Below are 109,487 nucleotides of genomic sequence, written 5' to 3' on the forward strand. Positions count from 1 at the left end.
AGTCTCAGACGAAGAATTAGAACATGCACTGTCACTAATCAACAATAGACCCAGAAAATGTTTGAATTGGAAAACTACTCACGAAGCGTTTCAAGAAGAACTGTTGCACTTAATTTGACAAACGGTCATATACAAAAGTAGCAAATGGGAGATACTACACATCATGAAAAACTTTTTTGGTTTTACAGAAAGAAATACATCCTATAAACAGGAAGTTTTCGCAGGGCTGACAACGTTTCTTTCCGTATCGTATATTTTAGTCGTAAACCCGCTTATTCTTAGTCAAGCAGGGATGGATCGGGGAGCTGTGTTTACAGCTACTGCACTTACTGCAATCATTGGTACATTACTTATTGGGCTGCTTGCAAATTATCCAATTGCTATTGCGCCTAGTATGGGGCTGAATTCATTCTTTACCTTTTCGGTTGTTATCGGGATGGGGATTGAATGGCAAGTAGCTTTGACTGGTGTCTTTATTGCGGGAATTATCTTTATGATTTTAAGCTTGATGAAAATCAGGGAAAAGATTATTAATGCGATTCCGGAGGATTTAAAACATGCGATTGCTGCTGGAATTGGTTTTTTCATTGCGTTTATTGGGTTTAAAAATGCAGGAATTATTGTTGCTAATCCAGATACGATTGTTTCGATTGGTGATTTAACTTTACCTGGAACAGCATTAGCTATCGTTGGCCTCATCATCACAATTATTATGCTCGTTCGTGGTGTGAATGGGGCAATTTTTTATGGGATGGCGATTACAACGATTATTGGAATGCTTGTTGGATTAATTAAAATTCCATCCTCGATTATCGGTACGATTCCGAGTCTTGAACCAACATTTGGTGCTGTGTTTATGAATTTGGATGCAATATTTACACCTGATGTATTAGCAGTAATTTTTACCTTTTTATTTGTTGCCTTTTTTGATACAGCTGGTGCGTTAATTGCACTTACGAGCCAAGCGGGAATCATGAAAAACAATAAGATTCCGAAGATAGGAAAAGCATTGCTTGCGGATTCTTCAGCTGCGTCAATCGGAGCAATATTGGGGACATCTACACCTGCAACAAGTGTTGAATCCTCATCAGGAATTGCGGTGGGAGGAAGGACTGGATTTACATCGATCATCATTGCACTTTGCTTTGCGATTGCATTATTCTTTTCACCAATTCTAGCTGTTATAACGACAGAAGTTACTGCTCCTGCCTTAATTATTGTTGGGGCATTAATGGCGATGGATATTCGGAATATTAACTGGGGTAAAATCGAAATTGTTATTCCAGCATTTTTGACGATCATTATGATGCCATTAACTTCCAGTGTGGCTATGGGTCTTGCATTTGGATTTATCCTTTATCCATTATCGCTCCTTGCGCAAAAGCGTTATAAAGAAATACATCCGATTATGTATGTGCTTTGCTTGTTATTTATTTTATATTTTATCTTTATTGCATAGCGAATTAAAATAAACCTCAGGGTTCGGACACCCTGAGGTTTAATGTATTTAGTGCACATACCGTTTCCGTTTCAATACTACCTGCCAAAGTCCTCGCATTTCACCAATCGCGATTGCTGCTAGAATCAGCAAAACCCCAAACCATCTAGATGGAGCAACATATTCTGCTAATCCAATGTATGCAACGACTACTGATACAGGAAGCTCAATTGCACCAAGGATAGTAGCTAAGCTTGCTGGTAGATGTGGCGTCGACATGGCAAACATGAGTGGTGTTAAAATCAGTCCGCATAGCGCAAGTGCTCCTGCATAGATCCAGATGCTTCCACTGCTTAAGACATTGGCATTTAATGTCATGTGCGGAGGAAATAGAATAAAGATTAATAGAGCTGCACCTGTTACCATAATTGGGGAACGAATCGTTGCTGGAACATCAACTGCTACACGTCCACTGACAATAATAAAAGCGGAATAGGTAAATGCAGAGCCGATTCCAAGCAGGAAGCCAATAAGTGTTATCTCGCTTAATCCGCCATTAAAGACATCTGCTGCGAATAATACACCAACTAATGTTAGTGCAATAGTGAGCAATGTCTTGCCACTTGGTTTTCGACGATAAATGATCCATTCAAACAATACCCCAACCCATACGAATTGGAATAATAAAACAACAGCTAGTGATGCTGGCAGATATTGCATGGAGCCATAATAAAGGACACTTGTTAAACCGGTGAAGCTTCCTGCTGCCATGAGTGAGAGTACGGTTTTGAAAGAAAGCTTTTTAACTGCTTGTGGGTTTCGTTTGATGGCAAATAACCCTATTATCCAGAGGACTGTAAAAGCGATGATTGCTTGTATAACATTGATTTCATTGAGGCTCCAGCCGGCAGCAAAACCTAATTTTATAAATAACGGGTTTAATCCAAAGAAAAAAGCTCCTAAAGAGAAAATAATAATCGCATGGTGTCTTTTCATATAATTTCCCCTCCGTTACGATTAAAATAATATAATATGAATTGTATTTAAAGAAGACCATCTTATCTATTATAGCATAGCTTCGTGGGTATTTGGATACTACTCACTGTTAAGAATTGCTGGCAAGAGGAGGGGATAATATCAAATTATAGTTAATTGGAGTTTTTTCTAAATTGGAGGGGCACGTTTCATTTGTAAAACGAAAACGAGGATAAGGCATAGCCTCTTCCTCGTTTAGAAGTTTAATAAGGTGCTTTACTCAACTCCGCTAAACCTCTCGAACGACCGTCCCGGCAACCTCGTCATGCGGTAATACGGAACCATCTTCACCTTCAAATGCTTTTCGGTCCTTCATGTATTTAAACGTACTTAATGAATCACGGTAAGCCATGCGTTTAATGATTTGACCAGATGTTAGCTCAGAGCCGTTCTCATTTTCAAGGGCTAGTCCCATTGTTTTATACCCAAGCGTTTGACCGCAAGTTTTTAGTTGTGCATATTCCAAAGACCACATCACAAGAGTTGGAGTAACGAGCGCATGGAAAGCTTCATTTTTAATTTTCTTCTTTAATAAATATTCGACACCGACTGACGCGACACCTGAAATAACACTGTCGATTAAAACTGCTTTTGTACGTTTTTTTGTAATTGCCTTCACAGAAATTCCCCCTGTAAATTTAGTTGTTTCTATTATGTACGAGTACTGCAAGGAAAGGTTTCGCTTTATCGTGAGAAATTTGTTGTTTAATGTTTTTTATCGTGGGATGAAGCTCCTGAACGATCATCAATCCTCACAATATGCCTTATACCAATGGAAAGGCTGAATTTCAGCAAGTGCTTTAAAAGTGATATCTCCACTTGTTGTAGTGATTGCGGCTTTCGTCGTTGGTCCCCAATAAAATAGTCTTTCCTGGCATACCCCACAAGGAGTTAATATTTTAAATGAGCTATTTTCATCATCCCTTACGACACAGATGCTGTGGGTGATTTTTGTATTTAGCTTGTGTGCCTCTAAAATCGCGCCGGTTTCAATACATAATTCAGTGGAAGCGTTGATAACGTCAGGTGCAACACTGGTAAGGATTTCTCCATCATCTGTATACATCGCCGCAGCACCACCCCAGCCAGTGGGGTATCTCTTGACAATTAATTCGGTGGCTGCTTGGTAAAGTGTCCGTTCTAAATTCAATTGTTTCCCTCCTCTCCTTATATATAATTAAAGCATAAATGTTGCGCTTCGTTAGGAAAGAAAGTGCTGTAATTGCCAAATTCAAATTTTGATGAGGAGGCAAGCTTGGTTTCGAACAATGGAAGAAGTATGAAACAATTGGAGTTGCAAAGGGGCTGATATCCAAAGAAATATATATAAGCAACGTTGCGAAAATAACAGCTTTGAACAGAAAAGGTAGAGCGCCTTGAAAAAACGAGAATTAATATAGAAGAAATCCAAGATCAATTAAAAAGCTCTCATAACACTGCTAAGAAAGCCCCTTCCGACAGATTCGGTAAAAATAATAAAGCCCGATAAACACAACAAGACCCAGTAAAGTTAACTGAAGATAATAGTTCGCCCCGCTACCAAGTAAATCAAGCGGGCTGCTTGTGCTTGGAGGATTTGCAAGATATAAATAGTTGGATTTTATATTAGGATTAACAAAAAAACCAATGATACCTGCGTATACTAATAAATAACCATACGCTTCAAACGTGGATTTTAACGTTAATTGGACATCATTTATGAGAACTAGAAATAGTGGTGCAACGAAAGAAATCGTAATATGATGGATGAAAAAAATAAAGAAACGAAAATTTGGGAAATCGTATGGAAGCTCTGGTGTGAGCAGTGCTAGAAAAGGTGGAATAAATCCAATAAAAAATGTAATCGTAATTAACTTTTTATGTTGTGTTATAAGTGCAATTGCTCCTACTATGCTGGCGATACTGCATAGATGAAGTGGTAGTTGCTCCTTCATACTCCAAATGCCATTGGTTGCTGCCCATACTTGATAGGAGAGTTCCGCTAATATTAATATGCTGAATAAAACCCACCGTAAAGTCTGGTACTGTTTTTTATTGATTTTTTTGTACGTAAAAATGAGCATAAGCATTACAATAAAATAGATGAGAATTATCGTAATATGACTTGTTCCGAACGCCGTAAAGGGCTCGCCATCTAAGGTTCCAAACCATTCCTTCATCCATATCCATCCTTTCTAAAAGTTAAAAAGACGCTTTGAATCATGGGCTGATAGCAAAGCGTCTTATTGCATTTAATTAAGAAAGCATAAAAATTATGCGACTTTATTTATCACGAAGGATAGTTACGACTATGAAACGCTATAAATAGAATGATGCTTATACCTCTAGAAGCTATATGCTTGCAATTCATTCTCCGTTTTAGCCACCAATAATATGGAATCCAGAATCAACATGAAGTACTTCACCTGTCACACCACGTGAAAGATCACTAATAAAGAATAAAGTTGCGTCACCAACTTGATCTTGATCGACATTGCGACGAAGTGGTGCTTTTTCTACAATAACATTTGCTTTTTCGTTAAAGCCGGATACACCTTTAGCTGATAATGTACGAATTGGACCAGCAGAAATAGCGTTAACGCGGATGTCATATTTACCTACATCTTCTGCTAGGTAGCGGACGCTTGCCTCTAAGGAAGCTTTTGCAACACCCATGACATTGTAGTTTGGAATAACACGTTCAGACCCTAGATACGATTGTGTTACGATACTTCCGCCTTCGGTCATCAACTCTTTTGCTGCCTTCGTAACGGCAACAAGTGAGTAAGCACTGATTTCCTGTGCTATTAAGAAGCCATCTCGGGAAGTGTCCGCATATTCTCCTTTTAATTCTTCGCGTTTTGCGAATGCAACTGAATGAACGAGACCATGAATAACGCCTACTTTTTCTTTAATCTCTTGGAATGCTTCTTGAATACTTTCATCACTAGCAACATCACAGGAAACGACAAGCTTTGGCTCGATATCGTTTTGTTCCAATAATTTAACCAACTTTTGGTGTGAACGTTCCTGTCTATTTGTAAAAATTAAGTTTGCTCCAGCATTATGAAGTGATTTTGTAATTCCCCAAGCAATACTTCTTTCATTGGCAACACCCATTATAACAACGTTTTTTCCTTGCAGTAGATTTGACATAATAAACCTCCATCAAAATATCTTTTTTCTATTATAACCTATTAGGACCTGGTGATGAAACTAAAATAAAAATCCGAGTAACTTCTTACAATATCTAGCATAATCTAGCATAAATTCCGTTTGTAATATTCTTTTTATTGTCTTGGAAACCTTAATATATAAGGGGTGTTGCGACTTTTTATAAAAAAACGTAAAAAAAATCAAATTTACCCTTTACAAACATTTCATTCCTGGTTATAATAAAATTCGTCAGTCTGCGACAGGGTGTTTCAAAGTTGTCGTTATAGCTGACTTGAAACCAAAGTATGGCCCGTTGGTCAAGCGGTTAAGACACCGCCCTTTCACGGCGGTAACACGGGTTCGAATCCCGTACGGGTCACCAATATGGAGGATTAGCTCAGCTGGGAGAGCACCTGCCTTACAAGCAGGGGGTCGCAGGTTCGAGCCCTGCATCCTCCACCATTTGCCGGCCTAGCTCAATTGGTAGAGCAACTGACTTGTAATCAGTAGGTTGGGGGTTCAAGTCCTCTGGCCGGCACCATTTTTCGGTATAAGATTAAAGAAATGGTTCATAATATGGAGGGGTAGCGAAGTGGCTAAACGCGGCGGACTGTAAATCCGCTCCCTCAGGGTTCGGCAGTTCGAATCTGCCCCCCTCCACCATTTGTATTGTTGGGCTGTAGCCAAGCGGTAAGGCATCGGGTTTTGATCCCGTGTACCCTAGGTTCGAATCCTAGTAGCCCAGCCATTTTTAATTTTTTTAGGATTGTTCAAATAGTCCGGTAAAAATGACACGCCGAATTTCTTCGTCCTTTTCATCCTCCATTTGAACTTACATTTTAGGGTTATTTACAAGCTAGTTCTAACGAACACATTTCGTTTTCTACATGAGCCATTAGCTCAGTCGGTAGAGCATTTGACTTTTAATCAAAGGGTCGAAGGTTCGAATCCTTCATGGCTCATCATTTTAACATTATCCAATATTGGATTATATACAGCAGAGATAAAATAAACAAGGTCGTTGTGATAGATGCATACTACCTTGTTTATTTGCATTTTATGTGAATTTTTAACATAATAGATACAGTGAATTTAATTTTAGCGTAGCATTTTTTGGCAATGGGAGCAGGTAGCTTCTAATGAAAAAAACTACGATATCGTGTTATAATTTATTCAATGAAAAATGTAACGATTGAAGTATTGTTTTTTATATAATCAATATTAAAGGATGATCCAGGATGAAATCTTCCAGAATCCCCGGTTTCTATAATATGTCTGTTGAACAACGACGAGAGCTTTTAAAAGATAATTACCATTTTTCTCCGGAAGAATGGAATAATCTATATAGGAAAGAACCTCTATCTACAGAAACTGCAGATAAGATGATAGAGAACGTGATTGGAACATTTCAACTTCCGTTGGGGTTGGGGTTGAATTTTCTTATAAACGGGAAAGAATATATAGTGCCGATGGCTGTTGAAGAAGCTTCTATTATTGCATCTGCCAGCCATATCGCTAAAATTGTCAGAAGTGCCGGTGGATTCCAAACGGAGGCAACGGAACGCGTGATGATTGGTCAAATTCAAGTAGTTGGCTGCTCTGATTTTCAAGCTGCAAAGCAAGCAGTGCTTCATGCAAAGAAAACACTAATCCAAGCAGCAAACGCAGCTTACCCAAGTATTGTTGCTCGTGGTGGCGGTGCACAGGATATGGATGTTCGTATTCTGAATGAAGCAGCGGATTCTGCCTATAGTCAGATGCTCGTCATGCATATGCATATCAATACGTGTGATGCAATGGGAGCGAATATCATCAATACAATGGTTGAATCAATTGCACCAATTGTCGAAGAATTAACGGATGGAAAAGTCTATTTACGAATTTTGTCAAATTATGCTGATGAATGTTTGGCACGGGCACGATGTGTTATCCCTCCTGCATTACTTGCTACAGGTGATTTTTCTGGGGAGGAAGTACGTGATGGGGTGATCCATGCGTTTGAATTTGCTGCATCTGATCCGTATCGTGCTGTTACGCATAATAAAGGTATTATGAATGGAATTGACCCGGTTGTTATTGCGACTGGGAACGATTGGAGAGCCGTGGAAGCTGGTGCCCATGCATATGCTGCAAGGAATGGCAGCTACGGCTCGATGACAACTTGGTCAAAGGATGAAGCAGGTAATTTGGTTGGAGAAATTGAATTACCGATGGCTATTGGAACAGTCGGTGGAGCAACACGAGTGCATCCATTAGCGAAGCTTTCATTATCTATGATGCACATTGAATCAGCCAAAGAGCTTGCCCAAGTGATTGTGGCAGTTGGATTGGCGCAAAATCTCGGAGCTTTGAAGGCATTAGCTACTGATGGTATCCAAAAGGGCCATATGGCTTTACACTCTCGCTCTGTTGCGATCGCGGCAGGAGCTACTGGGGAGATGATCGATATCATTGCAGAACAACTAGTTGAACAAAAACAAATCCGTGTCGGAAAAGCTAAAGAATTGGTGGAACAGTATACAAAATGAGTGCAGAAAAAGTAACAACTTCAGAAAAAACAGCTATTGGTATAGCTCATAGTAAGCTAATTTTGATTGGAGAGCATGCGGTTGTACACGGACAACCAGCAATTGCCATTCCATTTCCATTAATTGGTGTTGAAACAGTTATTGAACGTGTACCAGGGTCGGTTAAAATGGATAGTTCTTTTTACCATGGACCATTACATTTAGCGCCGGAATCCTTACAAGGAATCGTCCAGTGTGTTGAAGCGTCGCTAGAATATTTACAAATCCCTTGTAAAGACCTGCTGATTCGAATTAATTCCTCTATTCCGCCTGGAAAAGGGTTAGGCTCGAGTGCATCTGTTGCAATCTCTGTGATTCGGTCATTATTTGACTTTGCTGACCGAGAATGTACGGACGACGAGCTGTTGGAGCTTGCAAATGTAGCGGAGACGTATGCACATGGGGCTCCAAGTGGGCTTGATACGCTCACCATTACATCTCGTTCTCCAGTTTGGTATAAGAAAGAAAACCCAATTGATTACATTGACCTTGGAGAGGATTTCCACTTTATTGTTGCTGACTCTGGAAGAGTTGGTGACACACGTACATCCGTAGAATCCGTTGCGAGGCTTCTCAAGTCAGCACCGAAGCGAATTCAGCGAAAAATGGATCGAATTGGTGAATTAACCCATCAAGCAAAGCATGCACTAGAGCGTGCGGGTAAACATTTCCTTGGGCATTTATTAAATGAAGCGCAAAAGGAATTAGAAGCACTTGGCGTTAGTGATGCTGGGTTGAATAAATTAATTTATTTTGCTCGGAAAGAAGGAGCTTTAGGAGCCAAATTAACAGGCGGGGGCAACGGTGGCTGCATTATCGCGCTTGCCCAAAATGAAGTACATTCGAAATTGCTTGCAGAGAAGCTAAGAAAGTATGGCGCGACAGCAGTGTGGCCATTTGTATTGAAAAAGCAGAAATAAGAAGAATAGAGAGACAAGGGAGATAAAACGATGAAAGCTACAGCAAAAGCACATACAAATATTGCTTTAATTAAATACTGGGGAAAGCGTGATGAACGGCTGATTTTACCTACTAACAGCAGTCTTTCCCTAACATTGGATGGCTTTTCAACAACAACTACTGTAGCTTTTCAGGAGGGTTTATCTGAAGATCAATTTATGCTCGATAATCAGCTTGTAGAGGGTGAGGCATTCCGTCGCGTGACGAAATTCCTTGATTTGATCCGCCAGCTTGCAGGAAAAGAACAGTTATATGCTAAAGTGAATTCAATCAATGATGTTCCAACTGCAGCTGGGTTTGCCTCATCCGCTTCTGGTTTTGCGGCACTAGCGGCAGCGGGTACAAAAGCAATCGGATTAGATTTGGATGATCAAGCATTATCCCGTCTTACACGTCAAGGTTCGGGATCGGCTTGTCGTTCTATCTATGGCGGTTTTGCAGAATGGGAAATGGGTGAACAAGCAGATGGTTCGGATTCGTTTGCTGTTCCGATTGCTCCAGCCCGGCATTGGGATGTTCGTGTTGCTGCTGTTGTCCTTTCGTCTACAATGAAAAAAGTCTCGAGTCGTGCTGGGATGAAGCGAACGGTGGAGACATCTCCGTTTTATTCAGGCTGGATTGATAGTATTCCAAACGACTTGAAACAAATAAAGGAAGCAATTGAAGGGAAAGATTTTGAGAAAGCAGGAAGTATTGCTGAGGCAAATTGCCTCAAGATGCATGCAACGACACTAGCTGCGAACCCTCCATTCACGTATTGGCATGATACGACAATGCGTGTGATGCATGCCATTCAAGACATGCGAGCAGATGGAATTCCAGCATATTTTACGATTGATGCTGGACCAAATGTCAAAGTCCTTTACTTGCCGGAGGATGAAGCACGTGTTAAGCAAAGACTTTCTGAAATATCCGGTGTTTCGGGTGTGATTTTAAGTAAACCAGGGCAGGGAATAAGCTATCTTTAGGGGTTGGAACGTCTTGGATAATACATCAATGACTATAAAAGTACCAGGGAAATTAATGATTGCCGGAGAATTTGCTGTTCTGGAGCCATATCAAAAACTAGCGGTTACAGCTGTAGACCGGTTTGTTTATGCTTCAATTGAACAAAGTGAAAGAAACACGCTAACATTGCATGATTTCGACCTCGAGGAATTGGAATGGTCGTACGAAGCGGAGGAAGTGAAAATCCATTCGGATGACAAAAGAACGCAATTCGTATGTGATGCGATGACGGTTGTTTATACATACTTAAAAGAGAATAATGTCCAACCGGGAAAGTTCCACTTAGCGATTCGCAGCGAATTGGATGACAGTTCTGGTATTAAATATGGTCTAGGGTCAAGTGCAGCGGTTGTAACATCTGTAATCACGGCTATACTTAATAAATTCCATGTAGAAAAGCCTGCATCAGAGCTTGTTTTTAGACTTGCCGCTATTTCTCATGTGAAAACACAAGGAAATGGTTCAGGCGCAGACGTTGCTGCTTCATCCTTTGGCGGCATGCTGCAATATGCATCGTTTCAAGCAGAGTGGCTGTTGGATGCATATAAGAATCGAATTTCAATAACAGATTTAGTAGAAAGCACATGGACGTATTATGACGCAAAATCAATACAAATGCCGAAAAATGTCTATTTTTGTGTAGGTTGGACTGGTAAGCCAGCATCGACCTCGAAGCTTGTCGACCGAATTTTACAATTGAAATCAGATAATCCAGAAGCCTTCCAGCGCTTTTTGAATGCAAGTAAATTGGCAGTAGATCAATTTTTGCAAGGGATGGAGAATGCTGATGTGGAGCTTTTATTAAAAGGTGTAAAACAAAATAGAGAGGCGTTAGCAACTGTTGGTAAGGATGCGGATACACCGGTTGAAACGCCATTGCTCGGCACACTATGTGATTTGGCAGAGTCCTTGGGCGGAGCGGGTAAGCCTTCAGGAGCCGGCGGAGGAGATTGTGGTATTGCTTTTATGCCATCGAAACAACAAGCTGATGAATTGATGAAAGCTTGGGAGGAGGCAGGCATTAAAGCCTTAAGTCTACAATCGTATCAATATGGCGCTAATATTATAATAGAATAGATGGGGAATTTGATCACTTTATATTTAATTTTTGCCCAAATAAAAAAGACATTCATTTCCTGCTCCGATGGAGAGCACTTTGATGTCTTTTTTTACCCTATTTGTATCATCTTTATCTAGTAGTGCTTTTGATACGTATTAATTAATTGGTCTAACTTAACACTTGATGCGATAACAGCTTCAGAAGTCAGGTCATGTGTTATAGAAAGTGAAATCATTTCTTCGCGGCATTCTTCAATTTTTTCAATTAAATGATCTTTATTCACAATTCTGTCCTCCTATCTAGTATACTATAATAGAAAAATACCCGAATTATTGCAACAGTAAACGTCTGTGAACATTTTGTGTCTTTTTGATAAAATATTATTTGTACGATTACTTTAGATGAGTTCGATAATTGCCAAGCCTTGGGGCACATGACTTAGTGGGACTATGCAGTGCAGGTAGGAATGTTTTATACTTTTTGTTAAATAAAGTTTGAAACCTTTTTGCTAGATAATCGTATAACAAGTACCGCATAGTAAGCGGAGGTAACCTGATGGATCAATTTATAATAGAAAAAATAAAACAAGTTAAAAAAGGAGATCAATCTGCATTCGCGGATGTCGTTTCCTTTTATCAAGATAAGATATACCAGCATTGTTTGCGGATGCTTGGTAATGCACATGAAGCAGAGGATATGGCGCAAGAGGCTTTTATTCGTGCATATGTGAATATCCATTCGTTTGATGATCGCAGAAAGTTTTCTACATGGTTGTATCGGATTGCGACGAATTTGACAATCGACCGGATCCGTAAACGAAAGCCAGATTATTATCTGGATGCAGAGATCAGAGGAACGGAAGGGTTGGATATGTATTCCCAGCTGGCGAGCGAGGAGCGGCTACCTGGTGAGCAAGTTGAAAGCTTAGAATTACAACGCTATATTCATCACGAAATTTCCCAGCTTCCAGTGAAATATCGAAGCATTATTATGTTGCGTTACCTGGAAGAGTTTTCCCTACAAGAAATAAGCGACATCTTAGATATACCTTTAGGAACGGTGAAAACCCGTATTCATCGTGGGAGAGAAGCTTTAAGAAAAAGGCTTCGTCATGTGTAAAGGAGTGTGAAACACTTGAAATGTAATAAAGAATCGGTTGAATTGATGCATAAATATTTGGACGGTGATCTTTGTAAGGAGGAAGAGATACAGCTAAGGACACATCTGGAAACTTGTGAAGCTTGCCAACATCATTTCCATGAACTAAAGCGTACGATTACATTGATTAAAAGTGCGGAGCATTTCGCGGCGCCTAACGACTTCACGCAGAAAGTCATGGATAGACTTCCGACCGAGAAGAAACGTGTAACCTATAAGCGATGGTTTAAAACGCACCCGGTACTCACCGCTGCAGCAATATTCTTCGTATTAATGATGACTGGAATGTTTGCTTCTTGGAGTGAGGATGGTCAATTAGTTGTCTCAAAACAAGAAGAACTAGTCATTCAAGGAGATACGGTAATTGTACCAGAAGGAGTAACCGTTCCGGGTGACGTACTTGTTAAAAATGGGAAATTGCTAATTAAAGGTACAATTGATGGGAATGTGACATTAGTGAATGGAAAGCTGATAAGCGATGATGAAACGCTAAATGGAGATGGACTCATGGCTTCAGCTGGCGGCGTCAATGGCGAATTAGAAACAGTTGATCAGATGTTTGAATGGATGTGGTATCAACTGAAGAGCTTTTTTAGTGGCGTTTTTTCCTTTTAAACATGTTAAAATAAACCCAGGTAAGGTGGGAAATCTTATCTGGGTTTTTGCCTTCCTAAAGTAATATGTTTTAGCAATATTGTGTTATAATAGATAACGTTCCTATCTTTTGAAAATCAAGCTACATAAGCGTGCTTGTTTTAGTTGAGCGTATAATTAGAATAAATTTTTATTGCAAAAGGATGTGTGCACATGCTTGATGGGGGATTCGATGTAATAGATCTGCTAAGAATAGGCGTAGATATAGCTCTCGTCTGGTATGTATTATATAAATTAATGATGCTGATTAGAGGTACAAAAGCAATCCAGCTTTTAAAAGGGATTGCCGTTGTACTTGTGGTCTGGCTTTTGAGTATATTATTGAATTTACAAACCATGCAATGGCTGACGAATCAAGCCATTTCTTGGGGTTTAATTGTAATCATCATTTTATTCCAGCCGGAGCTACGGAGGGCACTCGAGCAGCTTGGCCGGGGAAACCTTTTTGCTCGGAGTGTAAAGTCAGAAGAGGAAAAGATGCAACAAGAAATCGATGCGATAGTACAGTCGTGTAGCTACATGGCGAAACGTCGAATTGGTGCATTAATTTCGATTGAGCGGGAGACAGGTATTGGTGATTATGCTGAAACAGGTATTGCGATTAATGGAAAATTGACGCATCAGTTGCTAACAAATATTTTTACTCCGAATACACCTTTGCATGATGGTGCTGTCATCATTAAAGAAGGGGAAATCACCGCAGCTGCTTGTTATCTTCCTTTATCAGAAAGTCCATTTATTTCGAAGGAGCTAGGGACGAGGCACCGTGCAGCAATGGGGATCAGTGAGGTTACCGATGCATTGACAATTATTGTTTCAGAGGAAACAGGTGCAGTTTCCTGTACAAAGAACGGAGAACTTCACCGAGATATTGATCAGGACAATCTTCGTACGATGTTAGAAGCCCATTTATCCCTAAATCAAAAGGCTTCTGAGAAAAAGTCGTGGAAACGAAGGGGGAACAAGAATGGATAATTGGTTTAAGAGTAAATGGTTTGTCCGACTTGCTTCTTTAGCTTTTGCGGTGTTCTTGTATATATTTGTGAATGTTACAGTTAATTCTTCACATTCTGATCCAACTTTTTCTGGTAGGTCTGAACAAACACAAACACTTGATGATGTTCCGGTCGAAATACGAATCGATGAAGCAAATTATGTGGTTAGTGGTGTACCAGAGTTTGTTACGGTTAGCTTGCAGGGGAATCCTGGAAACCTGACCCCCCTTATTTTTCAACGTAATTTTGATGTGTATGTTGACTTGCAAGGATTAGAAGAAGGCGATCACGAGGTGAAATTGGAGCACAATATCTCCAATGATCTTACTGTCTTTATCGAGCCAAAGACGATTGAGGTTACGATTGAAGAAAGAGCGAGCGAAGAGTTTGCTGTTGTTGCTGATTTTATTAATGAAGACAAAATGGCACCTGGATACGAGCTGGTTGATTATACGCTCGACCCACCTACAGTTACGATTACAAGCTCAAGGTCCGTTATTGACCAAATCGGTATTGTTAAGGCCTATGTTAATTTAGAAGGACTGGATAGTTCAATAAATAATCGCGAGCTGCCTGTAAATGTGTATGATACACAGGGGAATGAGTTAACAGTCCGAATAGAACCAGAGAATATACAAATATCAGCCGAAGTTGATAACCCAAGTAAGTCGGTACCTGTATCAGTCGAGACAACAGGAGAACTGCCAGAAGGTTATGCATTAAATTCTATTTCTGCTAATGTAGATGAGGTGGAGGTTTTCTCCACGAGTGAAGTACTTGAAGGAATTTCTGAACTTGAGACAGAGGCAATTGATTTATCCGAAATCACCGAATCTGGTACAATAGACGCGCAACTGTCATTACCGGAAGGTGTAAATGTTCCCGATATGGAAACAATTGAGGTAACAGTCGATGTAGAACAGACACGTGTTTTGGAAGGACTAACAATTGAAGAAGAAGGGCTGACGAGTGGCCAAGCAGTTACTTTTGTTGAACCTGATGCCGCCGAAATGGATATTACGGTTACGGGTGACGAAGCCGATATAAAAGAACTAACAGCTGAGGATATTCGTATATTCATTGATTTAAGTGATCTGGAGCCTGGAGAGCATCAAGTTCCAATTACGATTGAAGGGCCAGATACTGATAATATAACGATTACTGGAGAATTTGAAGAAGCTACAATTGAGATTAGTGAAGTGGAACCTGAGTAATGAAATCATTTGTAAGCAGATAGCTGAATTGGATGTAAGTTAAAGGAGAGGTAACGAATGGGAAAATATTTTGGAACGGATGGTGTGAGAGGCGTAGCCAATAAGGATCTAACACCAGAATTAGCATACAAGCTAGGACGTTATGGTGGTTACGTTTTGACGAATGGAATGGAAAGACCTCGCGTTGTTATCGGACGTGACACCCGAATTTCAGGCCATATGCTGGAAGGAGCTTTATTAGCAGGGCTCTTATCCATCGGCGCAGAAGTAATGCGACTCGGAGTAATTTCGACACCAGGTGTTGCCTATTTAACGAAAGCAACTAGTGCACAGGCTGGTGTTATGATTTCAGCGTCGCATAACCCTGTTGAGGATAACGGAATTAAATTTTTTGGACCAGATGGCTTTAAATTGACAGATGAGCAAGAAGCAGAGATTGAAAAGCTAATGGACACAGAAGATACCCTACCTCGTCCTACAGGTGCTGGTGTTGGTATTGTCACCGATTATTTCGAAGGCGGACAAAAGTATCTTTCCTATTTGAAGGATACAATTGATAATGATTTTGAAGGCTTTCAAATCGCAATTGACTGTGCCCATGGAGCGACATCTAGTTTAGCTACACACTTGTTCGCTGACCTGGAAGCAGATATTTTTTCAATTGGATCTGCCCCAGATGGACTCAATATAAACGACGGAGTAGGTTCCACGCACCCAGAAAAACTGCAAGCATTTGTTGCGGAAAAAGGTGCAGATATTGGTCTTGCATTTGATGGAGATGGTGATCGTCTCATTGCAGTTGATGAAAAAGGGAATATTGTTGATGGCGATCAAATCATGTTTATTTGTGCGAGACATTTGAATGAAAAAGGACTACTCAAGAAAAATACAGTTGTATCAACGGTAATGAGTAATCTTGGTTTCTATAAAGCAATTGAGGAAAACGGCATGCGAAGTGATAAAACTGCAGTTGGTGACCGATACGTGATGGAGGAAATGCGTAATGGGGGTTATAACCTTGGTGGAGAACAATCCGGCCACATTATCTTCCTTGATTACATCACAACAGGAGATGGCATGCTATCGGCAATCCAGCTTGTGAATGTCATGAAAGAAACCGGCAAACCTTTATCCGAGCTTGCTAGTGAAATGACAATCTTCCCGCAAGTATTAAAAAATGTGAGAGTTACCGATAAAACGGAAGCATTAAGTAACTCAGTAATTCTAGATGAGATTAAAGCAGTAGAAACGAAACTTGCTGGACAAGGACGCGTTCTTGTAAGACCTTCTGGTACAGAGCCGCTTGTTCGTGTCATGGTTGAAGCTCCAACTGCTGACGAATGTGAAAAGTATGCCGACCAAGTTGTAAAGGTTATTGATGACTTGCTAGGATTAAAAGAATAATTTTTATGAACTGCTCTCTTATTTAAATGGAGGGCAGTTTTTTGTTGTGCATATATGTAAAATTAGTACGCATTTAGAGAGGGGGCTGAAGTTCACAAGAGAAAGACTGATATTGACGAGGAAAAGACTGATATTCAGGAGAAAAAAGCTGAAGTTCACAATAAATTGGCTGATGTTCACAAATTCAGGACATGATGAAATGAGGTAGGTGCTCAAGCTCAACGCAAGCCGAACATGAATCAATCAAAGGTGATATGGTATGGTAAAGTTATTACAGGTTAGGAGGTTCAGACGCGATGATTACAATTTTGATTGTTGATGACGATCCGCATATTCGAGAATTGCTTCGTTTTTATTTGCAAAAAGGTGGTTATAAGACGATAGAAGCTGCTGATGGACAAGATGCATTGCAGCAATTAGAAGAAAACAGCATACATTTGGCTGTTGTCGATATTATGATGCCGAATGTAGATGGCTATCAGCTCTGCGAGGAAATACGTAATAATTATGATATTCCTGTGCTCATGCTTACCGCAAAGGATGGGATTTTAGATAAAGAAAAGGCTTATTTGGCTGGAACAGATGATTATATTGTAAAGCCATTTGAACCGAAGGAAGTGCTTTTCCGTATAAAAGCATTGCTTAGACGATTTCAAATTACCAATGAAGAAGTTATCCGGATTGGGAAAACAACGGTGGTTAATCGAAAAAACTATGAAGTACAGGTGAAAGGTAAAACAATGATTTTACCTTTAAAGGAATTTGAGCTGCTTGCACAATTAGCGAATTATCCAAATCGAATATTTTCCCGGGAGCAATTAATTCAATTGATTTGGGGAAATGATTATGAAGGGAATGATCGAACAGTGGATGTACATATTAAACGGCTTCGTGAGCGTTTTGCACCAATGGAAGCGGGTTTTTCGATTAATACGATCCGGGGGTTAGGATATAAACTAGAAGTGAATTAGAGAGTTGGAGGAGCAGATATGCGAACGCTCTATGTACGAATTATTGTAATGACAATGGCAATTATGATTGCAAGTGCCCTGATTGCATTTGCTGCAACAAACATTTATTACCAGCATTTTTTAAAGCCGGAGAATGATAAAAAGGTAACTCATATTGCTGAAAATATTGTAGATCTATTTGAAGAAAGTCCAAATCAATCGATAGCGGACTATTTAACAGCAATGACAGATTTAGGATATACCTTTTATCTTGTGACGCCGGCAGGGGATGCAGAAACGTTCGGAAACCCTTTTTCATCTGAAGAGCTGGATCAAAGGGAAATCAATCATGTTTTTCGTGGGAATACCTATCACGGAATTGCGAATTATCCTTGGAAGCCCTTTGTAACTGGCTTTTTTGATAATGAAGTGAAGAATACAATTGGAGTTCCGATTCAGGTAAACGGTGATACACATGCACTATTTATTCGTCCGAATTCTGCCCAGCAATTTGGTGAAATGCGGATATTTCTAGCTATACTACTCTTTTTGGCATTGCTATTTAGCTTTTTATTAGTATTAGCAAGCACTCGTTTTATCGTGAAACCGATTAAGAAATTGACAGAAGCAACGAGAAAGATTGCTGCTGGAAACTATCATTTAAAGCTTGATGTTAATCGCAAGGATGAGATTGGAAGACTGGCGAGTGACTTTGCTACGATGAGCAGTAGTTTAGCCCGAACAGAAGAAAAGCGTCAAGAGTTCGTGTCGAATGTTTCTCATGAAATCCAGTCTCCATTAACATCGATTCAGGGTTTTTCTCAAGCTTTGCAAGAAGAGGAAATGTCTGAAGAGGAAAAGCGGCGTTATCTTGCTATCATTGAGAATGAAAGCAAGCGATTATCAGCTTTGAGTAAACAACTTCTTACCTTATCCAATTTGGATAGCGAAGTGGATATCAATGACTTTGTACCGTTTGATCTAGCAGAGCAATTGAAGGAAGTTGTTTTAACAATGGAATGGCAATGGCGGGAAAAACAAATTGCGATAGAACTCGATATTCATCCTACTACAATTGTTGGTGATCCGAAGCTTCTACAGCAGGTATGGGTAAATTTAATCTCAAATGCAATTCGGTATACAGATCTCGGAGGAGAGATATCGATTTATATAGCGACCGATAAATACCATGTGCAGGTTATGGTGGAGGACACGGGCATTGGAATTAGCGAGGTAGATGTACCACAGCTTTTTGATCGCTTCTATAAAGTCGATAAAGCCCGAACAAGGACAGAAAACAGCACTGGCTTAGGTCTTTCAATTGTGAAAAAAATAATGGAGGTACATGGCGGCACAATTATGGTAGAAAGTGAGCTTGGGAAAGGAACTGTATTTACAGTATCCCTTCCTCAAAAGTAAAAGTAACGATTCGTTCATCCTCCGTTCATATTCAGCGTATATGCTTGAAACATAGAGAAATAAAGGAGTGAACAGAATGTTTCTAGCTATACGGGAATTAGCACATGCGAAAATTCGTTATGCTTTAATCGGCTTGATCATTGTATTAATTGCTAGTCTGATTTTTATTATCTCGGGACTAGCAAAGGGATTATCTGCGGATAACGCATCAGCAATTCAAAATATGAAGGCAGATTATATATTGATGGATACCGATGCTGAACTTGAGATGACAAAATCGTTTATTTCAAGAACAGACCTAGATAATGTGTTACAGATGGATGGGATTGAACAAGCGAATTCTCTTTCGGTTCGAATGATGAATGCATCTGTTAACGGATCCGATCAGAATGAGGATGTAGCTTTATTTGTGACAGATGGGGATAGTATGCTCTTGCCATCTGTTCGTGATGGCAGCCCAATTACGCAAGAAGATGAAGCAATTGTAGATGCATCCTTACAACGAGAAGGTATTGAAATCGGTGATAGACTAGTATTTGGAGAAGAAAGTGAGTTAACGGTTGTAGGTTTTACCGATAGTCAGCGCTACAGCCATACGCCGGTTGTGTTTGTAGATGGTGGAGGTCGCGAAACGATTAATGCCATTGCAATCAGCGTTGATGAATCGCGCGCTGATGAAATTCGAAATGCTGTTGGTAATTCGTTCGATATGGTAACGAAAGACGAAGCATTAAAAGGAATCCCTAGCTACTCGCAGGAGCAAGCTTCCTTAAATATGATGATTGTCTTCCTATTCGTAATTACAGCATTTGTTTTAGCTGCGTTCTTTTATGTAATCACATTGCAAAAGCGAGATCAGTTTGGCGTGCTAAAAGCGTTAGGTGCGAAAACGACGTATCTTGCACAAAACTTAGTCGGTCAAGTTGTGCTTATATCTATTATGTGTATTGGCATTGCGATGGGACTAACGTTGGGAATAGCTGAACTCTTACCAGAGGAGATGCCATTTCTATTAACAGCGGATGAAATGGTGCAGACCTCTATCCTTATTCTAATTGTCTCGATTATAGGTGCCTTTCTCTCGCTTATCCAAATCGTCAAAATTGATCCGATCGAAGCAATAGAGGGGGCTGGCAAATGACAATCGTTATGGAGAATGTATCAAAGGTATATCAAGATGGTCCGAAGTCCTTTACAGCATTGGACTCCATCTCTTTGGAAGTGAAGGAAGGAGAGTTTCTTGCGATTATCGGTCCTTCTGGATCTGGAAAAAGCACGATGTTATCAATAGCTGGAGCCCTCTTATCGCCAACGAAAGGAACGGTTTTGCTTGATGGAGAGAATCTTGCAAACCTATCATCTAAACAAATTACTGCTCGAAGATTAGAGAAGATTGGATTTGTTTTTCAAGCGGCAAATTTAATCCCTTATTTAAAGGTGAAAGATCAGTTAAGTGTTATCAATATCTTAGCGAAACATAAAAGCAAAGCAAATGAAGGAGCACTTTTGAGGCATTTTGGCTTAGCACATCGAGCTGTAAACTATCCGAATGAGCTTTCAGGAGGAGAAAGGCAGCGTGTAGCTATAGCGCGAGCGCTAATTAACGATCCCAAGCTAATTCTTGCAGATGAGCCAACTGCAAGCTTAGATTCGAAGCGTGGACGAGAAGTTGTAGAAACACTAGCGAATGAAATTAAGTCGCGGGGAAAATCGGGAATTATGGTCACGCATGATGAAAGGGTTCTTGATTTATGTGATAGAGTCGTTACGATTCGTGATGGTCGGTTAGAAGAATAGATTGGAAAAGGAAAATGAGCTTGGGGAGCTTTCTCCAGGTTCATTTCCATTTTTCCTCCCCTTCATTATAACCCCTACTCCGCCTAAGGTCTGAACAAACATCCCACCTCCGTAGGTTCACTATGATGCGAATCTTGATACAATAAATCTGAATACAGACATTTACTGTGCAGGGGTAAATCGTTTATAATAAAAATATCCATTATTTTATGTTTTTTCAGAATAAACGATTTGAAAATCGAGGAGGATAAGGATGATTCAATTTCCTAAACCGAAAGTGGAACAGTTTTTCCGTACGTCCAATATTTATGATTTTGCTGTAAGTGGTGATGAAAAGCGGCTTATTTTTAGTTCTAATTTAAATGGAAAAGTTAATTTATGGGCGATTGATTTGCCAAGCACATCTCCTTATTTATTTGCCCATCATGATGAGTCAACCAACTTTATTAAGTTTGACCCAGAAAACCGCTATGTATTAGCTGGCTATGATAAGGATGGAGACGAGAATTATCAGATTTATGCTGTTCCAAGTGAAGGAGGACTCCCACAGCCGTTAATAACTGGTGATGCCAAGGAGAAATATTTCTTTTGTCATTTGAGTGAGGATGGAGAACGAGTCTATTATATGACTTCTGAGGGGAACCCATCATTTTTAAATGCGCGAGTACGTAATCTGAAGGATAATGCAGATACGTTATTGAATGAAGGAGAAGTTTCGCCAACGTATTTAGCTGCTGTATCGGATAATGAGGATGCCTTTGTATATACGCGTATGTTCGCAAATACATATGTGACAGCTTTTGTGAAGGTCGATGATGAGACACACTATTTAACACCTGATCAAGAGAAAATTCATGTTGTTTTCAGCCCTGTTTTTACAGATGAAGAAACGGTTTATTTCGTAACTAATTATGATAGTGAATATAATTACCTGGCTAAATATAATTTGAAAACAAAAACATTTTCTTCTGTTTTCTCTATCGATAAGGAAAGCATCGATATAAAATGGGATAAGGAAAATAAAGTGTTTTATCTCACGACAGAAAAAGGGGTAGAGGATTTATTCTACCGTTTTGATCCGGCGACAGAAAAGCTTGAGAAATTAGCTTTGCCAGTTGATGTGATTGAAAAAGTGCATGTCGCTAAATCAGGTAATCTTTATGTGCTTGGTAGAAGTGCAACCCTTCCATTCAATATCTTTACATCAGAGGACGGAAAGGATTGGGAGCAGCTAACAGATAATCGGGTACTCGGGATTAGCAGGGAGGATATGGTAGAACCAGAAGTAATCGCTTATGAATCTTTTGATGGGATGGAAATTGAAGCATTGCTTTTCAGAGCAAAGCCTGAAAACGATAATGGCTACACAATTTTTTGGCCTCATGGAGGTCCACAGGCATCTGAGCGCAAGATGTTTCGCGCGATGTTCCAAAGCTTTTTAAACCGTGGTTATACAATATTTGCGCCGAACTTCCGTGGGAGCACAGGCTATGGCTCTTCTTTTGTAAAATTAGTGGAGCAGGATTGGGGAGAAGGTCCACGCTTAGATAATGTAGCTGGAATTGAATGGTTGTTTGAAAAGGCTATCGCTGACCGGGAAAAGCTTTTCCTTGTAGGTGGAAGCTATGGTGGATATATGGCGCTGCTGCTGCATGGACGGCATCCGGAATATTTTAAGGCAGTCATCGATATTTTTGGACCATCAGATTTGTTTACGTTTGTAAAATCTGTTCCACCACACTGGAAGCCAATTATGGACCGCTGGCTTGGTGATCCAGAACGGGATAAAGAGCGTTTTATTAAAGACTCGCCTGTTACGTATCTTGATACGATGACGAAGCCAATGCTCGTTATCCAAGGTGCGAAGGATCCACGTGTTGTAAAAGAAGAATCGGATCAAATCGTTGCTAAGCTCGAAGCAAAAGGGCGTGACGTCGAATACCTCGTGCTAGAGGATGAAGGTCATGGGTTCTCGAAAAAGGAAAATGAAATTAAAGTGTATAGCTTGATGCTGGAATTTATGGAAAAGCATAAAGGATAAGCGGGATCTCTGTATGTGCGAAAATAACTTTAGCAATGGAAAAATCTCCGCCTAAAATCACGTATTTCTCTTGTTAACCTATGTGGTTGGGTTAACAAGAGAAATTTTTATTCGTCCATCTATAATAAACAAAAGACAGCTTCTGTCCATTCATTTCAAATGTTTCCTTATCCGCCCTCATATAAGCAAATCCATTTTTCTCTAGAATCACTCTAGATGCCACATTATTGGTTGTGGTTTTGGCATGAATCTGCTTGATATTCTGATTGGCGATGACGTTTTCTAATAATAATTGCAATGCTCTTTTGGCGACGCCTTTCCCAGTATAGAACTTGCCAACGCGATAGCCGAGATGAGCTGCTTTTTGAGCAGAAGTAATATCCACTAGATTAATCCTGCCAACAATCGCATTATGCTGATCCTTTATTAAGTAAAAATACGAAGTACCTACTGTTTGCTCTTTCAGCAAAGCCTCGTGGTTCCTTTTAAAAATATCTGGCTTATAATAGTCGTCCCCTCGAGATGGTACTGTTTCCTCGAAGTAATCTCTATTTTCAAGTTCAAATGTGAATAAAGCGTCTGCATCGGCAGCTTTTAATCTTTCAATTGATATTTCCATCTGCAAATCTCCTATCATTGGTTATGTGTTTATTATAACGAAAAAATAGGGTTCCTCCGTCTGATTTAATGTTTATAAATAAAAATCTAACGGATCGTTATATAACCTTATCTATGATATAAATCGATAAGGAACTTTAACGCTTTGACCATCATATACTAATCAATAGCTCCTTCTAAAAAACAGGGGTTAGGTATTGACCAAATTGATAAGTTTCAGTTAGAATGAAGAGTGTTCGTTTGGAAATATTTCCAACAGAACCGTTTATTTTAAAAAAGAAAGGAGCATAGAGGTTATCGAAGTAACAAAAAGCGCCAGGACTATTTTTCAGGTCGAAATGGAAAAATAGTTGACGAGGTGGAGGTTATCGAAGTTTCGGCGGGTGCCTCCCGGTTGCACATCTCAATCGTTTCGCTTTATCTATAAAACAATGAGGCGACTTATTGGACAAAAGGATAAAGCAAGATGTCCACTATAAAAATACACGAGAGAGGGGCAGAAAGACGCCCCTTGTACAGCAAAGAAAAAGGTTCGTTTTGTCTGCCCCTTATTAGGAGGACAACGTTATGTGCGGAATTGTAGGATATATCGGACAAAATGATACGAAGGAAGTTTTATTAAACGGACTGGAAAAGCTGGAATACAGAGGTTATGACTCTGCGGGTATTGCTATGCTGAATGCAGAAGGCATCAACCTGACGAAGGTGAAAGGTCGCATTGCTGCACTACGTGAACGTGTGGATAACTCGATCCAAGCAACAATGGGAATTGGCCATACTAGATGGGCAACACATGGTGTACCAAGTATCACGAATGCACACCCACATCAAAGTACAACAGGCAGATTCACCCTTGTTCATAATGGAGTTATTGAAAATTACAATGACCTGAAAAAAGAATACCTTCAAGATGTTAGTTTTGTAAGTGATACGGATACAGAAGTAGTTGTGCAATTGATCGATAAGCTTTATCAAAAACATCAGGATACGGTCGAGGCGTTTCGTGAGACGATGCGTTTATTAAAAGGTTCTTATGCGATTGGTCTAATCGACGTAGAGGATCACGAGACACTGTATGTTTCCAAAAACAAAAGTCCACTTCTGGTTGGTTTAGGTGATGGATTTAACCTTGTTGCAAGCGACGCTATGGCAACATTAAAGGAAACAGACCAATACCTTGAAATTTTTGATAAAGAGATTGTACTTGTTAATCGCAACTTTGTTGAAGTTCAAACATTAGAAGGTTCTGTTGTGGAACGCAAACCCTACACTGCTGAAATTGATGCAAGTGATACTGAAAAGGGTACGTATGCCCATTACATGTTGAAAGAAATCGATGAGCAGCCAATTGTAATGCGTAACATCATCAAGAACTATCAAGACGAAAACAATAAACTAAAGCTTGATGCAAACATCCGCAGTGCAATGAAAGCGGCTGACCGCATTTATATTATTGCGGCAGGCACAAGCTACCATGCAGGCTTAGTTGGAAAAGAACTCATTGAGAAACTAGCAAACATTCCAGTGGAAGTTCATGTTGCAAGTGAATTTTCATATAATACACCGCTGTTATCCGAGAAACCACTATTTATATTCATCTCACAAAGTGGTGAAACAGCTGATAGCCGTGCCGTTTTAGTTAAAATAAAAGAAATGGGCCACCCGGCATTAACGATTACAAATGTGCCAGGATCCACCCTTTCTCGTGAAGCGGACCATACATTGCATTTATATGCAGGTCCCGAAATTGCTGTGGCTTCAACAAAAGCATATACTGCACAAATTGCAGTACTAGCTATTTTGGCAGTCGATACAGCAAATGTAAAAGGAATTCAATTAGATTTCGATCCATTGCAGGAGCTTGCTATTGTTGCAACAGCAATGGAAACTCTAACAGGTCAGAAGGAAGAAATCGAACAATTAGCAAGAGATTACTTTGAGACAACTCGTAATGCTTTCTTTATCGGTAGAAGCGGTGATTACAATGTTTCACTGGAAGCTGCATTGAAGCTGAAGGAAATCTCCTATATTCAGGCAGAAGGTTTTGCTGGTGGAGAATTGAAACACGGAACGATCGCCCTAATCGAAGAGGGGACACCAGTAATCGCGCTTGCTACACAAGAAAATGTAAACTATTCAATTCGCAGTAATGTGCAGGAAGTCGTTGCTCGTGGTGCGAATGCAATGATCATCAGCATGAAAGGCTTAGAAGAAGACGAAGATAGCTTCGTGGTCCCACATGTGCATGAACTCTTAACACCGCTTGTCAGTGTGATTCCAATGCAATTATTAGCTTATTACGCTGCTCTTCATCGTGGCTGTGATGTTGATAAGCCAAGGAATTTAGCTAAGAGTGTTACGGTGGAGTAAGATTGGATTTTTAAAATAAAGTTGTTGTCTCTATCTAAAAATAACGTTCCTTAAATAATAAAAGCGTTCCTTAAAGGAAATTAACGTTCCCAATCCGAAGGTTTTTCCGGTGCTTTCCCGGCAGACCTTCGATCGCTACGGAGTGTCTTGGCAAATTAATCTACCAAATTAATTTATGATGGTGATATAAGGATCTGGTTTAATAATAGTCTCCCGGTCTTAAAGTCGATTTATCTCCCTGTTCTTTCTCGGTTCCCATGCTAAAAAGTCGGTTCCCAATGTTAAATAGTTGGTATTGGTATCCAAACGGTAAAGGATCGGTGAAGAGCAGCGTGAGAAACGCTATGTACTCGGATGATTTTTCAATCCTAATCAATACAATTTCGGGCTGGATCCAATAGTGATTCAGTCCATTTCTTTTTGTCCAATGCTCCCCCAAATCCCTTGTCAATAGTGGATTCATGGGAGAACTTAGTTACAATATCGGAATATTCTATACAATCTAGAACAGAAGAAAGAGGCGTTAAATGGGGGTTTTAGGGAAGAACTTAGAAAGAGGGTGGGGTCAAGAGGGGTAAGGGTTTAAGGGGATTTTGGGGAAATACCAACTAAGTTACAGGTATATATAGTAGAGGTAAAGAAGTGGACATGAGAAAAGATAGAACAGCTTGAATTAAATAAATAACTTTTAGAGTTCATGATACAATAAATTAAGTTGAAAGAGAGTTTGAATGGAAATAAATCTACTTACAATATTCTGGAACAATCTAATAAGAGGTTGTTCCTTTTCTACTTATACTCTAGATTACAGATGGTCATAAAAATTCTTTATTTTTTTCAAACCAAATGAAGGGCAGCTTCGTCTAAGATATATGAGGGGGTGAAACTAGATGAATGAACTAAACCAATTGGCGGTGACAGATGAAATGATGCTGGATGAAAGAGAGCAGATCATTGATCAATTAATGCATGAATATAGTGATGATATCCTGCATCTAGTATATACATATGTTAAAAACCGAGCCACAGCAGAAGATTTAACGCAGGAGATATTTATAAAGTGTTATGAAAGATTAAATCAGTTTAATGGGCAGGCAACAATAAAAACTTGGCTATATCGTATTGCGAGTAACCATTGCAAGGACTATTTAAGAAGCTGGTATTATCGCAAAATAACGCTTAGCAATAAATTATTGGATTACATCCCTTCTAAGTCAAAACAGGTGGAAGAGGAGGTTATCACGAATAGTGAAGAAAACAGATTAACGAACGCTGTCATGAATTTACCTCTAAAGTATAGAGAAGTCGTATTTCTGCATTATTATGAAGAATTGTCTTTAATAGAAATAAGCAAAATAACTACAGTAAATATAAATACAATAAAAACAAGATTAAAGCGTGCGAAAGAATTATTAAAAGACAAGATTATAGAGGAGGTTTAGGAGATGAATGATCCATTTATGAACCTGAAGAGTTCGATGAAAAAATCAGTTTTTAAGGATCTTTCTTTTTCAAATGAAAGAAAAAATGCTGTGAGAGAAGCCATTCGTGCGAATCAACAATCACAACCTCATAATTGGAATATAGAAACCATTATAGCTATATTAGAATCTGTTCAGCATGAATCAAAGGATGGTTACAATATTTCTATCCAACTTTTTCAAAAAAATGAGCGTACTTTCCAAAAAAATGAAGGGCAGCTTTATACACTTCTACATCTATTAGAAAATAAAGAAATTATTACTTCAAATTGGATAAATAAAAAGAAATATTACTCCTTAAATTCCAAAGGAAAAAAATACTTAGCTACTTATAAACAAGATACCTCAAAACAAGAGTTATCCCTTAAACACTTAATAGAGGAGGCGGCCTTATGAGTTCTCCCAAATTTGAAGAATTTTTAAGTAAAGTCACTTCCAAAGTGAAATCTAAGGAAGCCCACAACATGATAAAAAAAGAGCTTACTCATCATCTGCAAGAGTTAAGTCAATCTTATAAAAAAAGAGGATTTTCTGAAGAGGAATCAGATGGAAAGGCCATTCAAGAAATGGGAAATCCATTTACTATTGGAGAGAAATTAAATTCCCTTCATAAGCCAAAAATGGATTGGATTCTCATTGTTTTATTTGTTATTTTTGCTAGTATTAGTTTTCTCCCGTTAATTGGTGGAATTCCTGAAATTTCCTCATCAAGCACCTATTTTATGGGGCGACAGGCTATCTGGTACTCCCTAGCAGTTCCTGTAATTATTGGGTTCCTTTTCTTTGATTACCAAAAATTCAAGAACTGGTGGATGTACTTTTATGCTATCGGCTTGTTAATTCATTTATATCTCCATTTATTTGGATACATGGTCAATGGAGTCCAAAAGTGGGTTTTACTTTCAGGCCTAACGGTTGATGGCACTATAATGAGCTTATTCTTCTTTTTTCTTGCTTGGGCGGGTATTTTAAGCAAAATGAATGAGTTTCATAGTTGGAAAAAACAAGGATTTCTTCTTGTTTTATTTTGGATTCCCATCTTGCTGTACATGATGGTGCCAGACTTTATGGTTGCTATCATTTACTTCTTCTGTTTACTAGGGATGTTTATATTTGCCCGAGTCCATAAGAAATTAGCGATCAAACTAGTCATAACAAATCTAGTGGCTGGTGCCATCTTCATGATTATGATTATCATGACCTCACGCCAAGGTTATTTGTTTACTAGATTATCTGCTTTTATAAACCCAGATACCGATCCAAATGGAGCAGGATATTTGTATATAGCCATTAGGAATATCCTTGCAGAAGTGGGATGGTTCGGTAACGGACTTTATAATGATTTGAATTTTCAATTGTTACCAGAATCGCATACAGATTTTGCTTTTCCTTTTCTCGTCTATTCTCTTGGTTGGGCATTCGGAATCGTTCTTTGTTTGATCCTACTGATATTTATTTCAAGAATCTCAAAAAATGCGTTTAAAACAAAGGACCTTTATGGGAGGTTGATCGTAATTGGTGGTGCTATATTATTTGCCGTTCCAACTACTTGGAACATCTTGATGGGCTTTGGAATCATGCCAATCATGGAAGTTTCTCTGCCGTTTATTAGTTATGGAGGAAGTGCGATCCTCTTTTACGCTGCTGTTTTAGGACTAATTTTAAATGTTTATCGAAGAAAGGATATTGTAGAACCCACGATAGCAGATTTTTAAGTAACGTATCATTAGTAATTTTAACAGTGGTGAGTCCTTCAATTTAGATTCTAAAACCCCGACGACATCAGAAACACTACTCAAGATTGAGGATGACAAGTCAGAAACGATAACATTAACTTTAAATTACAAATTCTTTTTGATGTTAAACTAAAGGGTACAATAGTTAAATATAATCAATACAATTTTCAGACTAGATCCAAGACGAATCTAGTCTTTTTAATTGTGTCAAAGACAGAATTATCTTCTGCTAAGGTAAGTCCAGCTCTTGGATTCTTACCAGATTCATTTTTTACTTCCTCAAGAAATACAACGAGTGATCTAAGTCCCTCAACAGTATGAGAAACTTTAAAGCTCTAACGATAGGGTTTGCCTTTATCTAAAAATGCTTGAACCTGACTTTCTCCTTTAGATACATCCAGACCAACGACTGGATTCATTGTTAATCTCCTCCTAAACTATTAAATTTGCCAGTAACCCCTAATCCTCCATGCAGTGTCACAGCTTCGCTTGTTATTCGAGATCTAAGTCCCAACTAGCCTCAATCATGTTTCTACAAGTAGGGGCGAACGGTTTAGTTGACGGGATCAAAGCCCCGCGGGCAGTTACGTTCTAACCTGGCTACTGTACTGTTATAATAAAACCATATATAAAATGGTCAACCAGAAAAATTTAGCATTCTGGCTAACCTTATAATACGAACTAGCAGTTTAGTTGAAGAAGGATTATTAATTATGAGTAACTCGAAGTATAAAGGCATTCCTTTGTGAAGAAGGAATGCCTTTAATTTTGCTAGAAATTGAAGGTATTAAATATAACAATAAATAAATAACAAAATATGATAAATATTTATTGCGATTCAATAAATAATGTATTAAGGTGTAATTATCAGTTAATAAGTGAGGTGCTTTTTAATGAAAAGAGGTTCAACAATTTTCTTGAAGATAGCTGTTTTTCTTATTGGAGTTATCGTACTTTCTTTGTGTATCTTTTTCCTGCCGTGGTTGGCAAATGATACGGCAGAAATGTTTCCAGAGTTTGCTTTTTTACAGTATCCTGTTTTATTAGGTTTGTATTTAACTACTATCCCATTTTTTGTAGCTCTGTATCAGGCTATAAGACTTCTGAAATTAATTGATAATGAAGATGCATTTTCGGAGTCATCTGTAAACTCTTTAAACCTAATTAAGCATTGTGCAATTACTATAAGTATCTTGTATGTAATAGGGTCCATCTTACTTATGTCACAAAGTGCTTTGCATCCAGGAATAGCAATTATCGGCTTTATAATATTTTTTGCCTCGGTTGTTATAGCAGTATTTGCTGGAGTTCTTCAAAAATTATTAAGAAATGCATTAGATATAAAGTCAGAGAATGATTTAACAGTTTGAGGTGAAAACAATGGCAATTATAATCAATATTGATGTGATGTTAGCAAAAAGGAAAATGAGTGTAACTGAGCTCTCAAATAGGGTTGGGATAACGATGGCTAATATTTCTATATTAAAAAATGGAAAGGCAAAGGCTATCAGATTTTCAACCTTAGAGGCTATTTGTGAGGTGTTGGAATGCCAGCCTGGTGACATCTTAGAGTACAGAAGCGACAAAGATATTGACTAACTTATTTAGACTACTTTAATATCGGGGCAGGATTGTGGAAGAGTGTTCTTCAACTTGTGTTCAACAATCGGGCCAAGATTGTTTAAGAACAGGTGATTTACAGAAGGGGTGATGTCATGGGTTTTTGGTATTTACTATTGCTTTTAATAGGTGTCATTTTGATAATTATAGGAATCATGAAAAAAGGTGTTTCTTCAGCGGTTAAGGTAGTAATTTTATTATTTGTAATTGGAATCTTATTCGTTGTAGTGTCGATAGTTTTATTGATGCCTGGTAGTTCTGATTTAATTGCAGAACTGCTGAAATTAGATTGGTGATTTTTAATTTTTTAAAGCAAACGGGCACAATTGCGGAATAAACGTCACTGTAGAAAGATAAATACTGGGGGCAATTATATATGAAAACTTATATATATCTGGTGAGACACGGTGATTCACCAAAAGTCGGAAGTGAAAGAACAAGAGGATTAACTATTAAAGGAAAAATAGATGCTCAACGGATAGCTAATTTATTGATTGAAGAAGGTATTAACGCTGTTATCTCCAGTCCATACAAGCGTTCAATCCTAACTGTTCAGGAACTTGCAGATAAATTAGGGAAAAAAGTTTTGATATTTGAGGACCTTAAAGAGAGAATATTTTCCTTAGAAGATAAACGTCTATCCGATAAGGAGTTAATTCATTTATTAAACCGATCATTCTCTGAATCAACTTATTCTTTACCTGGATTGGAGTCTAATGAGGGCTGCCAGGCAAGAGCTGTAAAAACCTTAAAAGAAATATTAAATACTTATCGAGGGCAGAAAGTAGTTGTAGGTACTCATGGAGCTCTAATGACTTTGATGATGGGTTATTATGACAGTAAATATGATTTAGATTTTTTATTTCAAACAACAAAACCAGATGTATATAGAATGGAATTTAATGGAGAAGAATTAGTAGGAGTTAATAGAATGTGGAAGTTTAATAGTGGCATATAGATATTGAAAGGGTTGGCCGAATAGCCGATGTGACAACCTGTTAGACTATCCTATTTGTGAAAAAATACACTTCAACTATCTGGTGCAATGATTTAATAAGGTGATCCGAGAGTACGATTGCCTTTTTTATGAAATTGAGTTTTATTATTGGAATATTATGTTAGTCTTGTGGAAGAAGGGTGATTGCCCTTCCTTTCTGTGATTTAACAAAAGTCTAAGTAGGCAGGTGATTATTGTGAAGGTAGCACTTATTCATATTGGGTATTTCATTGTCATTATTATCACGTCTATCGTATCTTTTGGTATAATTTTTGGAGCAGGATTTACTGAAGGAATTGACTTATTTACTTTATTTATTCCTTTTGTTTTAAGTGTATTGTGGAATTTTGCCTACGTATGGCAATTTCTTAGTATGAGTTCAAATAAGACAGATTCCATTCGTCCATCTAAAAATTGGACATTTATCAGTATGTTCCTTTCAGGAATTCTTATAGTTTATAGTTTATTTTTAACAACGTTGTTGATTCCAATAGGATCCGTCATATCTGTCCTATTGCTTCTTATTTGGTTCGCACTGCTTTTTGCATATACAAAGAGTAAAAGCAGTATACCGCAGAGTATTTATGGTTCGATTCTCTTCATCGTTTCTTTGATTCTTGCTTATCTGATTTTTGAATATTTAATTACAATGTAAGTGTTTAAAAATCAAATTAACAGTTATTATATTTGAGAGCAAACACACTTTAACTAACTGGTGCTTTAATGCAATAATTAGATTATCGAAAGGATGGTATTATACGAGTTGCGGTCCAGGGAAGAAACCTTTTTAATGGTTAAACGTAATAAAGTATGTAAACAAATAAAGGGAGGAGATTAAATGTTTGGAGAACCACCTAAATGCACTGTTTGCGAGAGAGAAATAAAAGGTGATGAAACTGTTCTAATAAGGATGCGTTATCCAAAACGTAAAGGTATGACAGAGATTAAGGCTTATTTAAAAAATGAAGGAAAATTTATTTGTGAGGATTGTTCTAATAAAAAATCAAATTAACACTACTAAGTTAACTGGCGCTTTAGTTGAAGATTTGCTTTCCGAAATAATCAATCTTTTTTATAAAAACTAAACTTAATTCTGCTGGATAAGAACCCATTTTGATCAATCTTTTGGCAAAATGGGCTCTTATTATTTATTGTAAAATGTGGGTTTGGAAGGAGATTATGATCATACTTTATTTTAAATCCACAGTGTTTGTGTCTCCTTGTAACTCTCTCCTTCCCCACGTAACTTTGTTCTTCCCTTATGGAACTTAGTTGGTATCGAAGCGAGAAAAGGAAGCGGAAAGGGCAGCGGATAGCTCAATATGTATTCAATCGGTTTTTCCAATAAAAATTCAATATCAATTTGGGACGGATTCAATATGTTCGTCCCTTTTTTGTTTTCGCCAAAATGGGCGATAAGCCTAGTTCAATCCCTTGCCGTTACTGGATTCCAAGTCCGTAGGATTTTCTCCATCTTTATTCGTTCTATTCTTCCGTCTCTTCTGTTCCAAAACTGCTCCCTTTCTTCGACTAGATAAGGGATTGAGGGGGATTTGGGGAAATACCGAGGGAGTTACAGTGGCATAGTTTGATTTTTTACAAAAAAGTTCTATCCTAAAGAAGTGCACGTTATTCTCATTTAGAGTAACGTGCTTTTTTCCTTAGTTTGTTGGACGAAAGTAACTTTGTATTTAAAAAACTTCGTTCAGCGCTCGCCAATTAAGAAATTAACGATTCTAAAATTGCGTTGGATAATTTATAAACATGATAATAGGAGTATTCAAATTGCACATTATACCGTTTATTTGAAAGGTTTTAAAACAAGCGTTGTAGCTTTAGGGTAATTTAAAGAACGATAAATTTAATAAAGAGTGATTATAGATAAGTTGGCTTCTATAGAAATGAAGCCTTCAAAGGAAGCAAAGAGACCCAATAGGGTCTCTTTACTAAAAATATTCCACGGGTAACTTAGAAACCATCCTAAAATACCCCATGATAAGATTCAATTACTTTATTAATTGCATCAGCAATCCCTGTATAAAAAGCTTTTTTCTCTACCAACGGTGTTAATTCCATTAATCGGATACGATAATTTTCCATTGGATTTTTAGGCTCTGTATTATCTTCATGCTGAGGATATACTGCCCAAACTTCATGAACGGGTCGGTATCTATGCCATTGACCAGGGAACTTTTGCCGATATAAAAATGATGAATTCATGTTATTCCTATAGGATATTAATTGACGCATAGTGTCCGTCTGCCTACTTCCTTGCAGCCGACTACTATCCCAAATGAACCGCAATGGTCTATATTTAAAATCAACCATGATGGTTCCAATATATTCATCCGATTCGTATATGTCCATTCGTACATCCGGTCGGTTATGGGAACCGTTCGTAAAAATTGGCCTATTTAAAATGGTTTCTTCTTTCTTAAAAGGCAACGATTCATCATAAACCAAACACAACTTCACTGTATTTTTTTTAAATTCTACAATGCTCCCCGGCTCTAGAAAAGGAATTTGAAAGGATTTTGAATTAGGATTGATGTCAAAAATCCACCCTTTGACAACTTCAAAGCCCACTGTTTTATGCTGAAGCCCTTCTATTAACTGCAAAAACCCCCAGATTTCATACAATAAATCAGTCCGTTTCCAGTAGAAATCATAGGAAGTATCTAACGAAATATTGAATTCTTCATTCTTCAGCACACGGTACATTTGATATAAGTCTCTATAACGAAAATCTAAATGCATTACATGTGGCACAGCTGCTGGATGTTTATCCTCCACTTCCTCAAACCATTCTGTTCCAAGAATGTTTTGGGATTCTCCACGAATGCGGCCAACAAATCGTTCATAATCTTTTAATTCGTTTAGGACTTTTATTTTTGACCGAATTTGAACATGCATATCATCATGGAAATTCCGTTCTCTTCCAATTTCTCGCTTTACTTTTTCTTGATGCTTTTCTAAATAATTAAGGAGCTCATTCATTTCCCTAATTATGAATCGCAATATTTTCTTAACCCATTGGTTCTCCAGTAAATTGTAATTACGGGTATGAGTGGGATTAAAAATATAATTTTGGCTTTCTGGATGCCTCGCCCGATATCGAATACTTGTCGCATCGATTGCACCTTCTTTTCCTTCTGGAACCAAACTATATTCCTTGCGAATGCGCATGCTTGGATTAGTTTCAATGGATTTCAAAGCCGTAATCCATTTTGAAAAATTCTTTTTAAGTATATATATCTTCCGAAGAATATGGATAGGAATAGGAATTGTACTATTCACACTAAGACTTGCGTTTTTTCGAACCAAATCTTGTGCCAATCCATGCAAAGATTCTTCTATATCCTCTCGCATTGAAACCCATTGTTCCTCCGTTATTTGTTTCGGTTTTACCTTCAACCAGGAGTAATAGGGTATCCCTTCCACTACAACCTTGATTCGATAGTAACCAGGAATAAATGGATAGTAACTATCGGGATTAGTGGTCGACCCTCTAGGAGGATTATTAAACAATAGTACTAGCATGTTGGAAGGGGCTAAAAACGCCACATCATCCTCACCAACATCTAAAAGCCGCATTGGAATGGTATCCAGACCGTCCATATAAAACCGTGCTGAATTATCCTCACTAGTAAATTCCAATGATAGTCGTTTATTTTCTATTATTTCTGGGATATCCTCATCTGTCATTCGATACAACTGTAGTTCATCTGTAACAAAGTTCGTAATTGGAATCTCAATGTCCGGACTTTGATATTCGGGTTGTCGAAAGAGTACCTTAAACGGTGTGACCATATAATCTTAACTCCTTTGATTTATCTACAATTTCCTTTTGAGTTCGTTCAAAAATATATGAATCTGGCATTGTAGATAGAAGATCCAAGAAGGCGCTATTTTCTACTTCCTTTTTATCTATATTATAACGACCTAGCAAATCAGTAAATTGCTCCTCAGAACCGCGTATTTTAGTGAGCACTCTTTGTACCACCTGTAAATCGAAAGCTTCTTCTCTCGTCAGTGGGGAGTTCGCAGGTAAGTTTTTTAAAAACGTACTGATTTGTCGAACTATTCGCCAACCAATGCCTATATTACGACCACATTTTTGCAACTCTTCATGCAAATCCCATAAAAATTGTGATTCGAAAGAACTTAATGAAATCTCACGCTCCATTCTTCTAAACGAAGTATACGTATCATATGAAAAGGAATTTTCCCTTCTGTTTGATAATGATTCCTCCTTATTACGTTCTTCCTTCAACCTTAACACATCGTTGTAAGGTTGAATTTTTAAAGTAATGACATTGGCTCGGTCAAGTACTTTATCCGAGAAATGGTAGGTTGATTCATCCAAGTTCACGGTACCAACAAAAATAACATTGCTTCCTATTCTCACGGTTGAAGGAAACACATTTTGGTTATAGATACGAGTACTGAATTCATCATTATACAATTTCAAGAATCGCTTGTTTTCTTCTAATTCCAGCACAGATAGAAATTGTGAAAAGTAATGTTCCACTCTAGCAAGATTCATTTCGTCAAAGCAGACAATGTGCAGGTCATCCGGGTACTCATTAGCAGCACGAGTCAAAAGATTCATCAATCCTGAGTCTCCAGGTCGATATACATTATGCAAGGTATCTAAGTAGCCAATCACGTCAGCATCATCCTGCCAAAATGGGCGCACTGGAATAAACAACATCTGGGATTTACCTAATTTTAGTGCATTCGCATAGCATTGAACTAACTTTGTTTTCCCCGTTCCACTCATACCTGCTAGAATGACTAGACCACCTGTTTTCATGGCTGTATGGAAATTATACAAATCTTTTATATCGTAATAGAGACCCATGCGTTTACATTCATTTTCGAAAAGTTTCATAAACTCCAATTCTTTATCTGTTTCCTGCTTATCCTCCGTAATCGTCGTCTCTGTATTTAAAACTGGAGCATCGACAGAAGCTGCTGTTTGCATCACAGTTTGTTCCATTTCTTCAAAATTACCCAACACTTCCCCGTTTCCATCTAGCATTTTTTGTAATTTATTACAATTATTGGAGTCCATAAACAAAACTTGGTCGTGTAGGTAGCTGTCCATTATATACTCTAACTGCAAATTGATTTTATGAATTTGTGTTGAAGCGGGATGAAAACGGAAACCTCCCGCAGCATAATCATGCATATTAAACTGCCCATATAAGGTATATTCCTGCTTATCTTGCCCATGTCTCCACAATATCATGGACGGCGTGTCATCGTCATCATTTGAAATATTCTTATTGTCACCGACGTATTTTCTGTTAAATAATTGCTGTTCGAAAAGCTCTTGCGTTCGCTCTGTTGTTTCTTCGGAGAAAATTGGTATAGCATCCAGTATCGTATCGGAGTGAAAAGAATCCGATTTTTTCACCACATGTATGTTTCTCGCAATATGGTATTCTGTTGTTCCAGTTGGCTTTCTTAGTTCCACTTGAAAGAACAAGATATATCGATTTAAAAAGTCTCTTAATGCTTCTTTTCTTGCTGGATGCGGTAACGTAGTATTATCATCGAATCCCCAATTAGCTAAATCCTCCGCAAACCCGCATACATCTTTTATTTGTCGTGGGAAGTTTTCAGGAGGACTGGAAATAATTTCAATGTAAAATTGTAGATTATTATTCCTGTTGATAATGATTGAATTTCTTCCGGTAGAAACTTCTCCGTCTACTGCTAACACACCTACAAAATCAATATCCCACATTTTTCTATCTCCGTACATATCAAAATACCCTCTCTTCAAGTCGGTTATATTTCTTTATTTGTCTTTTCACTACATTGAAATCTTTACAGATATAGACCTTTTCCGGGTTTAAGTTCGTATATGAATCATTATATTTTAATAAAAACTGTTCCGGGTTTGAAAGTTCGTAGGACAAAACCCAGTATTCGTCAAAGTCCTCTGTAAATGAAAAGTCATGTACATCATTTCCTTCAATAAATGTAAAATTAATTGTTTCACTTTGGAAATGGGTCATAAACGCTGGTTTCCCGATCACCATAATTTGATATTTATTGATTTCGTCATCATTCAATACATTTACTTCTAATTCATTATGAATCGTCGCTTTTAATTGAGTCACTTCTTTTTGGAAATGTGCAATCGTCTCCTCAAATTGTTTACGCTCTAACTCCCATTTGTTTTTTTCCTCCCTGTATCTTTTCTCCAACGCTTCCTTCTCTTTTAGTAACGTTCCATATAAATTGTTTTTCTCATCTAATTTTTGAATGGTTTGTCGGTGGCTTTTTTCAAGATCCTCCATCTTAGTTTTGTAATTTTCATCCCTTTTTTTCAATACCTCCGTCAAGTTTTCTAATTTTTTTGCTAATTTCTGTACCTTCTTCCCATCCCCTTTTGGTTGCCCAGGTTCTTGCGACTTCTCATCAACTTCTTTTTCTTCATGTTTTTTCTCAATAAGTTGGGGTTCCACCTTTTCATCAACTCTTATGGACTGATTCGGGAACTCCAATAAACTGCTATGTTCATCTTGAAGAAATGCGAAAAATTGTATTGCCTTTCTTTCCTGGCTTTCGCAGAACAATTTGATAAGAACGTCAGGCACGCCACCTTCAGCGGCAATGTCCACTAATTCATTCATTTCTTTATCAACCAACGTTAATTTTTTAAATTCAGGTGGAGGATTCTCCGCAGCCCATAAAACTAATTTTTTGTAATTGCTCTTGTTCAATAAGTTAGTAATCAACCGATTCCGATTCGCACTAATATCTTGAATGGTATTAGTCCGGAAACCATTGCAAACCACCTTCTTCTTTTTATGAATTTGAAGTATTACGTCATTGTCAAACTTGGTTAATATCCATCTCCAAACATCTTTTCCTGTCATTTATAGTTCTTCTCCTTAATCGAGGATTTGTTTGTAATAGAAATCATTTACATTTATTCCAATTTCAAGGTCATAAACATTCTCCTTTCTGACTTTTCATCCGAATTTGGAGGAATATTCCGCATTTTATAAGTCAATTCTCCCTATCATTCAAGATGAATTTTTTATCTCCTTAAGTTATCTCGATATATCTATACCTGGTTGAAATAATTTTCCAATGATAACTTATATTTACATTTTAATAGATTTAAAGTCTGATATACAAGATATTTCTAAGAAATAAGAATTCCTTGCATTTTATTTATTGAAGTAACTAGGTCAAAAAGTCGGTGAATATTGTACTATGATGGGCTTCTTTTTCAAAAATGCTTTATATATTAAGATCGTTCCTTTTAGTGGAACGGACTGGGTGCAATTTTAGATTTATTTTTTGGTTAATATGAAATGAAGATAAGGTTCATCTGAAAGACAGATTCAATAATGGTTAAAAAAAGAATTAGGGGTTAAAGATATTATCGCTAAAAGAGAAGGTAGCAAGAAATATGAACGAGAATATTTGACCTGTTTTGGGAACCTCTGCTCGAAACGCTATATCTGATATATATTTAAAGCAATATGACCTAATGAGAATAATGCAATATTTAAAGAAAAAACATATTACTCCAAAGGGTAAAGAGCTGCCAAAAGCTTTAAGTATAGCTTATGTTGGGTTAACTCGCCCTACTCATCTTCTTTGTTTGACTATGAGACCCGAAACCATCTATGTAAATGAAAAGTCCGGTAGGCAAATAAGATATCTATCAGATTGAGGAATTGAAAGATGGATCAAGGAACTGTTGAATGGCAATGAAGTTATTTCACTAAAGTGACCGATTCTTTCGTCACACATTGTCTGGTTTTTAAGCGACTTTATTGTTACTGATATGAGTAAAATGAGTATAGATCTTAAAAAATTGAACAACTATTATTGAACGCCGTTCGAATTATTTGAACGGTGTTTGATTGTTTGCTTTATTTGATTAAGAAAAGATTGCTGCGGTTGTTGGATTTAAACCTATGATTACTCTTTACTATGGCCGCTTTGTAAGGATATGCGATTCTAGTAACCAGTAAAATTAAGTATTCAAACGGTTATGATTTATTACGAAGATGACTACTTCAATCAGTTCCGTTTGGTGTAGGATTTTTCTAAATTGGGTATAGTACTTATGGACATCTCAGTGGGAGATGAAAACATGAAATAATGGTAATATGACCTGAGCTTGACAATTGACCGCGAGCTTTTTCACAGGAACCACTGTTTAGTGTAGACAGCCTATTGGTTTCATATTAGCAGACGTGAAGGAAATATCCTTTTCTATTATTCTCAACTTACATTACAAAGATTTTTAAAGGAGATGAGACTTTGACTAGAGATAATAGTTTTATTCTAAATGATGGATCAGCGCTTCCCCTTGTGGGATTAGGCACGATCGGCATTGATGGTGATCAGGGTACATTTGAAATTTTAAACGCCTTAAACACAGGATACCGTTTAATCGATACTTCAACAAACTATAACAATGAAGGTATTGTCGGTGAAGCTGTACGTCGATCCGCACTGCCCAGGGAAGAAATTTTAATCAGTACGAAATTGCCCGGCTCGCACCATGAATACGACAAGGCGTTTATCTTTATTCAAGAATCTTTACGCCGCACTGGATTAAACTATTTTGACAAGTATTTAATTCATTGGCCGAATCCCAAAGATGGCAAATATGTAGAAGCTTGGAAGGCTTTAGTGGATGCTCAAAAACAAGGATTAATCAGAACCATTGGTGTTTCAAACTTTGAACCTGAACATCTGGACAATATTATCGAAGAAACAGGTGTGACTCCTGCTACAAACCAGGTGGAGCGTCAGCCGTATTTTAATAATAACCGTATGGTTGAAGAAAATAAAAAACGGGGTATTCTTACTGAAGCCTGGAGTTCTTTTGGTCGGGGTTATCTGAATGACGTGCTGGAAAATGCCACAATTAAAGAAATCGCGGATAAATACGATAAAACTCCGGCACAGATTATTTTAAACTGGAACTATCAGGCCGGCGTATTTTCTATTCCAAAATCGAGTAATCCAAAGCATCAAAAGGATAATATCAATAGTACCAGCTTTGAATTAGCCCCTGAGGATATGGAAACAATTGATTCACTGGATAAAGGGGAAGCCGGCCGTGTAGAAGGACAGGACCCCAACGAATATCATGAATATGTATAGACAGCCCACTATCTGAGTTAGATATTTTGAGCAATAGATAAGAAATGGGTCTGTTTTAAGCAAATCCACCTTTTATTTTTAAGAATTTTGCTGTTAACGGGCACGATTGTTTAAACAACATTATCGTTACATCCATAAAGTTCTACTTGGAAGTTGCCCTAACAATTAAATAACTTAACTTTTACACCGTCCTCAAATGAGGGCGGTGTAATGTGTATTTACGGCCTCATTTTTAATAATTTTATTCTCTTTATACAGCAAATGAAACCAAAATAAATATCAAACGTATAACAAAGACAAGCATTTTTTAAATAAAAACAAATTTGAGATAAAGGGGTTTTGTATACCTGATGCTTCGTTTTATTCGTCGTAGAAAACGTCGTCTGAAGATGAAAAAAGTTAAAGAGGGAGATGGTCATACATTAAAAGAGTACCGCCTATGGAATATTTTCACTCGCTCATTATTCCATATAGAAATAACCAATGATCAGAATGAGAAAACCGATTACGCTATAAGCTGTAAATATTTTGCGGAGGAGCCTAAAGCTGATTTATACCGCAATGGCATACATATTGCCTACTCTAAGCTTCCAGCTGCTTTCGTAGTAGAAAATGGAGTAATTGAAATAGAAAAAGGTGGGTATGGGATAAATCGGATTCGTTATGATTCGGACAAAGAAGAGACCTTTTCAGTTTATCCAGATAAACGTTCGATTAGGGGTTTACGCATGCGATTGCATAAACGATTTCCCAAAATTAGCTCGCTCATTGGGATGATTGCTATTTTAATTTTATTGACTTCAATAGCCTTGAGTGCACCTCAACTAATAGAAAAGATTACGGAAATTCCTTGGGTTTCTGAAAATATAGGTACATTCAAATCACCAATAGCATTTTCGTTGCAGGTTAATATTTGGATATGGGTTGCGGGTGCGGTAGCTGGGGTAGAACGAACTCTCATGCTTCGTAATCATTGGTTAATTGATATGGAAACAAGCTATTGGGATAGTTAATTTTCTTTCGGTAGTACAATTGCTTCAATCCCGGTGAATTATTCGATCTGCAAGTTTTTTGGTTAAAATAAACTTTATTCTAAAACAACAAAAACCTATAAATCATGCATACTTAGTATGTATTATTTATAGGTTTTTTTATATATTTACAAATAATTTAGTTGTTAATTAGTGTTTTCACTTCGTTTTATTATATACTTAGTATATAATAAAATGAAGTTAGGGATAGGAGGAAGTAAAACATGATTAAGGTAAACAATTTAACAAAGTCGTTTATACAAGGGCAAGCAAGAACGCAAGTATTAAAAGGTGTTGATTTGCACGTTGAAGAAGGGGAATTTGTAGCTATAATGGGGCCAAGTGGCTCTGGGAAAAGTACATTACTACAACTTTTAGGTGGTCTTGATATACCAACTGAAGGGGATATATTAATAAATCAGAATAATTTGAGTGAGATGACGGAAAAAGAAAGAACGATATTCCGCAGAAAATATATAGGGTTTATTTTTCAAAATTACCAGCTGCTACCAACATTAAATGTAGAAGAAAACATAGCTTTTCCTCTTCATGCAGATGGCAGTTTAACGAAAGAAAAATACCAGTTTATTTTAGAATTACTTGATTCTGTTGGATTAAAAGAGCTTGGTCGAAAACGTGCTAATTTACTTAGTGGTGGTCAGCAACAACGAGTAGCTATAGCCAGAGCGCTTGTCAATAATCCCTCCGTATTATTAGCTGATGAACCGACGGGAAATTTAGATAGAAATAAAGCCGAAGAAATTCTCGGGTTAATAGCAAGATTCAACCGAGAAAGCAATCAAACAATCATAATGGTTACGCATGATATTTTCGCAGCTGGGTTTGCAGATCGTATTATTCTTTTTAAAGATGGAGTTATTGATCAAGTGATTTCTAGGAAGGATGATGATTATGCTAAATATGTGGCGAATTTCATGGCTTAACATAATACAAAATAAAAAACGTTTTTCCATTTCATTGCTTGGGATTATTTTAGGTATAGCGTTCGTAACATCTATGCTTATTGCAGACAAAACAACAAATGATGTTTTTGATTATTACGAACAAATGTATGTGGCAAATGCAGATTACTGGGTTCTAAGCGATGAACATACATACTCTGAAGATATTGTTTCGTCAGTTCTGACTAGTTCAGCGGTAACGGAAACACTGCTTGCGCTTGATAAACAAGCTTTCTTTGAGCTTGAGGGTGATCAATCACTAAATCAAAGATCTGTACGAATTACAGGTGTAAATGATCAAGATAGTTCTTTGCTAAAACTTCCTGTAATTGAAGGAAGTTTAGATAATGAAGGCTTGGTGATACCAGACGTTGTTGCAAATCTGTTAAATAAAAAGGTAGGAGATACAATTAGGTTTACCGATTTGGGAGAAGCTAAGGTTTCCGCCATTGTTGAATACACGCAGCTGCTTGCAAGTCCGAGTGACTGGGAAGGTGCTGAACAGAAGAGCTTCCGAATTATGTCTCCACTTGATTTATTAAGAGATTGGACTGGTATGGATAATGAGCTTTCATATGTAAGGTTCCAAACAAATGATGAAGGAGAGAAGCTTTTTCAATCCCTCCAGGAAGAATTTCTTAATTCAAATGTATATGTACAACCAGTTGTCGCGGATGATCTACAAAGTAATGACATTGGGGGACTTTATACATTTTTTTACCTAATCGCTGGGTTATCCATGTTTATCAGTGGGTTTATTGTTTTTAATATGATTTATACAAGTGTTATGGAGAGAAAAAAAGAATTTGCGATAATGAAGAGTTTTGGTTATCTTCAACGTTCTGTTTCTAGACTTATTCTTATTGAAGTACTACTTTTGGCATTAATAGGTGTAGCTATTGGAGTGCCCATTGGAATTTTGCTTGGAGATATGTTCATGCAAACTTTGCTTAGCGTGTTTGAGTTTGACATGGTTTACACATTAAATTGGCAGATGCCTACACTAACAGCTGTAGTAATTGGAATTTTATTTCCTGTTGTCTTTTCTTTATTTCCAATTTATAATGCGGGGAAAACCTCAGTTTTATTGACGTTAAAAATGGCAGATCAAACACAATCATCGAAGAGAGGATACATATTTAGGGCTGTTCTGGGAGCTGGCTTGCTAATCTTTGTATTTATCGATCACCCTGTCTCTTACTTAGCTATTTTGGCAAGCATCATTTTGTTGTTTCCATTATTGTTACTGGGTGTGAATCGGATATTTAAACCTATTTTGAAGCTATTCTTTGGCTATTCTGGTAGTCTGGCAGCTAAAAGCCTAAAACAGCAATTAAATCGAAACGCCAATACTTCCGCTATTCTTGCCGTTGGAATAGCAGTGATATTATTACTAAGTGCTGTTATCGAATCTGCTCCGGAAGGTTATGAAAATGAAATTAGGAATACGTATGGTGGCGACCTAAGAGTTACATCAGAAGCGCCTTGGTCTGATCAGGATAGGGCAAAACTGCTAGCCTATGATTCTGTTGCGAATGCTGAGCCCTTAACGGAAGCTACGCCAATTACATGGGAAACAATAGACGGAGAGAAGAGACAGTTTTCTATTTTTGCTGCAGATAAAGAAGGACCCACTTTATTTGAGCGTTCTGAAAAGGATAAATCATATAATGAGCTGACAAAGGAACCATCTATTCTCCTTGGCGAAAGAGCCTTTGATGAATGGGGCGGAAGTGTAGGGGGATATATTTCCATTAATACACCTTCAGGTAATCAGCAATTTAAAGTCATTGACGTTGTGAAAACATCGAATTACGCAGGCTATACCGCATTTATGGATGAGAATCATTTAAATAATGAATTTGGTTGGGCGAATAGTTTTGACATGCTGCTAACTTTAAATGACGGATATACGGCTGAACAATTACGAGATCAGTTATGGCTGGATTTCAGCAATCATCTCTCAAAAGTTGAAACGGTAGAAGATGAAATTAAATCATCTACTTCCGCATTATCTGGCATGAACGAGTTAATTCTAGTCATGTTAGTTTTAATTATCGGGCTAGCAAGTATTGGTACAGCTAACACTTTACTGATGAACACTTTGGAGCGCACCTCTGAGATAGGGACAATGCGAGCGCTTGGTCTTACGAAACAGCAAGTTAAAAAAATGATAATTGGAGAAGGTTTGCTTATAGGATTGTCAGGGGTTATTGGTGGTATAATTTCAGGTGTGGTTTTACTTTATGTTACTAGCCAATCCGAACTTTTAGAAGGGTTTATATCTTTTCAAATACCTTTAGGAAATATTATCCTGGCACTGATTGCTGGTATTTCTCTTAGCCTTTTTGCTTCTTGGATTTCTAGTGCTACGGCGGGTAAAATAAATATTATATCATCACTTAAAGAAGGTTGAGCAATTATGTCGGTTAAGTACGGAATATTAACATTGCTATATTTGCAAGAAAATCATGGATATGAATTAAAACTGGAGCTGGAATCCCTTCTAGGAACCAAAGGGAAAATTAATCCTGGTCAAATTTATACGACTTTGGATCGTCTTATTCGTGATCTGCTTGTCTCATCTGTAGGAATGGATGACCAAGAAAGAAAACTTTATGAAATAACTACGGAAGGTAAAAGTGAGCTGGAAAATTGGCTGCTGGAACTTGTACCCTATCATTCTACAAAAGATGATTTTCATTTTAAATGGAGCTGTGCTCGTAAGATTGGTTTCGAACAGGAAAAGGAAATGCTTGATCAACAAAAGGCAATGATAATGAAAGATGTTTTGGAATTGACTAAACTAAAAACGGAATTTCTTCTTCGAGGTGACGAGAATAGGTATTTATTAATTAGTGGTACCCTCTTGCATTTAGAAGCAGATTTAAACTGGATCCATCAAGTTGAAAGTCGAAATCGGTCCTAATTTAAAAAGAGTATGAAGTAATTGAAAGAAGTAAAAATCCCCAAAAATATATTGCGAAGAAACCGTTGAAGCAGTTTTAGATTTAATGTAGGCAAATAGCATCTATCTTTATAAGAAATACAAGAATAGAGCAACACCATCAAGGTGCTGCTCCTTGTTATTACATAGACTTATAATTAAAAAACTTTATTGTCATTTAAAATTATTTTTTTATAAAAAATCGCTTTCGATCGAAGGTTTTTCCGGTTACGCTGGTTTCAAAATCAAATGATCCTTTTGAAGAAGTTCTACTAAGTGGACCTGATGAATTAACCAAAACCCAAGTTATTGTTTCTTTGTTAATTAAAAGTTCCCTATTTTATTGGTCTTATGAATATCTTCCGTTCCTGCATCCACTGCAGTCTTGTAATATTCACATTTATGATTTATAAGTTCCATTGTCTTCTTTAGCTCTTCCAATTGTGCTTCTGCAACAGCTTTTCGTTCCAAGAACATGTCATATCTTTTTTGTAGCGTGGAATCTCCATCGGAACACCAATCGATAAATTTTTTAATTTCCTTAATAGGCATCCCTGTAGATTTAAGGCATTCAATTACATTTAAAGCGTCTATATCGGATTCTTTAAACAATCTTGTTCCGTTAGGTGTCCGTTCTACAAAAGGCATTAGGCCCTCCTTATCGTAGTAACGTAAAGTATATACGGTGAGATTTAACTTTTTTGCAACTTCACTGATAGAATATGTCACAGTTGTTTATCTCCTTTTGATATAGATTTCGAGTTAACTCTAGGTTTTGGCGAAATTTTATCACGCTGAATACGGAATGTCAAAGTATAAATAAATCCTTATTTATTTGTTGACCTAGAGTTAACTATAGGGTTTATCCTAGTTTTGCAGGAGAATAATAATTAAATTCCCTAAAAAATCAAGTTATTGGAGGGCTATACAGATGGTAACAGCTAAAGCACGAGCAGTAGACGGTCCGGATCAACCGTTTCGAGCTGCTGAAATTAAAAGACGTGATCTTGATTCGCATGATGTTCTGATTGAAATTAAATATGCAGGCATTTGTCATTCCGATATTCATACAGCTCACGGTGAATGGGGTCCAGTCAACTATCCACTTGTACCTGGCCATGAGATTGCAGGCATTGTTACGGCTATAGGACCTAACGTTTTAAAGTATACTATCGGGGATCGAGTTGGTGTCGGATGTATGGTAGGCTCCTGTGGTGAATGTGAGAACTGCCGTAATGGAGAGGAGCAATATTGTCTCGAAGGTAAAGTCGATACTTACGCTGGCGTTGATAAATACGGGGAACCAACTCAAGGCGGTTATTCTACCCATATTGTCGTACCTGAAGACTTCGTACTCCGAATACCTGATAATATTGAATTTGATGTTGCAGCACCACTACTTTGCGCTGGTATTACGACATATTCTCCATTAAATCATTGGGCGGCGGGCTCTGGCAAGAAGATTGCTATTGTAGGTATGGGTGGTCTTGGGCATATGGCTGTTCAAATTGCCCATGCCATGGGTGCTGAAGTTACTGTTCTATCACAAACATTGAAGAAAAAGGATGATGGTTATAAATTAGGAGCAGACAATTACTATGCAACAAGTGACACAGAAACATTCGAGAAACTTGCTGGTTACTTTGACTTAATTATTAACACGGTAAGTGCAGATATTGACTTGAATGCATATTTAGGATTACTGACTCTTGATGGTACTCTCGTAAATGTCGGTGCTCCTGCAGAACCGCTGTCACTCAACGTGATAAATTTAATCGGTCATCGTCGTTCATTTGCAGGTTCGATGATTGGAGGCATCCGTGAGACACAGGAAATGTTAGATTTCTGTGCAAAACATAACATTGTTCCTAAAATTGAAGTGATTACGGCTGATCAAATTGACGAAGCGTATGAACGAGTATTGGCTTCTGATGTAAAATATAGATTCGTGATTGACATTAGTACAATGTGAATTCTGCTAATACAAAAACAGGGCTGATCCAATCGGATTTTGCCCTGTTTTTTGTCCAATACGCCTTTAATTTCCTCTCAATGTGAATAAATAATACCATGATAATCTAAAGTATGATTAAATAAAGAAATAGAAAAATTGTTTGGAAAGAGGAAAGTAAATGAATGCAAATACAAGCACAAAGCAAAAAAGAACCATAATATTTAAAAAGGTACTACGTGCATTAGCAGTTGCGATAGGTGCCTTTATAACAGCATATGGTCTTGAGTCGGTCCTGATCCCAAACAACGTGTCAGATGGTGGCGTGACGGGTTTAAGTATAGTCGGTTCACAACTGTTCGGATTACCTCTTGGAGTTTTAATTGCGATATTGAATATTCCGTTCGTGTTTTTAGGATATAAACAAATCGGGAAAAGCTTTGCGATTTACTCTGTTATTGGTATTGCTACACTTGCGTTTGGGACAAGCATTATGCACCATATACCAATTATAGTTCAAGGAGATACATTGTTAGTGACCGTCGTTGGTGGTATTATCATTGGCTTCGGTATGGGGTTAGCATTACGAAATGGTGGCGCATTAGATGGTATTGATATGTTAGCGGTATTGCTATCCCGAAAATTGCCTTTTGGAACAAGTGACCTTATTCTATTTTTAAATATGTTTGTTTTTATAGTCGTTTCCACAGTTTTCGGATTACAAGGGGCTTTCTTGTCAGGGATAGCTTATTTTATTGCTTCTAAAGTGATTCATATAGTTGAGGAAGGTTTAAGTGGTTCTAAGACCTATAAAATTATCACTAGTCATCCGGATTTAATGGTAGAAACCATACGTGATCGTTTAGGTCGCAGTGCAACCTATAATCTGGTTGAAGGTGGTTATACAAATGAAAAATTTAAAGAAATTACGTGTATTATTAATCGTTTAGAAGATAGTAAGATGAAAGAAATTATTAACGAAATTGACAAACATGCTTTTATTGCTGTGTATGATGTGGCAGAAGTAAAAGGCGGTAGTTTCAAGAAGAAAGACATTCATTAATACAGGTCTTTGTTTTAAAAATCAATACAAATTGAGGCTGGATCCTTTATTGGATTCAGTTTTTTTTATGTATTATCATCTCTTGATTGGAAAAGTTGCTATTTTTACTGTGGATTCAAAGGTGTAATGATCTGACTTTTGAGATGGTACATCGGGGCAATAGCTAACTTTACAGGAAATCCTAACTCTTCTCAATTAAATTATAGCATATAAAAAAAGGGAATTATAGACTGTTTCTTCTTATATACTATTGCTAAAATCAATAGAACAATACTGGTTAGGAGAGATGTGGAATGAGCTCTTTGGTTATCGGTTTTCAAGAAATGGGGAAAACAGAGCATTTGCTTGTAGGCGGAAAAGGATTAAATTTGGGGGAGTTATCCAAAATCCAAGGAATAGAAGTTCCAGAAGGTTTTTGTATAACAACGACAGGATACCAAATGGCCATTGAACAAAATGAAATGTTTCAAGCATTGTTGGATCAACTAATGGTGTTAAACGTAGAGGAACGTCATCAAATTAGTGAAATCAGCAGCAAGATTCGACAGGTTATGATGGACGTAGATATTCCTTCTGATGTTGTAAGCGCAGTTGATGAAAATCTCTCCGAGTTTGGTGAGAACCACGCTTATGCAGTTCGCTCTAGTGCTACCGCTGAGGACTTGCCACATGCCTCTTTTGCTGGACAACAAGATACCTATCTAAACATTAAAGGACTGGATGCAATCTTACAGCATATTAGTAAGTGCTGGGCTTCTCTGTTTACGGATCGCGCGGTGATTTATCGAATGCAAAATGGGTTTGACCACAGTAAGGTTTCTTTATCCGTTATTATCCAAAGGATGGTTTTTCCTCAGGCTTCTGGGATTTTATTTACTGCTGATCCGATTACCTCTAACCGAAAGATAGTATCAATTGATGCCAGTTTTGGACTTGGAGAAGCATTGGTCTCTGGCTTGGTATCTCCTGATAATTATAAGGTACAGGAAGAAAGAGTCGTCGAAAAGATGATAGGAGATAAGAACATGGCTATCTATGGACGGGAGGGAGGAGGAACTGAGACACAGCAGATTACTTTTGATCAGCAGAAGTCACAGACACTAACAGACCAGCAAATTTTACAATTAGCACATATAGGAAGAAAGATTGAAGCGCATTTTGGGAGTCCGCAAGACATCGAGTGGTGTTTGGCAGAGGATATATTTTATATTGTTCAGAGTCGACCAATCACAACTTTGTATCCCACCCCTGAAGCAGGGGAGTCCCAAGGAAATCACGTCTATGTATCTGTTGGGCATCAACAAATGATGACAGACCCCATGAAACCATTGGGATTGTCCCTTTTCCTGTTAACAACACCTGCACCGATGCGCAAAGCTGGTGGAAGGCTGTTTGCCGATGTAACAGATATGCTGGCTTCACCTGTCAGCAGAAAAATGATAATGGATAATTTAGGGGAATCTGATCCGCTCATAAAAGACGCGCTTATGAAAATAGTAGATCGAGAAGATTTTATAAAAACGTCCCCAGTTGTTGAAAAAAATCTGAGTCCTGACAAGCCTCATGCTCTCTCTGATACTCAAGCACAAATCGGAAACGATCCAACAATCGTTTCGGAATTAATTAAAAAAAACCAGACCTCGCTAGAAGAACTGAAGCAAAACATCCAGACAAAATCAGGTGCGGAGTTATTTGGTTTTATTCTGGAAGATCTTGAGGAACTGAGAAGGGTTGTATTTGAGGGTATGAGTGTGATAATAGCTGCACAGGATGCCACAACATGGATTAATGGGAAAATGAACAAGTGGTTAGGAGAAAAAAACGCAGCGGATATGCTTTCTCAATCCGTACCAAATAATATTACTTCAGAAATGGGTCTGGCATTATTGGATGTCGCAGATGCGATTCGTCCATATCCAGAAGTGATTAACTATTTACGACATGTAAAAGCGGAAAACTTTTTGGATGAACTGATTAACCTTGAAGGCGGACAAATTGCCCAAGATGCAATAACAGCTTATCTCAAAAAATATGGCATGAGGTGTGCCGGAGAAATTGATATAACGAGAAGTCGATGGAGCGAAAAACCAACGACACTTATCCCTATAATTTTAGGGAATATCAAAAACTTTGAGCCGAATGCTAGTCAGCAGAAATTTGAGCAAGGGCGAAAAGAAGCTTTGGAAAAAGAACAAGCGTTATTAGAAAGATTGAAACAACTGCCGAACGGAGAACAAAAAGCTAAAGAGGCGAAACGAAATATTGACCTAATTCGGAATTTCAGCGGGTTTAGGGAATATCCTAAATACGGTATGATTAACCGTTATTTTGTTTATAAGCAGGCATTAATGAAAGAAGCGGAACAACTCGTACAAGCGGGGATTATTCAAGGAAAAGAAGATATATCCTATCTTACTTTTGAAGAACTTGAAGAAGTAGTCCGCACCAATAAACTGGATTACCAAATCATTGACAAACGAAAAGAAGCGCATAAATTATATGAAAAATTAACCCCGCCACGTGTTATTACTTCTGACGGTGAGATCATTACTGGTGAATACAAACGGGAAAATCTTCCAGCTGAAGCTATTGTCGGCCTGCCGGTTTCCTCGGGAGTTATCGAGGGGCGAGCACGTGTCATTTTAAACATGGAAGATGCTGATTTAGAAGAAGGAGATATATTGGTTACTTCTTTTACGGACCCTAGCTGGACACCGTTATTTGTATCCATAAAAGGTCTAGTAACTGAAGTTGGTGGGCTGATGACCCATGGAGCGGTTGTCGCACGTGAATATGGCTTGCCAGCAGTTGTGGGAGTAGAAAATGCTACAAAAATAATAAAAGATGGGCAACGAATTCTTGTTAATGGAACGGAAGGGTATATTCAATTATTGTAATTGCTATATGTGTTCAGACTATCGTCAGAGTAGGTGGCTAATCCGGATAAACAGAAAACGATCTAAGCTCTCTCACAACACGAGAGATCGGTAAGCCTACAACATTGAAATAATCTCCATTAATGTTTTTGACAAACATAGCACCAAGGCCTTGGATACCATATGCACCTGCTTTATCGTAAGGCTCTTCAGATGAAACATACCATTCGATTTCCTGATCAGTAAGTGGCAAAAATTCAACTTGTGTACGTTCGATAAAAATGCTTTTCTGTTCCAGTGAGCGGATCATGACACCAGTATATACCTCATGTACGTTGCCGCTTAGCGCTAAAAGCATTTGATAGGCATCTTCCTTATTGTTGGGCTTTTCGAATATTTGCTGCTTATAAGCAACTACCGTGTCAGCAGCTAAAATGATAGCTTCTGGATGCTGGATAGGGACATTTTTACCCTTGATTAGGGCCAATTGTTTTACTTTTTCAACCGGGTCATTTGTTGTAATTTGGGATTCATCTACGTTTGGATTGCGTACTGAAAAGGGAATTCTTACTTGCGTTAAAAGCTCTTGCCTTCTTGGTGAGGATGAGGCCAGAATTAGTTTGTTTTTTGCCATGAATGTTCCTCCTAAGTAGTAGTGAGTTGATATAGGTTTATTATAGTCCATGGTTTGTAGTATTAGAAACAACGTATCCAAGGGAAGATGGAACCATTATAGCTGTACGTGTTTTGCTAATCAAATGTTATTCCCATCTAATCGGAAATACAAACTTTTAAAACAAGACGAGTATTCAGAGAGAAATACACAAAGCATTCGCGTTTGGTACTTCTCTCTTTTATTTTGAAATTACCATTGTAAACTGTTCAAAAACGATAGAATATTAGCATGAATCTCTGTCTGATCCTTACACCTACAACATTGCAAAGCGTGAATTTGTGTGCTATTTGATCAAACATTACGAAATGTTAGGTAGCATGTAATGAATGCTTTATTCCTCTATAGGATTTTCAGGTCCATTCAGCTCTAATTGATAAAAGGTTAAGTCAATCCATTTATTAAATTTAAAACCTGCCTTTTCGATTATACCTGAATAAACAAAGCCAAAGTTTTTGTGCATTGCAATGCTTTTTTCATTTGCTGCATCAATACCAGCAACCAATGTCATATATTCTCTTTCTTTCGCAATAGCGATTAATTCTTTCATTAAGGAAGTACCAACGCCTCTTTTTCGATATTCCTTATTTACATAAACGGAATGTTCAATTGTATATTTATAAGCCGGCCATGCTCTAAAGGGACCGAATGTTGCAAAACCAGCCACTTTATTATCTTGTTCGCACACTAATATTGGATAACCTTCGTCTATCTTTTGTTCATACCATTGTTGTCTGCTTTCAAGCGTCTGGGGTTTATAGGCGTATACAGCAGTAGAATGAAGAATGGCATCATTATAGATATGTAAAATGTCCATTAAATCTTTTTCAGTTGCTTCTCTGATCATGTTGTTCTTCCTCTCGTAACAAATACTTTCCTATCTGTTTATTTTAAAACGATTTGTACTAAAGGTAAAATTGGATCTCTTAACCCTTGAATTTATAGACTCTTGTTTCACGAACCGGAAAATGCTCGTGGAAGATTTCACCTGAAATTTCCCGACATGCCTTTAATAATAAATAAGCATAAATAGTATTTCGGTAATAGAGGATGCAAAGATTTGTAAACAAACTGAAGAATACTAAATAATATCTGATATGACTGAAAGTTCGGTTTTCTGTTAGAATAAAGATGGCTATTAAACTATTAAGATAATTCTTAAATATATTCGATAGCAATAATTAAGAAAAGGAATGTTTATAAATGGAAAATAAATTTGCTAAGCGAGCTCATTTCGTTAAATCCTCGGAGACGCGTGAAATTTTGAAGGTAACAGAAAGACCGGAAGTAATCTCTTTTGCAGGAGGATTGCCAGCCCCGGAGTTGTTTCCGCTAGAAGCTCTTAAGGATGTGTGTAATGCTGTTTTGAGTGAAGAAGGAGCGGCTTCTCTTCAATATAGTACGACAGAGGGATATGTTCCATTAAGAGAAGCTATTAATCGAAGAATGAAAGCTGTTGGAATTAATGCTACTGTTGAAAATGTTCTTATCACATCGGGATCACAGCAAGCAATCGACCTTACTGGAAAATTATTTATTGACGAGGGAGATACAATTATTTGTGAAAGTCCAACCTATCTTGCGGCAATCAATACATTCAAAACATACAATGCCAACTTTGTTGAAGTAGCGATGGATGATGATGGAATGGTTATGGAAGAGCTGGAGGAAAAGCTGCAGAAGCATCCTAACACAAAATTTATCTATACGATTCCAGACTTCCAAAATCCTACAGGTCGTACGTTAAAGCTCGATAGACGAAAAAGAATGATTGAGCTTGCGAATCAATATGATGTACTGATTGTAGAAGATAATCCTTATGGGGCTATAAGATTTGCTGGAGAGGAACTTCCGCCAGTAAAACATTTTGATACGGAAGATAGAGTAATTTATCTAAGCACTTTCTCTAAGATTTTCACTCCTGGCCTTCGACTTGGATGGATCTGTGCAGACCAAGCATTCATTGATAAGTACGTGGCTTTTAAGCAAACAGCTGACTTACATACGGACAGCTTTGCGCAAAGAATTACAGCCAAATATATGGAACTTTATGATATGGAAGAGCACATTAATCAAATCAAAGCTGTTTATAAAGAAAGATGTGCAGCGATGTTATCTTGTGTTGAAACGTTTTTTCCAAAAAATTTGTCTTACAGTAAGCCAGAAGGTGGATTATTTATTTGGGTTGAACTTCCTGAGGACATTGATTCAACGCATATATTTACAGAGTGCCTGAAAAACAATGTTGCTTGTGTTCCCGGAACACCATTTTTCCCGAATGGTACAAAGAAAAGTACATTCCGTTTAAATTTTTCAAATATGTCGAAAGAGAAAATAATAGAAGGTATGAAGCGTATTGGTGAAGTGTTAAATCGTGAGTTAGAGAAAGAAACAGCTATTTTATGATTTAAAACTGACAGTAGTATAGGAGATAGATATTGTAAATATAAAAGTCGTGCAATTAAATGGTTGTGTAATACAAAAAGGTTTAAGAAACATGGTTCTATGCAATATGTTTCATAACTCTTTTTAAAACAATGCTTGGATAAAATTTAGGAATATTAACCATAAACTAATCCTTTAATCATGGGTATATTTTCATAAAAAATCATCTTATTTACACTAAATTTACTATTTTTTAATAAAATAGTTGTACAATAAAAGAAGAGTGGAATATATGAGAATATTTGTTGCTGCCGATTAAATACGCACTCATGGAAGTGTGAATACAGAGGGGATTTTATATGCATGTTGTTATTGGAGATATTGCAAGAGAAACGATACCGGTATTACCAACTACAAATTGCGAAAACGTTTATGCTATTTTTAATGAGCAACCATCAACAGAGGGGATAGTTGTTGCTGTTGAAATGCAGCCTGTTGGATTAATTATGAGAGATACATTCTTTCAAAAGCTATCCACTAAATATGGGTTTGACCTTTTTATGCAACGGCCAATTGAATTGATGATGGATACAACAATGTTAGTTGTGGACTATATTACACCACTAACCAAGGTTAGTACGCTTGCCATGAAACGAGAGCAGGAAAGACTTTATGACTATGTTATTGTACAGAAGCAGAATGAGCTATGTGGAGTTGTAAGTATACGTGAATTAATAATGAAGTTGTCTGAAGTCCAGATTAACATTGCGAAATATTCCAATCCATTAAGCGGACTTCCTGGAAACCACATTATAGACGATATGTTAGAAAAAGTATTACATTACGAAAGCTATACGGTGCTTTATCTTGATCTCGATCATTTTAAAGCATTCAATGATGTATATGGATTCAAAGCAGGGGATCAACTTCTCGTCGAGACGGCGAATATCATTCAACAAACGATTGGCAAAAAACCAAATTACTTTGTTGGTCATATTGGTGGAGATGACTTTATCGCGGTGATTCCTAATTATCAGCATGAGGATATTTGCAAAAGGATTATTGCCCGCTTCGAACAGACGATTATCAGCTTTTATAGTAAAGAAGATATTGAACAGGGATATGTCAAAACATTCAACCGAAAAGGAACCATGGAAAATGTTCCATTAGTAAGCATCTCGATTGCAGTCGTTCAGAATAAACATACATCCTTTTCCACACCAAATGCGCTAAGTAGAGAAGCAGCAGAGATTAAAAGGATTTGTAAAACTTGTGAGGGAAGTATCTACCTGAGCAAAGGGGATAAGGAAGCTGGAAAATTAAATGCATAAAAAATGAGCGATATTCAAAAATCGCTCATTTTTTTTGTATGTTATTATCTTTAAGAAGAGATTGGTACGGTGCCTTTACATAATGTCTCAACTGGTTTTCCTATCGCGTAGCCTTGCCCCATATCGACACCCAAATCTTGCAAAAAGGTGTATTCGGAAAAAGTCTCGATTCCCTCTGCAATTACTTTCGTTTCAGATTTATATGCAAAATCAAGAATAAGCTCAACTAAATATTGTTTTTCCGGGATCGTTTCGATATTCCGGATTAATGATTTATCAATCTTTATAAACTCAGGATTTAAGTAAAGAAGTGTTTGTAAACTATTATAACCACTGCCAGCATCATCTACAGCAATGCGAAAGCCCTGTTCCCTGTAGTGCTCTACTAGCTTCACAAATTGAGAATAGTTGATTCCTGCCTTCTTTTCTGTCAATTCAAGAACAACTTGCTTAGGAGAGATGTTATGTTTTGCTAATAAATTCATTGTAGTTCCTGCTTTATAGTTTGGGTCGGCTAGTACTTGGGGATGTATATTTAGGAATATAAAGCAATCTTCATTTTCATCTAAGCGATTAACCTGCTCGTGATATCTTTTCAATGCTAAATTTCGTATAAAGCTTTCGACCATAAAAACATGTTTGCTGTCTCCAACATAGTCGTAAAAAGCATCCGTAGTAGGAAAGCTCTTCGTAGAATCTGGTCGATTCAAAATTTCATAGCCTACAGTATCGCCGCTTTTTAAAGATAGAATTGGCTGGAAAAAGGTTTGCATTCTACATTTGCGGATAACATTTAATAATTCTTCATTTTTATTAAACTCTTGATAAAGTAATTTACGGTTTGTATTTAAAAATCGAATAAAATGAATCGATTTATGAACTAAATTTGTTTTCATATGTCCACCTTTGAGTTGAATAAAATTGTCATGATGCTTAATTTAATTCTATCGGTGAATTATTAAGATTGATAATCAGTTGTGTAAATTTCTTGTAAAACCTGTGGGTAAAGATTTGTGTTGGACATAAAAATCTCTGGCTAAACATCTAAACTTAAGGGAATACTTGACACGACACTAAATGGTGTCGTATTATAATGAATAAATAGGACACCTTTAAGTGTCATATTAAAACGTAAGATCAGGGGATGGTGATATTGAGCGAAAAGAGAACGGAAAGAGATGTTTACGAAGCTATTTCCGATCAAACCCGACGGAGGCTGCTTCGTCTATTAGCCGATGCGGAAGAATTACCGCTATATGAGTTAACCGTTCATTTCGAAATGGGTCGTACGGCAGTTTCAAAGCACTTGACAATCCTAAAAGATGCTGGTCTTGTAGTCAGCAGGAAGATTGGCAGAGAAACGCGTTATCGGTTGAATGCCACCCCTTTGAAGGAAATTCATGATTGGGTATCTTTTTATGAAGATTTCTGGAAGGAAAGAATGTTTAAATTAAATCTTTTATTGGAGGAACAAAAAATGAAAGCAGATGTATCATTAGATTTTCAATATACAAGTTCAATTGAAGAAGTGTGGAAGGCATTAACGGATTCGGAAATGCTTGCAAAGTGGATATGGGAAAATGACTTTAAGCCAGTAGTTGGACATAAATTTCAATTCCGAGCAGAGCCAAATAAATGGTGGAACGGAATTGTTGATTGTGAAGTGCTTGAAGTGGAAGAACCTCATAAAATATCTTATACGTGGGCAAGCCAAGGTGAGAACACAACTGTTACATGGACGTTGAAGGAAGGTTCAGATGGAACTACTCACTTGCACTTCGAACAAGCTGGATTCAGTGAAGAAACAAAAGCCACCAAAGGTGCTATCGAGGGGGCAATATATAGCTGGACTAAAATGGGTGAGCAGCTTGGGAAAGTGTTGGATCAATAAGCGTTATTGTCTTTCTCCTTGCCTTATATAAAATCTTAGACGGTCTAGTGGAACGGCCCGAACCATCAAAGGCTATCAATTATCCAATTACTAACATGTGTAGGGGTAGCTAATATTAAAAGGGGAGATAAGAAAATGAGTTTTTTCAAAGATATGATAGCGGTGTTTAAGAAGAGAGAATTATTACTTTTAGAGCGCTATGAAGAAGCAGAAGGCGTGTATACCTTTCTGTTTGAAAAGCCAGATGATTTAACCTGGGAAGCTGGGCAACACGGTCTGTTTACTATTACGCATAAGAAAATAAAAAATGCTACGCGGCCATTTACCGTAGCCTCAGCTCCTGTAGAAAATGTTGTTAAATTAACAATGCGGATTAAGGATAATCCAAGTGATTTTAAACAGGAAATGTTAGAACTCAAACAAGGAATGAAGATTAGTATAAGCGGACCTGTAGGATCATTTCACTTGGAAAATAACAGTCCTTCAATCCTCATTGCAGGTGGGATTGGCATTACCCCATTTCGATCAATTCTAAAACAAATAGAAGCGGAAGGAAGTCTCCATGAGAACCCAATACATCTGCTTTATCTAGATAGTGATAAATCCCATATCTTTAAAGATGAACTTGATGAAATTGCTAACTATCCTGCCATACATGTAACTTACCTTGATACAAGGGAGGACTTGCATCAGGAAATAAATCAGTTTAGCGATTTATATCAGAACAACGGTAACTATTTTATTGCAGGTCCAAAAACCATGGTCGAGTCTATTTCAAGTCATTTAAGAAATAACGATGTTCCCAAACGAAATATCAAAAAGGATGCCTTTTTTGGATATTAATTAAAAATGAATATGAGCCCACAATATGGTATCAATACAAAAATCCTATTTTGTTGAACTGCCCCCTGTCAAGTAGAGAGTGGAAATAATAAAAGGATTTATACGGCTTTAGCTCTATATTCAATAGGGTTGAGGCCGTTTAGTCTTTCTTGATATCTATCATGATTGTAGAAGTAAATATATTTATCAATTGCTGTTGAGAGATCCTCAAATGTCTCATGATCGTTCTTCCCGTTGGCTAAAGCATCTTCTACAATTTCAATTCATTATATATGTTGAGGTGATTACAGGGGTGGGAAAGGAACTAGTGTTGGTAAGTGATCATAGGGAGGTCTTGTTTTCAGCAGGGAAAATGGATCTTAGATTCTCAATTGTTTTCATCAATCTTGTATGATATAGTGTCAACGGTACTTATTAAACGTATTTAATAAGTCTTTTTATAGGTGGTGATGTTTGTGGAAGCTGCTTCAAAATCATTGAAGAGAGTAATTACTCTTGGTATTCGTAAATCTCTCTTAGAGCTTGGAAGTGCAACAAAGGCTGAGCTTAGCGGCAAGCTAGAAATTAGCTTTCCAACAATAAGTAAGTTCCTTGCACAGATGGAGAAAGATGGTGAAGTGATAGCAGTTGGTTTAGATGAATCAAGTGGTGGAAGAAGAGCAAAAAGATATACGTACAATTCAGAGTATATGCTTGGTCTTGCAGTCTTTATAGAGAAGGAAGAGACCTATTATACAATTTTCAATTGCTTAGGTGAAAAAAAGGAGCAAGGAAAAGCCCCAAGTGTACTAATAGATAATGGCATGAATTTATTAACACAACTGATTGAAAAAATAATAACAACTAATTCTTCAAAAATTACTTCCATCGCTATCGGTGTTCCAGGGTCGGTTGATCATGGGAAGATTTTCTACATGCCAGGGTATGAGCAGTTTCAAAATGTTGATTTGAAAACGTATTATGAGGTTTATTTTAATATTCCTGTTGTGGTAGAGAACGATATGAATGCTGTTGTTCTTGGGTTTAACCACCAAAAAAGAATGGAAAATAATCAGTCTCTTATCTATCTGTATTTTGGCCAAAATGGCCCGGGGGCAGGGTTTATGATAAATGGAGATGTGGTAAGAGGAAGTACGTTTTTTGCTGGAGAGATTTCGTTCGTCCCTCAATATAGTGAACATAACTTTGGGCAGGTACTAGAAAAGGGAATTGGACAAAAAAAGAGATTGGTCAATGAGGATGAACAGATTGATGCAATAAGCAGATTAGTAGCCTCTTTTGTAGCTATCATAAACCCACATACCATTATTTTTAGTGAGGATGAAATCGAAAAAGGGATGTTAAGTAAAATCGCCATCGCTAGTTCAACATATATCCCGTCAGAACATCTTCCGGAACTTACGGTGAGTAATTGGAAACAGGATTATTTATTTGGGTTACAAAGGCTTTGCCTCGATCTTATGATAGCGAAATAGGGATATGGACGTAGACGGAGCAAGGGACTGGATAGGTGCTTGATAATCATTATAGTGGAAAGTAGGTCATTTAAGATGAAAACGGAAAAAGAAAAAATGATAGCTGGAGAAATGTATAATCCCGCAGATTCAGAATTGGTAAAGGATCGTATGGAAGCAAGACGTAAGGTTAGGCAATATAATCAAACGTTAGAGACAGAGGGAGAAAAGCGAACAAAACTATTAGAGGGGTTATTTGGTTCGACAGGAGAAAATATCTATATGGAACCAAATATACGATTTGATTATGGTTATAATACATACGTAGGAGACAATTTTTATGCGAATTTTGACTGTACGTTTTTAGATATTTGTGAAGTGCGTTTTGGAGATAATTGTATGCTTGGACCAAGGGTACAAATCTATACAGCAACACATCCGCTTCATCCAGTGGAACGAAATTCTGGGATAGAAAGCGGAAAACCGATTACAGTTGGCAACAATGTATGGATTGGAGGAAGTGCAATTATAAATCCAGGAGTAACAATAGGAGATAATGTTGTGGTTGGAGCTGGTGCAGTCGTTACGAAGGACATACCAGATAATGTGGTAGTTGGGGGTAACCCTGCTAGAATCATTAAACAAATTGAACTATAAGATTCCTTTTGCTTAACTAATCAAGTTCTTTTAAACAAGTGGTGCAATTCCATTCACAAGGAATTGTACCTTTATTAATATAATTTTCCTTACTTTATATAATACATTTTAATACGAATTAGTACCAAGTAATAGTAACAAGTGATAAAATATTGATGACACTATTATAAGGAGGGGAAACCGTGAAAACTCAAGTAACAGATCTATTCGGAATTCAGTATCCAATCATACAAGGTGGTCTAGCTTATTTAGGTTATGCAGAACTAGCTGCTGCTGTCTCAAATGCCGGAGGACTAGGGCAAATTACTGCAGCAACATTACGTACGCCTGAAAATCTTCGGAATGAAATTCATAAATTACGTGAGTTTACGAACAAGCCTTTTGGTGTAAACTTTGCTATTGCAAAGTACAACGGTGAATACGAGGAATTATTAGAAGTGGCAATAGAGGAAAAGGTACCGGTAATCTCTATTACTGGTGGTAATCCAAAACCTGTGTTAGAACGACTCAAAGACGAGAATATTAAGACGCTTGTCCTTGTTTCAGGAGTTAGACATGCACAGAAAGCAGAACAGCTTGGAGCGGATGCACTTATTGCAGTTGGACAAGAAGGTGGAGGTCATTTAGGGCGTGACGATATTGGTACAATGGTGCTGATTCCTCGTATTGTAGACCATGTATCCATTCCCGTGTTAGCAGCAGGAGGAATAGGCGACGGCAGAGGTTTATTAGCAGCTTTTTCTCTTGGTGCAGAAGGTATCGTGATGGGGACTCGTTTTATTGCTACCCAAGAATGCGTACATGCACATTACGACTATAAAAATGCGCTTTTACAAGCGCAAGAAACAGACACGGTCATTATTAAAAAATCATTAGGTGCCCCAGGACGAGTTCTTCAATCAGATTTTGCTTTAGAAATTATCGATCGAGAACATCAAGGAGCAACGTACGAGGATCTGAAAGATATGATTAGTGGCAAAACGAATTGTAGATATATTTATGATGGTCATGAAGAAGAAGGGTTTGGCTGGGCTGGGCAGGTAATTGGTCTTATCAACAACGTACCAACAGTACAGGAATTGTTTGCTGAGATGATTTTAACAGCAGAAAATAGTCTGAGCCGTATTCGTAATATTATAAGAGGGTAATCCAGTAGATAATATTAATAAAATAAATGCACATAAATAAGGCGAGTGTATAATCATTCTCTATCTGTAAGGCTGTCCTAATTACGGACATCTTTTTTTTGTAAGCAGATATGATTGGACCAGTAACAAGCGGGCATCCGATCTAGTTATCCGTTAGGTTATAAACCATTCAACTCCGGTTTAACAAAGTATGTGGGAGTTGAATGGTGTTTTTTTCTAATTAGATAAGTTAGTTCATAAAGCTAGTAAGAAGCTATCAAAACAACAGGAATTCTAACCTAGCCAAAACAATTACAGTTACTTCTTCTTGTAATATTTAAAGCCCCTTCAAATGTGGATCCTTCCAGAACATCGTCATTACGAAACCTAGTATAATCACAACTGCACTAAAATAAAAAGGGAAATTTATATCGATATCAAACAGCATACCTCCCAGAACTGGTCCAAACACATTGGCAAGCGAAGTGAAGAAGGAGTTCATCCCGCCAACAAATCCTTGCTCATTACCAGCGATGCGTGAGAGGTAGGTCGTTACAGCCGGACGAATAAGATCAAATCCGATGAATACCGTAAATGTCACTGCCATGATTGTCCAGTAGGTGTTTACGAGTGTCATCGCGAAAACTAAAATCGTCGAGAATAGTAATGACCAACGAATGATATTAACTTCCCCCATATATCTGGTTAATGGATCAAATAATAGAATCTGGAAGAGTGCACCGATAATTGCACCACCTGTAATGGCAATAGCTATATCCGACGGGCTAAATGCAAATTTATGGTCAACATATAGGCTGAATAAAGAATCAAATGCAGCTAAACCAAATGATGCTATGAAAATTACGATAAAGGCAATAAAGAACATTGGCTTTAACATTTTCTTTAAGCTGTTCTTTCCAGCTAATGGTGATTCATCCAACGTGTCTTCTGCTTTAGAGCTAGGCTCCTTCAATGTGAAAATGGATAAAATCGCGACTACAAAAGCAAAAGCAGCGGCTGAAAAAAATGGAACTCTTGTACCGATTTCCGCCAAAAATCCGCCGATGCCAGGCCCGATTATAAAACCGGTGTTAATTGCTGCAGACATATAGCCAAGTGCTTTTGGGCGTTTCTCTATTGTGGTAACGTCGGCAATAAATGCCGTCACAGCAGGCATGATAAAAGCACCACTTACGCCACCTAAAATACGTGATATAAATAGAACTTCTATTGTTTTTCCCAGCCCGAATAATAGTTCGGAAAAACTGAAAATAAATAAACCGATCACAATCATAATTTTCCGGCCGAATTTATCAGCCGCTTTTCCAGCAAATGGAGAAAAAATTAATTGTGTTAAAGCAAATGCTGCGGTTAAATAGCCAACAACGGTACCACTAATATTTAACTCATTCATTATTGTTGGCAGTACAGGTATAACTAAACTGATTCCTAAAAAGACAAAAAATATGTTCATAAGTAGTATGGCTAATGTCATTTCTTTTCTCTTCTTCATCTTATGTCACCTATATTCTTTTCCTAAGTAATATTAGAATTCTACTCTTTTTCCCTCATACATGCAATCTTTATTTTTCGATTTTTGTTTCGTGTACATACCCACTCTATTTAATAAAAAAGTGGATTGCAATTAAACTTCTTTTAACTCTTGATATTAGGTTTTAACTATCAATTATCTGCATGATTATAATTTAACTTAACAAACAATTTACAGTTAATTAATATAATTCTGTTAAAATTATCGGTATTAAGGCTTAGGAGGATTGTTACATGAAGAAAGTTATTTTATTTGCTGCAACATTACTATTTGCAGTAGTTTTAGCAGCTTGTGGTGATCAGACGGAAGAAAGTGATGCTTCTACAGAAGGCGCTAATTCTAGTGATACAACAGAAAATGAATCTATTGAAAAATTGTCCATTGGATTTGTACCTTCTCGTGAACCAGAGGAAATTATTACTGCTACAGAACCGTTAAAGGAGTTATTAACAGAAGAGCTATCTGGCTTAGGATATGACATAGGTGAAATTGAAATAAATGTAGGTACAAATTATGAGGCAGTTGGAGAAGCACTCTCAGCCGGAACAACGGATATTGGATTTATTCCAGGCGGTACATATGTATTGTATGATGACGGTGCTGAAGTTATATTAACAGCAACACGTGCAGGTTTAAGCAATGACTCGGATAACGCTGCAGATTGGAATGAAAATGAACCAACAGAACCAACGGATGAACAAACAACTTCATATCGTGCATTATTAATTGCTGGTCCATCAGAGAACGGACAAGCTTTAGCCGAGAAAGTAAATAATGGGGAAGAGCTGACATTTGAAGATGTAGATAATGCGACTTGGAATGTGATGTCATCGTCATCTCCAGCGGGTTACATTTACCCTGCATTATGGTTGCAAGAAAACTTTAATAAGACAATTACGGACTTATCAAAAGCGGTACAAGCTGATTCATATGGAAGTGCATTTGCTCGTTTAGCTACCGGACAAACAGATGTATTAGTTACGTATGCAGATGCACGTCGTGACTTTGTAGACACATGGACGACGGAATACGGTCGTGACGCTGATATCTGGGAAGAAACAGATGTCATTGGTGTTATGCCAGCAATCTATAATGACACTATTAGTGTGAGCAAAAACTCTGAAATAATGAATGATGATTTGAAAGCAGCATTAAAGAAAGCATTTATGAATATTGGAGAATCAGAAGAGGGAAAAGAAGTTATTGCGATCTACAGTCATGAAGGGTATCAAGAAGCGACAGATGAAGACTATGATAATGAACGAAAGGCCCAGGAAATTGTGCAGCAAGTAGGGTCAAACTAAGGATCAGAATGCAAATAGAATGATAGAAAAATGAGAACGTTATTCTATGTTCTCATTTTTTTCTAGGATTGGAGTATCATCATGATTGAATTTAAACAAGTCCACAAACAATATCCCGATGGTTTATTGGCGTTAAAGGATATTGATCTTCAGATCGATCAAGGAGAATATGTAGCTATTATTGGGCTTTCAGGCGCTGGGAAATCGACGTTACTGCGTTGCGTTAATCGTATGCACGATATATCAAGCGGCTCTTTGAAGGTAGACGATGTCGAAATCAGCACATTAAGAGGAAAGGGAATACGCCAATTGCGTCGCAGCATTGGAATGATTTTTCAGTCATTTAACTTAGTCACCCGTATCTCGGTTATGAAAAACGTGCTTGTTTCTTTTGTTCCTGGAATACCTTTATGGAGAAAGGTGCTAGGTGTGTTTACAGAACAAGAGAAAAAACAGGCGTTAATCGCACTTGATCGGGTTGGTATTTTAGATAAGGCATTCGTTAGGGTTGATCAATTGTCAGGCGGACAGCAACAGCGTGTAGCTCTCGCACGTACACTTGCGCAAAACCCCAAAATTATTTTAGCTGATGAGCCTGTGGCATCACTTGATCCAGTAACTGCAAATCAAGTAATGGGAGACTTCAGGCGAATTAATCAGGAACTTCATATGACCGTTATCATGAACATTCATCATGTCGAATTAGCACTGGAATATGCGAGTCGAATTATTGGCATACGTGCTGGAGAAATTGTCTATGATGGACGAACAGAGGATGTAACAGACGAGATTTTAGAACAGATTTATAAAGGGTCTGTTGAAAAAGGGGAGGACATTGCCCATGCTCGCGAAGCTGTTACCAACTAAGAAATTAACACTTCCAAATGGAAAAGTAGTAGTGGAAAGGAGGTCCATGACGCCCGTTATTATTCTGCTTTTACTCGGATTTTCCTACTGGTCTATTCAAATTACGGGGTTCGATCTTGAAATTCTAATCACTAGAATCCGCCAGTTCTTTGTCATTATACAAGAGATGCTTTCACCAACATGGGCTTATGTTCCGCACATTTGGAAGCCATTATTAGATACTATTAAAATGTCACTACTTGGATCACTTTTAGGTGCCATTTCTGCATTGCCGTTAGCGATACTTGCAGCAAGTAATATTGCGAAGGCAGCCTGGATTTCATCTGCAACCAAATTTGCCCTAAGCTTATTGCGCACACTTCCAACATTGATTGTTGCTCTTATTGCTACCTATATTTTCGGACTTGGAACGTTTGCGGGAACAGTTGCAATTTACTTATTTACAATCGCATATGTAGGCAAATTACTATACGAGCAAATAGAGAATGTCATGCATATGAGGCGATGCATTCGATGGGTTTAACAACAATCCAATCATTTCGGTATGCTATTTTCCCGCAAATACTACCGAATTATTTATCGACTTCCTTGTTTTGTTTTGAGGGAAATGTTCGTTACGCAGCTATTTTAGGGTACGTTGGAGCAGGTGGTATTGGACTGCTGCTAAATGAAAGTCTTGGATGGCGAAACTACGCAAATGTAGGCATGATTTTACTGATGCTAGTTGTTGTTGTCTATTTGATTGAATCGATTAGTGAACATTACCGAAAGAAATTAAAGTAGGAGATTACATATGAATCATATCGATAAACAGTACGAACTGGAACCGAATCGCCGTCTTACACAAATAATGACAGCATTGATCTTGATTATCCTTTTTGGTTGGTCGTTGTCTGCCATCCAGTTTGATGAATTAACAGTGAATGGACTTACAATCGCCAAAAATATCCTGTTGGGTCTCGTTCAACCAGATGTAGAATTGTTGTTTAATTTTACGAATGGGGTACCTTATTTGCTCATTGAAACAGTAGCAATTGCTTTCTTAGGTACCATTGTAGGAGCAATTCTGGCAATTCCGCTTGCTTTTTTATCCGCATCAAATATTGTACCGAAGCCAGTAGCAATTATCATTCGCTTATTGCTCGTTTTTATTAGGACAATTCCTGCCATTGTTTATGGACTAATGTTTATCCGGGTAACCGGTCCAGGCCCGTTTGCAGGCGTTTTAACAATGTCTCTAACAAGTATAGGAATGTTGGCAAAGTTGTATGTAGACGTTATAGAAGATTTAGATACGTCTATTCTGGAGTCGATGGAATCATTAGGATGTACCATGATAGAAAAAATACGTTTTGGTATACTGCCACAGCTTTCAGCTTTGTTCCTGTCCATCATCATCTATCGATTTGATATGAATCTGCGTGATGCAGCTGTTCTAGGATTAGTTGGAGCAGGTGGAATTGGTGCTCCGCTTATATTTGCCATGAATTCATATCGCTGGGAAGAGGTTGGTTCAATTTTAATTGGTCTTGTTATACTTATTTTAATTGTTGAATATGTGTCCAATAAAATTCGGACAAAGTTAGTAAGGGGATAACGCTTGGAGCGCTGATATGGCTTATTGTAATAATGCCGTTTCCAGTTGGAATGTTATTACTCTATTTATTTTTAAGGCGGCCATTATATATTTGGTTTATCACATATTTAACAACATTGAGCTTGTATACGCTCATACATATTTTAGTAAGTTACTTTTCCCATTTCCATTCTTTAATTCCTGCTTGGAAATTATCTTATAAAACTTCTAAACAAAATGGTGCATTAGTTGAAAAGGCAAAAGGAGCTTGGGTGCCGAGCTCCTTTTTGTTCTTTTTATATTTGGTTTTCAACAAAAAAACATCGAAAATCGTAATTTATTTATTGTGAAACGATAAATATAATGATAAAATCAAATAGAATAATAAAGTGAGGTGTATTTAATGAAATATGGTTCAACACTCTTTTTAAAGTTAGCACTATTTCTTATTGGAACTCCGGTTCTTGCTTTATCTATATTCGGAGTGTATTGGTTAGTTAATAATCCAGCAAATCCAGAATATGATCATATTCTGTATCCCATTATAATTGGTATGTATGTATCAGTGATTCCGTTTTTCTTTGCTTTGTACGAGGCTTTTAAACTTTTAAGCTATATTGACAAGAACCAGGCTTTCTCTAAATTATCTGTTGTGGCTCTAAAGAAAATTAAATGGTGTGCAATAACAATCAGTGGGTTGTATGTGCTTATTATTCCTTTTGTTTATATCGTAGCAGAGCTAGATGATGCACCAGGTCTCATCATTATCGGAATGGTCCCTATTTTTGCTTCGATGGTGATCGCAGTCTTTGCTGCGGTTCTCCAAAGACTTTTAGAAGAAGCGATTCATATAAAATCCGAAAATGATTTGACGGTATGAGGTGATAATATGGCGATTATAATTAATATTGATGTGATGTTAGCAAAACGAAAAATGAGTGTGACGGAATTATCTGAGCGGGTTGGCATAACGATGGCAAATCTTTCTATATTGAAAAATGGGAAGGCAAAAGCAATTCGGATTTCAACGTTAGATGCCATTTGTAAGGCATTAGAGTGTCAGCCGGGTGATGTATTGGAATATCGAGCCGATGAGGGTGGCACCAATTAAGTAACCTTTTTCCAAATCCAGTAGTTATAAAAAAGACTGCCTTCAAGTGAGGACAGTCTTCTTTTTCGTTTATACAGTAGTAGAAACAGCTATTTCATCCACTGGAACGCCAAGCGCTCTGGCTACACCTTCGCCATATGCTGGATCTGCTTTATAACAATTGTTAATATGTCTTAATTGAATTTCCTTCGTAGTTCCTTGCATATTTTTTGCTGTGTTTTCAAATAACCTTTGCTGCTCTTCTACAGTCATTAATCGGAATAACCTACCGGGTTGTTCATAGTAATTATCATCATCTTCTCGGAAGTTATGATAATCCGCAGTACCAAAAATATCTAGAGCTGGTTCTTGGTGTTCCTTGCTGTCTTCCCATTCACCATAGCTATTTGGGCTATATGTGACTTGATTTCCATGAGGGATGACTCTCATAGCACCATCACGATGATAGGGGTTGAAATTCTTCGCGTTTTTCGGATAGTTGACTGGGATTTGCCAGTGGTTTACACCTAAACGATAGCGTTGTGCATCTCCGTATGAGAATAAGCGACCTTGCAACATTCTATCTGGAGAGAAACCAATACCAGGAACAATGTTGGTTGGAGCGAATGCAGCCTGCTCAACTTCTTCAAAGTAATTCTCTGGGTTGCGATTTAATTCAACCTCACCAACTTCAATTAGTGGGAAATCCTCTTTATACCAAACCTTTGTGATATCAAATGGATTATCTTTCATGTTTCTTGCATATTCTTCTGTCATAACTTGGATAAATAAAGTCCATTTTGGATTATCTCCGCGTTCAATTGCTTGAAATAAATCTCGTTGATGGCTTTCACGGTCGCGACCAACTAATGCTTCAGCTTCTTGTTCAGTCAGATTTTTAATTCCTTGTTGTGTTTTGAAGTGGAATTTTACCCAAAATCGTTCATTTTCTGCATTGAAAAAGCTATACGTATGACTACCAAACATATGCATGTTTCGATAGCTTGCTGGAATACCACGGTCGCTCATCGTGATTGTCACTTGATGCAGTGCTTCCGGTAAGCTTGTCCAAAAATCCCAGTTCGCTTGAGCGCTATGCATATTCGTTTTTGGATCACGTTTTACAACATGGTTTAAATCTGGGAACCGCTTCGGATCTCTCATAAAGAACACAGGCGTATTATTTCCGACAAGATCCCAGTTACCTTCCTCTGTATAGAATTTCATAGATGTACCACGAATATCACGTTCTGCATCAGCAGCCCCGCGTTCACCAGCAACAGTTGAGAAGCGGACAAACATATCGGTTTTCTTACCAACCTCTGAGAAAATGTCTGCTTTCGTATATTTTGTAATATCGTTCGTAACGGTAAATGTCCCGTATGCACCGGAACCTTTCGCGTGCATACGGCGCTCTGGGATTACCTCACGATCAAAGTGAGCTAGTTTCTCGAGGAACCAGTAATCTTCCATTAATAACGGGCCGCGTGGACCGGCTGTCTTAGAATCTGAGTCATTTGGTACAGGATTACCAAATGCAGTAGTCATTCTTTTTTTGTTTTCATTTATATTCCCCAAAATAAATACCTCCAAAGTATAATAGTTTTTAATTTATATTAATTATAATTTATTTCTATAGATGCTATTTTATATAAAGATATTTAGTAAGTCAAGAACGAATGATCTTATTTTAAAATATTTTTTTCTCAATTAAATTATATAATTGATAATTATAAACTTTGGTGAATTTAGGGAATTTTGTGTGGTATAGTTTTTATTAACAAATGAAGGAACACTAAATTTAGGTGGTACAAAGTTATTTTTTAAATCTGTCGATAGAATTTCGGTAATATATATTGACTCTGTGGCGCACCCCACAGTTTATAATTTAAGACGAGCGGGAGGGACAGGATGTATAAGGTTAGTGATTTTTCTGAGATGACCGGATTAAGTAAAGAAACATTACGATACTATGCCGAAGTAAAATTGCTTGAACCAGCATTTATTGATCCAAATAACAACTATCGTTATTACGATGATGGAAGTTACTTCCTGGCAATCCTCCTCGTTAAATTGCGGAGACTTGGCTTTACCATACAGGAAATGGTCTGTGTCATGGAGGATGAGTCATTTGCAAATTTAGATGGGCTGTTAATACAAAAAAGACATAAAATTCAGAGGGAAATAGACGATCTTCTGCTTCGGGTTGAAGAGATCGATGCTTTTCTTGAATCTGGGAAGGAAGAATACAAATGATCCAATGGAAAGAAGAAATCACTATTGATACAAATATTGAAAATGTATGGAGCCTATTTTTAGATAGAAACATCAAACAGATTATGCCTAAAGTAGAGAAACATACGGTGATTGAAAAAAGGGAAGGTGAGGTTGGAGCAAAGCACGAACAAACCTATCGGGAAGGAAAACGGCTTGAAACGTATATTGTAGAAACGTTAGCTTATGAAGACTTAGAAGATAAAAAGTACAAGCAAATACGTTTTGTTTTAGGTAAAGCTTTTGAGATTAATCTATCTTTTAAATTACTTAAAATTAGTGATACACAAACGGCATTTATTTATGAGGGTAGTAATAAAGGGGTTAATTTTGTAGGAAGAGCAATGTTGAAGCTAGGAAGTGAGAAAAGCAACAATAAAGTTGTAGAAGAGTTTATGCAAAAAGTGAATGAGGAAGCAATGAAAATTTAGATTCGTAATTTGTGACTTCGAAAACGATTAAGCAATTGAAGTCCTACAAACATAGTGTCCCGTTAATTGGGGAATAAAAAGCAAAGCTCGCCGGTTCGAGTTGATTACGAACTGGCGAGCTTTTTGATTCTTTAAGCTAAAAAATGATATGAAATTGGTATAGACAACTAGTTTAACGTGGGATACAATATATTTCGTTGTTATCTTTAATTTTTTACGGATGAAATAAGGAAGGGTTCGAAAGTTATAACCTTAAATGAAAGCGTATTTTTTGGGTAGAATACTATATTAAGTACGTTACACATTTTTTTAGTTTATACACTCCGTAAATTAACAACATATATAAAACTTTTGATAGGAGGAAAACAGGATGATGAAATATCTCCAAAGTATAGGTCGTTCATTGATGTTACCGGTTGCAGTATTACCTGCAGCGGCAATTTTAATGGGGATAGGTTATTGGATTGACCCATCAGGCATGGGGGAAGGAAGTGCAGCAGCTGCTTTCTTAATTAAAGCAGGCTCTTCCATTATTGATAATATACCAATCTTATTTGCGGTAGGGATTGCGTTAGGTATGTCCAAGGAGAGAGACGGTGCTGCTGCACTAAGTGGGCTAGTTGCCTACTTAGTCGTAACCACACTACTTTCCGTTGATACTGTTGCATTATTGCAAGGAATTAATGTGGAAAATGTAAACCCAGCCTTTGAGAATATAGAAAATGCGTTTATTGGAATTCTTTCTGGGGTTGTAGCATCAATTATGTTTAATCGATTTAGTCATGTACAATTACCAGCAGCGTTAGCTTTCTTTAGTGGGAAGCGAGTTGTACCGATTATGACATCTGCTTTAATGCTTGTTGTTGCTGCAGCATTATTCTTTGTCTGGCCTGTAGTTTATACAGGATTAGTTAATTTCGGTGAAATGATTAGTACATTAGGGGCTATTGGTGCAGGGATTTATGGATTTCTTAATAAATTATTAATTCCAATTGGATTACATCATGCGCTTAACTCTGTGTTCTGGTTTGATGTAGCGGGAATAAACGATATTGGAAATTTCTGGGCGGGAACTGGTGAAAAAGGAATTACAGGTATGTATCAAGCCGGATACTTCCCGATTATGATGTTTGGCTTACCTGCAGCAGGACTTGCGATGTATCATGCGGCAAAAACAAAAAGGAAAAAGCAAGTAGGATCCTTAATGCTTGCAGGAGGTTTTGCTTCCTTCTTAACTGGGGTTACAGAACCAATTGAATTTGCTTTTATGTTTGTAGCGCCGTTTTTATATGTTGTTCATGCCGTATTAACAGGTATCTCCATGGCGATTGCTGCTATGTTTAATTGGACAGCTGGTTTTGGTTTTAGCGCGGGGCTAATTGACTTTATATTAAGCTCGCGTCTGCCAATGGCTAATGAACCGTACATGCTATTGCTCCAGGGACTGGTATTCTTTGTTATCTACTATATTATATTTAGATTTTTAATTGCAAAATTTAATATCAAAACTCCTGGTAGAGAAGATGATGATGTGCTTGAAGCGGAAGAGGTAGAATCTACTGAAAATGCCGATGACAATAAATTCGCAGCAATGGCAGCGAAAATTTACGAAGGTTTAGGTGGGGAAGAAAACGTTACCTCTATTGACAATTGTGTTACCCGATTAAGACTGGATGTGAAAGATTCGTCTGCAATTGATCAAAGTAAAATTAAGGCTACAGGTGTACCAGGGGTAGTTGTTACTGGTAAAAACAATGTTCAAGTTGTTGTTGGCACACAAGTTCAATTTGTAGCTGACGAGATGAAGAAGATTCATAAGTAATACATGATTGGGAGTGTCCTAATCGCTTGAACAGCCTAGCGTAGATTATCTAGAACGATAGCTTACGTATTAAAATATAGTCGAACGTAATAATTAAATATCCGATACAAGACATCATTGCTTTTACGTAACGATAAAAGGAAAGTGTTTTCTAAAATGATAATCAAAGAATCGCCAATACCACTTTATTTTCAATTGGAACAAGTGATAAAAGAGATGATTGAAAAGAAGGAGTTAAAACCTGGAGACTTAGTTCCTTCTGAGCGTGAGTATGCTGAGAAGTACCAAATCAGTCGAATGACGGTAAGGCAAGCAATGAATAATCTTACAAGTGAAGGCTATTTACAGCGTGAACGTGGAAAAGGGACTTTCGTTGCTTATAAGAAATTCGAACAGGATTTGGAACACTTAACAAGTTTTTCAGAGGATATGCGTTTACGGGGAATGGTAGCAGGAACAAAGGTATTAGAATTTAACATTATAAAAGCAAGTGGATGGTTAGCCAAGAAGTTAGGACTGGAGGAAGGCTCATCAGTCTATGAAATAAAAAGATTGCGTTTAGGGGATCAGCTGCCAATCGCATTTCAAATCTTTTATACGTCAGTAGATCGTATTCCAGGTCTTACGAGAGAAATTGCAGAACAATCCATTTATCAACATATTGAAAATGAGACTGAACTTCGGATTTTGTCCGCTGAACAGGAAGTGGAAGCAACAATCGCTCGTAAGCACATGGCTGACGCGCTTGATATTAAAATTGGTGATCCGATTCTCTATATTTCCCGAGTTAGTCTCACTGAAAATGATATACCTTTAGAGTATGTACAATCATACTATCGTGCTGACCGCTATAAATACAAAGTTAAAATTAATCGATAACATAGAAGTATGAAGAAAGGGGAAATTTTTAGTGAAAAGATTATTAGATTGTACGGCTTCTGATTTTCAAAAAATGAATGGCCAAGACTTAAAGCAGTCCATTCAAGCCTGTGAAGGAAGAGTAATGCTATCAGAGACAATGACTTCTGTAGCGCCATTATACCCGAGCGTCACCAATGCTGAACTTGCATCTGCGTTCGGTGCTGATTTACTCTTATTAAATTTATTTGATGTGTTTAACCCTGCTGTTGAAGGGGTTGAATGTGATCAGAATGAATCAGTCATACAAAAAGTGAAGGAACTAACTGGACGTCCTGTTGGCCTGAATTTAGAACCAGTCGACCTTCATGCCGAACAAATAGAAAAATTAGATACAGTTTCAAAAGGAAGATTGGCTACCGAAGAATCCTTAAGGAAAGCGAGAAAATTAGGTTTTGATTTCATATGTTTAACGGGTAATCCTAAAACAGGTGTGACAAATAATGAAACGATTGTTGCTATTCAGAAGGCCCGTGAGGTTTTTGGTGAAGAAGGATTAATTATTGCAGGAAAAATGCATGGTGCTGGAGTTACAAATGAAACAGGCAGCAGTATTATTTCAGAAGATGCACTATCCAGTTTTATTAAAGCAGGAGCGGATGTTATTTTAATGCCTGCTCCTGGAACAGTCCCTGGAATCACATTGGATACTGTCCAAAACTATGTACAATTTGTTCATTCAAAAGGTGCGCTGGCAATGCTCACGATTGGGACAAGCCAAGAAGGAGCTGATGAGGCAACGATCCGCCAAATCGCGTTAAATAGTAAAATGGCTGGTGCAGATATTTATCATATAGGGGATACAGGCTTTTACGGAATTGCTGTCCCGGAAAACATTATGACCTATTCCATCGCTATCAGAGGAAGACGCCATACGTATGTAAGAATGGCTGCATCTGTAAAACGTTAGAAGTTTGCAAAAAGGTTGGTGAAAGATATGAATTTGGAACTGATTGTACAAAATAAGCAAGAAGCTATTCAGGCAGAAAAACTAGGGTCTCACCGTCTAGAACTCGTATCCGCAATGAAAGAGGGAGGGCTAACCCCAAGCTATGGAGCGATCAAACAGGTCCTGCAAAGCGTAAAGATTCCTGTCCAGATCATGGTTCGCCCCCATAGCTATCAATTTAACTATACAGAAGATGATTTTCAGGTGATTTGTGAAGATATCGAAATGATTACAAAGCTTGGAGGCAATCGAATTGTCTTCGGTGCACTAAATCAGAATGGTACCATAAATGAAGAAATGCTTCGTGAGATTATTCGGCGGTTCCCAGATATAGATATAACCTTTCACCGTGCGTTTGATGAGGTTCATTCACAAGAAGCCGCCTACCGTACTTTACTCCAATTCAAACAGAATGTAAGGCGGATTTTGACATCCGGCGGGGAAGTAAATTGTGAGAAAGGCAAAGACCAGTTAGCAAAATTGGTAAAACTATCTTTCGGGCAAAACGGACCGAGTATCATGCCTGGTTCAGGACTATCACCAGAAAACATTGCGGGTATTCATCAAATGGTAAGTGCAGAAGATTATCATTTTGGTAGTGCTGTAAGGGTGGATGGCTCATTCGCAAATGAACTTTCACAATCCGCAATTCAACGAATACAAAAGGAATTGATGTAAGGTTTATTTGTGCTTAAGTACTATTTGGTGGCTCAACAACTTAAAAATCCAGTATTAGTGTCCAACAACCTAATGCTGGATTTTTTATGTTTCGATTACTTTCTACCAAAGATTCCATGATACATTAGAATAGGATCTTTGCGATCTGCATAAAACCATGCATAACATGTATGCAACCATCCGTTGACAAAGTGCATTTGCTCCGTGATAGAAAGAAAAGCATTGTTATCCTAAACTAGAACTAACAAAATGAAAGGGGTTTCGTGCATGACCTTTGGTCAAAAACTTTTTAAACTAAGGAAACTAAATACAACAAGACAGGCGATTAGTAAATGGGAAAAATAATAAATTATTGATTCAGAAACTCGATGAACAACAGAATTTTATACATAAAAATTTAGAAAAACGTTTTTTTTCGATTTTCGTTTTTAAGTGAAAAAATTAAATTTATAGTTTCAAAAAAAAATTGAGATATTTATATTCTTTTAGCCACGTACTCAACTGAATTTTTGAATTTAAGGTCGTGCATAATTTTATATATATATTTAAATACCGCACGGTTTTTAATTTGCAGGAAATTTTATGTATATATTGGGAGGTTTTTAGGAGGTTAGCGTCGAATATTGATTTATATTGTATTTTTGAAAAAATTAAATTGGAGGTACTTGTTTAATGAAAAAGTTTATGACAGTTAGTATTTTATCCCTCATTTTTATGTTGGTTTTAGGTACTAATGTAGGAGCAACAAGCGCAGGAACAAACGTTGGAGTTTCTGAAAATCCACCAGCTGATGCAGAAACTGAAAATACTGAGGGTATGTCAACTCTAGGTTTGGGTAAACCGACTAAATCACATAATTTAAAAAGTAGTGGAGAGATGAAATTTTCAGGAAGTGCAGCAAACTCTAACCTATATACAAATAAATACTTTACTGGAGCCAGCAGTGTTTCAATAGAAGTGCGCAATTTTAGAGATGGAAAACTAAAATATAAACTTTATAAAAAAGGAACAATTGGTGCGGTAGGGACATTTACTCTGAACGCAAAACAGAGCCAAATATCTGTTCGTAATTTGGATTCAAAAGGACAATATTATATAAAATTTTATGGACCAAGTAATTTTAGTGGATCAGTAAAAGCTAATTGAATTAATAATTTTACAAGTGAAACGTCGTGATCTTTTTTCTCATGGTGTTTCACTCTGTTATATTTGAGTTTATTTTAGGAGAATGTTGATGACGACCACTAAACTTAAGATAATTGCATTGATATCGATGTTTATTGACCATGTTGGTCAATTTATATCTAATACTCCAGAATGGTTTCATTGGGTAGGTAGAATTGCAGCCCCAGTGTTTATTTATGCTCTAATTATAGGTTATCAATATACTTTAGATAGAAAAAAGTACATCATTCGTTTGTACCTATGTACTTTGGGTATGGCTATATTAAACCTTATTATTAATATTGTTTTTAATGAAACCCAAATGTATATAACGAATAATTTTTTTGCTCCTCTTTTTTTGATAATAATATTCATTTATTTTTTTGAGAAAAAGCAAATAAAATATGTTTTGTTTCTTGTTGTATGGCAAATGCTAGTTTTTTTGATTAGTATGCTGTTTTCAGAGATAGATTGGCGCTTTATTAGTGATGCTAGTGTTGTTTATCAATTTTTCGGTTCTATATTTGGTAGTGTTTTTTTTGTAGAAGGTGGACCGTTTTTTGTACTTTTAGGCTTGCTTCTTTATGTAACTAGAAAGACTAAGATTGGTATTAGCGTTGTTTATATCTTATTTTCTATATTTTGTTATGTTGTATACTCTAAATGGGGGTATAGACCAGATTTCTTTGCGGAATACCTAATTCAATATGCTGGGTATCAATGGATCATGATAATAGCATTACCGTTAATATTACTTTACAACGGTAAAAAAGGGATTGGTTTGAAGTACTTTTTTTATGTTTTTTATCCTGTACACATTTTAATTTTATATTTAATTGGTGTTTATTTATCTCAATTAGGTTAAGTATTAAAATAAAGAATGGCTTGAATTATGGAAGGAATCTACGAATAATCCAGACATCACGCAAGTGGATGTTCGTAAGGGCAACTTGGGGAATTTGGTTTCCCCCAATCGCCCTTGATTAAAAATGTTTATTGATTTATGCTATTCAGAAAGTGATGTCGCCAGTCCTGGAGCGACGAATAAAACAGGGATCGTTCTTCTCAATGACGATTTATAAAAGGGAGTCGCAAACCCATTATGCGACTCATTAAAATGTGGGTAGGAAAGTAATAAGACAGTGAAAGGTCATAGGAAACTATGGCCTTTTTTGTTTTGCTTTAAATTCCTTGATAAGAAATGTACCGGATTTTGTGAGATGAGCGCTTATATTTATGAAGAGGGTCTGTTTATGAAATAGATATTGTTTAAGGCTCAAACATAGTAAGACAGATCAAAAGTTTTTAAAAAAGAAAGGTATTTAATAAAACAAAGTAAGTAATAAAAAATAAAGGAGTGATAAGAATGGGAATGATCGAAATTAAAATAAAGATACCAGTAGAATTGATTGCATTGTTGTTTTTGCTTTCGTACAGGCAAGGATTTCCAGAGACAGAAAAGCTCTTGATGATCGGAAATATTTTTGAGGTTTCCATATTTGCTTAAAGAGACTGCGCAATCAAAAGAGGAAAATGATGATGGATATTATGTTAGCAAAGAAATGGCAGAAGGGTTCTTGCTGAACCAGAGATATCATTCAATAAGACTCTATTCAATTGAGTATTAAGGTACTTTGAAAAAAATAAGTTAATAACACACTTTAAATAGATTGTATTTTACAAACTTTATAAAATTTTATATGATCAATATAGATTTTGGGATAAGCTGTAATGGTTGCTTCTCCTATGCCTAAAGTAATTGGAGGTATCAGCAATCTGAAACAGTAACATTCAATAAAAAATACGGGAGCGGTAATAACGTGGAGAATATCTTGCCGATAAAAAATCAAATGAATGGTGTGTTTGTACATGTGTCGGATTTGAAAGCTTCTGCAAAATGGTATTGTGACTTATTAGGAATGGATGTTGATTTAGAACGAGTTGTGTCACCGGTTTTTAACGTCCTGTTAGTAGGGACATCATCGCTCACTTTAGATGATCACACCTTTGATCCGTTTTTCAAACATCATGTGAGCCCTAGTCCGATTTTCAATTTTTATGCACCCAATATTGATGATGCTTATAAATATGTGAAAGAAAAAGGGATTGTAATTGTGAGAGAAATGGAGTGGGTGGAAGACACAGCCTGGTTTAATATAAAGGATCCAGATGGAAATGTCGTCATGATTTGTAATTGCTAAGGATTCCATAATCGATTAGTTAGTGGGCACCTTTTTACTTTGATTTATACAACAGCATATATAAGAAGGATAGTGTTCATCTACCTCAAAATTTGAATTGAATCTATAATAAGGGGTGATTTTAATTACCTTTGAAAAGGAGTACCTGACAACTATAATTGAACAGTTTAAACATTTTAAAGAACGTGCAGAAAAGGGAATCGAACAATTATCTGAAATGGATTTACACTGGAAGTCAAATGAAGAGTCGAATAGCATTGCAATTATTATCAAACATTTGAGTGGGAATATGCACTCTCGATGGGTAGATTTTTTAACGGCGGATGGAGAAAAAGCTTATAGAAATAGAGACCTAGAATTTGTTGATCGTAATGAGTCAAAGAAACATCTGATGCAGATTTGGGAAGATGGATGGAAGCTGCTTTTTCATACAATCGGGAACCTTAACGGAGAAGATCTAAATCGGAAGGTTACACTAAGGGGGAAATCGATTAGTGTGCTTCAAGCAATTCAAACAGAAGTCGTTCACATTAGCTATCACTTAGGGCAAATTCTTTATATCGGGAAACAAATCAAGGGAAAAGAATGGATCATTTTAAGCATTCCGAAGAACAAATGATTAGGATAGCTATAATCTGCAGTGATGTTAGAAGAAATTGTAAAACAATAACTAAACCAGTCGAAAATCAAAAAGGGCTTCCCTATCCCTATATGATTCATTGTTTGGCTGACCTTAAAGAGGAGATTGATTAGATGACTGATAAGATACGAACAACTGAGAAAGTTGATCAAATGATTGATCAATTGTCACCTGACATTCAAGAGATTACAAATGCATTGCGGAAAGTTATTTTTGATGCTTCGCCCAAGCTTATTGAAGAGTTCAAATGGTCAATGCCTAGCTATTCATATAAGGGGCTCGTATGCTATCTGCAACCTGCTAAGAAACATGTTAATTTAGGGTTTTATAAAGGAAATGAAATTGAAAGTGACTTATTGAAGGGTACAGGAAAAGCGATGCGCCATATAAGAATTACAAAGATTGAGGATATTCAAGAGGACATCTTCACTTCGCTTATTGAAAAAGCAATCACATTGAATGAATCTAAAGAGTGAAGACTATAAATACTAGAACGCTACAATTATCAATTTTACTTGTGATACTTTCTGTAAAAATGATAAGTAGCTTTTATACGGTTATGTTTAGGTGTGATGAGCCAAATGAAATGATTAACCGGATCAATTGGATGAGAGAGCAGAGCCTAATTGAAATCGGTTAGGTTGGGGGCGATTAAATGGAGAAGTTTGTGGAGCTTGAGCATATTAGTAAAGCGTACAATAATCAACAGGTTTTACGTGATATCTCGCTTACCATTGATCAAAAACAAGTTATTGCAATACTGGGCGGGAATGGTACTGGAAAAAGCACCATTTTACGATTGATAGCGGGACTTGAGAAGCCAACTTCTGGTAAGGTTATTTATCCTAATAAAAAGATTAGAATAGGATATGTACCAGAGAGGTTTCCAAAAGATATACGTTTCACTCCAAGTGAGTATTTGTGTTACATAGGTACAATTACTGGAATTTCAAAAGCGCGTCTTAGGAAAAATATTCCAACATTTTTACGTCGGTTTCAGTTAGAAAAGCTGGATAATCACCGGATAAATGAACTTTCAAAAGGAAACACCCAGAAAGTTGGGATTATCCAAGCTATCATGCAAAGGCCAGAGCTTTTAATCCTGGACGAACCTATATCCGGACTTGACGCTCAAGCCCAACAGGAATTACTACTTGTAATCAAAGAATTGAAAGAACGAGGGTCGACAATACTATTAACCTATCATGAATCAAACATCTTTGAGGATATAGTGGAAACGACTTACTATATATATAATGGCCTTCTTTCAAAGACAAAGATGAAAAACGAAAAGGATTCATTGAAGTTAATAGAAGTAAAGCGGTTGGATGATTCTCAGGTGAAACAATGGGAGGAAGTATTGCACATGAAGGAAATGGATAATGGGTTGTTACTATATGTTCATGCGAATTATAGTGATAAAGTTTTATCGAGAATCCTAGCATTACAAGGAAGCATTAATCAAGTAACAACTGTAGATAACGATGGAGAGTGGGAAAGGGAATAAGATGTCACGCTATTTCCAATTATAAGGAGGGATCTATTTGAAAGAACTGATTAAATTTAGTTTGCACGATTATTTGCGGTCCCATAAATACTTTCCTCCCATCTCTACTTTCTTCGTCTTAGTATTTGTCCAATATACATATACTCCAAATCCAATCATTGATAGTTATGCTGTGACTGCGTTGATTATATATGTTATATCGTCCTGGTTGTGTATCAGTGTTTTATCACTGGATCCACCAGTACAAAGACAAATTATGATACTTCATGCTAAAGGGAGAAATCGTTACTATATTTCAAAATTATTATCTGTATGGCTAATAGCCGTGCTGCTAACTGTATATTCTTTTGTATATCCGATTATTTTTGGTATGTTCGCTGAACCTGTGACATTAACAATTGGTTTTGTTTCTTTTGCAAACCATATTTTATTAGCAACTCTTGGTATTACGGTTGCTAGTTTATTTAGTGAAGCACTGATGGAAAGCCCTGTAAATTCCTATGGTGGGCTAGCACTTACTATTGTTCTTTCCATCGCAGCTCTTGGAATCCATGGTGCCCTGCCTGCTGCTTTGAAAAATATAACCTGGGTTATTCCTCCTGCAGTAAACACACAGCAATCACTAATGAATTGGAGCGGGGAAAATCTTGGAGACCTATCCATATTTCCTTTTATCTGGATAATCATTTACTCGATTCTTCTTTTAATTTTGTTTTTGAAATTGGCTAAATGCTAGAGAATAAAAATTAAGGATTCGTTATTTTATTGGAGCGACAGGACTCCGTAGAAAGTATAAAGGATGGAAAGAACATATCCTTTCTCCCATCCAATATAAAAAGCTATTTTCTGTCCCAAAACCGCTGCTGCGCTATGGCAGAAACAAAATCCTCACCAAAATCTGTATTATTTGCAGCAAAAACTACACCAGCCAAAATATTGTTTTCTGATGCATGAATAAAAGACTCACCAGTTGAGGAAACACCAATTGGTTTATAGTATAGTGCTTATAAGCTACATGTACAAATTCCGTGATGTCTGAGTTGAATTTTACCTGGTTTCTAGAACTTCCGCCAATAACGTAAAGTGAGTCTACAAGATAAGGGCTCGATGTAAGAAACGTTTTATCAACTTGGAGTGTTGTTCCATCATTTCCGATAACCGTACCAAGCCTTTCACTTATGATGTCAACAAAAACACCATATTGCTGTAAGGTGTTAAGTGCATTGGTTACCTCATTACCGTTATAACCATCGCCAATAAGTACGCCTGCTTTTTGTGTATATGCATATTTAGATGTACTGGCCTGACTAAGGGAAGAATAGCTTGTAGAAACAGGAACATTGGATCCGCTTGGTCGATCCACCCCGATGTTATCCGCAACACCTTGCATGAACCACTCTTTCAGGTATTTCTTCATGAACAAAGTGTGACACCTTCTCTAATAATTCATAATCCTGACGTAAGGAAGGTCCACGGATACCTGCTTTTAATTGATCCTGATCCTGTGATCTTTTTTTTCCTTCCTGTGTTGTCATTGGCTGGCCGTAGTCGCTCATTCGGTATTGTTCTAGTTGTTCTTGTTTAAAGTCTTGATTTACCCGTTTTTGGTTTTTTGATGATTTCTCATCATCCATTTAATCACCCTTTCAAACGGTTGAGATATAAGTACCATTTCTATACTTACGTTTTTTTTCTAATATTAGAACACAGATTTATTAGCGTAAGGGGTTCTGAGCATGACCCGCCTCTTACCTCTTGCAATGCCCTCATTATAGTTAGTGAAGTATCGATTGCTGTGCCTAAACCTTTATATTAATTGATACAAAGTATGGTGCTTTAATAGGACTTTTAAAAATGTACATACTTTTTGCCGTTAGCCCAAATAATATAGATGTTTTTAACAAGACTTTAATTAATATATAAAAACTTAAATGAACAACAAATCAATGTGAACAAAACTAAAACAAAGAAAAGTGGAGAATTTTTATGGAAAAAGACATACAAAATGGAATGCATGATTCAATGGAGGATCAGTTTCTGCCGATGTATTCGATGACGAGTGGAGTTGGGAAGGAGGTTCTTCCCGATCTTTACTGCTATACAAATCAAATTGTGAATTTGTGCTGTGTGGGTAATCCGGATAATTCAGGTGAGTGGGTTTTAGTGGACACTGGTATGCCTGAATCATCCAATCGGATTGTGGAAATGGTAGAGGAGCGGTTTGGAGAAGACAGTAAACCACAAGCAATTATACTAACACATGGACACTTTGATCATGTTGGCGCAGTTGTAGATTTAGTGGAGAAGTGGGGAATTAAAGTATATGCCCATGAGGCTGAGTTGCCTTTTTTAACTGGAAAACAAGACTATCCAGAACCGGATGGATCCGTTGAAGGGGGACTTGTGGCAAAAATGTCACCAATGTTCCCAAATGAAGCTGTTAACTTAGGAAGCAATATAGAAGCACTGCCTGATGATGGAAGTGTTCCACATATGCCTGGTTGGAAATGGATTCATACACCAGGACATGCTCCTGGTCATGTATCTTTATTTAGGGAAAAAGATCGTGCTCTTATTGCTGGCGATGCTTTTGTTACTGTGAAACAAGAATCACTTTACAAGGTAATGACTCAAAAAGTGGAAATAAACGGCCCGCCAAGGTACTTAACGACTGATTGGACTGCTGCTTGGGAATCTGTTAAAAAGCTGGAAGACTTAAACCCTGCTATTGTGGTAACTGGTCATGGAATGCCAGTGTCTGGGCAAGAACTTTCAGAAGGATTAGCAAGACTAGTTAAAGAATTTGACCGACTAGCAATACCAGATTATGGTCGGTTTGTAGACCCCAAACACTGATGCGAGAAATCGTAAGAACGAAGAAGGTGACTCAAAAGAATGAGATTTTGAGTCACTATTTTTAATCAATATGAAATTGTCCCTTTCGCTTACTATCCACTTCTCTTATTAGTGTATACACGCAACTGTTACATCATTTCAGGAGCTACTTCAATTTGCGGTTTCACAATTTGGACACAGCTATTTCTTTTTTACTATGATAGCATACAATATATAGTGTTAATTTGTTTTGTTAACACCAAATGTAGTATTAAGGCTTGGAGGAATAAAACAAAATAAGAGAACTAGAAACAATAAAAAAGGGAGAGCGGAAAAATGAGTACAAGTATGTCAACGGAAGTGAAAGACTACTTCCCGCTAAACAAATTGGATGAGATTGTTTATACAAGTAATCATGATCTGATTCAAGAAAATGCCAATGTTGATGGGAACTCACCAATGGGACAAATGTCAAAGGTTTCTGCGGAAGTAACGAAGTCGTATGCGAAAGAATTGATACTTAGCGAAGATGTCAGACAAGCAATCGATGAAAATTATATCCACCCCCATGATCTTGATTTTCTAATTACGGGTACAACCACTTGTTGTCAGATTCCACTAGGAAAAGTTCTGAAAGATGGTTTTAATACTGGACATGGACATATGCGTGAACCGAAAGATATTGTAAGTGCGATGGCTTTAGCATCCATTATTTTTCAATCGAATCAAAACATGCAGCATGGTGGGCAAAGCTATCCCATGTTTGAATATGATCTTGCACCTTATGTTAATAAAACTTTCGAGAAAAATAAGAAACGTATACAAAGCTATGCTACTTCATATACAGCGGAAGAAATAGATGAGATAGCATGGCAGGAAACGAATCGAGATGTATACCAGGCCTGCGAAGCTTTTATACATAATTGTAATTCGATGCATTCGCGCGGAGGTGGACAAGTTCCGTTTGTTTCCATCAATTACGGTACGGATACATCTAAGGCAGGTCGTCTACTTATCAAGAACCTTTTGTTGGCCACGAAAGCAGGCCTGGGTAATGGTGAGACACCAATCTTCCCTATTCAGATTTTTAAAATGAAAAAGGGAATTAATTTTGAACCTGGAGAACTGAATTATGACTTATACCAATTAGCACTTGAAACAACAGCGAAGCGATTATTTCCAAACTTTAGCTTTATCGATTCGACGTTTAATAAAGTGCATTATGATGGTACTCCAGAATCGGAAGTGGCCTATATGGGTTGCAGGACTCGTGTGATGGCAAATCGTCATGGTGAGGAAAATGGAGTGCAGCGGGGAAATCTGTCTTTTACTTCTATCAATCTCGTAAAGCTTGCACTTGCCGCAAAGAATGAGTTCGATTACTTTAAACTATTAGATTACTATACTGGACTTACAATAAAACAATTAATGGAGCGATTTGATTTTCAAACTAAAAAGAAGGCAGGAAACTTTCCATTTTTATATGGGCAGCATATTTGGCGAGGGAGCGAAAACCTTCAACAAGAAGATAAACTTGGTGATGTGTTAAAACAAGGCACATTAAGTATTGGCTTTATTGGATTGGCGGAGGCTTTAGTCGCTTTAACTGGTAAGCATCATGGTGAATCAGAGGAATCTTATCAATTAGGATATCGAATCATTCAGTATTTACGGGACAGAGTTAATCAAGCGAGTGAAGATTACGATTTGAATTTCTCGTTGATTGCAACACCCGCAGAAGGACTATCTGGAAAGTTTACTCGAAAAGACCAAGCGGTTTTCGGAAAAATACCTGGTATAACAGATAGAGATTACTATACGAATTCCTTCCATGTCCCGGTTTACTATTCTATCAAGAGTATTGATAAAGCTAAAATTGAAGGCTCTTTCCATCGTTTATGTAATGGTGGTCATATTACATACATCGAATGTGACGGAGATGTTTCTAAAAATATAAAGGCATTAGATGTTTTAGTAAGAGCAATGGCCGCCGCTGATATTGGTTATGGTGCAATCAATCATCCTGTTGATCAATGTGGTGTATGTGGATATTCCGGAATTATAGAGAATGCGTGCCCAAACTGTCAGAATGCAGATGAGAGTAGAATTGGAAGAATCAGAAGAATTACTGGATATTTGGTTGGAGATATGAAACGATGGAATTCCGCCAAATGTGCGGAAGAAAAGGAACGGGTTAAACATCAATGAAAGTGATGAATATTATTCATGATTCTGTTGTTGATGGAGAAGGATTGCGAACGGTTATTTTCTTCGCGGGGTGTCCACATTTCTGCAAGGGATGTCATAATCCAAAAAGCTGGAATATCCGTAATGGTACAGAAATGACAGTTGAAGAGGTGGTTGAAGAGGTAGCGAGTAATCCGTTAACAGATGTTACTTTATCTGGCGGTGACCCGTTTTTCCAAGCAAGAGACGTATCTCAAGTAGCAAAACGACTAAAAGAGCTAAAGAAAAACATTTGGGCCTATACCGGTTACACATTGGAACAATTGCTTGAATCGCCTGATCCATATCAACAGAAATTACTCCATTATTGTGATGTGCTAGTTGATGGCCCGTTTATTTTGGAGGAGCGAGATTTAACCTTAAATTTCTATGGAAGTCGAAATCAACGTATTATCGATTTATCACAGGTATAAGGGCTATATCGTGGTTTTGTTATTGAACATGGATATCCTTTAAAAAAATAGAAAGAGTGATGAAGGGCGAGAACCATGAATTATTTATTATGGGTTCTGCCCTTTATTTATAGGAACTTTTATCGGTATTTCCCTCCTTTGTCATAAAGTAACCAAAAATGACTTATACATGTATTATTGTTAGAATAATAGATATAGATACTAATACATAAGTACCGGTTCTTTCTTTTTAACTTGAATAGATAAGAAAATAGCTAGGGATTTATTCGTAAGGAACCGAAAAAGGAGGATGTATGGACTTTAACGTTAATATAAACCAGAAACAAATGAAAAAGATCCAAAAGTTCGGTGGTTGGACTGGAGCGATTATTGGAATTCTGTTTCTTCTTTTCATTTTGGGTACGATCGCTTTCCAATGGATTACAGAATATATTTGGATGGATTCCATTGATTTTGGTAACGTGTTTACGACAATTTTAGGTAGTAAACTTACACTTGCAGCAGCTGGTTTTGTCATTTTTGGCTTTGTAACCTGGTTAACCGTATTTTGGATACGCAGAACCTATTTAAGCCATTTTGACCACCATCAGCTTCCTGCATTTTTCTCACAAAAGAAAGTAATTGTGAATGGAATAATTATCGCAATTGCCGTATTTGCAGGACTTATTGGTAGTATTATTGTACAGGGGGTGGGCTGGGAGCCACTTTTAAAAGTCTTAAACTATGAAACGTTTGGAGAAAGTGATCCAATTTTCAACCGAGATATTTCCTTCTACATGTTTGTACTGCCATTTTTAGAAATTATCATCAATATTTTACTAGGATTAAGTTTCTTCATGCTTGTCGTTGTGATTGCAGCATACTCCGTTTTTCATATGTACCGCATGAATCGTTCTGCGCAAATTCATCTTGGACTAACCATTGCTATTATTGGCGTATTGTTAGCGGTCACACACTTACTATCACCTTTTCAAACTTTACTGACGAATCAAGTGAATGTGTTTCAAACTAGTGTGGTACATGGCCTAAGTTATACCGATCGCATTATTAATATTCCTGTATCCTATATTCTAGCTGCGGTTGCAGTAATTGGGGCAATTTGGGTTATTCTTACACTGCGAAAAGGTAATATTAATTCAATATTAATTCCAATTGTTTTATATATTGCTGTCATTATTCTTGGACAAGGGGTTTCCGCAATTGTTCAGAACTATATGGTAGAGCCAAATGAGTTTCAGCGCGAACAGCCTTATTTAGAACATAACCTAAATTATACAAGGCAAGCTTATGATCTTGAGAATATTAATATCTCAGAACATCCGGGTAACCAAGATTCATTAGATGAAGAGATGATTGAGAATAATGAGCTAACCATTAATAACGTGCGAATTAATGATTCGCGTCCGTTGCTTGATATTTACAATCAATTGCAGACATTCCGTACGTACTACCAATTTAATGATATTGATGTTGATCGTTATGAAATTGACGGCGATTACCAGCAAGTATTTATAGGTGCAAGAGAATTGAGTACGGATGACTTGCCAGAGCAAGCCCAAACATGGGTAAACCAGACATTGCGCTACACACATGGCTATGGGATTGCGATGAGCCAAGTCAATGAGGTTACTTCTCAAGGACAACCACAATATATTGTAAGGAATCTCCCGCCTGAAGGAGAGGTTGATGTTGAGCGTCCGCAAATTTATTTTGGAGAGTTGGATTATCCAAACGTGATCGTCAATTCAGCAGTCGATGAATTTGACTATCCATCTGGTGATGAGAATATGACCAACCGTTATGAAGCAGATAAGGGGATTCAGCTTAGTGGCTGGAACCGATTACTATTTGCTATGAACGAAGGTTCTTTCCGTATGCTCGTGTCGGATCAGCTCTCGAATGAAAGTCAGTTGCTTGATACACGAAATATTGTGGACCGTGTGAACCGGATTGCGCCGTTTTTTGAATATGATGAAGATCCATATATCATTGTTCGAGATGATGGGTCACTAGCTTGGATTATTGATGCTTATCTTGTCGAACAAGGCTATCCATATGCAGAAAACTATCAAGACAACAAAAATTACATTAAAAACGCAGCGAAAGTGATGGTCGATGCCTATACTGGAGAAGTTAATTTCTTTGTAACCGAACCAGATGATCCATTACTCAAAACGTATCAAAATATATTCCCGGACTTGTTTACAACGGAAATTCCAGAAGATGTACAAAGTCATTTTCGTTATCCAGAAAGATTGTTTACCATCCAAGCAAACAAATATGGCACGTATCATATGACAAATCTGGAGATTTTTTATAACCGTGAAGATCGTTGGGAATTTCCGACGGAGCATTATTTTAATGAGGATATTGAGATGGAACCTTATTATGTAACGATGAAGCTTCCGGAATATGAGGAAGAGGAATTCATTCTAATGATGCCCTATACACCTAGAAACCGGCAGAACATGATTGGCTGGATTGGTGTACGAAACGACGGCGAGCATTATGGTGAAAAGTTTGTCTATCGTTTTCCAAAACAGGAGAATGTCTATGGTCCTCAGCAAATTGAAAACCGGATTAACCAGGACAGTGTTATTTCTCAAGAGTTAAACCTGTGGTCGCAGGGTGGTTCTCAAGTTATCCGTGGAAACTTGTTATCCATTCCGCTTGAAGACACGATGCTCTATGTGGAACCAATCTACATCGAGTCTTCTAATGAAACATCATTGCCAGAAGTAAAACAGGTTGTCGTCGCATATCAGGATCATATTGTGATGGAGGCAACTTTTGATGAAGCATTAGAGCGTATCCTTGAACTTGCCAGTGGTGATATTGACGCAAGTGATCTACAGCCTGAAGGGCCATCCCAAGAGGATATTGAAGGGGAACCTGAACAATCAACTGAAACGGAAGAGGAGGAGCCGTCAGCTCCGGAAACGTCAGTCGATTCAGATCAATTATTACAGGAATTCTCCGAGCTGTTTAGTAATTATCAAGATGCCCTTGCTAATGGGAATTGGGAAGAAGCAGGCGAAATTATGGCAGAAATTGAGTCACGGTTAGAACAAGCAAATCAATAATAAGTTTATAAGAGATGAGCACTTTTATCTTTGGTGCTCATCTTTTTTCATGAAGAAATTACCATAAGACCTTAGTGGTTCATTCTGAGAAATGCGGTAGAATGTATAACCATTTATACGACGAACTAAAAGTGAAACATTTATTTAAAGTTGATTGTATGTTACTAAAACAAATAAAGGAGGAAGGTAAGTGAACGTTACGATGAATCAAGGAGATCTGGTGAACGTCGTATTTGTTTTTCAAAAAAATGAAGAAACAGAAGAAGTGACACTTAATACTGCTCAATTAATGGCATTATTGAATGCAAAGCAGGTTTGGATTGAAAGATTTAGTACTAACCTAAAAGTAGAAAACACAGTTTGGTCCTATGCCAATAAGAAGGTTTCATTGCAAATTTATTTGAAGTAATCATCGTTTAAAGGAAAAGGCTGATCAATGACATTCTTGTTGAATCAGCCTTTTCTTTATTAATCATTTAGTCGAGAATACTCGCGATTTCAGTTGTGTAGAATCGCCTTCGGTTAGGCTGCTTTTTAAATCAACCGGCATCTATTAAAATTAAATAATGGTTAATTCCTTTTGTATCTATATTTTTATCAACACATGTGTGCTAAACCTTAACAAGTGGGGTAACTTTAGATGACTTTTGGCGGTTTTGGAAGAAATAAGACTTTTTTAAGTCTGATAAAAGACGTTATAAATGTGGAATAAAAATGGGGTTTTGTAGACAAGCTAATCGCAAAAACAAAGGAGAATAGAAAATATGTCAAATGTTAAATTAGCAGTTATTTTTTATAGTATGGGTGGTACAAACTATCAGTTAGCGAAATGGGCAGAGGAAGGAGCACAAACAGCAGGTGCTGAAGTAAGGGTATTAAAAGTAGAAGAATTAGCCCCTGAATCAGTGATTGAAGGAAATGAAGGATGGAAAGCAACGGTTGAAGCAACAAAAGATGTTCCAGTAGCAACCTCAGAGGATATTGAATGGGCAGATGCTATCATTTTCAGTGTTCCGACGCGATTTGGGAATATGCCATCTCAAATGAAGCAATTCCTGGATATTCAAGGCGGAATATGGGCAAAGGGAAAAACAATGAATAAAGTAGTAAGTGCAATGACTTCTGCGCAAAATCCGCATGGTGGGCAAGAAGCGACTATTTTATCATTGTATACTTCTATGATGCACTGGGGTGCTATTATTGCAACTCCTGGATACACGGATCCTATTATTTATGGAGCGGGTGGAAATCCTTATGGGACAAGTGTAACAGTCGATCAAGAAGGTAAAATGATTGAAGACGTTCAAGGTGCTGTGAAACATCAAGCAAAACGTACGGCGACAGTTGCCGAGTGGGTTAAAAGGGGAATTCAATAAAGATATTTTAAAGAGGCAGGAGCTCGATATATACATTGGGCTCGTGCCTTTTAATTTCCCCTGCATTATAAGTTTCAGCAGACCGGTGTTTAAGAATATTTTTACTTAGAAGGGGAAAAAGGTATATTAGAACTCATTATAGAGAGGTGTGTACGAGTGGAAAACTTTATAGAGAATTATAATAGAAATTATATTGATGGAAAGTGGGTAGAAGGAGCTGCAGGGATTACAGAAAATATTGTTAATCCTTATGATAATTCCGTAATAACCTCTGTTAATTTGGCATCGTTAAAACAATTAAAGCATTCGTTTGAGGTTGCTGAGGTTAAGCAAATAGAATGGGCACATTCTTCTGTGAGTGACAAAAAGGAAGTATTTCGAAAAGCTGCGGAGTTTCTGCAAAATAATTCAGAGCAGATTATAACTATAATCAGTAAAGAAACAGGTGGTACACTGCTCAAAGCAGAATTAGAATTAAATCTTACAATCGAGGTGTTAAAAGAAACATATAATTATATGGACACCATAGATAACGTAATAGAAATTCCTTCGACAATTGAAGGGAAAATAAATAAAGTTTATCGTCAGCCACTCGGAGTGATTTCATCTATTTCGCCGTTTAACTTTCCTATGAATTTATCGATGCGATCAATTGCACCTGCAATTGCACTGGGAAATACGGTTGTTCATAAAGCCGATTTACAGGTTGGATTGACAGGTGGATCTATTATTGCAAGAGCTTTTGATTATGCAGGATTGCCTAATGGAGTATTCCAATCAATCCTTACAACTCCAGATGAGATCGGCGATGAAATGCTGGAAAACCCAGTTATACAACTAGTAGCTTTCACTGGTTCGACTGGATTTGGAAAGCATATAGGCAGGGTTGCTGGGGAAAATCTCAAGCGTGTCGCATTAGAACTGGGTGGAAATAACCCATTTATTGTTCTGCAGGATGCGGACGTTGATAAGGCAGTGGAGGCAGCTATCTTCGGAAAGTTTATGCACCAGGGGCAAATTTGCATGTCCATTAACAGGATTATTGTTCACGATGATTTATATGAAGCATTTACAAATAAATTCATAGAGCAAGCTGCGAAATTACCGTACGGGGATCAAACAAATCCAGACACGGTTATTGGTCCGCTTATTAATGAAAATCAAATAAAAAAAGTGCTTGAAACTGTTGAAAAAGCAAAAAAGGATGGTGTCAAGCTTGGTTTAGAAGGAAAGCGTGAAGGAAACATACTAACACCATATGTATTTGTTGATGTCGATAATTCGGACGAAATTGCTCAAACTGAATTGTTCTCACCAGTAGTTTCAATCATTAAAGCTAAAACGGACGATCATGCGATCGATATAGCAAATGATACAATTTACGGTCTGACTTCTTCCATATTTACATCGGATATCAAAAAAGGTGAGGCATATGGATTGAAGATTGACAGTGGGATGACACATGTTAATGACCAAACTGTTAATGATGCATCCAATATTCCATTCGGCGGAAATAAACAAAGTGGTTTAGGAAGATTTGGAAATCCATGGGTAGTTGATGAATTTACAAAACTAAAATGGATTTCTGTACAAAATGAATATCGAAAGTTTCCATTTTAATTTAAGAAAGAAGCTGGGACATAACAAACGTGTTGAATGTTAAAGACGAACGATGCATAAGCTTAGCGCAGGAAATATACGTAGACTTCAGCGGAAGGTAAGGCAAAGGTGAGACACCTTAGTGCGATAGTACAAGGGGGCTCACCAGCCGCCACTGGATGCGCGAAGTATATTTGCGGAGCGAGTTATTTGCACCAATCGTGTTCGGTTTTTATTTTTATAAAAATATTTTTGTCTCAGCCTCGCAATTATTTTGCAGTAGTTTTTATAATACACTAACCAGAACCATCCATTTTTCTACCGATGCATCAAATAGAGTTGATTAGTATTTTGATTGACTCTGTCAGACCAAAGCTGATGACCATGGTCACTTTTGTAATTTCCACACTATATTTACTATCCCAATCACCACTTTGATTTTCGTGAAAAACAAATATAAAAAACTTATTATATTTAATTAAAAATAAATCGTTGACATAGTGGGATCATCATGCGATAATATATTTAATTAAAGATAAATTAATTAAAATTAAATTAATTAAAGGAATAAAATTAAGAGTTAAAATGGAACGTGAATTTTAAACAATAATATATAGTTTAAAGACCAAAGAAATATTAAAGTGAAGGAGAGGATTTAATGAAGAAGACAGCAGGTATTCACCATATTACAGCAATTGTAGGACACCCGCAGGAAAACACCGACTTTTATGCAGGTGTTTTAGGATTAAGACTAGTTAAAAAAACAATTAACTTCGATGATCCGGGCACATATCATCTTTATTTTGGTGATGACGGAGGGAAACCAGGTACGATCATTACCTTCTTCCCTTGGGCTAACGCCTATCAAGGAAAGATTGGCAGTGGACAAGTTGGCGTAACCACGTATATTATTCCGATCGGTTCTATGAACTTCTGGGAAAATAGATTAGCGAAATTCAATATCGAGTACCAAATAACGCAACGATTTGGGGAAACATATTTAGAATTAGCCGATCCACATGGTTTACAGCTAGAACTCGTAGAACGAGAAGGCGGCGTATCTAATAATTGGACACATGGTGATGTTACATCAGATGTAGCTATTAAAGGGTTTGGCGGGGCAATCCTGTTATCTACTAATCCAGAAAAGACTGGGGAAACATTGCAAAATGTGATGGGCCTTGAAAAAGTCGGTGAGGAAGAGGATTTAGTCCGCTTCAAATCTTACAGTGATATCGGCAATGTAATTGATGTAAAACAAACTCTAATTGGAAGAGGAAAAGTTGGGGTTGGAACAGTTCACCATATAGCATGGCGGGCAAAAGACGATGAAGATCATTTGGACTGGCAGCAGCATGTAGCTAACAATGGTTATGGCGTTACAGCAGTAAGAGATAGAAACTATTTTAATGCCATTTACTTTAAAGAACATGGCGAAATTCTGTTTGAAATTGCAACAGACACGCCAGGATTTGCTCATGATGAGTCATACGAAACAATGGGAACAGAGCTGAAGCTACCTGCCCAATATGAACAGTACCGTGATCAATTAAATAAAGCTTTAATACCGATTGAGGTAAGAAGCTTGGATAAATAGGGATAATGGATCCGTTCTTCGACTGGTCTCAAATATCAATTGCATAGAGTGCTGTAACTATTATTAGAAAAGTAATTTAGACGTCCATGTGTAATGCGTGGACGTCTTTTTGTAATGTTTGTGATTTTGAGTGTAGCCATTCAATGGATCTGTTTTTTAATCTCCCAACCACCGTAAATTATATTTATTTTACCGATATCCATTAAAATTGACGAAATCTCCTACTGGTCTACGATAGCCCCGTGGACGCACCTTATCAACACTTTTACCAATCGTGATCATCATCATTGGTTGGAGATAATTTGGAATATTGAACGCTTCTCTTAATTGGTCTACATGATGGACATGCATTGGACAAGTATCAAATCCATAATGCTTGGCATTTAGCATGAATAACATTGCATTAATACCAACATTTCGCGCCAATTCTATATCTAGAGCATTTGAATTTCCCTTTAATCCATCACTATATTTCTTTATTGCGTCCATTGTCATATCATAATCAATTTCATTCATCATCTTTAGCATTTTCATCGGCTTATAGATCTCTTCAACCTCGGACATTTCAATGCTCTTTTTATTTCCCATTACAATAATAACGGCACTAGCTGTATGTATTTTATATTGGTTATAACTTAACTCTTTTACTCTTTCCTTTTTGTTTTCATCCGTTATTACTAAATAATCCGTAAACTGTAAATTATAAGCACTTGGTGCGAGTTTTGTTAATTCAAATATTTTATGAAAATCATCTTCAGTCATTTTTTCATTTTCCATAAAATTAACTGCTGAATGTCGAGTGGTTACTAACTCTTCGTAATTCATTCTGATTCCCTCCTGAAATATAAAAATAGTTCTTTTTACCTAACTATAACTTGGATGATAAATATTTCAACTTAAATGCTTGGAAAACGAAATAGATAATCTCCAGATTTTCGTGAGGTTAGAGGAACAAATTTGAAACAGATGAGGAATTAAGACATTTTAGAAAAAAATTAACTTTTTAATTGATGGAGAATCTAATTCAGTAATTAAACAAACATTTGATCAGCTGAAAATATTTTGTCGGCTCTAATCCAATAAGAATGTTTTTGAATAGGTTAAGAATTTAACGATTTCTTAACCATTTTTCATCCCTATATTTTTTAGGTGTTCGGTGAAATGACTTCTTGAACTTATCAATAAAGTAACTAACACTATAAAACCCACATTCTATCGCAATTTCAGTAATAGTGCTCCTGGTCCCGATTAGAAGATCAATGCTGCGCTCTAATCGGTAATCAAGGATATACGTAAAGGGAGTTCGCCCAACATGTTTCTTAAATAATCTGTTCGTTTCAGACTTACTTAAATAGGCTATTTCAGCAAGTGTTTCTAATTTAATTTGTGTTCGGTAATGGGTATGAATGTATTCTAGAATATTTTTTACCCGTTGGTCGTAAATCGGATAACGATTGGATGAATCAAGTACAATCTCATGAAGTAATTCCTTGATGCATGTTAGATATTGAATGGTTATGATTAATTCAAATGATTTTTCTTTTTTAACGTAACAATCATAGCTAGTTAAAATGGCCTGTATGATAAGGTTATGTCTGTCTTTTAAAGGGTTTAGTATTACATATGGTGTGCTCCCTTCCTGAATTATAGGAAGGATGTATTTCGTCTGAATGTGTTTATCGAATAATGTAATCCCGATATTCCAGCAAATAAATGCAGTATTCCATGTTTTTGCATGGATTTCATGAATAACCCCAGAATTGATAAAAAATCCGGATCCTTCTGGTAAGTTTATTTTTCTTCCTAAAATATGAAGTTCTATCGTACCTTTTACCACGGCCACAAATTGTAACTCTTCATGCCAATGTAAGGGGATATATCCTAAGAGTCTCTCTGAAATAGTTGTGTATTCTAGGGAGTGTTGCCAACCTGGTTCTGTATAAGGAATGAGTTCTTCGTTCAGTGAATTTAAGATAATCTCTCTCTTCATTGCATCACCTCAATATTTATATATTTTTTGACTCTATTTATATATAATTATACGGTTTACTTAGATATAGTAATCATATCTTAATATTATAGGTGATGTAATGAAAAATACAAACAAACGTATAGTGGGCATTATTTTTGTTCTCATGGGTGCAAGTTTTTGGGGAATTGGTGGAACGGCAGCAAACTATTTATTTGAGACAGCTGATATCAGTGTAAATTGGTTTGTTTCAACAAGACTCGTTATTAGTGGGATATTATTATTAGGAATACAATTACTTCTAACAGGTAGAAAAACAGTTTTTACAATATGGAAAAATCCCCAAAAAAGATTGTCTCTAATTATCTTTAGCTTGTTGGGGATGTTATTAGTTCAGTATTCTTACATGGCCTCCATTGCAGAAGGTAACGCTGCAGTAGCTACTTTATTACAGTATCTAGCTCCCATTTATATTATTATCTGGGTTATTTTTAGAGGGCATCAAAGGTTACATGTTTCAGATGTGATTGCGATTCTGTTAACGATTATCGGAACACTGCTTTTATTAACGAATGGTTCCTTTAAAGGATTATCAGTCCCAGGTATTGCTATCGTTTGGGGGATTATTTCTGGTTTATCATTAGCATTTTATACACTTTATGCCCGTAATCTGCTACGTTTTTATTCATCTGTAACGGTTGTTGGGTGGGCTATGATTATTGCTGGGGTGTGTATGAATATCATTCATCCAATTTGGAGAGTTGAAACACAGGATTGGTCTGCAGCAACTATCGGCGTATTAGGCTTCTCTATTATATTTGGTACAACACTTGCCTTCTGGATGTTTATCAAAAGTCTAGAGTATCTAGAAGCGAAAGAAACAACATTACTGGGCACTGTTGAGCCGTTAACAGCAGTTGTTAGCAGCATCATTTGGTTAAGTATTCCGTTCGGACTTTGGCAAGTAATCGGAATGGCCTTGATATTAATTTTAATTGTTTATCTATCGTTAGTGAAAAAGTAATAAAAGTGTCACAACAGATAAAAAAGGCTATCCCAATACTTACCTGGAATAGCCTTTCCACGATCTCAAGAAATTTTAAAGGTACGATAAGAACAATCCACCGATTGCACCAGATAGCACAACTACCCATGGTGGAAGCTTCCAATAAACAAGCATACTGAATAATATTGCAGCCAGAGCAAAGTCGATTGGAGCATGAATAGCACTTGTCCAAATTGGGTTGTAAAGTGCAGCAATTAAAATACCTACAACAGAAGCATTTACCCCGATTAATGCAGCTTTAATTTTCGGGTTGCGACGTAGTGCATCCCAAAATGGCAATGTACCTAATATAAGAAGGAATGCTGGTAAAAATATTGCAAATGTAGCAAACAAACCACCTTGCCAGCCATTTATTACTGCCCCAATGTATGCGGCGAACGTAAATAATGGACCGGGAACTGCCTGTGCTGCTCCATAACCTGCAAGGAACTCCTGTTCATTTAGCCATCCAGCAGGAACAAATTCCTGTTCTAATAACGGTAATACAACATGTCCTCCACCAAAAACGAGAGAGCCCGAGCGGTAAAAACTATCAAACAAAGCAATCCATTCTATTGACGTAATGTTGCGTAATATCGGAAGCAGGATGAGCAAGCCAAAAAATAGAGATAAACAAATATATCCGAATCGACGGGAAATATGGAAATTACTAACCGCTTTTTCTTCCATGTTGGTTTGCTGCTTAAAAAGGAGAAAACCGACAACTGCTGCTAGAAGAATTGCGCCAATCTGTGTGTAAGCTGTTTGCCATAGTAGTGTAACAACGAGCGTAAATAAAGCAATTGTTTTCCTTTTTAAGTCTGGTGTTAAGTTTTTAGCCATTCCTAAGACTGCATGAGCGACAACGACAACAGCAACAATCTTAAGTCCATTGATCCATCCAGCATCTTCAATTCCAAATGTATGAAGAAGGGAAGCAAAAATAATAAGTGCAATCACAGATGGTAATGTGAAGCCAAGAAACGATATAATGCCACCTATTACTCCTCCGCGCATGACTCCAATCCCAATTCCAACCTGACTGCTAGCAGGTCCAGGAAGAAATTGGCAAAGCGCAACTAAATCTGCATAGCTTTTCTCGTCCATCCATTTTCGCCTTCGAATATATTCTTCGTGAAAGTAGCCTAAATGTGCAATAGGTCCACCGAATGAAGTTAAGCCAAGTCTAGTAGAGACGATTAAAATCTCAAACCATGTTTTAAGTTTATAATTCATATTTGAACTAGCCTCCTATTATTTAATCTCTTTAAACAGCTCATAAGCCTTAGCCCGGGCTTGATCAAGAATTTCTTTTCCCTTGCTAGTAGCTGTATAATATTTTCTTATTTTTCCTTCTACATTTCGATTTTCTTTCGTCAAAAGCCCATCTGATTCCATACTGTGAAGAATTGGATATAATGTACCCGCACTAATCTCATAGCCATGTGACTGTAGCTCTTCGTGCATCCAAGCTCCGTAAATCGGATGTTCCTTTGCGTGATGTAAGATATGTATTTGAATAAATCCTAAAAAGAGCTTTCGCAGTATCTTATCTTCCAATTTTACTTACTCCTTCCTAATATTCTTTCAATATCGATTTCCGATATTGATTTTCGATATGTAAAAGATAACATGTGTCAATATCCAATTCAATGTACATCATTGAAACTTAACAAACTTTACATTATCTATAAAATGGAGTTCATTAAACTTGATTTAAATTAGAAAATAAAATAGAGCTTATAGAAGAAATTTTGTTATAGTAAATATATAAATATGAAGGAAAGCGCATTCCAGAATGCATAACAAATTTACGTACATAGGAAGTAGTAGACAATATTCATCGTCACTTAGGAAAAGCTAACATTATCAGTGTTCATGCATTGCCATAAAATAAAAGTAGAATGAGAATTGTATTTCTGATTTTGGGTTTGAAATGGATGGCTTATATTGATTTAATTTGCATTTCAAAGATATTTTTCCTTTATAAGGAGGGAATCAGATGGATAACATTAATAATATATTAAGAGCACACTATAATCTTGAAGTTCTTAATGTATCAAATCAACAAGGTGGTTGGGCATCCCTTGCTTATAAGGTGGATGATGGAAAGAGTAGTTACTTTTTAAAAGTATACGAAAAGAAAAGAGCGTCTACACCAAAATTAACAGCACTTATTGACCAATATATACCTATACTGATGTGGTTAAAGGAATATAGTAATTTAAAACATCATATCATTGTACCGATTTTAACAAAGCAGAGTGCGTATACATGCGAAGATGAAAACAATATTTATATGCTGTACGACTATATCGAAGGGGATACAATTGGTAATCAAGATTTAACAGATACCCAGATAAAGCAATTTTCACAGATTGTCTCAGAGCTTCACTTATATGCAGAGGATATTCCTATTAAAACAGATGCAATCAAAGAGGATTTTGATGTAACTTTTTTAGAACAGTTACAAGGTACAGTGAACAATGGCAATAATTTTCCTATCGACATATGGCAATTAATTCGTTCCTACATGAAGCCATTACAAGAGATGATTATACGTGTTGAAGGACTTGCAAGGAAACTAAAAGCAGCTAATCTGAAAATGAGTCTGTGCCATACCGATTTACATTATTGGAATTTAATGCAATCTGATCATTTAATATTAATCGATTGGGAGGGGCTAAAATTAGCCCCGGTCGAAGCGGATTTAATGTTTGTTGTGAATAAGGACTATTTCAATAAATTTATTACGATTTATCGAAAAAATCATCCAAACTTCTCAATTGACTCGAACGTATTACAATTTTATCAAGAAAAAAGAAAGCTAGAGGATATTTGGGAGTTTATCGAACAACTTTTATACGATAAGCAAGAAGAGCAAGAACGAGTTACGACAATAAATTACTTAGTAGATGAGTTGAAACGTATTGGTGAATGATTAAGCCAGAACCTATTTCTCCTGTCACGAAAGTGTCATCACAGTCGTTGTAAAAGGATAATAACTATTATTATAAAAAGGAATTACGATGATTGAAGAGAACTAATATAAAGATGAGGTAATAATTCATCTTTATAATGTGAGGATGAGAAAAAGTGAGGTTAGATAATCCATTTGCTACCGGTAATACAGCAAAAATTTATATCAGTAATAATCGAGTAGTGAAATTGTTTAACGATGACTTGCCACAAAATGAAGCTATTTATGAAGCGAAAAAGCAAAAATATGCTTATTCGTGTGGAATTTTTGTCCCTAAAGTTTTAGATGTTACGAAAATTGATGGGAAACAAGCAATTATAATGGAGTATATAAAGGGAAAGACGTTAGGTGACCTTTTAATGGCAAACCTAGAACGAGCAGAGCACTACATTAAGATCTCTGTTGAGGTACAACAGAGAATACATGCCCATGCTGCAAATACACGACTTGAACAAATGTCTGATAAACTATATCGTCAAATTAACGCAACGAGCTACCTAGATGGAAAGCAAAAGACGAGGTTAATACAGAAGTTAGATGCCATGACATTTGAAAAACGATTATGTCATGGAGACTTTCATCCATTTAATTTGATTCTGAGCAATGAAGATGTGGCAATAATTGATTGGGTTGATTCTAGCGCAGGTGATGTTCGAGCAGATGTCTACCGTACGTATCTCTTGTTTTCACAGATTGCAACGGAATTAGCTGATCGATATATCCATTTATATTGTGAGAAAAGCGGTTTTTCAAGAGGAGAAATACTTCAATGGGCTCCTATCATTGCGGGGGCACGTTTGTCTGAAAATGTATCTTCAGAAAGTGTTGAACGTCTAATAAAGATTGTAGACGAGTCAACTCTTATGTAATTACTACCTTAGAATCAAGGTGTTTTTCTGTAAACAGTTTATCATGTATTGAATTGCTAAGCAGGCTTTGTTTTGTTATGTTTTTCCTAACGTATAATTTCTGAAGAGACAGTCTAGTTTAAAGATAATTTTATAGGAAAATGATGATAAAAGGATGATAAAAATGAAAAGAATACGTTTAAAAATGGAAAGAAAAAATCTATTAAATATTCCGGAATTTCCCCTTCCAGATGGGTATCAAATTCGGATGTTTAAAAAAGGTGATGAGCATAACTGGGCTAGAATTGAAGCGAGTGTGGATGAATTTAAAGATGAAAAGGCTGCACTTGAACACTTTGCGAAAGAATTTGGTCCATACATAGATGAAATGGAAGAACGCTGTCTATTCGTTGAGAATAGTAATGGAGAAGCAATTGCAACAACAACAGCATGGTATGGAGATTTAAAAGGTGGTGGTGAGATTTTGGGCAGAATCCATTGGGTTGGTGTTGTTCCTGAATATCAAGGGAAGAAACTTTCGAAGCCTTTGCTTAGTGAAGCTTTGAAAGTTTTAGCGCAGCATCATGAAAGAGCATATCTTACATCGCAAACAACGAGTTATCAGGCTGTTAATATGTATTTAAACTTCGGATTTGAGCCTTTCCTTACAGAACCTAGCTGCCACGAGGCTTGGGATTTGATGGAAAGCGTATTAGCACGGCAGATCGTAACTAAATAAACGGTTTTATAAAAGACAATGATTTAAAAAAGTACCTAATGGAGGCGGAATATGATTAAAGCAGTAATCTTTGATTTCGACGGATTAATATTAGATACAGAGACAGCTTGGTTTCATTCATATAAGGAAGTTTTGCATGACCAATTTAAATTTGATTTACCGCTTGAAGTCTTTGTGAAATGTGTTGGTTCAAATGATACAGCATTATTTACATATTTGGAAAAAGAGATTGGTGATCAACTGGATCCAAATGCTATTCGTGAACACGCAGGGGTGTTACATGCACAACTGGTTAAGGAAGCAAAGGCACGAGAAGGCGTGGAAGCCTATCTTGCGGATGCACACGAGGCAGGCCTGACAATTGCTTTAGCAACGAGTTCAACTAAGAAGTGGGTGACTACCCATTTGACCAAGTTAGATTTGATTTCCTATTTTGATTATCTCATTACACAGGATATGGTGGAACATGTTAAGCCTGCGCCGGATTTGTTTTTGAAAACGTTAGAAGTACTTGATATTGAGCCGGATGAGGCAATCATTTTTGAAGATTCCTTAAACGGTTTAATAGCTGCATTGGAAGCGAAAGTACCAACGGTTATTATTCCGAATCCAGTTACAGAATCGTTACCATTTGAAAACTTTCATTTAAAGTTGAACTCAATGGCGGATATGACCTTACAGGAAATTATAGGGTCTTTAAATAAATAGGTGCGGTAATTCGAGATAACAACCCTCCTTTGAAGCATGTGAAGGAATAGTGAGCGCTTCACAAAAAACCTATCTGTAAGTAATTTATGTTAAAGTTTGGGTTATTGAACGTGATAAAAGGATCTGAAAAAGTGGGAGAGGAAGGTCTGTATTTAAGATGAACAAAAAAATTCTTGTGGCTATTGGATTTGCATTGGTAGTATTAGTAGGATATTTGTTTACAGTAAACGACAGTAACATGACACAGAAAGATAATGGATCGAAAGACATTAAGGATTTGGTGCATGATTACAGCATTGGCAGTGTAGAAGATCAGTCTGCTTCCATTACATCACATGAACTGATTGTGACGGATCAAGATGGAAGTCAGCAAAGCTATGCTTTACCGGAAGATGAGTTTTTTGTTTCCATCGCTCCTTATATGGAGCAAACCCATCCTTGTGCTATTCATAGCTTAACAGGCTGCCAAGGAGAACTAGTAAATGAAGAATTTGATGTATACATTGAAGATCTAGAAGGTAATGTGATAGTAGATGAAAAAATCAAGTCCCATTCCAATGGATTTATTGACTTATGGCTTCCTCGAGATAAAACGTATCGTATTACAATTGCAAATGATGGGAAAGAAGTGAAGTCAGAGATTTCTTCATTTGAAAATGATAATACGTGCATTACAACGTTACAATTGGTTTGAAGTATGTGTGATTTGTCGATTAAATAAATGGACCTTTTCCTACAATTCGACGTCCCTGATTTCTCATGAATGCAATGAAAGCTTGAAAAAAGATTAAAGGCAGAAGTTCGGTCATTTATAAAGGAACTAAGTCTTACTAGACAAAGATAGAGGGAATTCATATCCAGGTGATTAGTATTTTCCAACCACTGTCACGAGTATGACTCTGTATTGGATTACTAGAAATTACTCAGTAAAAAAATAACAGCTTACCTATAAGGAAGCTGTTATTTTATGTGCTTATTTCAGCAACTTTAAAACATTTTTAAAATCCTTGCTCTCAGCTGTCTCCATTAATTCATATAATGCCATTTCCACACTTGATGTCAGGACTCCGGATGCTTGCATTTTGTGAAGCCCAATTTCTTTATTTAACTTCGTTCGTGATGATACTGCGTCTGCTACAACCTGCACCTCATATCCTAGGGATTTTATTCCTAATGCTGTTTGATACACACAGATATGCGTTTCAATGCCAGCTATTAGAACCTGTTTTCGTTTCGTAGCAGTTAGTGCCTCCACAAATGCTTTGTTTTTGCATGCATCAAAAGTAATTTTATGAATCGGTTTAACGTGTGTTAAGTATTTTGCTAATGCTTCATTTGTTTGTCCAAGACCTTGCGGATATTGCTCTAGCCATACGATTGGAATTTGAAGAATGTTGAGCCCTTGAATGAGGACTTTTAAATTATCGATTAAGCTTTTGCTATCCTGTACAATGTTAGCCAGCTTCCCCTGTACATCCACTAATACAAAAACAGTACTTTCTTTATTGAGCATCCTATCCCTCTTCTCAAAACGAGCATTTAATTTTCTGCTTACTAATTAAGTTCGTTATTTCTTCATTTAAACCTTCTTTTCACTCTATTATTGTGAAAAGATTAGGCGAACCATTAAAGCGCAAGTCTTCATCCTCCTGTCAAAAAACAGACATAAATAATTTGGAAAAAGGTGTTGTCAAAATGATAAAAGCATTGTATTATTAAATTGTGAAATGATTCACAAACAATAGGGCCCAAAAGAAGCTAGTATGTAATGAAGAAATGGCTTCACTGTATACTAGATTATTAATTTAAATCCAATTTACCAGTTTAAGTGAAACAAGTTAACAGCATTTATTTTTTTGGTGTTTAATGTGAAATTATTCACAAACTTTGAGATATCTTAATAGATTTTAGGGAGGAAACGACTATGAATTTTGCAGAGGTTTTTGCTAGTACAATTACAAATCCAAAGGTAATTAGTGCGGTAAGTTCTGCAGTGTTGATTATATTACTCGGTTTTTATTTACGGAAAAAGGATATCATCAGCAAACAGACATCTAAGATGCTGAGCGTGCTTCTATTGAGTGTTTCGATTCCAGCGCTTGCATATACAGCTTTTATGCAGGACATCGATACGGAAAGTTTAACACAAGGTATTAACTTATTAATTTGGGGATTTATTATCTATATTGTGCTCATTATTATGGGTAAATTCTTCTTTATGAATTTTACAGGAGATAAAAACAAAGTATTACATGTACTAACGATTTTCGGTTCTACAACGTTTTTCGGTATTCCGATTGTTGGTGTGATGTATGGTGCAGAAGGTGTTATGTACGCATCTATTTTTAACATTTCATATCGCGTGTTCTTGTACTCATACGGATATATTAAAATGTCAGGTCTGAAGTTTACGAAAGATAATATTAAAACCATGTTAATGAACCCAATTATCATTGCAACCTTTCTAGGCCTTGCTGTATGGATGTTCCAAGGCTATCTTCCTCAGGTACAAGCAACAAATGCTGAAGGTCTCGCTGTCTCTGCTGCATTCTTGCGTATTGATGTTACAGCGCCATGGTTATTTGAAACATTGAACTATCTTGCTAAGCTTTGCTCTCCGCTTGCATGGATTGCGATCGGAGCACAGCTTGCAGAAATTCCATTAAAAGATGCATTCCGTGATAAACCGTCCTTGCAATATAGTGCTGTAAAAGTAATCTTCGTTCCAGCTTTCATCTTAGCGTTAATTACAGCTGGAAGTATGTTGGGTATTTTCCCAGTTAATCATGTTGCAATGGCAACCGCAGTAATTATGATGGCGACTCCTACTGCAACAGTTGCTGCAGCATTTGCGATTAGCTTTGATAAAGAAGCTTTATTAACGTCAAATTGTTCCTTGCTATCAACGATTTTGGGAGTTGTAGCAATGCCGCTATGGGTAGTAGTTGTTGAATTGATGAAGGGATTTAGTATCTTTTCTTAATAGAGGTTGTTCAAAAAGATTTGGATGAACAATAATATAACTAAAAAGGCAGGTAATGAAAATGACAATTCAATTAGTATGTTTCGGTGTAAGAGACGTAGAGGTAGAATTTTTCAATTCCTTAAATAAATATAACTTTGATTTAACACTTATTGAAGAGCTAATGAATGATGAGAATGTGGAGCAATGTAAGGGCGCGGATGCAGTAATGATTCGGGGAAACTGTAAAGCGGATCGGTCAAACCTGACGAAATTAGCGGGTTATGGTATTCGCTATATTCTAACAAGAACAGTTGGATATAATCATATTGATCTTGAAGCAGCGGCTGAATTGGAATTAAAAGTAGCGCGTGTTCCAGCGTATTCACCAAATGCAATTTCAGAGCTTGCGTTAAACCTTGGAATTAACCTTTTACGAAATATCCCATATACAACTGTTAAAACGCATCAAAAAGATTTTACCGTGGACGCCATGATGTTTAGTAAAGAAATTAGAAAGTCAACGATTGGAATTTTAGGAACAGGAAAAATCGGTTTGACAACTGCCAAGCTATTTAAAGGGTTAGGAGCCCGTGTTGTAGCTTATGACATCTATGAGTCAGAAGCAGCAAGGGGAATTGTAGAGTACCTTCCATTGGAAGAAGTGTTAGCTATATCGGATGTTGTGTCTGCCCATGTTCCACACTTTAAAGGTGTTAATGATCACTTTATTAACGAAGCTTTCATCAATAAAATGAAGGATGGTGCAGTATTAATTAATACGTCTAGGGGAGAAATTCAAGACCATTCAGCTATTCTGCATGCAATTAAAGAAAATAAGCTTAGTGGATATGGTACAGATGTATTTGAAGGGGAGAAGGATTTCTTCTTCCGCAAATTAACAGGTGAGAAGCTGGATGATCCTGTGATTGAAGAATTAATTAGTCTTTATCCAAGGGTACTTGTTACACCACATATCGGTTCTTATACAGATGAGGCATTAACAAATATGGTTGAAATTTCTTATGATAACCTTCATGCGTATTTAATGTATGGCCGCTGTGAGAATGAGGTTCCACTACCTGAAATAGCGCTTGTTTAATCAACCAAGCCGACCAGTTCGATTGGTCGGCTTTCCTATTGCATAAGTAAAACGAAGGCATTCGTCTTGCTTAATAGTGAATACCTGGTTTTCTACTATCCACCTTATATTCCATCTATACAATTGATGCACTTTTTGGTAAGGTGAAGGTGTAGAAAATGAAAAATGAGGTGTATGAGATGCTGTCTTTAATTAACAAACTACCGAATTACTTTCGCTGGATGTTGTTTATACCTCTTTTCTTTGTATCGTACCTTTTATTTAATAAATTCCTTTCCTTTAGTTTGACGCCAGTCTTTGGGTTATATGATGAAAATGATCCGTTTACGTTTATTGCTTATAACCTTTATCTTAATACGATTAGCACAGCTTTAGCTATTATTTGCAGCGCCTTTTTTGCACCAAAGCTCCGAAGAATTGTTGCTCTTTCTCTTGTTCTATTCATCGCTCTCTACTTTTTAGCACATATCCCTTTTATCTTGAGTGGTTTACTGCACATGGCTATATGGAAACTATTATTTAGCATGCTCACCATGCTCCTTGGCGGGTTTTGGGGTGTGCGTGTTGTTTATCGAAAAACTGTTCAACTTCAATGTTAGTTGTTAACGTCTACAATAGTTATAACCACACAACGATCTTCCGCCATTGGGATCGTTGTGTGGTTATGCTTGCTTCTGGATAGAAGGCAAAAGTCGCTTACTGCCAGCTATAAAAAATAACGCGCTAGCAATCCAGCCGCTATTCCAATTATAAGGGAAGGTAGAAACGTATGGATAACTTTTAAGGTAATTGCTGTAGCAAGACAGCCAATTAGTACTGGTAACGAAAGAGCGATTCCCCCGTCTGTTGGTACTAACATTTGATTTGCAATTAGTGCGGCTATAATTGCAATCGGTACATAATTAAAATATAAACGTAAGGTTGCGTTCATTTCTCTTCCAGCCATGATCTCGACGCCAATGACTCGTGATAGGTACGTAGAAATAGTTAATAATGCAATGAGCATCCAGTTATTCATTATCTCTTGTCCTCCTGCTTACATATAACCCTATGAGTGGTGATAAACCACCTGCTAAAATAATCGTAAATTCATTCCCTGGTGTTACATATTGAAGGATAACCGTTATCGTGACAGCAACCAGTGCTGTTGCAATGACTGGCTTTCCTCTTAAAGAAGGAATAAGGATAGCTGTAAAAGTAACTGGGAAGGCCAAGTCCAAACCCCATTTAAGCGGATCAACCTGGCTGCCGATAACCGCTCCTATATAGGAAGAAGTAATCCAAGCAAGATAAAAGGTAGTTGCAACAATACCAAAATAGAGTGGGTCTGGACCGTGCTTTTGAAATCTTGCGCTGCCTAGAACAAATGCTTCGTCGGACACGCCGAAGGATAATAAACCTCTCCACTTTCTTGGAGCGGGAGAAAGTCCTTCAGCAAGTGCGGCTCCATATAATAAATTACGCAGGTTTAACAAAGCAGTAGCAATTAGAACACTTGTAGCTGTTGCTCCTGCTGCTAACATTGCGACAGCTACCATTTGAACGGAACCGGAGAACACAAATAATGACATTGCTAGTGCACTTGCTAGGCTTAAGCTTGTTTGAGTTGTGAGCACACCATAAGATAAACCATATGCTGCAATAGCTATTGCTAGTGGTAAAGCTTCAGTGACCCCCTTTTTAATTGTTTGTTTTTTGTTATTCATCTACTTAACAGCTCCTTCCCTATGTAAAAGATCGTCTATTTTGGTATAATTAAAATATAAGTTAAAGTTAACTATACTATACTATATATTATAATTAAACAAAAAGTTTATTAAAATATACTTTATTGGGGGGAACTACATGACTATTGAAAAGCCTTGGAGGGAAGAAGATGTAGGAAAGCGCATAGGGGCTAATCTAAGGAAATATCGCACGAGTAAAAGACTAAGTATGGAGGCATTTGCTAAACAGATTGGTGTTAGTAAATTAACATTAATCAAGGTCGAGCATGGGGAAGCTAACCCAACATTATCTGTAATTTGGAAAATTGCAGATGGACTAAAAATATCGATTACGGAACTACTGGAAATGGAATCGGATGTGTCTATTATTCGTAAAGGAGATGGGGTGAAGCTATCAAGCTCAGATAAGTTGTTTGTTGCTGAGCCATTATTTCGTTCCCGTAGCTTCGAATTATATCGAGGATATCTTCAGGGGAGAAGCGAATATGTTTCAGAAGCACATCAACCAGGGGTAATAGAATTTGTTACCGTTATGTCAGGAGAACTAACCATGGAGCTTGATGGTGAAGTGCATCATTTGAATGCATTCGATTCTATTCGCTTTAAAGGGGATCGGCTCCATAAATACGTTAACCCATCTTCATCTGTATCAATTTTACATTTTGCTATTACCTATAATAATCACTAAAAACGCTGTATTTATTTAATGACATAAAAAAAGAGTCCTTTTAATCAGATTTTGATTAAAAGGACTCTACTAGTTTATATTATCTTTGGTAGAAGAAAGTATAAAATTTTCTATCTGTATAAGTACAACCAGAGATTTATCTAAAGATTTGACGGAAACCAAGTTTTTTAAGATCACATATTACTCTTTAAGCGTTTTAAAATACGGTGGTAGTCATCACGATCAATCCCTGGTGCAAATTGTTCCGGAAGCTCTGGTAAATCGGGGACTGCTGCACCCTCAGGCATTCCATCGATTACGTGCAGTGGATCACCAGTTTCAGGGTTTGCCCCTTTCCATATTTGGTTGATGTCCCGATACTCTGGTTCTCCCCATGTATACAACACATTAAACAATCCTCGATCCATGAACTTCCTTGCGTAGTCAAACTGATTATTATCCAAACTTGGAACAGGCAGCATCTTACCAACTTCTACGCCTGTAGCTACTTCGATTGCTTTTGCATAAGCAATGACGTGCGTCCCTCCGCGAACGAGTAGGTAGCCAATCATTTCTAAAGCGGTTGGATGAGTTGTCATTTCGTAAACACGCATTT

Annotated in this window: 106 protein-coding genes, 6 tRNA genes and 6 pseudogenes; 89 read left to right on the plus strand and 29 right to left on the minus strand. The window is 37.1% G+C overall.

All coding sequences use genetic code 11. The annotated features are described in order from the left end of the window. Together D1B32_RS24315 and D1B32_RS18885 are read left to right on the plus strand one after the other, a co-directional pair. Positions 1–118, plus strand: a pseudogene (locus D1B32_RS24315) (IS30 family transposase); the annotation flags it as partial. 45 nt (positions 119–163) lie between these two features. Beyond that, entirely contained in the window at positions 164–1,459 is a 1,296-nt protein-coding gene (locus D1B32_RS18885) for an NCS2 family permease (RefSeq protein WP_118890151.1), read from the plus strand. A gap of 48 nt (positions 1,460–1,507) precedes the next feature. On the opposite strand, the gene D1B32_RS18890 is transcribed toward D1B32_RS18885, so the two are convergent. The 5 genes from D1B32_RS18890 to fabI all read right to left on the minus strand — a co-directional run bounded on the left by D1B32_RS18890 (position 1,508) and on the right by fabI (position 5,608). After that, on the minus strand, positions 1,508–2,434 hold the full coding sequence (locus tag D1B32_RS18890) for an EamA family transporter (RefSeq protein ID WP_118890152.1): 927 nt from the start codon (positions 2,432–2,434) through the stop codon (positions 1,508–1,510). Between the two features lie 268 nt (positions 2,435–2,702). Continuing rightward, positions 2,703–3,092 carry an RDD family protein gene (locus D1B32_RS18895; protein ID WP_095312960.1) on the minus strand — a complete coding sequence of 130 codons (390 nt, stop codon included), beginning with the start codon at positions 3,090–3,092 and terminating at the stop codon, positions 2,703–2,705. 126 nt (positions 3,093–3,218) lie between these two features. Then, positions 3,219–3,623: a cytidine deaminase gene (locus D1B32_RS18900; RefSeq protein ID WP_095312962.1), complete on the minus strand. Its 405-nt coding sequence runs from the start codon at positions 3,621–3,623 to the stop codon at positions 3,219–3,221. Positions 3,624–3,912: 289 nt separating this feature from the next. Beyond that, positions 3,913–4,632, minus strand: a complete 720-nt coding sequence (locus D1B32_RS18905; RefSeq protein WP_118890153.1) for a YwaF family protein — start codon at positions 4,630–4,632, stop codon at positions 3,913–3,915. 199 nt (positions 4,633–4,831) lie between these two features. After that, positions 4,832–5,608, minus strand: coding sequence for an enoyl-ACP reductase FabI (fabI, locus tag D1B32_RS18910; protein WP_118890154.1), 777 nt, complete (start codon positions 5,606–5,608; stop codon positions 4,832–4,834). A gap of 307 nt (positions 5,609–5,915) precedes the next feature. Here fabI and D1B32_RS18915 point away from each other — a divergent pair. The 10 genes from D1B32_RS18915 (at position 5,916) to D1B32_RS18960 (ending at position 11,220) form a co-directional block, all read left to right on the plus strand. Then, positions 5,916–5,990: transfer RNA gene (locus D1B32_RS18915), tRNA-Glu, on the plus strand. Positions 5,991–5,994: 4 nt separating this feature from the next. Beyond that, a tRNA-Val gene (locus D1B32_RS18920) sits at positions 5,995–6,070 on the plus strand. Positions 6,071–6,073: 3 nt separating this feature from the next. Next, positions 6,074–6,149: transfer RNA gene (locus tag D1B32_RS18925), tRNA-Thr, on the plus strand. A 37-nt stretch (positions 6,150–6,186) separates the two neighbouring features. Further along, a tRNA-Tyr gene (locus D1B32_RS18930) sits at positions 6,187–6,271 on the plus strand. A 10-nt stretch (positions 6,272–6,281) separates the two neighbouring features. Continuing rightward, positions 6,282–6,356 (plus strand) — tRNA-Gln (locus tag D1B32_RS18935). Positions 6,357–6,497: 141 nt separating this feature from the next. After that, positions 6,498–6,570 (plus strand) — tRNA-Lys (locus D1B32_RS18940). Between the two features lie 276 nt (positions 6,571–6,846). Next, positions 6,847–8,136: a hydroxymethylglutaryl-CoA reductase, degradative gene (locus tag D1B32_RS18945; protein ID WP_118890155.1), complete on the plus strand. Its 1,290-nt coding sequence runs from the start codon at positions 6,847–6,849 to the stop codon at positions 8,134–8,136. Then, positions 8,133–9,095 (plus strand): mevalonate kinase, encoded by a 963-nt coding sequence (gene mvk / locus D1B32_RS18950; protein WP_118890156.1) that lies wholly within the window; start codon positions 8,133–8,135, stop codon positions 9,093–9,095. Before D1B32_RS18945 ends, mvk begins: the two co-directional genes overlap by 4 nt. Before the next feature lie 30 nt (positions 9,096–9,125). Next, on the plus strand, positions 9,126–10,103 hold the full coding sequence (mvaD, locus tag D1B32_RS18955; RefSeq protein WP_118890157.1) for a diphosphomevalonate decarboxylase: 978 nt from the start codon (positions 9,126–9,128) through the stop codon (positions 10,101–10,103). Positions 10,104–10,116: 13 nt separating this feature from the next. Then, a complete protein-coding gene (locus D1B32_RS18960) occupies positions 10,117–11,220 on the plus strand; it encodes a phosphomevalonate kinase (RefSeq protein WP_118890158.1) in 1,104 nt (367 codons plus the stop codon). 116 nt (positions 11,221–11,336) lie between these two features. Here the strand turns inward: D1B32_RS18960 and D1B32_RS18965 are convergent, their stop codons facing one another. Continuing rightward, on the minus strand, positions 11,337–11,486 hold the full coding sequence (locus D1B32_RS18965; RefSeq protein ID WP_095312977.1) for an aspartyl-phosphate phosphatase Spo0E family protein: 150 nt from the start codon (positions 11,484–11,486) through the stop codon (positions 11,337–11,339). Between the two features lie 272 nt (positions 11,487–11,758). On the opposite strand from D1B32_RS18965, the gene sigW reads away from it, so the two are divergent. The 10 genes from sigW to D1B32_RS19015 all read left to right on the plus strand — a co-directional run bounded on the left by sigW (position 11,759) and on the right by D1B32_RS19015 (position 22,835). Continuing rightward, the gene (gene sigW / locus D1B32_RS18970; protein ID WP_095312980.1) at positions 11,759–12,322 is read left to right on the plus strand and encodes an RNA polymerase sigma factor SigW; all 564 of its coding nucleotides are present in this window, start codon (positions 11,759–11,761) and stop codon (positions 12,320–12,322) included. Between the two features lie 15 nt (positions 12,323–12,337). Continuing rightward, positions 12,338–12,976, plus strand: coding sequence for an anti-sigma-W factor RsiW (gene rsiW / locus D1B32_RS18975; protein ID WP_118890159.1), 639 nt, complete (start codon positions 12,338–12,340; stop codon positions 12,974–12,976). Between the two features lie 192 nt (positions 12,977–13,168). Next, the gene (cdaA, locus tag D1B32_RS18980; protein WP_095312984.1) at positions 13,169–13,990 is read left to right on the plus strand and encodes a diadenylate cyclase CdaA; all 822 of its coding nucleotides are present in this window, start codon (positions 13,169–13,171) and stop codon (positions 13,988–13,990) included. Beyond that, a complete protein-coding gene (locus D1B32_RS18985; RefSeq protein ID WP_095312986.1) occupies positions 13,983–15,224 on the plus strand; it encodes a CdaR family protein in 1,242 nt (413 codons plus the stop codon). Before cdaA ends, D1B32_RS18985 begins: the two co-directional genes overlap by 8 nt. Positions 15,225–15,281: 57 nt before the next feature. Continuing rightward, positions 15,282–16,628: a phosphoglucosamine mutase gene (glmM, locus tag D1B32_RS18990; RefSeq protein ID WP_118890160.1), complete on the plus strand. Its 1,347-nt coding sequence runs from the start codon at positions 15,282–15,284 to the stop codon at positions 16,626–16,628. Between the two features lie 296 nt (positions 16,629–16,924). Then, on the plus strand, positions 16,925–17,599 hold the full coding sequence (locus D1B32_RS18995) for a response regulator transcription factor (protein ID WP_118890161.1): 675 nt from the start codon (positions 16,925–16,927) through the stop codon (positions 17,597–17,599). An 18-nt stretch (positions 17,600–17,617) separates the two neighbouring features. After that, positions 17,618–18,997 (plus strand): sensor histidine kinase, encoded by a 1,380-nt coding sequence (locus D1B32_RS19000; protein WP_118890162.1) that lies wholly within the window; start codon positions 17,618–17,620, stop codon positions 18,995–18,997. 76 nt (positions 18,998–19,073) lie between these two features. Next, the gene (locus D1B32_RS19005; RefSeq protein ID WP_118890163.1) at positions 19,074–20,138 is read left to right on the plus strand and encodes an ABC transporter permease; all 1,065 of its coding nucleotides are present in this window, start codon (positions 19,074–19,076) and stop codon (positions 20,136–20,138) included. Beyond that, positions 20,135–20,794 (plus strand): ABC transporter ATP-binding protein, encoded by a 660-nt coding sequence (locus D1B32_RS19010; RefSeq protein WP_095312999.1) that lies wholly within the window; start codon positions 20,135–20,137, stop codon positions 20,792–20,794. The genes D1B32_RS19005 and D1B32_RS19010 overlap by 4 nt, the downstream gene beginning before the upstream one ends. 253 nt (positions 20,795–21,047) lie before the next feature. Further along, positions 21,048–22,835: a S9 family peptidase gene (locus D1B32_RS19015; protein WP_118890164.1), complete on the plus strand. Its 1,788-nt coding sequence runs from the start codon at positions 21,048–21,050 to the stop codon at positions 22,833–22,835. A gap of 91 nt (positions 22,836–22,926) precedes the next feature. On the opposite strand, the gene D1B32_RS19020 is transcribed toward D1B32_RS19015, so the two are convergent. Further along, on the minus strand, positions 22,927–23,454 hold the full coding sequence (locus D1B32_RS19020; RefSeq protein ID WP_118890165.1) for a GNAT family N-acetyltransferase: 528 nt from the start codon (positions 23,452–23,454) through the stop codon (positions 22,927–22,929). A gap of 566 nt (positions 23,455–24,020) precedes the next feature. Between D1B32_RS19020 and glmS the strand changes: the two genes are divergently transcribed. The 4 genes from glmS (at position 24,021) to D1B32_RS19040 (ending at position 29,019) form a co-directional block, all read left to right on the plus strand. Next, the gene (gene glmS / locus D1B32_RS19025; protein WP_118890166.1) at positions 24,021–25,823 is read left to right on the plus strand and encodes a glutamine--fructose-6-phosphate transaminase (isomerizing); all 1,803 of its coding nucleotides are present in this window, start codon (positions 24,021–24,023) and stop codon (positions 25,821–25,823) included. Between the two features lie 890 nt (positions 25,824–26,713). After that, positions 26,714–27,265 (plus strand): sigma-70 family RNA polymerase sigma factor, encoded by a 552-nt coding sequence (locus D1B32_RS19030; protein WP_118890167.1) that lies wholly within the window; start codon positions 26,714–26,716, stop codon positions 27,263–27,265. A 3-nt stretch (positions 27,266–27,268) separates the two neighbouring features. Next, on the plus strand, positions 27,269–27,700 hold the full coding sequence (locus D1B32_RS19035) for a PadR family transcriptional regulator (protein WP_118890168.1): 432 nt from the start codon (positions 27,269–27,271) through the stop codon (positions 27,698–27,700). Next, positions 27,697–29,019, plus strand: a complete 1,323-nt coding sequence (locus D1B32_RS19040) for an FtsW/RodA/SpoVE family cell cycle protein (protein ID WP_118890169.1) — start codon at positions 27,697–27,699, stop codon at positions 29,017–29,019. Before D1B32_RS19035 ends, D1B32_RS19040 begins: the two co-directional genes overlap by 4 nt. Positions 29,020–29,288: 269 nt before the next feature. On the opposite strand, the pseudogene D1B32_RS24320 reads toward D1B32_RS19040, so the two are convergent. Next, positions 29,289–29,459: pseudogene (locus D1B32_RS24320) on the minus strand (IS110 family transposase); the annotation flags it as partial. A gap of 474 nt (positions 29,460–29,933) precedes the next feature. On the opposite strand from D1B32_RS24320, the gene D1B32_RS19050 reads away from it, so the two are divergent. The 6 genes from D1B32_RS19050 (at position 29,934) to D1B32_RS19075 (ending at position 32,669) form a co-directional block, all read left to right on the plus strand. Then, positions 29,934–30,410 (plus strand): DUF2975 domain-containing protein, encoded by a 477-nt coding sequence (locus D1B32_RS19050; protein WP_118890170.1) that lies wholly within the window; start codon positions 29,934–29,936, stop codon positions 30,408–30,410. Between the two features lie 10 nt (positions 30,411–30,420). Continuing rightward, positions 30,421–30,639: a helix-turn-helix domain-containing protein gene (locus D1B32_RS19055; protein ID WP_118890171.1), complete on the plus strand. Its 219-nt coding sequence runs from the start codon at positions 30,421–30,423 to the stop codon at positions 30,637–30,639. Between the two features lie 116 nt (positions 30,640–30,755). Continuing rightward, positions 30,756–30,956, plus strand: coding sequence for a hypothetical protein (locus tag D1B32_RS19060; RefSeq protein ID WP_118890172.1), 201 nt, complete (start codon positions 30,756–30,758; stop codon positions 30,954–30,956). Positions 30,957–31,036: 80 nt separating this feature from the next. Further along, entirely contained in the window at positions 31,037–31,618 is a 582-nt protein-coding gene (locus D1B32_RS19065; protein ID WP_118890173.1) for a histidine phosphatase family protein, read from the plus strand. A gap of 235 nt (positions 31,619–31,853) precedes the next feature. After that, complete coding sequence (locus tag D1B32_RS19070; RefSeq protein ID WP_118890174.1) at positions 31,854–32,312, plus strand: hypothetical protein; 459 nt, start codon at positions 31,854–31,856, stop codon at positions 32,310–32,312. Positions 32,313–32,495: 183 nt separating this feature from the next. Further along, positions 32,496–32,669 (plus strand): Fe3+ hydroxamate ABC transporter substrate-binding protein, encoded by a 174-nt coding sequence (locus tag D1B32_RS19075; protein WP_118890175.1) that lies wholly within the window; start codon positions 32,496–32,498, stop codon positions 32,667–32,669. A 968-nt stretch (positions 32,670–33,637) separates the two neighbouring features. On the opposite strand, the gene D1B32_RS19085 is transcribed toward D1B32_RS19075, so the two are convergent. From D1B32_RS19085 to D1B32_RS19095, 3 genes are read right to left on the minus strand one after another with little or no spacing between them, the layout of a single operon-like run. Continuing rightward, positions 33,638–35,467, minus strand: a complete 1,830-nt coding sequence (locus D1B32_RS19085) for a DUF2357 domain-containing protein (RefSeq protein ID WP_118890177.1) — start codon at positions 35,465–35,467, stop codon at positions 33,638–33,640. After that, the gene (locus tag D1B32_RS19090; protein ID WP_240033843.1) at positions 35,451–37,412 is read right to left on the minus strand and encodes an McrB family protein; all 1,962 of its coding nucleotides are present in this window, start codon (positions 37,410–37,412) and stop codon (positions 35,451–35,453) included. Before D1B32_RS19090 ends, D1B32_RS19085 begins: the two co-directional genes overlap by 17 nt. Before the next feature lie 19 nt (positions 37,413–37,431). Beyond that, the gene (locus tag D1B32_RS19095; RefSeq protein ID WP_118890179.1) at positions 37,432–38,553 is read right to left on the minus strand and encodes a hypothetical protein; all 1,122 of its coding nucleotides are present in this window, start codon (positions 38,551–38,553) and stop codon (positions 37,432–37,434) included. 1,023 nt (positions 38,554–39,576) lie between these two features. Between D1B32_RS19095 and D1B32_RS24325 the strand changes: the two are divergent. From D1B32_RS24325 to D1B32_RS19120, 6 genes and pseudogenes are all read left to right on the plus strand, one after another. Next, a pseudogene (locus D1B32_RS24325) lies at positions 39,577–39,688 on the plus strand (GNAT family N-acetyltransferase); the annotation flags it as partial. Between the two features lie 270 nt (positions 39,689–39,958). Further along, positions 39,959–40,810: an aldo/keto reductase gene (locus D1B32_RS19100; protein ID WP_095313006.1), complete on the plus strand. Its 852-nt coding sequence runs from the start codon at positions 39,959–39,961 to the stop codon at positions 40,808–40,810. Between the two features lie 350 nt (positions 40,811–41,160). After that, positions 41,161–41,823 (plus strand): hypothetical protein, encoded by a 663-nt coding sequence (locus D1B32_RS19105; RefSeq protein ID WP_095313008.1) that lies wholly within the window; start codon positions 41,161–41,163, stop codon positions 41,821–41,823. 242 nt (positions 41,824–42,065) lie between these two features. Beyond that, positions 42,066–42,785 (plus strand): ABC transporter ATP-binding protein, encoded by a 720-nt coding sequence (locus tag D1B32_RS19110; protein ID WP_095313010.1) that lies wholly within the window; start codon positions 42,066–42,068, stop codon positions 42,783–42,785. Further along, a complete protein-coding gene (locus tag D1B32_RS19115) occupies positions 42,754–45,219 on the plus strand; it encodes an FtsX-like permease family protein (RefSeq protein WP_118890204.1) in 2,466 nt (821 codons plus the stop codon). Before D1B32_RS19110 ends, D1B32_RS19115 begins: the two co-directional genes overlap by 32 nt. Positions 45,220–45,225: 6 nt before the next feature. Further along, entirely contained in the window at positions 45,226–45,732 is a 507-nt protein-coding gene (locus D1B32_RS19120) for a PadR family transcriptional regulator (RefSeq protein ID WP_095313013.1), read from the plus strand. A 342-nt stretch (positions 45,733–46,074) separates the two neighbouring features. Here D1B32_RS19120 and D1B32_RS19125 read toward each other — a convergent pair whose 3' ends face one another. Next, positions 46,075–46,479, minus strand: coding sequence for a MerR family transcriptional regulator (locus D1B32_RS19125; protein ID WP_118890180.1), 405 nt, complete (start codon positions 46,477–46,479; stop codon positions 46,075–46,077). A gap of 202 nt (positions 46,480–46,681) precedes the next feature. Here D1B32_RS19125 and D1B32_RS19130 point away from each other — a divergent pair, with 202 nt between their 5' ends. The 3 genes from D1B32_RS19130 to ppsA all read left to right on the plus strand — a co-directional run bounded on the left by D1B32_RS19130 (position 46,682) and on the right by ppsA (position 51,661). Then, positions 46,682–47,722: an NAD(P)-dependent alcohol dehydrogenase gene (locus D1B32_RS19130; RefSeq protein ID WP_118890181.1), complete on the plus strand. Its 1,041-nt coding sequence runs from the start codon at positions 46,682–46,684 to the stop codon at positions 47,720–47,722. Positions 47,723–47,882: 160 nt separating this feature from the next. Next, a complete protein-coding gene (locus D1B32_RS19135; RefSeq protein ID WP_118890182.1) occupies positions 47,883–48,764 on the plus strand; it encodes a YitT family protein in 882 nt (293 codons plus the stop codon). 293 nt (positions 48,765–49,057) lie between these two features. Further along, positions 49,058–51,661, plus strand: coding sequence for a phosphoenolpyruvate synthase (ppsA, locus tag D1B32_RS19140; protein ID WP_118890183.1), 2,604 nt, complete (start codon positions 49,058–49,060; stop codon positions 51,659–51,661). Between the two features lie 37 nt (positions 51,662–51,698). Here the strand turns inward: ppsA and D1B32_RS19145 are convergent, their stop codons facing one another. Both D1B32_RS19145 and D1B32_RS19150 read right to left on the minus strand, forming a co-directional pair. After that, entirely contained in the window at positions 51,699–52,274 is a 576-nt protein-coding gene (locus D1B32_RS19145) for a Maf family protein (RefSeq protein ID WP_118890184.1), read from the minus strand. A 373-nt stretch (positions 52,275–52,647) separates the two neighbouring features. Next, the gene (locus D1B32_RS19150) at positions 52,648–53,160 is read right to left on the minus strand and encodes a GNAT family N-acetyltransferase (protein WP_118890185.1); all 513 of its coding nucleotides are present in this window, start codon (positions 53,158–53,160) and stop codon (positions 52,648–52,650) included. Positions 53,161–53,516: 356 nt separating this feature from the next. Between D1B32_RS19150 and D1B32_RS19155 the strand changes: the two genes are divergently transcribed. Next, positions 53,517–54,719: an aminotransferase-like domain-containing protein gene (locus D1B32_RS19155; RefSeq protein WP_118890186.1), complete on the plus strand. Its 1,203-nt coding sequence runs from the start codon at positions 53,517–53,519 to the stop codon at positions 54,717–54,719. 338 nt (positions 54,720–55,057) lie between these two features. Continuing rightward, on the plus strand, positions 55,058–56,029 hold the full coding sequence (locus tag D1B32_RS19160; RefSeq protein WP_095313029.1) for a GGDEF domain-containing protein: 972 nt from the start codon (positions 55,058–55,060) through the stop codon (positions 56,027–56,029). A gap of 50 nt (positions 56,030–56,079) precedes the next feature. On the opposite strand, the gene D1B32_RS19165 is transcribed toward D1B32_RS19160, so the two are convergent. Continuing rightward, positions 56,080–56,925: an EAL domain-containing protein gene (locus tag D1B32_RS19165; protein ID WP_095313031.1), complete on the minus strand. Its 846-nt coding sequence runs from the start codon at positions 56,923–56,925 to the stop codon at positions 56,080–56,082. A 248-nt stretch (positions 56,926–57,173) separates the two neighbouring features. Between D1B32_RS19165 and D1B32_RS24330 the strand changes: the two are divergent. From D1B32_RS24330 to D1B32_RS19175, 3 genes and pseudogenes are all read left to right on the plus strand, one after another. Continuing rightward, a pseudogene (locus D1B32_RS24330) lies at positions 57,174–57,368 on the plus strand (metalloregulator ArsR/SmtB family transcription factor); the annotation flags it as partial. Positions 57,369–57,506: 138 nt separating this feature from the next. Next, on the plus strand, positions 57,507–57,920 hold the full coding sequence (locus D1B32_RS24335; protein WP_240033849.1) for an SRPBCC family protein: 414 nt from the start codon (positions 57,507–57,509) through the stop codon (positions 57,918–57,920). A gap of 135 nt (positions 57,921–58,055) precedes the next feature. Then, positions 58,056–58,763 carry an FAD-dependent oxidoreductase gene (locus tag D1B32_RS19175; RefSeq protein ID WP_118890187.1) on the plus strand — a complete coding sequence of 236 codons (708 nt, stop codon included), beginning with the start codon at positions 58,056–58,058 and terminating at the stop codon, positions 58,761–58,763. Positions 58,764–58,861: 98 nt separating this feature from the next. Here D1B32_RS19175 and D1B32_RS19180 read toward each other — a convergent pair whose 3' ends face one another. Next, positions 58,862–59,026 (minus strand): IS3 family transposase, encoded by a 165-nt coding sequence (locus D1B32_RS19180; RefSeq protein ID WP_095313125.1) that lies wholly within the window; start codon positions 59,024–59,026, stop codon positions 58,862–58,864. 192 nt (positions 59,027–59,218) lie between these two features. Between D1B32_RS19180 and D1B32_RS19190 the strand changes: the two genes are divergently transcribed. The 3 genes from D1B32_RS19190 (at position 59,219) to D1B32_RS19200 (ending at position 62,022) form a co-directional block, all read left to right on the plus strand. Further along, positions 59,219–60,238, plus strand: coding sequence for an ROK family transcriptional regulator (locus D1B32_RS19190; RefSeq protein ID WP_240033844.1), 1,020 nt, complete (start codon positions 59,219–59,221; stop codon positions 60,236–60,238). A gap of 75 nt (positions 60,239–60,313) precedes the next feature. Further along, entirely contained in the window at positions 60,314–60,874 is a 561-nt protein-coding gene (locus D1B32_RS19195; protein ID WP_095313041.1) for a sugar O-acetyltransferase, read from the plus strand. 182 nt (positions 60,875–61,056) lie between these two features. Continuing rightward, the gene (locus D1B32_RS19200) at positions 61,057–62,022 is read left to right on the plus strand and encodes an NAD(P)H-dependent flavin oxidoreductase (RefSeq protein ID WP_095313043.1); all 966 of its coding nucleotides are present in this window, start codon (positions 61,057–61,059) and stop codon (positions 62,020–62,022) included. Positions 62,023–62,338: 316 nt separating this feature from the next. Here D1B32_RS19200 and norA read toward each other — a convergent pair whose 3' ends face one another. Next, positions 62,339–63,514: a multidrug efflux MFS transporter NorA gene (norA, locus tag D1B32_RS19205; RefSeq protein WP_095313045.1), complete on the minus strand. Its 1,176-nt coding sequence runs from the start codon at positions 63,512–63,514 to the stop codon at positions 62,339–62,341. Between the two features lie 272 nt (positions 63,515–63,786). On the opposite strand from norA, the gene D1B32_RS19210 reads away from it, so the two are divergent. From D1B32_RS19210 to D1B32_RS19240, 7 genes are all read left to right on the plus strand, one after another. After that, entirely contained in the window at positions 63,787–64,857 is a 1,071-nt protein-coding gene (locus D1B32_RS19210) for a phosphate/phosphite/phosphonate ABC transporter substrate-binding protein (RefSeq protein WP_095313047.1), read from the plus strand. 81 nt (positions 64,858–64,938) lie between these two features. After that, positions 64,939–65,724, plus strand: a complete 786-nt coding sequence (gene phnC / locus D1B32_RS19215) for a phosphonate ABC transporter ATP-binding protein (protein ID WP_095313049.1) — start codon at positions 64,939–64,941, stop codon at positions 65,722–65,724. Then, entirely contained in the window at positions 65,699–66,247 is a 549-nt protein-coding gene (locus tag D1B32_RS19220) for a PhnE/PtxC family ABC transporter permease (protein WP_316246662.1), read from the plus strand. The genes phnC and D1B32_RS19220 overlap by 26 nt, the downstream gene beginning before the upstream one ends. After that, entirely contained in the window at positions 66,193–66,507 is a 315-nt protein-coding gene (locus D1B32_RS24520; protein WP_316246664.1) for a PhnE/PtxC family ABC transporter permease, read from the plus strand. Before D1B32_RS19220 ends, D1B32_RS24520 begins: the two co-directional genes overlap by 55 nt. Before the next feature lie 10 nt (positions 66,508–66,517). Beyond that, positions 66,518–67,321, plus strand: coding sequence for a phosphonate ABC transporter, permease protein PhnE (gene phnE / locus D1B32_RS19225; protein WP_095313053.1), 804 nt, complete (start codon positions 66,518–66,520; stop codon positions 67,319–67,321). 382 nt (positions 67,322–67,703) lie between these two features. After that, a complete protein-coding gene (locus D1B32_RS19235) occupies positions 67,704–68,180 on the plus strand; it encodes a DUF2975 domain-containing protein (RefSeq protein WP_095313055.1) in 477 nt (158 codons plus the stop codon). 9 nt (positions 68,181–68,189) lie between these two features. Continuing rightward, entirely contained in the window at positions 68,190–68,411 is a 222-nt protein-coding gene (locus D1B32_RS19240) for a helix-turn-helix domain-containing protein (RefSeq protein ID WP_095313057.1), read from the plus strand. 69 nt (positions 68,412–68,480) lie between these two features. Here D1B32_RS19240 and D1B32_RS19245 read toward each other — a convergent pair whose 3' ends face one another. Then, positions 68,481–69,938, minus strand: coding sequence for a catalase (locus tag D1B32_RS19245; protein WP_187393173.1), 1,458 nt, complete (start codon positions 69,936–69,938; stop codon positions 68,481–68,483). A 363-nt stretch (positions 69,939–70,301) separates the two neighbouring features. On the opposite strand from D1B32_RS19245, the gene D1B32_RS19250 reads away from it, so the two are divergent. From D1B32_RS19250 to D1B32_RS19315, 15 genes and pseudogenes are all read left to right on the plus strand, one after another. Next, a complete protein-coding gene (locus tag D1B32_RS19250) occupies positions 70,302–70,646 on the plus strand; it encodes a MerR family transcriptional regulator (RefSeq protein WP_095313061.1) in 345 nt (114 codons plus the stop codon). Then, entirely contained in the window at positions 70,643–71,095 is a 453-nt protein-coding gene (locus D1B32_RS19255) for an SRPBCC family protein (protein WP_095313064.1), read from the plus strand. Before D1B32_RS19250 ends, D1B32_RS19255 begins: the two co-directional genes overlap by 4 nt. Before the next feature lie 370 nt (positions 71,096–71,465). After that, positions 71,466–72,917, plus strand: coding sequence for an N-acetylglucosamine-specific PTS transporter subunit IIBC (gene nagE, locus D1B32_RS19260; protein WP_095313066.1), 1,452 nt, complete (start codon positions 71,466–71,468; stop codon positions 72,915–72,917). Between the two features lie 156 nt (positions 72,918–73,073). Beyond that, positions 73,074–73,796 carry a GntR family transcriptional regulator gene (locus D1B32_RS19265; RefSeq protein ID WP_095313068.1) on the plus strand — a complete coding sequence of 241 codons (723 nt, stop codon included), beginning with the start codon at positions 73,074–73,076 and terminating at the stop codon, positions 73,794–73,796. Positions 73,797–73,827: 31 nt separating this feature from the next. After that, positions 73,828–74,745 (plus strand): DUF7916 family protein, encoded by a 918-nt coding sequence (locus tag D1B32_RS19270; protein WP_095313070.1) that lies wholly within the window; start codon positions 73,828–73,830, stop codon positions 74,743–74,745. Between the two features lie 27 nt (positions 74,746–74,772). Continuing rightward, the gene (locus tag D1B32_RS19275) at positions 74,773–75,462 is read left to right on the plus strand and encodes a copper homeostasis protein CutC (protein ID WP_095313071.1); all 690 of its coding nucleotides are present in this window, start codon (positions 74,773–74,775) and stop codon (positions 75,460–75,462) included. Between the two features lie 267 nt (positions 75,463–75,729). Further along, positions 75,730–75,801 (plus strand): annotated as a pseudogene (locus D1B32_RS24625) (helix-turn-helix domain-containing protein); the annotation flags it as partial. Between the two features lie 333 nt (positions 75,802–76,134). Then, the gene (locus D1B32_RS19280; protein WP_095313072.1) at positions 76,135–76,608 is read left to right on the plus strand and encodes a hypothetical protein; all 474 of its coding nucleotides are present in this window, start codon (positions 76,135–76,137) and stop codon (positions 76,606–76,608) included. Positions 76,609–76,696: 88 nt separating this feature from the next. Next, complete coding sequence (locus D1B32_RS19285) at positions 76,697–77,491, plus strand: TraX family protein (RefSeq protein WP_095313073.1); 795 nt, start codon at positions 76,697–76,699, stop codon at positions 77,489–77,491. A 573-nt stretch (positions 77,492–78,064) separates the two neighbouring features. After that, positions 78,065–78,209: pseudogene (locus tag D1B32_RS19290) on the plus strand (helix-turn-helix domain-containing protein); the annotation flags it as partial. A 237-nt stretch (positions 78,210–78,446) separates the two neighbouring features. Further along, a complete protein-coding gene (locus D1B32_RS19295) occupies positions 78,447–78,827 on the plus strand; it encodes a VOC family protein (protein WP_118890189.1) in 381 nt (126 codons plus the stop codon). A gap of 115 nt (positions 78,828–78,942) precedes the next feature. Continuing rightward, positions 78,943–79,446: a DUF1572 family protein gene (locus D1B32_RS19300; protein ID WP_316246663.1), complete on the plus strand. Its 504-nt coding sequence runs from the start codon at positions 78,943–78,945 to the stop codon at positions 79,444–79,446. A gap of 134 nt (positions 79,447–79,580) precedes the next feature. Next, positions 79,581–79,943, plus strand: coding sequence for a DUF1801 domain-containing protein (locus D1B32_RS19305; protein ID WP_118890190.1), 363 nt, complete (start codon positions 79,581–79,583; stop codon positions 79,941–79,943). Positions 79,944–80,134: 191 nt separating this feature from the next. After that, positions 80,135–80,974: an ABC transporter ATP-binding protein gene (locus D1B32_RS19310; protein WP_420814768.1), complete on the plus strand. Its 840-nt coding sequence runs from the start codon at positions 80,135–80,137 to the stop codon at positions 80,972–80,974. A gap of 37 nt (positions 80,975–81,011) precedes the next feature. Beyond that, complete coding sequence (locus D1B32_RS19315) at positions 81,012–81,710, plus strand: hypothetical protein (RefSeq protein WP_118890192.1); 699 nt, start codon at positions 81,012–81,014, stop codon at positions 81,708–81,710. A gap of 103 nt (positions 81,711–81,813) precedes the next feature. On the opposite strand, the gene D1B32_RS24340 is transcribed toward D1B32_RS19315, so the two are convergent. From D1B32_RS24340 to D1B32_RS24480, 3 genes are read right to left on the minus strand one after another with little or no spacing between them, the layout of a single operon-like run. Further along, complete coding sequence (locus D1B32_RS24340) at positions 81,814–81,960, minus strand: hypothetical protein (protein ID WP_316246665.1); 147 nt, start codon at positions 81,958–81,960, stop codon at positions 81,814–81,816. Beyond that, positions 81,894–82,391 carry a DJ-1/PfpI family protein gene (locus D1B32_RS19320; protein ID WP_275669473.1) on the minus strand — a complete coding sequence of 166 codons (498 nt, stop codon included), beginning with the start codon at positions 82,389–82,391 and terminating at the stop codon, positions 81,894–81,896. Before D1B32_RS19320 ends, D1B32_RS24340 begins: the two co-directional genes overlap by 67 nt. Further along, a complete protein-coding gene (locus D1B32_RS24480) occupies positions 82,345–82,608 on the minus strand; it encodes a catalase (RefSeq protein ID WP_118890193.1) in 264 nt (87 codons plus the stop codon). The genes D1B32_RS19320 and D1B32_RS24480 overlap by 47 nt, the downstream gene beginning before the upstream one ends. A 376-nt stretch (positions 82,609–82,984) precedes the next feature. Here D1B32_RS24480 and D1B32_RS19330 point away from each other — a divergent pair, with 376 nt between their 5' ends. From D1B32_RS19330 to D1B32_RS19365, 8 genes are all read left to right on the plus strand, one after another. Further along, positions 82,985–83,830: an MBL fold metallo-hydrolase gene (locus D1B32_RS19330; protein ID WP_095313129.1), complete on the plus strand. Its 846-nt coding sequence runs from the start codon at positions 82,985–82,987 to the stop codon at positions 83,828–83,830. Between the two features lie 327 nt (positions 83,831–84,157). After that, positions 84,158–86,017, plus strand: coding sequence for an anaerobic ribonucleoside triphosphate reductase (locus D1B32_RS19335; protein WP_118890205.1), 1,860 nt, complete (start codon positions 84,158–84,160; stop codon positions 86,015–86,017). Continuing rightward, entirely contained in the window at positions 86,014–86,469 is a 456-nt protein-coding gene (gene nrdG / locus D1B32_RS19340; protein ID WP_095313079.1) for an anaerobic ribonucleoside-triphosphate reductase activating protein, read from the plus strand. The genes D1B32_RS19335 and nrdG overlap by 4 nt, the downstream gene beginning before the upstream one ends. Before the next feature lie 293 nt (positions 86,470–86,762). After that, positions 86,763–89,552 (plus strand): UPF0182 family membrane protein, encoded by a 2,790-nt coding sequence (locus tag D1B32_RS19345; RefSeq protein ID WP_118890194.1) that lies wholly within the window; start codon positions 86,763–86,765, stop codon positions 89,550–89,552. Positions 89,553–89,742: 190 nt separating this feature from the next. Next, positions 89,743–89,961 carry a hypothetical protein gene (locus D1B32_RS19350; protein ID WP_240033846.1) on the plus strand — a complete coding sequence of 73 codons (219 nt, stop codon included), beginning with the start codon at positions 89,743–89,745 and terminating at the stop codon, positions 89,959–89,961. A 355-nt stretch (positions 89,962–90,316) separates the two neighbouring features. Further along, entirely contained in the window at positions 90,317–90,928 is a 612-nt protein-coding gene (gene wrbA, locus D1B32_RS19355) for an NAD(P)H:quinone oxidoreductase (protein WP_095313081.1), read from the plus strand. Between the two features lie 156 nt (positions 90,929–91,084). After that, positions 91,085–92,548: an aldehyde dehydrogenase family protein gene (locus tag D1B32_RS19360; RefSeq protein WP_095313082.1), complete on the plus strand. Its 1,464-nt coding sequence runs from the start codon at positions 91,085–91,087 to the stop codon at positions 92,546–92,548. A 637-nt stretch (positions 92,549–93,185) separates the two neighbouring features. Continuing rightward, positions 93,186–94,124, plus strand: a complete 939-nt coding sequence (locus tag D1B32_RS19365; protein WP_118890195.1) for a ring-cleaving dioxygenase — start codon at positions 93,186–93,188, stop codon at positions 94,122–94,124. Between the two features lie 189 nt (positions 94,125–94,313). Here the strand turns inward: D1B32_RS19365 and D1B32_RS19370 are convergent, their stop codons facing one another. Both D1B32_RS19370 and D1B32_RS19375 read right to left on the minus strand, forming a co-directional pair. Next, positions 94,314–94,949 (minus strand): nitroreductase family protein, encoded by a 636-nt coding sequence (locus tag D1B32_RS19370; protein WP_095313084.1) that lies wholly within the window; start codon positions 94,947–94,949, stop codon positions 94,314–94,316. Between the two features lie 283 nt (positions 94,950–95,232). Continuing rightward, on the minus strand, positions 95,233–96,114 hold the full coding sequence (locus D1B32_RS19375; RefSeq protein WP_095313085.1) for an AraC family transcriptional regulator: 882 nt from the start codon (positions 96,112–96,114) through the stop codon (positions 95,233–95,235). 100 nt (positions 96,115–96,214) lie between these two features. On the opposite strand from D1B32_RS19375, the gene D1B32_RS19380 reads away from it, so the two are divergent. Continuing rightward, the gene (locus D1B32_RS19380; RefSeq protein WP_095313086.1) at positions 96,215–97,117 is read left to right on the plus strand and encodes a DMT family transporter; all 903 of its coding nucleotides are present in this window, start codon (positions 96,215–96,217) and stop codon (positions 97,115–97,117) included. A 75-nt stretch (positions 97,118–97,192) separates the two neighbouring features. On the opposite strand, the gene D1B32_RS19385 is transcribed toward D1B32_RS19380, so the two are convergent. Together D1B32_RS19385 and D1B32_RS19390 are read right to left on the minus strand one after the other, a co-directional pair. Next, positions 97,193–98,374, minus strand: a complete 1,182-nt coding sequence (locus D1B32_RS19385; RefSeq protein WP_118890196.1) for a chromate transporter — start codon at positions 98,372–98,374, stop codon at positions 97,193–97,195. Positions 98,375–98,392: 18 nt separating this feature from the next. Then, positions 98,393–98,698 (minus strand): PadR family transcriptional regulator, encoded by a 306-nt coding sequence (locus tag D1B32_RS19390; RefSeq protein ID WP_118890197.1) that lies wholly within the window; start codon positions 98,696–98,698, stop codon positions 98,393–98,395. 442 nt (positions 98,699–99,140) lie between these two features. On the opposite strand from D1B32_RS19390, the gene D1B32_RS19395 reads away from it, so the two are divergent. The 5 genes from D1B32_RS19395 (at position 99,141) to D1B32_RS19415 (ending at position 103,107) form a co-directional block, all read left to right on the plus strand. Next, entirely contained in the window at positions 99,141–100,079 is a 939-nt protein-coding gene (locus D1B32_RS19395) for an aminoglycoside phosphotransferase family protein (RefSeq protein WP_118890198.1), read from the plus strand. 155 nt (positions 100,080–100,234) lie between these two features. Then, positions 100,235–100,987 carry an aminoglycoside phosphotransferase family protein gene (locus tag D1B32_RS19400; RefSeq protein WP_118890199.1) on the plus strand — a complete coding sequence of 251 codons (753 nt, stop codon included), beginning with the start codon at positions 100,235–100,237 and terminating at the stop codon, positions 100,985–100,987. 163 nt (positions 100,988–101,150) lie between these two features. Then, positions 101,151–101,705: a GNAT family N-acetyltransferase gene (locus tag D1B32_RS19405; protein ID WP_095313091.1), complete on the plus strand. Its 555-nt coding sequence runs from the start codon at positions 101,151–101,153 to the stop codon at positions 101,703–101,705. Between the two features lie 51 nt (positions 101,706–101,756). Continuing rightward, positions 101,757–102,413, plus strand: a complete 657-nt coding sequence (locus D1B32_RS19410; RefSeq protein WP_095313092.1) for an HAD family hydrolase — start codon at positions 101,757–101,759, stop codon at positions 102,411–102,413. Positions 102,414–102,570: 157 nt separating this feature from the next. Next, positions 102,571–103,107, plus strand: a complete 537-nt coding sequence (locus D1B32_RS19415; RefSeq protein WP_095313093.1) for a CueP family metal-binding protein — start codon at positions 102,571–102,573, stop codon at positions 103,105–103,107. Positions 103,108–103,386: 279 nt separating this feature from the next. Here the strand turns inward: D1B32_RS19415 and D1B32_RS19420 are convergent, their stop codons facing one another. After that, the gene (locus D1B32_RS19420) at positions 103,387–103,926 is read right to left on the minus strand and encodes an isochorismatase family protein (protein WP_095313094.1); all 540 of its coding nucleotides are present in this window, start codon (positions 103,924–103,926) and stop codon (positions 103,387–103,389) included. Between the two features lie 411 nt (positions 103,927–104,337). On the opposite strand from D1B32_RS19420, the gene D1B32_RS19425 reads away from it, so the two are divergent. The 3 genes from D1B32_RS19425 (at position 104,338) to D1B32_RS19435 (ending at position 107,076) form a co-directional block, all read left to right on the plus strand. Next, on the plus strand, positions 104,338–105,396 hold the full coding sequence (locus D1B32_RS19425; protein ID WP_118890200.1) for an AEC family transporter: 1,059 nt from the start codon (positions 104,338–104,340) through the stop codon (positions 105,394–105,396). A gap of 61 nt (positions 105,397–105,457) precedes the next feature. After that, positions 105,458–106,477: a 2-hydroxyacid dehydrogenase gene (locus tag D1B32_RS19430; RefSeq protein ID WP_240033847.1), complete on the plus strand. Its 1,020-nt coding sequence runs from the start codon at positions 105,458–105,460 to the stop codon at positions 106,475–106,477. A 158-nt stretch (positions 106,478–106,635) separates the two neighbouring features. Continuing rightward, the gene (locus D1B32_RS19435) at positions 106,636–107,076 is read left to right on the plus strand and encodes a hypothetical protein (protein WP_095313114.1); all 441 of its coding nucleotides are present in this window, start codon (positions 106,636–106,638) and stop codon (positions 107,074–107,076) included. A 107-nt stretch (positions 107,077–107,183) separates the two neighbouring features. Here D1B32_RS19435 and D1B32_RS19440 read toward each other — a convergent pair whose 3' ends face one another. Beyond that, positions 107,184–107,495: a branched-chain amino acid transport AzlD family protein gene (locus D1B32_RS19440; protein ID WP_240033848.1), complete on the minus strand. Its 312-nt coding sequence runs from the start codon at positions 107,493–107,495 to the stop codon at positions 107,184–107,186. Further along, complete coding sequence (locus tag D1B32_RS19445) at positions 107,488–108,183, minus strand: AzlC family ABC transporter permease (protein ID WP_118890202.1); 696 nt, start codon at positions 108,181–108,183, stop codon at positions 107,488–107,490. The genes D1B32_RS19440 and D1B32_RS19445 overlap by 8 nt, the downstream gene beginning before the upstream one ends. A 139-nt stretch (positions 108,184–108,322) precedes the next feature. Here D1B32_RS19445 and D1B32_RS19450 point away from each other — a divergent pair, with 139 nt between their 5' ends. Next, positions 108,323–108,892, plus strand: coding sequence for a helix-turn-helix domain-containing protein (locus D1B32_RS19450; RefSeq protein ID WP_118890203.1), 570 nt, complete (start codon positions 108,323–108,325; stop codon positions 108,890–108,892). A 173-nt stretch (positions 108,893–109,065) separates the two neighbouring features. On the opposite strand, the gene D1B32_RS19455 is transcribed toward D1B32_RS19450, so the two are convergent. After that, a partial coding sequence (locus D1B32_RS19455) for a manganese catalase family protein (protein WP_193552331.1) occupies positions 109,066–109,487 on the minus strand: 422 nt, incomplete at its 5' end.

It is taken from the genome of Oceanobacillus profundus (assembly GCF_003515705.1).
Classification (GTDB): domain Bacteria; phylum Bacillota; class Bacilli; order Bacillales; family Amphibacillaceae; genus Oceanobacillus; species Oceanobacillus profundus.

Bases quoted from the DNA above. Each gene is read 5' to 3' on its own strand.
- D1B32_RS19015 (WP_118890164.1), top strand. From the start codon at position 21,048: ATGATTCAATTTCCTAAACCGAAAGTGGAACAGTTTTTCCGTACGTCC.
- D1B32_RS19435 (WP_095313114.1), top strand. From the start codon at position 106,636: ATGAAAAATGAGGTGTATGAGATGCTGTCTTTAATTAACAAACTACCG.
- D1B32_RS19075 (WP_118890175.1), top strand. From the start codon at position 32,496: ATGTTTGGAGAACCACCTAAATGCACTGTTTGCGAGAGAGAAATAAAA.
- D1B32_RS18885 (WP_118890151.1), top strand. From the start codon at position 164: ATGAAAAACTTTTTTGGTTTTACAGAAAGAAATACATCCTATAAACAG.
- D1B32_RS19120 (WP_095313013.1), top strand. From the start codon at position 45,226: ATGTCGGTTAAGTACGGAATATTAACATTGCTATATTTGCAAGAAAAT.
- D1B32_RS19210 (WP_095313047.1), top strand. From the start codon at position 63,787: ATGAAGAAAGTTATTTTATTTGCTGCAACATTACTATTTGCAGTAGTT.
- fabI (WP_118890154.1), bottom strand. From the start codon at position 5,608: ATGTCAAATCTACTGCAAGGAAAAAACGTTGTTATAATGGGTGTTGCC.
- D1B32_RS19135 (WP_118890182.1), top strand. From the start codon at position 47,883: ATGAATGCAAATACAAGCACAAAGCAAAAAAGAACCATAATATTTAAA.
- D1B32_RS19450 (WP_118890203.1), top strand. From the start codon at position 108,323: ATGACTATTGAAAAGCCTTGGAGGGAAGAAGATGTAGGAAAGCGCATA.
- D1B32_RS19410 (WP_095313092.1), top strand. From the start codon at position 101,757: ATGATTAAAGCAGTAATCTTTGATTTCGACGGATTAATATTAGATACA.
- D1B32_RS19115 (WP_118890204.1), top strand. From the start codon at position 42,754: ATGCTAAATATGTGGCGAATTTCATGGCTTAACATAATACAAAATAAA.
- D1B32_RS19430 (WP_240033847.1), top strand. From the start codon at position 105,458: ATGACAATTCAATTAGTATGTTTCGGTGTAAGAGACGTAGAGGTAGAA.
- sigW (WP_095312980.1), top strand. From the start codon at position 11,759: ATGGATCAATTTATAATAGAAAAAATAAAACAAGTTAAAAAAGGAGAT.
- D1B32_RS19240 (WP_095313057.1), top strand. From the start codon at position 68,190: ATGGCGATTATAATTAATATTGATGTGATGTTAGCAAAACGAAAAATG.
- D1B32_RS18995 (WP_118890161.1), top strand. From the start codon at position 16,925: ATGATTACAATTTTGATTGTTGATGACGATCCGCATATTCGAGAATTG.
- D1B32_RS19385 (WP_118890196.1), bottom strand. From the start codon at position 98,374: ATGAATTATAAACTTAAAACATGGTTTGAGATTTTAATCGTCTCTACT.
- D1B32_RS18945 (WP_118890155.1), top strand. From the start codon at position 6,847: ATGAAATCTTCCAGAATCCCCGGTTTCTATAATATGTCTGTTGAACAA.
- D1B32_RS19005 (WP_118890163.1), top strand. From the start codon at position 19,074: ATGTTTCTAGCTATACGGGAATTAGCACATGCGAAAATTCGTTATGCT.
- D1B32_RS19370 (WP_095313084.1), bottom strand. From the start codon at position 94,949: ATGAATTACGAAGAGTTAGTAACCACTCGACATTCAGCAGTTAATTTT.
- D1B32_RS24480 (WP_118890193.1), bottom strand. From the start codon at position 82,608: ATGGATGATGAGAAATCATCAAAAAACCAAAAACGGGTAAATCAAGAC.
- D1B32_RS18985 (WP_095312986.1), top strand. From the start codon at position 13,983: ATGGATAATTGGTTTAAGAGTAAATGGTTTGTCCGACTTGCTTCTTTA.
- D1B32_RS19010 (WP_095312999.1), top strand. From the start codon at position 20,135: ATGACAATCGTTATGGAGAATGTATCAAAGGTATATCAAGATGGTCCG.
- D1B32_RS19365 (WP_118890195.1), top strand. From the start codon at position 93,186: ATGAAGAAGACAGCAGGTATTCACCATATTACAGCAATTGTAGGACAC.
- D1B32_RS19280 (WP_095313072.1), top strand. From the start codon at position 76,135: ATGAAAAAGTTTATGACAGTTAGTATTTTATCCCTCATTTTTATGTTG.
- D1B32_RS19105 (WP_095313008.1), top strand. From the start codon at position 41,161: ATGCTTCGTTTTATTCGTCGTAGAAAACGTCGTCTGAAGATGAAAAAA.
- D1B32_RS19085 (WP_118890177.1), bottom strand. From the start codon at position 35,467: ATGGTCACACCGTTTAAGGTACTCTTTCGACAACCCGAATATCAAAGT.
- phnE (WP_095313053.1), top strand. From the start codon at position 66,518: ATGAATCATATCGATAAACAGTACGAACTGGAACCGAATCGCCGTCTT.
- cdaA (WP_095312984.1), top strand. From the start codon at position 13,169: ATGCTTGATGGGGGATTCGATGTAATAGATCTGCTAAGAATAGGCGTA.
- D1B32_RS19110 (WP_095313010.1), top strand. From the start codon at position 42,066: ATGATTAAGGTAAACAATTTAACAAAGTCGTTTATACAAGGGCAAGCA.
- D1B32_RS19285 (WP_095313073.1), top strand. From the start codon at position 76,697: ATGACGACCACTAAACTTAAGATAATTGCATTGATATCGATGTTTATT.
- glmS (WP_118890166.1), top strand. From the start codon at position 24,021: ATGTGCGGAATTGTAGGATATATCGGACAAAATGATACGAAGGAAGTT.
- ppsA (WP_118890183.1), top strand. From the start codon at position 49,058: ATGAGCTCTTTGGTTATCGGTTTTCAAGAAATGGGGAAAACAGAGCAT.
- D1B32_RS19220 (WP_316246662.1), top strand. From the start codon at position 65,699: ATGCTCGCGAAGCTGTTACCAACTAAGAAATTAACACTTCCAAATGGA.
- D1B32_RS19245 (WP_187393173.1), bottom strand. From the start codon at position 69,938: ATGACTACTGCATTTGGTAATCCTGTACCAAATGACTCAGATTCTAAG.
- D1B32_RS19415 (WP_095313093.1), top strand. From the start codon at position 102,571: ATGAACAAAAAAATTCTTGTGGCTATTGGATTTGCATTGGTAGTATTA.
- D1B32_RS19250 (WP_095313061.1), top strand. From the start codon at position 70,302: ATGTATAAGGTTAGTGATTTTTCTGAGATGACCGGATTAAGTAAAGAA.
- D1B32_RS19405 (WP_095313091.1), top strand. From the start codon at position 101,151: ATGAAAAGAATACGTTTAAAAATGGAAAGAAAAAATCTATTAAATATT.
- D1B32_RS19160 (WP_095313029.1), top strand. From the start codon at position 55,058: ATGCATGTTGTTATTGGAGATATTGCAAGAGAAACGATACCGGTATTA.
- D1B32_RS19305 (WP_118890190.1), top strand. From the start codon at position 79,581: ATGACTGATAAGATACGAACAACTGAGAAAGTTGATCAAATGATTGAT.
- mvk (WP_118890156.1), top strand. From the start codon at position 8,133: ATGAGTGCAGAAAAAGTAACAACTTCAGAAAAAACAGCTATTGGTATA.
- D1B32_RS19395 (WP_118890198.1), top strand. From the start codon at position 99,141: ATGGATAACATTAATAATATATTAAGAGCACACTATAATCTTGAAGTT.
- D1B32_RS19345 (WP_118890194.1), top strand. From the start codon at position 86,763: ATGGACTTTAACGTTAATATAAACCAGAAACAAATGAAAAAGATCCAA.
- D1B32_RS18905 (WP_118890153.1), bottom strand. From the start codon at position 4,632: ATGAAGGAATGGTTTGGAACCTTAGATGGCGAGCCCTTTACGGCGTTC.
- glmM (WP_118890160.1), top strand. From the start codon at position 15,282: ATGGGAAAATATTTTGGAACGGATGGTGTGAGAGGCGTAGCCAATAAG.
- D1B32_RS19380 (WP_095313086.1), top strand. From the start codon at position 96,215: ATGAAAAATACAAACAAACGTATAGTGGGCATTATTTTTGTTCTCATG.
- D1B32_RS19040 (WP_118890169.1), top strand. From the start codon at position 27,697: ATGAGTTCTCCCAAATTTGAAGAATTTTTAAGTAAAGTCACTTCCAAA.
- D1B32_RS19065 (WP_118890173.1), top strand. From the start codon at position 31,037: ATGAAAACTTATATATATCTGGTGAGACACGGTGATTCACCAAAAGTC.
- nagE (WP_095313066.1), top strand. From the start codon at position 71,466: ATGATGAAATATCTCCAAAGTATAGGTCGTTCATTGATGTTACCGGTT.
- D1B32_RS19130 (WP_118890181.1), top strand. From the start codon at position 46,682: ATGGTAACAGCTAAAGCACGAGCAGTAGACGGTCCGGATCAACCGTTT.
- mvaD (WP_118890157.1), top strand. From the start codon at position 9,126: ATGAAAGCTACAGCAAAAGCACATACAAATATTGCTTTAATTAAATAC.
- D1B32_RS19150 (WP_118890185.1), bottom strand. From the start codon at position 53,160: ATGATCAGAGAAGCAACTGAAAAAGATTTAATGGACATTTTACATATC.
- D1B32_RS19060 (WP_118890172.1), top strand. From the start codon at position 30,756: ATGGGTTTTTGGTATTTACTATTGCTTTTAATAGGTGTCATTTTGATA.
- D1B32_RS19165 (WP_095313031.1), bottom strand. From the start codon at position 56,925: ATGAAAACAAATTTAGTTCATAAATCGATTCATTTTATTCGATTTTTA.
- D1B32_RS19420 (WP_095313094.1), bottom strand. From the start codon at position 103,926: ATGCTCAATAAAGAAAGTACTGTTTTTGTATTAGTGGATGTACAGGGG.
- D1B32_RS19330 (WP_095313129.1), top strand. From the start codon at position 82,985: ATGCATGATTCAATGGAGGATCAGTTTCTGCCGATGTATTCGATGACG.
- D1B32_RS19440 (WP_240033848.1), bottom strand. From the start codon at position 107,495: ATGAATAACTGGATGCTCATTGCATTATTAACTATTTCTACGTACCTA.
- D1B32_RS19235 (WP_095313055.1), top strand. From the start codon at position 67,704: ATGAAATATGGTTCAACACTCTTTTTAAAGTTAGCACTATTTCTTATT.
- D1B32_RS19055 (WP_118890171.1), top strand. From the start codon at position 30,421: ATGGCAATTATAATCAATATTGATGTGATGTTAGCAAAAAGGAAAATG.
- D1B32_RS19095 (WP_118890179.1), bottom strand. From the start codon at position 38,553: ATGACAGGAAAAGATGTTTGGAGATGGATATTAACCAAGTTTGACAAT.
- D1B32_RS19375 (WP_095313085.1), bottom strand. From the start codon at position 96,114: ATGAAGAGAGAGATTATCTTAAATTCACTGAACGAAGAACTCATTCCT.
- D1B32_RS19035 (WP_118890168.1), top strand. From the start codon at position 27,269: ATGAATGATCCATTTATGAACCTGAAGAGTTCGATGAAAAAATCAGTT.
- D1B32_RS19425 (WP_118890200.1), top strand. From the start codon at position 104,338: ATGAATTTTGCAGAGGTTTTTGCTAGTACAATTACAAATCCAAAGGTA.
- D1B32_RS19020 (WP_118890165.1), bottom strand. From the start codon at position 23,454: ATGGAAATATCAATTGAAAGATTAAAAGCTGCCGATGCAGACGCTTTA.
- D1B32_RS19265 (WP_095313068.1), top strand. From the start codon at position 73,074: ATGATAATCAAAGAATCGCCAATACCACTTTATTTTCAATTGGAACAA.
- D1B32_RS19030 (WP_118890167.1), top strand. From the start codon at position 26,714: ATGAATGAACTAAACCAATTGGCGGTGACAGATGAAATGATGCTGGAT.
- norA (WP_095313045.1), bottom strand. From the start codon at position 63,514: ATGAAGAAGAGAAAAGAAATGACATTAGCCATACTACTTATGAACATA.
- D1B32_RS19335 (WP_118890205.1), top strand. From the start codon at position 84,158: ATGTCAACGGAAGTGAAAGACTACTTCCCGCTAAACAAATTGGATGAG.
- D1B32_RS18890 (WP_118890152.1), bottom strand. From the start codon at position 2,434: ATGAAAAGACACCATGCGATTATTATTTTCTCTTTAGGAGCTTTTTTC.
- phnC (WP_095313049.1), top strand. From the start codon at position 64,939: ATGATTGAATTTAAACAAGTCCACAAACAATATCCCGATGGTTTATTG.
- D1B32_RS24335 (WP_240033849.1), top strand. From the start codon at position 57,507: ATGAAAGCAGATGTATCATTAGATTTTCAATATACAAGTTCAATTGAA.
- wrbA (WP_095313081.1), top strand. From the start codon at position 90,317: ATGTCAAATGTTAAATTAGCAGTTATTTTTTATAGTATGGGTGGTACA.
- D1B32_RS19195 (WP_095313041.1), top strand. From the start codon at position 60,314: ATGAAAACGGAAAAAGAAAAAATGATAGCTGGAGAAATGTATAATCCC.
- D1B32_RS19090 (WP_240033843.1), bottom strand. From the start codon at position 37,412: ATGTGGGATATTGATTTTGTAGGTGTGTTAGCAGTAGACGGAGAAGTT.
- D1B32_RS19255 (WP_095313064.1), top strand. From the start codon at position 70,643: ATGATCCAATGGAAAGAAGAAATCACTATTGATACAAATATTGAAAAT.
- D1B32_RS19175 (WP_118890187.1), top strand. From the start codon at position 58,056: ATGAGTTTTTTCAAAGATATGATAGCGGTGTTTAAGAAGAGAGAATTA.
- D1B32_RS19050 (WP_118890170.1), top strand. From the start codon at position 29,934: ATGAAAAGAGGTTCAACAATTTTCTTGAAGATAGCTGTTTTTCTTATT.
- D1B32_RS19145 (WP_118890184.1), bottom strand. From the start codon at position 52,274: ATGGCAAAAAACAAACTAATTCTGGCCTCATCCTCACCAAGAAGGCAA.
- D1B32_RS19000 (WP_118890162.1), top strand. From the start codon at position 17,618: ATGCGAACGCTCTATGTACGAATTATTGTAATGACAATGGCAATTATG.
- nrdG (WP_095313079.1), top strand. From the start codon at position 86,014: ATGAAAGTGATGAATATTATTCATGATTCTGTTGTTGATGGAGAAGGA.
- D1B32_RS19320 (WP_275669473.1), bottom strand. From the start codon at position 82,391: ATGAAGAAATACCTGAAAGAGTGGTTCATGCAAGGTGTTGCGGATAAC.
- D1B32_RS19275 (WP_095313071.1), top strand. From the start codon at position 74,773: ATGAATTTGGAACTGATTGTACAAAATAAGCAAGAAGCTATTCAGGCA.
- D1B32_RS19445 (WP_118890202.1), bottom strand. From the start codon at position 108,183: ATGAATAACAAAAAACAAACAATTAAAAAGGGGGTCACTGAAGCTTTA.
- D1B32_RS19155 (WP_118890186.1), top strand. From the start codon at position 53,517: ATGGAAAATAAATTTGCTAAGCGAGCTCATTTCGTTAAATCCTCGGAG.